Raw genomic sequence first — 115,343 nt, 5'->3', positions numbered from 1 at the left:
GCCTCATCCACGATCACGAAGGCATCGTGCAGTGAACGACCGCGGATGTGCGTCAGTGGCAGAACTTCGAGCAGACCACGATCAAGCACCTCCTCGAGCACATTCTCAGAGACAACAGACCCCAGGGTGTCGAACACTGCCTGCGCCCACGGATTCATCTTCTCGGAAGCGTCACCGGGCAAGTAACCCAGTTCCTGGCCACCCACCGCGTAGAGCGGACGGAAGACCATGATCTTGCGGTGCTGCTGCTTCTCAAGCACCGCTTCGAGGCCGGCACAGAGAGCTAGAGCAGACTTGCCCGTTCCGGCGCGGCCACCGAGCGAGACGATCCCCAGTTCCGGGTCAAGCAGCATCTCGATCGCCAGCCGCTGTTCTGCGCTGCGACCGTGGAGGCCGAAGATGTCGCGATCGCCACGCACGAGCGACATCGTGCCGCGCGCCGTCACCCGCGCGAGGGCCGAGCCCCGTTCGGAGTGCACGATGAGCCCGGTGTTGATCGGCAAATCACCAACGGTGCGGGAGTGAAGTTCTTCTTTGTCGTAAAGTTCGGCGACCTGATCTCCGCTGAGCTCAATCTCGGCTTGCCCTGTCCAGCCCGAGTCGACCGCAAGCTCTGCGCGGTACTCTTCGGCCGCGAGACCGATGGATGCCGCCTTCACCCGCAGGGGAAGATCTTTCGACACAACCGTGACATCCAGCCCCTCGTTTGAGAGGTTCAGCGCAACAGCAAGAATCCGGGAATCGTTATCGCCGAGCTGCAGGCCGGAGGGAAGTACCGACATGTTGGAGTGGTTGAGCTCAACTCTCAGCGTGCCACCATCATCGCCGACCGAGATCGGAAAATCGAGTCGCTCATGCTTGACCCGCATCTCGTCGAGATTGCGCAACGCTTGCCGAGCGAAATACCCAATCTCGGGATCGTTTCGTTTGGCTTCGAGTTCGGTGATCACCACAACGGGCAGAACAACATTGTGTTCGGCGAACCGTTTGATCGAACTCGGATCGGAGAGCAAAACGGAAGTGTCGAGCACGTAGGTGCGCTCGGCTTGTCGTTGGGCCCGCCCTCCCGCCTTCGACGTGGTGTTCGTGGTCTTGGGGGTAGCTAGGTCGGCCAACGTGCACTCCATCCCCGAGTGCCCGAGCACTCGGATCCAGTCTGCGAAGACGGCCAGTACTTTACGAAAACGAACTTACGTGGCCGTCTCGATCAGGCGCCATACCTGATATTTGAACGCTAATCCTGTCGCGCAGTCTGTGGGCAACGACACGCCACGAGACACCATTGCGCCACAAACTGGGGGCAACGTTAACCTTCGCCCCCGTGGGCGACAAAAGCGCCGGCTACAGCTACAGCTACAGCTAGGCGCCGTAACGGCGATGGCGGCGCGCAAAGTCGCGCAGCGCACGCAAGAAGTCGACCTCACGGAGGTCAGGGCCGAGCGCCTCGACAAAGTACAACTCGCTGTGCGCGGTCTGCCACAGCATGAAGTCACTAATGCGTTGTTCACCCGAGGTGCGGATGACCAGGTCAGGGTCTGGCTGGCCCTTGGTGTACAGGTGCTCGCCGATGAGTTCGGGAGTCAACAACTCCGCCAACGCCTCAAGGCTGTGCCCCTCATCGCTGTGGTTGCGCACGATGTTGCGCATCGCTTCTGCAATCTCATGGCGTCCGCCATAACCGATGGCAAGATTCACGTGAAGCCCAGTGTTCGAGGCGGTGCGATCGCGGGCCGCAGTGAGCTGAGCTTTGAGCTGATCGGGGAGTCCGGCATCCGACCCGACATGTTGCACACGCCAGTCGCGGAAGTGCGAAAGGTCCTCGGCAAGATCACCAATGATCGTGAAAAGTTCGCCAAGCTCTTCGGGTGAACGCCCCGTGAGGTTGTCTGTCGACAGCAGGTAGAGGGTGGCAACCGAGATGTCGAGGTCGTCGCACCAGACCAGAAACTCTCGATACTTGGCGGCGCCAGCACGATGGCCGTGCGCTACAGTCTCGAGGTCTTTCAACTTTGCCCAGCGCCTGTTGCCATCAATGATCATGGCTACGTGGCGCGGCAATTCCTGGCCCTCTAGTTGGCGCCGCAGTTTCTTCTGGTAAAGACCGTAGAGAAAACCGCGACCGAGTGGAAACTGTCGCTGACTCACGGGACTACGTTAGACCACTGCGGCGCACAGCACGTGAATCTGCGCCGGGCGTAAACTGTGCGCATGAACCAAGACGCCTCAGAATCTGCCGCTCTCGAGGCCGTAGATAATGAAGATGCTGCGGGCCTGCCCCAGCTCCCCCTTGTCGAAGACGCGATCGAATTTGATGCGGTTGAGAAGAAGCCGACGTGGCGCGGCTGGATTCATGCCGGTACGTTCCCTGTGGCAATTGTGCTCGGCGTGATTCTGCTGGTGATGGCCGATGGTGTAGCTGCCAAGGTGAGTTCGGCGGTCTTCGTTGCCTCGTCGCTCATGCTGTTCGGCATCTCAGCGCTGTATCACCGCTTCAACTGGAGCGACAAGACGCGGATGCTGCTCAAACGTTTCGACCACTCCAACATCTTTTTGCTGATCGCAGGCTCCTATACGCCCATCACGGTTCTCGCCTTGCCATCCGAGAAGGCAACCCTGCTTCTCTGGATCGTCTGGACCGGAGCAGCTCTCGGAATTGGCTTCCGCATTTTCTGGGTTAGCGCCCCGCGCTGGCTCTACGTCCCCCTCTACGTGCTGCTCGGATGGGGCGCGATGATGTTCATCGTCGACTTCTTCCAAGCCAACTGGATCATGATGACCCTCATCCTGGTCGGTGGACTCTTCTACACCGTTGGCGCGGTCATTTACGGGCTCAAGCGCCCCAATCCGATCCCCGGAGTTTTTGGCTTCCACGAGATCTTTCACACGCTGACGCTATTGGCGTTCCTGTGTCACTGGGTCGGAATCTTCCTCGTAGCGACTAATCCGCCCGTTGTGTAGGCGGAACGTCGTCGTCGGATTCGGTGCTCGTCGCTGCACCGGAGGTGCCGTCTGTGACGGAGTCACGGTCAGAGTCGGCGCCAGTGCCTTCAGCCTCAGCGTCAGCAAGCGCCTGCTCGTTGCGGATCGTTTCTTGAGCGAGCTCGCGGTAGCGTACCCGTCGAACGCGGCGGTTCATGTCAGCAACGATGAGCAAAGTCGCAACCGCGATAAAGAGCGTCGCGGCAAACCCGATAACGCCAGGCGTGACCAGATTGACGTCACCCTCGAACTCCGGGTACACGCTCGGTTCGGGGCTCGGAGTCGCGGTCCAGAGAATCGCGCTGTAGGCGAGCGAAGTGAAAGAAATCAACTGTTGTCCTCTGGAGTATGCACCCGATGATTCCATCATCCGAGTTTGCGAATAGCCTTGTAGTAACCAGAATACCGTCGCCACAAGGAGCCACGCGTGCCCGAAGCATCAAGTAGCAATTTTAGCAACGCTGACACCTCGGCCGTTGCGGGCACCACGAGCTCCTCGAGCGCCGATCTCGACGCACGTTATGGGCGCAGTCCGAAGGCCAAGCGCAACAACCGCTTCATGATCGTGACCGTGGCGATCGGATTCGTCGCGGTGTTTACCGCCTGGCTTGTGTGGGGTGGCCTGCTCGAAGCACCCGCCCAATTCGAAGCCAAAGACACCGGATTTGAGCTAATTGACGAATCCACTGTCACTGTTCGCTGGCAATTCAACGTGCCTGAGAACACGGATGCTCGCTGCGCTGTTCAAGCACTCAACTCAACTTTCGCGATCGTGGGCTGGAAAGTTGTTGACGTTCCTGCCAGCGATCAACGCAACCGCGCCCTCAGCGAAACAATTCGCACCACAGAACAAGCAGTGTCTGGCTTGATCTACCGGTGTTGGCTCACCTAGGCTGTAGCAAATCATCTCGAAACCGGCCAACAGCGGCCGGTTTCTCTTTTGTATAGGGAGAAGCACAGTGGCTGCACAAGATAACGTCACGTGGTTGACCCAGGAGGCGTTCGATCGTCGCACCGCCGAACTGGAACAGCTGACGGGTGAAGCACGGTACGACATTGCCAAAAAGATTGAGGCCGCCCGCGAAGAGGGCGATCTCAAAGAGAATGGTGGCTATCACGCTGCCAAGGAAGAGCAGGGCAAGATTGAGGCCCGCATCCGCGTTCTCACCGAACTTTTGCGTCACGCTGTTGTTGGCGATGTTCAAGACGCTGACGGCCTCGTTGAGCCCGGCATCCTTGTAACGGCTAACATCATGGGCGAAGAAAGCGTGTTCCTGCTCGGTAGCCGCGAAATCGTCGCCGACGGCAGTGACCTCGATGTCTACAGCGAGAAGAGTCCGCTCGGTCTTGCGATCAACGGCCTCAAGGTGGGCGAATCAACCACCTACACCGCGCCCAATGGCAACGAGATCAAGGTTGATATCCTGAAGGTTGCAACCTACTCAGGCTAGAAACGATTTTTGCGGGAAGCGATTCCGGCTAGAAGTCGACCTGAGGGTCAAAGCCTTCGTCCCTGAGCCGCGCGAGCACTGCTTCCGCGTGCTCAGGGCCACGGGTTTCAATGTGCAATTCGAGCTGAACCTGGCTGAACTGCACTTTGTTGTTGTGCCTGCTGTGCAGCACCTCAACCACGTTTGCGCTCGCCTCGGCAACGATGCCCGAGATGCGCGCGAGCTGGCCAGGTCGGTCAGGTAGCGGGATACGCAAACGCAAGTACCGTTCGGACGCCGATAGCCCGTGACTGATGATGCGTTCCATCATCATGGGGTCGATGTTGCCACCGCTCAGCAGCACCACAGTGTTACCGCTCGGCGCAATCTTGCCCGCGAGGATAGCCGCGACGCCCACAGCACCAGCGGGCTCGACTACGAGCTTGGCGCGCTCGAGAAGAACGAGTAGCGCGTAGGCGGTCTGATCGTCACTGACGGTGATGACCTCATCCACTAGGTCACGCACCATCGGGAAGTTGATTTCGCCGGGCTTGCTGACCGCAATACCGTCGGCGATGGTGGGCGTGGTCTTGATCTCAACGATCTCGCCCTTCTCGAGCGAGGGCGGGTATGCGGCTGCATTTGCTGCTTGCACGCCGATCACACGGACGTTTCGACCATCTTCACTAGCGCGCTGCTTGATTGCTCCTGCAACGCCCGAGATCAGCCCGCCTCCGCCGATGGACACGATCACGGTGTCGACCTGAGGAACCTGGTCGAAGACTTCCAACGCCAAGGTGCCCTGACCGGCGACGACATCAAAGTGATCGAAGGGGTGGATGAGCACGGCACCCGTGTCTTCAGCGAACCGTGCGGCTGCGCGCAGTGGCTCGTCAACCGTGTGACCGCGCAAGATGACTTCGGCGCCGTAGTGGCGGGTGGCCTGCAGCTTGGGCAGTGGCACGCCTACTGGCATGAAAATGGTGGACTTGATGCCCAGCTCACGAGCAGCGAATGCGACGCCCTGGGCGTGGTTACCTGCCGAAGCAGCGACCACTCCCCGAGCTTTCTCTTCATCGGTAAGACCGGCAAGACGGTTATAGGCACCACGAATCTTGAACGAGCCGGTGCGCTGAAGGTTCTCGCACTTCAAGAAAACAGGTGAGCCCAGAATTTCTGCAAGGAACCGCGAGGTTTGCATGGGCGTGATGTCAGCAACTTCCGCGACCCGTTCACGTGCTTTCTGATAGTCAGCAAGTGTGGGGCCGGGCATCCGGTTATTTTCCATCACCGAGAACATCGATCAGTGTTGGGTGCGGGTTAGTGCGCCACTCGCCCGCGGCGATGTACTTGGTCATCACATTCACTACGGCTACGAGTGGAACGGCAAACAGTGCGCCGGGGATACCTGCAATAAACGAGCCAGCTGCCACAGCGAAGACGACTGCGAGCGGGTGAATTTTCACTGCGGTTCCCATGATGAGCGGTTGAAGAATGTGGCCCTCGAGCTGCTGCACCAGCAACACGATTCCGAGCATGATTACTGCCGGGATCGGGCCCAAGAAGACGAGAGCGATGAAGATCGCGAGCACACCAGTGATAAGCGCACCAACAACGGGGATGAATGAACCTAAGAAGACGGCAACGGCGATGGGAATGACGAGTGGGAAGCCGCCGTAGAACAAACCAAGGATCCACGCGCCGGCACCGATGCCTACGGCGTCCACCGCTGCGACAAAGATCTGTACCTTGACGAAAGTAGTGAGCGTGAGCCAGCCGGCCTTACCCGAACCGTCAACCGCTGGGCGAGCCCGACGCGGGAAGAGGCTCACAGTCCAGGCCCAAATCCGTTTGCCATCGATAAGAACAAAGATCGTGGCGAAGACGCTGAGTAGGGCGCCTGTCAATACATGACCTGCGGTTGAACCAACAGAGAGAATGCCCGAGACGAGTACCTCACTGTCACGCTGAATCACATCACCGATTTGCGACAGGTACCCGTCGATGTCGCCCTCGCTGAGCTGCAGAGGCGATTCGCTCAAAAAGTTGCGGAAGCTTTCGAATGCCGCAACTGACTGCTGCTGCAACGAAGGTAGCCCCAAACGCACTTGGCTGACGACGACCACAACGAGCCCAGATACCACCGCAAAAAACCCGATCAGAGCCACGGAGACGGCGAGCCATTTTGGCCAGCTGTGTCGCTCAAGAGAAGCAACCAGAGGCACGAGAAGTGCACCGATGAGAATCGCAATGAGGAAGGGGATCACGATGTATTTGAGCGTGATGATCAAATAAATGAGAACCGCGATCAGGCCCAAAACAACGAGCAGGCGCCACGAGAACGCGGCAGCAATCGAAAGCCCCTCGGGCACGGCTGTCGGCTCCGCAGCGCTAGCGCGTGACTGTACCCGACTGGTTGGTTTTGTACGTCGTCCGAATAGCACGTGCCCATCCTAGTTGTGCTTGAGTGTGCTCCTGCTTCGCTTCGAGCTCGCGCGCGCAGCTACTTCTTCTGCTTCGGCGGCAATGCGCTCACCGGCGCACCCTTCAATCGCACCGAAACTGTTTCACCGGGCAGCGGATGCCGTTCCACTTCATGTTGGACCGCCACAACAGTGCCGTCGAACAGTCGCACGCGCGTGCGTCGCAGGGAGCCGAGGAAGCTGGAGGAAACGACGGTGCCGGAGATACCGTCCGTTGCGAGAACCATATCCTCCGGTCGAACCAGTGCCAACACAGGGCCATCGGGCATCGGGTCGCCCAGGAGGTTGAGGCTGCAGCCGTGGAGAGTGACTGCTCCGTCGATGAGGTCTGCGGGCATCCGGTTGCTGAGACCAACGAAGTCGGCAACGAACGCATTCGCCGGAGTTGCGTAGAGCTCTTCTGGCGTACCGATCTGCTCGATGCGGCCATCACGCATGACGGCGACGCGGTCGGCAACCGCGAGCGCCTCCTCTTGGTCGTGGGTCACAAACACGGTGGTGATTCCGAGCTCGGTCTGGATGCGGCGGATCTCTTCGCGAAGCTGCACCCGAACCTTGGCGTCGAGTGCGCTGAGCGGTTCATCGAGCAACAGCACGCGGGGCCGGGTGACGAGCGCGCGGGCAAGCGCTACGCGCTGCTGCTGGCCACCCGAAAGCTGGTGGGCGAATCGGTCACGATGCTTGGTGAGGCCGACCATGTCGAGGGATTCGAGAGCGCGTTCGCGACGCCGGGTCGAGGCGACCTTGCGCATCTTGAGTCCGAACTCCACGTTCTCGAGCACCGTCATGTGCGGGAACAGCGAGTAAGCCTGAAACACCATTCCGATGTCGCGCTTGTTCGTGGGCGTCTCCGCGACATCCTCGCCGTCAATCAGGATGCGCCCACTGTCGATGCTTTCGAGTCCCGAAATGCTGCGCAGTGCTGTGGTCTTGCCGCAGCCGGATGGCCCGAGCAGCGCAACGAGTTCGCCGGGAGCAACCTCCAGATCGATGCTGTTGAGCGCGGTATGACCCGCGAAGGCCTTGACGACGGCGCTGAGTTGGACTGTTGCCCCGGTTGTGGGCGTGGTCGTCGTGCGGCTCTCGGTGAGCGCTGCGGTCATGATTTTCTCCTAGAAGGCGTCGCTGATCCGAGTCGACCGATGATCAGTAGCAAAACAAAAGCAAGGGCAAGCGCAAAGAGCGCAAAGATCACCGCGACCCAGGGGTCAGACTGCGAAACCTGAAGCAGCGCGGTCTGCAGGTTGCGACGATTGAGCAGGCTGGCGATCGTGAACTCGCCGAGCACCACTGCGATGGAGATGAAGGATGCCGCAAGCACTCCCCGGCGCAGGTTCGGTAGCAAGATCATCCACAGTACGGTCATCCAGCCGGCACCGAGAGTACTGGCCGCTTCGCTGAGGGTCTTTACCGGGATCGCATCAAGGTTCGACTGGATAGCGCGGTAGGCGTAGGGCAGCACGGTGATGCCGTAGGCGAAGGCGAGAGTCCAGGTGGATCCGCCCAGAACCTGCACGATTACCGAGTAGACCGGGGCAAGTCCGACGACGAGCACGATGGCGGGCACCGTAATGGGAATGATGCAGATGAACTCGAGCGTGCGCTTGAGCCGCGGAAACTGCATGTGCACGAGCACCATTGTTGGGAGTAGCAGCACGAGAACGATTCCGACGGTGACTGCCGCGAGCACGAGCGAGTTGCCGATCGCTTGGTAGAGGCCGCGGTAGGTGCGAGCGCTATCTTCGCTGAATAGTCCCGTCCAATGACTGACCGTGTAGTCACCGGCGAGCCCGTTGCGGAACGTGAACTCGATCATCGCGATCACGGGGATCAGGAAGATCGCACCAATGATGCCGAGGATGAGACGACGCGTGAGAGCGCTTGGCTCGGCGCCGATGCGCACGGCCTGGTTCGCAGGCTTGGCTCGCTTGCTCACCGTCTCGACAGGCTGCACGGGTGCTGAGACGTTCGCGCTCATCGTTGCCACCTCGAGGTGCGCGACTGCAGCACCGAGTAGGCCCACATGACGACGACCATGACCACGATCATCCCGAGCGCGAGTGCGCCCGCCATGTTTTCGCGACCCAGCACGGTCTCGCTCACGAGTGCCGCCCGGATCTGCAGTGGGACGATCTGCGAGCCTTGGCTGATGAGCGCGGCCGCCGTAGCGAACGACGAAAACGCGTTGGCGAAGAGCAGCAGCAGCGAGCCGAGGAACGCGGGCGCGAGCACGGGGGCTGCGATGTGACGCCAGTAAGCGAAGCGTGTGCCTCCGAGAGTTGCGCTGGCTTCAGCCCACTGCGGGCGAAGGGCGGTGAGCGCGGGCAGGAAGGTGATCACCATGAGGGGAACCTGAAAGTAGACGTAGGGCAGGATGAGGCCCGGCACTTGATAGAGCCACACGCCATCCGCAAAAATGTCGACGCCGAAGCTGTCGCGCAGGATGACCGTGACGAGTCCCTGCACGCCGATCGTCGCGATAAACGCGAACGCGAGCATCACACCACCGAACTGGGCGAGCACGCTCGCGGCCGACTCGATGATCGTGCGCAGCACTCCGCCCACGCGGGTGCCGAGCATCGCGTAACAAATGAGGGCACCGACAACAGCACCGATGACAGCGCTGACGCCTGACAGCCAGAACGAGCTACCGAAGGTGGCAAGGATGGTCGGGGTGAACAACCCCGTCACGTTGTCGAACGTGAGCGAGCCATCATCGGAGAAGAAGCCCGTGACCACGGCAAGGATCGTGGGGAGGGCGAGAAAGATGAGAACGTAAGCCGCGAATGGCGTCAGCCCCGCATAAGCGAGGCGACGACGCCGATTCGACGGCTTTGCCAGGACCACCCGAGGATGGTGCCGAGCGGAGTGCTCGACACCATCATGTTCGGGCGCTGGCTCAGTTGCTAGCGACACGATGTATTCAATCGGATGAATCTTAGTGGCATGAGCATCAGCGGAATGGGCATTAGCCGATTGCCGCAGCCCACTTCTCGGCCAAGATGGTCGCGTTCTTTTCGGCCTGCTCGGGGGTCGGCGTGACGAGTTCGCCCTCCAGCGCACCGAGTGCGTCGAGTGCATCGGTATCTACAGTTCCGGCATCCTGCAGAGCCTGGATCGTTACGGGGTAGGCGCCACCGACGATGAACAGATTCTGTGCTTCGGGGCTGTAGAGGAATTCTTGCCAGAGGCGAGCAGCGGCAGGGTGGGGGGCATCTTTGCTGATGGCCTGGTTGTAGAAGCTCGTGTAGACAGTGCCAGGAAGAGTCGTGACCTTCCAGCCATCAACCGTTGCTGCAGCAGCAAGGTTGTTGTAGCTCCAGTCGAAGGCAACCTTGGTCTCACCGGCAGCAATAGTTGCGCCTGTGACGTTGACCGGGATGAAGTTGCCTGCGTCGTTGAGCTCGCTGAAGAACTCGATGCCGGGGGTGAAGTCATCAAGCGTGCCACCGCTGTGAACCGTGGCGAGTCCGAGAGCAGCAAACGCGGCTCCCGCCTGCGTTGGGTCGCCGTTGAGCGCTACAGCGCCGCGGTACTCAGGCTTGAGCAGATCGTCGAGGCTCGTGGGCTCGGGAACCGAGTTGGAGTCATAACCGATCGACATGCTGCCGGTGTAGTCGTTGACCCAGAGACCGGTTGCTTCTTTGTTGCCCTCGGGGATCTCATCCCAGTTGGCAACCATGTAGGGGGCGAAGTAGTCGAGGCTGTCGAGAGTTACCGCGGTACCGAGGTCGAAGACGTCAGGTGCAGTGTCTTGACCTTTGAGATTGTCAGCTGCGGCGATCTCTTCGGCGCTAGAAACGTCGGGGTCGGCCGAGTTGACGATGATGTCGTACTTCTCTTCAAAGAGAGCCTTGATCTCGCCGTAGTTTGCCCAGTTGTCGGGAAGGGCGATGACGTTGAGCTCTCCTTCAGCCTGCGCGGCTGCGATGAGAGCATCCATGCCGCCAAAGTCGTCGACGGTGGTGGCGGTCGATGCATCTACATCGCCAGCCACTGGCTCAGGCGTGCTGCAGGCACTGAGAGTGATCGCCGATGCTGCAACGAGTGCGACAGCGGCGAGGGTGCGCTTAGTGAACAAGAGTTCCTCCAACGATTGTGACGACCGCCCGCGTTGTCAACGAGCAGAGGAGCCGAAACGATCTGGAGCTTACCGTAATCAGTGGCAAAGCTCGATACCTTGCGCGCTGGTGAACGATCGATGAACGACACAAACACACTCTCCCCTGGGCTTCTCCGACGCTGGATGTCTCCGCATCTAGGTAGAGTCGATTCCGTGGTCGATTCCCTTTCTGCAGCCCAAGCGCGCCGCGTGCTGCTGGCAGCTCAGGGCTTCGGGCGGCCCACCGCGACGGCAGCTAAGCCCGCTGGTACGCGACAACTCAATCTGCTGTTCGACCGCATCCGCCTGCTTCAGCTCGACTCCGTCAATGTGTTTGAGCGCAGCCACTACCAGCCGGCATTTGCCCGCCTCGGTCACTATGACAAAACGGCTCTCGATGCCCTCACTTTCCGCACGCCAACAGCGCGCACGCCCAGCCGCTACGTCGAATACTGGGCACACGAGGCCGCACTAATTCCGCTCGAGTCATGGCCACTCTGGCAATGGAAAATGGATGCCCTCAGCCGACGCGACCCCGAACGCTACGAATGGGCGCGCAACAACCAAGCCATGCTGCAGTGGTTGCGCGATGAGCTCGCCAGCACCGGGCCTATCTCGGCTCGCGAGATTGAGCATGACGCCAATCGCCGCGCTGGACCATGGTGGGGCTGGTCAGACGTCAAACAGGGCTTAGAGATGTTGTTCCGCTGGGGCGAGGTCGTGAGTGCTGGCCGCACCCGATTCGAACGCCGGTATGCGCTCACCGAACACGTTATTCCCGCCGAGTTGCGGGAGCGTGAGGTAAGCCGCACCGACGCGCATCGAACCTTGGTCGCACAGGCCGCACGCGCGCTGGGAGTTGCTACAGCATCCGATTTGGCTGACTATTTTCGGCTCAAGAATGTCGATGTTCGTGCGGCTATTGCCGAGCTGGCCGACAGCGGCGAGTTCGTGCCCGTCACTGTGCAGGGCTGGAGGCAACCTGCCTGGCTGCACCGGGATGCTCGCCTGCCGCGACGCCTTCAGCATGTTGCACTGCTCTCCCCCTTCGACCCCGTGGTCTGGGATCGCCCGCGTGCCGAACGCATGTTTGGGTTCCGCTACCGCATCGAAATTTACACGCCAGAGCCCCAGCGCCAGTTCGGCTACTACTCGCTGCCTGTGCTGGTGGATGATGCCCTCGTCGGACGCATTGACCTCAAGACCGATAGGCAGGCACGTGTGCTGCGCGTGCAATCCGCCTGGCACGAACACGGGCTTGAAGCACGCGCGGGCGGTCTCGGCTCTCTTGCGGAACGCATCGTCCCGACCCTGCGCGAGATCGCACACTGGCAGGGCATGGAGTCGATCAGTGTGACCGGTCGCGGCACGCTCTCGCCGACTATCGAGACCGAACTGCAGCGTTAAAAGGTGTGCCCGATCTCGCCGAGGCGTTTAACGCGGTCAGCGAGCGGCGGGTGGGTGCTGAACAGGCGATCCATGAGGCCCGGCTTGGTGGGATCAGAGATCCACATGTGCGCCATGGTGGAGTTCTGCTTCACCATGGGGCGGCCGTAGTCGCCGAGTTTCTGCAGGGCACTGGCCAGAGCATCCGGATGACGCGTGGTGAGCGCTCCCGTGGCGTCGGCGAGGTATTCGCGCTGGCGTGACACTGCCGCTTGCACGACTGCGGCGACGAGTGGCGCAATGATGAATGCGGCCAGTCCGAGCACGAGCATGATCGGGTTGCCACCACTGTTGCCGCGGCCGCGGCCCCCGAAGAAGGCTAGGCGCAACAGCATGTCAGCGATGAACCCGACCGCAACAACCAGCCCAAACACGATCATTGAAACGCGGATGTCGTAGTTGCGAACGTGCCCCAACTCGTGCGCCATTACGCCCTCAAGTTCGGAGTCGGTCATGAGGTCAAGCAACCCGGTCGTGGCGGCCACAATCGCGTGTTCCGGGTCGCGACCGGTGGCAAACGCATTGGGTGCCGGGTCGTTGACGATGTAGACCTTCGGCATCGGTGTTCCCGTCGTGATCGACAGGTTTTCGACAATGCGGTACAGCCGCGGGTTGTCGGCTTTCTGAATCTGACGAGCGCCACTCATGGCCACAGCCTGTTTGCCTGCAGCAAAGTACTGAAACAGGGCATATGCGGTCGCAATCACGAGCGTCAAGATGACAATCGAGATGTCGTTATAGATAGCAGACGCTAGATAGCCGAGCCCACCAATAATCACCAAAAACAACAACACGATGAAGACTGTGTTGCGTTTGTTTTTGGCTATCGCGCTATACATGTGAACCGTTCTCGAAAGTGGGGTCGTCGGGGTAGGGGTAGTTGCCTGCCGGAACGGGAGGTGCCGAGAACGGCACCATCACGCTCACTGGCAAAGCGACAGCCGTGGGAGGCGCTGGTTAGAACTGAACGCGGGGAGGCTCGGCGATGGATGCGGCATCCGCAACCTCGAAGAAATCGCGCTCGGTGAAGCCAAGGTTGCGCACGTACAGGGTATTCGGGAAGACCTTGATCTTGGTGTTGAGCTCGCGCACACCACCGTTGTAGAAGCGACGGCTGGCCTGAATCTTGTCTTCAGTATCGACCAGCTCGCCCTGAAGCTGAAGGAAGTTTTGGCTAGCCTGCAGCTGCGGGTACGCCTCGGCGACCGCAAAGATACTCTTGAGCGCAGACTGCATGTGGTTCTCAGCGGCAGCAGCATCTACAGGGCCCTGCGCGTTGAGAGTTTCAGCACGAGCTTTGGTGACCGACTCGAAGACGCCCTTTTCGTGAGCGGCATAGCCCTTGACCGCCTCGATGAGGTTCGGCAGCAGGTCGGCACGCCGCTTGAGCTGCACCGTGATGTCGCTCCACGCCTCGTTACAGCGAACATTGAGAGTCACCAGCGAGTTATAAGTCGACCACAGGTAGATGCCGATGATGACGACGAGCAAAACAATGACGCCAAGTACGATCAGGAATTCCATGCCTCAACTATAGAACGCCCCGCTGTGCCTCCACCGAGAAATGGGGCGCGCGATGACCCCCAATCACGGGCGGAATGGCTATTTGCTCGGCTTGGTGCCCGTGATCGCCGACGTGACGAACTTGCCGAAAAACGGCGAGCGCAACAGCGCGAGGGAAGTGCGGCGCACCCAGAGCTGAAATGCTGTGTGCGGAAGAAAGCCGTCGGCGGCACGACGCCCGGCCGCCTGCTTCTCGGCGACCACCGGCATCCATTCCTCTTCGTATTCGGCGAAGGCTGCGCTGAGCTCGCTGTCGCTTACCAGTTTCTCGGCAAGCAACACTCCGCCAGCAATTGCCAGCGAGGCACCCTGCCCCGCGAGCAGCGATACAGCTTGGGCCGCGTCGCCGACGAATACGACTCGTCCGCGACTCCACACGGGCAGCTCAATCTGGGCGACCTGATCGTAATAAAGGTGCTGGGGGTCTGGGCACTTCTCCAGCGCCTCGTCGATGTCGTCGCCCAGCCCTGCATATGCCTCACGAAGAGCCTCACGCGGGTCAGCGGGAAGAGCCGGATCATCGACTCGGTGCGCGGCAAACAGGGCCACGCTGCCATCGCGCAAACCATAGAGGCCAACCATACGATCCCGAACGTCAGTGGAGACGAGCGCATCGCCGAGCTTGTCGTGGAGTCGAGGAGAGTCGAAGGTATATGCGCACGTGTGCATACCAAGCTGTCGATCGAAAGACTGTGAGTGGCCAAACACCGTTCGTCGCACTGCGGAATGGATGCCATCAGCCCCCACCATAATGTCACCAGAGATGCGCGAACCATCCGCAAGCACCGCAGTGACGTAGTCGGTGCGGTCCTCTAGATCGATGACGGGGCTCGAAAAGCGCACATCAACACTGTCGGGCAGGATCTCGAACAACGCCAATTCAAGATCTTGACGCATGAGGCTCAGGAGCTTGCCGCCCTCATTTGCCGCAACGACGCCATAGTCGACCGACTGGCTGCGACCATTGGGTCGCACGAAACGCGCCTCGCTAATCGGGTAGTGCAATTCGCGCAGCCGATCGAGGATGCCAATCTTTTCGGCAGCGTCATAGCCAGGGCCAAAGAAATCGATCATATAGCCCTGCATGCGACGTTCAGGCGCAGCCTCTAGGAGGGTCACCTTCCAGCCTTTGCTCGCCAACTGACCGGCGACCGTAAGCCCCGCAATTCCTGCTCCACACACAATGGCTTTAATAACCGCGCCCTTTCATTACTGCAAGAACTCATTGAAACCCGGATACCTGCCGGAGAGGGACTCGGCATGCCGGTTGTGCAGTTTTCCCCAGTGAGGGCGAGGCCACAACGCCTTCGTCGGCGCACTTGACGGCTCGAACGCGCTGCTCTTGAGTGGAGTCATGACATTCGCAAACGTAGGCACCCTCGGTGTTAAGTCCGGCCATCGCGACGATGTAGTCGCGATCCTCACGCGTCGCAGCACTGAGCTCGATGGGGCCGGATGCCTCAGCTATGAGGTTGGCGTCAGCGACGAGCATCCCAACACTGTGTTCGTTTCTGAGCTGTGGGTTTCGGCCGAAGCCCACCAGGCTTCGCTGCAACTCGCGAGCGTTCAGGCAGCCATCAAGGAGGCCATGCCGCTACTCAGCGTAGAGATAGGCGGCCACCGCTTTGAGGTAGTGGGGTCACCGCTGCGCGACTAACTGCGCGCGATTAGGCATGCGCGGCTAGCTCATCTCGACTAGCTCGAACTCGCCTCGGGCTAGTGTTTTCGGTGAGTGGCGCGGGTGAAGCCCGGGAGGCCGCTGTTTTTGCGCATCATGCGCCAAATAACCCACGCGAGTAGCCCAAAACCGGGGAACAGGATGAGAGCCGCAACCCACAGCGCTGTCATCAGCGGCAGAACGGTGCTGTCACGAACGGTGACGACAATTGCCAAAATCGTAACAACGTAGAAGGCGATCACGCCCACCAAAATAATGACGTTTAGACCTGTGAATTCGACGATGTTGTTTCCTCCTTGGCAAATCCCTGCACTGGCTTTTCCCTGAGAGTACTCCCGCTGCGTCGACTATGCGATGCGACGCTCGGGGAATAGCCACCGCACGAGCGCGAACCCGATTGCCGCTCCAATGAGTTGCGCCGCGATGAATCCGGGAGCCGAGGTGGGCGCGATTCCCGCGAAGGTTTCGCTGAACATCCGGCCAATGGTGATGGCGGGGTTCGCGAAACTTGTGGAGCTCGTGAAGAAGTAGGCGCCGCCGATGTACACGCCGACGGCGATGGGCGCGAGGTTTGCGCGGCCAGTGCGCACGAGGGCGAAGATCACGACGATGAGTCCGGCGGTGGCGACGACCTCGCTGAGAAAGTGGCCCGGTGTGAGGCGCACCGTGGTGCTGAAGGTGACGGCGGGCTGCGCAAACATGAGGTTCGCGAGGATGGCACCGACGATGCATCCGATGATCTGGGTAGGGATGTAGAAGGCGGTGTCACGCCATGACCGCAGGCCGCTGAGCGAATCGACGATCGAGACGACCGGATTAAAGTGTGCGCCGCTGACGGTCATGAAGACGAGGATGAGCACGCCAAGGCCGAACGCGGTCGCGAGCGCGTTCTCGAGCAACTGCAGGCCGATGTCGCCGGGCGAGAGCTGTTGGGCGGCGATGCCGGAACCAATCACGACGGCAGCAAGGCCGGCGCTGCCAACAAATTCTGCGGTCAAACGACGTGCAAGGGCAAGGTGGCGGGGCGCGGTCATTGGGCGATCATACCGAAACATTGATAACTGTCTATGAATCAGTGTCAGGCACTTAGACTGATTGCTATGTCAGCGACTGCGCACCGAGCACCCGCCAGCACACAGACTGCCGCCGATTCTCCCGAGAGTAACAGCAACGACGTAGAGGCCCGCGCCTCCGAACGCGCCGTCGCCGAGCGCATCGCCCAGAGCATGAGAGCGATCGCCGACCCGACCAGGGTACAGATTCTGCGACTACTCATGGATGCCCCGGATGGCCGCCGCGGAGTCACCGATCTCGCCACCCGCCTCGGCCTCACCCAACCCACCGTGAGCCATCACGTGCGCATTATGGCCAACGACGGCATCCTGCAGAGCTCGCAAGAGGGCCGCCAGGTTTGGTATTCGCTCGTGCAGTCGCGACTGGCTGACGTGTTCGACTTTGTGCAGCGCTCCCCCGCTGATTCGAGTCCCGCGGCCGTCGATCCGACCGTGCTCGGGCGCATCACCGACGACCTCGCTCTGCGCTTCGCCGGAGTCTTCTCTCGCGAAACTGTCGCCGAGTACGTCGCGAGCAGCTACGAGCTACTGCGCCAGGGCGCTCCGCGCGATCGCCACTTGTCGTCGCACACGTCGCGATTTGCCGCCGATCGGTTGGGGTCTCTTGCCGAAGCGGATGCCCCGGCCTCCGCTTCCGTCACCGACGTGTTGTTCGTGTGTGTGCAGAATGCGGGTCGCTCGCAGCTGGCATCCGCGATTCTGCGCTCTCTTGCCGGAGACCGGGTGCGGGTGTTGACGGCCGGTTCGCAGCCGACCGAGTCCATCAACCCAAAGATTGTGGCGGCGCTCGATGAGGTCGGCGTTTCCGTCGATGGCGAGTACCCGAAGCCGCTCACCGATGAGGTCGTGCGGGGTGCGGATGTGGTGATCACGATGGGCTGCGGCGATGCCTGCCCCATCTACCCGGGCCGTCGCTACCTCGATTGGGAACTTCCCGACCCGGCAGAGATGTCGATGGATGGCGTGCGTGCCGTGCGCGATGACATCGATCGTCGAGTGCGCGAATTGTTGCAGTCGCTGCCGTCGATGAACGCTGAGTGAACTAACCTCGGCCGGCGTCATCGCCCCTCGCGCAACACATAGACATTCATCTATGCTTTAGTCATGACCACCGAAACTGTCACACCCCAGAAGCCTGTTGTTCTTTTCGTCTGCATCCACAACGCTGGCCGTTCGCAAATGGCGGCCGGCTACATGACCGCCCTCTCGAATGGCGCGGTCGAGGTGCGTTCGGGCGGCTCAGAGCCCGGCAACGAGATTAACCCGATCGCAATTCTGGCCATGGCCGAAGAGGGCATCAACATCTCGCAGGCAGTCCCCCAGCTCATGACCACCGACCAAGTGCAAGCCTCGGATGTTGTCATCACGATGGGTTGCGGCGACGTCTGCCCCATCTTCCCCGGCAAGCGCTATGAGGACTGGGAGCTCGTTGACCCCAAGGGCAAGGGCCTCGACGAGGTGCGCCCCATCCGCGATGACATCAAGGCACGCATCCAGAAACTGCTGGCGGAGATTCTGCCCGCCTAAGCAAGCAACGGATGCAGGCTTGAGCGTTTAGCGCCCCCTTGCTCGCTTCTTTGCGCGCGCGAGAGCCTGAGTCGCCATAATGAGATAGTCGTCGCGGCTCTCGGTGAGCACGACTGAGTCTTCACCGTAGGCGTCGAACGCAATATCCACGAGCGTCAGCAAAGGTCACCATCACACCGTTCGCCGAGCGGCTAGTCGTTGAGTCATCCCTCGGCGGAATGAATCCCCTACCGTTCGCATTGAGCCACGATGGCGACAGCCCCAACTCGAGCGACATCTCCTTCACCACACGAGAAACCTCAGCACTCGGCTCGATCGAGGCATCTATATCGCGAGTCATTCGCGTGTCAGCGTCATCAGGGAACAACAACGCCATGGCCGAACCACCAATGACATGGATGCGTGCCTCGACTCCGGCAGCCTCCAGCCGCCTCGCCAGTTCATCAAGGAGCCAACGTACTTCACTCGGATCCATCTCAAGGTCGCTCGACAATTCAGACCCTCGTCAGACTTCGCTCATCAATAAAAATATTGAGTTCACGAAGATAGTCGGGAGTCGTCGTCTTGGCACGCTCACGCAGCAGCGGGAACTCAGACAGAAACCACGGCTCTGAGAGCTTGGAAGTGTGCGTCCAGGCAGGGCGTTCCATCTCGGGAATCGCCTGCGCGTAGGCCGCACGCATGAGAGTGTCCCACCGCTTGTCTGGCAGCGGAGTAGGAGCAAGCTCCACTTCAGCCCGGTCGAATTCAGCAGAATTATTGGCCAGTTCCTTTACTGCGTGAGTCAACAACCGAAGCGGAAACGTCGGATCGCTGTCCCGCAAAAGCGAATCGGCAAGAGAATCAGCAACCCGATAGGGTGCGTAGCGCGACATCGGGCCAGCTCTACCAGCAGTGATCCGGAGGCTGGCACCCATTGCTTCAAGTGCCTCGCGTAGGGAGTTCAGCTTGATCGTGCCCTCAGCCTCTGAGCGTTCCAATTGCGACACAGCGCTCGGACTCACTTCAAGGAGCGCCGCGAGCTCTTTGACAGTTATTCCTGCCGCTCGCCGCGTGGATTTGATCGTCGATGCCACCGTGCGCCTCCTGATAAAATGTAGCCATAGCTTCATTTTGTCATACGGGATGTCGGCTGGCTAGCGTCACCTGCAAAAAACAGTGCCCCGACAGGGACTCGAACCCTGACTGTGATGATTTTAAGTCATCTGCCTCTGCCAATTGGGCTACCGGGGCACGCCCCACGCAGTGCGTGGGGCACAGCATCACACTACTTGGGGCGTGATGCGAACTCTTCGAACGCGACGCGTGGTTCTACGCGTGCCTCGATCGAGATAGTGTCGCGACCCCAGAAGAAGTTGATGATCCAGTTGCCGAAGACGCGAGCTTTGCGCTCGAACATCGGCATTGCCATGCCGTGGTAGCCGCGGTGCATAATCCAAGCAGGGAAACCCTTGATGGCGACCTTTCCGGCCTGGAAGACACCGTGGTACAGGCCGAGACCGGCAACCGCACCCAGGTTCTTGTGGAAGTAATCCTTGGTACCTTCGCCACGAAGCGAGGCAACAATGTTCTTGGCCATGAGCTTGCCCTGGCGAACAGCGTGCTGTGCGTTCGGAACGCAGAAGCCACCAACACCACCACCGGTGAGGTCAGGAACAGCAGTCGCGTCGCCAGCACCCCAGGCACCTTCGACAACACCGTCATCACTGATGACACGGAGGTCAGCCTGCATGCGCAGACGGCCACGCTCGTCGATGGGAAGGTCAGTGCCACGCAGAACCGGATTGGCCATAACGCCAGCGGTCCACACGATGGTGTCTGACTGGAAGGTTTCGCCAGTCGACAACTCAACCATGCCATCCACAGCCGACTTCAGCTGCGTGTCGAGGTGAATCTGTGCGCCACGGTCGGCGAGGTTCTTGATGACCCACTTGCTGGTCTCCAACGAAACCTCGGGCATAATGCGTCCCATTGCCTCGATGAGGTGGAAGTGGGTGTCTTCGAACGCGAGGTTCGGGTAGAGCGGCAGCAGTGACGAAGCAAGGCTGCGCATTTCGCCGAAGGCCTCAATACCGGCAAAGCCACCACCGACAACGACGAACGTCAACAGACGGTCACGCTCGGGGCCAGCAGGCAGGTTGGATGCCTTGTCGAAGTTGGTGAGGATGCGGTCACGCACCTCAACAGCCTCTTCGATTGTTTTCATGCCGATTGCTTCGTCAGCGACGCCCGGAATCGGGAACGTGCGCGAGACGGCACCGGCAGTGACAACGACGAGGTCGTAGTCGATCTGCCACGAGTCACCCACGTCAGGCGTGATGGTCGCCGTTTTCGTCGCGTGGTCGATTCCGGTGACCTTCGCCGTGATGACCTTGGTGGTCTTCAGGTGGCGACGGTGTGGGACAACTGCGTGACGAGGCTCGATTGAGCCTGCAGCAACCTCAGGCAAGAAGGGCTGGTACGTCATGTAGGGAAGAGGGTCAACCATCGTGACCTCTGCTTCGCCGCGACGTAGCAAGTTTTCTAGCTTACGAGCAGTGTAAAAACCGGCGTAGCCGCCGCCGACAATCAAGATTTTTGGCACGAGTTAGAGTCTCCTAAAGGGGCAAGTTCGCCACCAAACCTACTCTGTCTCGCGCGTAGTCCTAAACCGACGCCAGACCGCAAGGCCCCAGACAGCGAAAATAGTGAGAAAAATGCCATAAACAGCAAGTGGTACACCCACATTGCGAAGCATGCTCACTGTGGGGAGCAGCGTTCCGAGCGGACTGACCGGGCCCGCAGCATCCGGAACACCATCGACAACTGGCGCCGGGGTGGGCGTAGAGCTAGAGCTCGGAAGTGGCGCAGGGGTCGACACGGCCCGACGGTAGATCGTGATCCACTCGGCGAGACTGCCCATCGGGTTTTCCTCCACCAGCGGCACGTAGGCGTTCACGGCATCCTCGGCATCCACAAGCCCGAAACCGTAAATCGCATCAGTGCCCGGAGCACCAGTGTCGTGTGCGGTCGAAACTATACGGTTAATTACGTTGGCCGCATCGAGCTCCGGATGCGCGGCACGCACCAGCGCAACAATGCCCGCCACAATCGGGGTTGCCCCACTTGTTCCGTTCCAGAGCACGTGCGAACCGCCAGGAGCAACGCCTACAAGGTCTTCACTCGGCGCCGAAACACCGATCGTGATGCCCTGAGTGGATGCGTTAAAACTCGCCACCCCGTTCACGTCAACACCGGCAACAGTCAGAACACCGGGCATAGTCGCAGGCGCACCCACTGAAGTCGTTCCGCTACCACGGTTGCCCGCAGCCGCCACAACAACGACATCGTTGTCCATGGCGTAGAGGAACGCGCTATCCCAACTGAGCGGCCAATCCAAGGTTTCGCGAGTGAGCGACAGGTTGATGACATCCGCACCCTGATCAACGGCGTACCGCACCGCCTGCGCAATCTGGTCATCAGAACTAATCAGGCCACCGGTGAAACCGATCGAGATCGCCAAAATATTGGCCTCGGGTGCAGCACCAAGAACGCCTGCATCTGTGCCCGTGCCGCGACCCGCAGCCAGCGAGGCAACAAGCGTGCCGTGTGCGGGATTCTCATCACCGACCGGGGTCTGTCCATCAGGAGACCCCTTGCCCGAGAAATCTGTGCCGCCCGTCACTGCACCGACAAGCTCTTTTACGCTGCCATCAACACCAGTGTCAATCACCGCAATCGTGACGCCGGCACCCTTCGTAGTCTTCCAAGCGGCCTCAATGCCATATTCTTGGAGCCAATACTGCTGATCGCGAACCGCATCCGCCTGAGCAGGCGTCGCCACCAACAGCGAGGCCAAGCTCGCCATCAGTACAGCGGCAGCCGCCCAACGCTTCACTTGCCGGTCCCCCCTGCCGCATTCGCAGACGCCGCGTTCGCCGCAGCTTTGGGCACAGAAACTTCATCAGCAGCAGCAGCATCCGAGTAGTCGGGGCACTGGCACACCGTGGGGTTCCACGAGGCGCGTTCAAGCGCAATATCACCAATGGGATTCACTCCGGGGCCAGCAGCGAGCGTGTGGCCCACGAGCGCGTGCAAGCACTTGACACGAGTGGGCATGCCGCCAGCAGAAACTCCAGCAAGCTCAAGAACAACCTCTATGCCCTCCCTATCAGCAATGTAGGCGTCGTGCGCAGCCTGATACTGCTCGGCGATTTCGCCCTCGAGCATTGCTGCCAGCTCAGGCATGTGACCTTCGGCCTCAAGCGTCGACACGGATGCCGTAGCAGCCGGGTGGCAGAGGTAATAGATGGTGGGAAACGGCGTTCCGTCACTCAACCGCGGTTTGGTCGAGACGACGGTCGGCGCACCACAAACGCAGCGTGCCGCGATGCCGATTACGTCGCGAGCGGGTCGACCAAGTTGAAGCGACACAATGCGCACATCTTCATCGCTGACAGTGTCAAACGGTGGGGTGGTCATTGCGTCGGTCCTTCAATCACGGGGGCGATCAGCTTGTCGGGCGCGTCTTCAGTGAGACCAGCAGTGTAGATCGACGACACCAAGGTTTGCACCCAATCGATCTTGGTGGTCTGGATGCTCGTGCTCACTGGCACCCCATCGTTGTTGGTCACATCGGCAGCTTCACCGGTCACCAGGTAGCTCACTTCGCCCGGATACACGTAGTACAGTCTGTCGCGCGCTTGCGACTCAATGTAGGCGCGGTCGTTCCAGCGGGCGGCGTTCTCTTTGAGATCATCAACAGACTCTTGAGCCTCATCCACTTCTGTCTGCAACTGGGCAATGGTCTGCTGTTGCTCGATCAGAATGCGCAGATTGGGGGCAAGAACGATGACCGCGAGTATGAGCAAACCAAGCATGAGCACGGTGAAGCCTGAGAAGCGGATCGTGCGCAACCAGTGTTCGGGCGCGCTCTCCTCCGGCAGCGATACCGCTACCTTTTTTGCTCGCACTCGCCTAGCCATGCGTTCGATGCTAGACGACGCTGATGGGCGCTAGCCGACGAACCGCGGGAACGCGGAACGGCCGGCGTAAACTGCGGCATCGCCGAGCTCTTCTTCGATGCGCAGCAGCTGGTTGTACTTAGCTACGCGCTCTGAACGAGCCGGTGCGCCGGTCTTGATCTGGCCGGTGTTGAGCGCGACTGCGAGGTCAGCGATCGTGGTGTCTTCTGTCTCACCTGAACGGTGCGACATGACTGCCGTGTAACCGCTGCGGTGAGCGAGAGCAACAGCGTCGAGGGTCTCGGTGAGCGAACCGATCTGGTTCACCTTGACGAGGATCGAGTTTGCCGTGCCCTTGGTGATTCCTTCAGCGAGACGTTTCGGGTTGGTGACGAAGAGGTCGTCTCCCACGATCTGAGTCTTGGAACCGATCTCGGTGGTGAGCTGAGCCCAACCCTCCCAGTCGTTCTCGTCGAGAGGGTCTTCGATCGACACGAGCGGGTAGGCCGAAACGAGCTCGGAATAGTACGCGCTCATGTCGCCGGCCGACTTCGAGGTGCCCTCGAAGGTGTACGAACCATCCTTGTAGAACTCGGTTGCCGCAACGTCGAGCCCCAGAGCGATGTCCTTGCCCGGCGTGAAGCCGGCCTTTTCGATTGCTTCCATGAGCAAGTCGAGCGCTGCCCGGTTGCTGGAGAGGTCGGGGGCAAAGCCACCCTCGTCGCCGAGGCCGGTGCTGAGGCCCTTGCTCTTCAAGAGGTCCTTGAGCACGTGGTACGTCTCAACGCCCCAACGGAGGCCTTCGCTGAAGGTATCTGCACCGTGCGGGAGGATCATGAACTCTTGGATGTCGACATTGCTGTCAGCGTGCGAGCCACCGTTAATGACGTTCATCATCGGTACGGGCAGCACGTGAGCGTTCGGACCACCGAGGTAGCGGAAGAGGGGAAGGTCTGCGGAATCCGCAGCGGCCTTCGCAACAGCAAGTGAAACACCGAGAATCGCGTTCGCGCCCAAGTTCTTCTTGTTTTCAGTGCCGTCGACCGCGAGAAGCTCGGCGTCGACGAGGCGCTGGTCTGAAGCATCCAGACCTTCGATTGCTGGGCCGAGGTCGTCGATTACTGCGTCGACAGCCTTCTGCACGCCCTTGCCGAGGTAACGGTTTTTGTCACCATCGCGAAGCTCGTAAGCCTCAAACGCACCGGTGGATGCTCCCGAAGGAACTGCGGCGCGCGAAACCACACCGTCGTCGAGCAAAACCTCAACCTCAACGGTCGGGTTTCCCCGGGAGTCAAGAATTTCGCGGGCGCCAACTGCTTCGATCAAAGCCACAGGGGATCTCCTTCAAGAAAGATTGTTTGGACTATTAGTGGTGGATGTCCGGGTGAAAGCCTACTCCGAGCCAGCGAGCGATGCCGACTCGGCAGGCAACTCGGAGTCTCGCGGCACTGGGACGCGAAACTGACCGGTTACCAACAAAACAATGACGAGCACAAGAGGAACCAGCCACCCCGTCCAGCCAAGAATGGTCGCTTCGAGTGGACTAAATGTTTCGCCAGCCATAACAAAGACGAGCGAGAACCCCGCTGCAGCATTGAATGCACCGTGCGCAAGAGCTGCCGGCCACACTGACTCCGAGCGGATGCGCAGCCACGAAAACACCGCACCAATCACGATCGTCATGCCCACCATCGCGCTCAGCGCGAGCCAACCTGGCGCGTCTCCGTAGTTGTAGCCGAGCAGGATGAGGGGTGCGTGCCAGAGCCCCCAGATCACCCCCGAGATCAGAATTGCAGGGACGATACCCAGCGGCAGAAGTTGGGGTAACAGCCAGCCACGCCATCCCAGTTCTTCGCCGAGTGCCGGAATGGTATTGATGATCGAACCGATCGACACATTCACGAACTGGGCTACAACGAGAAGCACGATCGGCACGGGAAGAGGTGCTTGCCCTAGAGCCTCGAGCTGGGCATCCACCATCTCCTGAAAGCCAGAGAAGTTAACGAAGTCAGCCGGGTAGACGCCGAAGGCCACACCGACGAGCAGCGCGGCAAGAATAAGCGCTGGCGGCACGACGAGAGCAAGCGCTAAATACCGCAAGAACCGCCCGACAGGTCGGACCGACCCCAATCCGAGCGCGCGGCGACGCGATCGGCCATCGGGGTGTTTCTCGATGAAAAACACCACAACGAGAGCGGCGATTGCCGGAGTGAACATCATCGCCAGGGCGAAAACAAGAAAAATTGGGCTAGCGGGGCCGCCGCCGACTAGCTACTGCCCGCCGAGCGGCTTGAATTCGAGACTAGCAACGCTGTCGGAATCCGCACGGACGTTAACGAAACTGGTGAAACCAGCATCCCTCAACTGATCGAGTAACTGCGGCAGCTTGCGTGGGCGCGCCTCAAGTCGCACCCGCTTTCCCTCACGAATGAGTTCGGCCTGTAGGCGCACGAGGGTCGCCGGGTCAGCGTCGGTGTCATAGACGAGAGCAACCTGATCGTCGCTGGCTGCGTCATCCAACTCAACAAGGTCAACGAGTCGTTCGAAGCCGAGCGAGAACCCAACGGCCGGAACATCGCTGCCCAAGAAGCGACCGATCATTCCGTCGTAGCGACCACCACCGCCAAGCGAATAGCCGAGCGAGGGGTGAGCGACCTCAAAGATTGCTCCCGTGTAGTAGCCCATGCCGCGCACCAACCACGGGTCGAATTCGATGAGTGCGCCGGAGGTGCCACGACCGACCTCAACCGCGTGACCGATGGTCGCGAGGTCAGCAATTACTGCCTCGTTGACGCCGGCGGGCAGGGCGGCTCGGATCGCATCCGCTGTGAACTCTGGCTTGATTTCAGACTTGGGGCGCCGCAGGAACTCGGCGAGCGCTGCGACTGGGGCATCAGGAAACGCACGCTCGCGCAGCTCTGCAACCACACCTTCCGCTCCGAGTTTGTCGAGCTTGTCGACGGTGATGAGCACAGCTTCGTGCTCCTTAGCGGGGAACCCGAGCACGGTGAGCGCGCTCGTAAGAAGGCGACGGTCATTGACGCGGATGGTGCACCCCTCAATACCGAGAGCGTCGAGCGTTGCGGCAGTTGCGCTGATCAGTTCGATCTCCGCGCTCACGCCAGACTCGCCCATGATGTCGATGTCGCACTGCACAAACTGGCGGTAGCGGCCCTTCTGCGGCCGCTCTGCTCGCCACACTGGTGCAATCTGAATCGCACGAAAGACCTTGGGCAGTTCAGCGCGGTGAGTGGCATAAAAACGTGCGAGCGGCACCGTGAGATCGAAGCGCAACCCCAGATCAGCAAGATCGAGAGCTTCGGATGCTGCCTGCAGCTTGTCAGCGGTGAGCCCACGTTTCATCACAGCAAAGGCGAGCTTCTCGTTGTCGCCGCCCAAACCTGCATAAAGTCGCGAGCTGTCTTCCATCACCGGGGTTTCGATTTCATCGAAACCGTGTGCGCGATAGCTGCCCCGAATCACACCAAGAACCCGCTCGCGGCGGGCCTTGTCTGCGGGGAGGAAGTCGCGCATGCCGCGAGGAGGATTAACAGTTGACGCCATGATTCCTATTCTCTCCCACGCAGCAGAATCTCTCGTGCGCAGCAGTGCGTCGCGGCTAGTTGGTGGCTTCGCCTAGTTGGTGGCTTCGCCTAGTAGAGCCTCGACACGAATGCGGTGATGCTTCACCGCATTCTCGAACACCGCAGTGAATGTTTCGAGATCCTGATTCAGTACAAGGTCGAATTGCACGCCGCGGAACGTATTGACGAGCAGTCTCGACTCGACTTCGGCTTGCTTCGACTCAACACCGAGCGAAATGAGCGCTGCCGCCCCCAACTCAACCCATTGGTGGAAATAGTTTCGAGTGATGGTGAACTCGTCGCGCGACACCGCTTCAAGCAATCCCGCTTCGAATTCGAGTCGCTGGCGGTGCAAATTTTCCGGCAATTGCGTCCATTGCCAAGAAAGATACAGGCTCGAAAAGTACTCTTCTAGTGTGCCAGCGGGCAGCGCCGAGGCCTCTTCGGGGCTCACGCCGCGCGCGTTGGCTTGAATGATCTCGCGGATGAGTTCAGCACGGGTACCGAAATGGTAAACGAGCGTGAAAGTGCTCACGTCGAGAGCTTTTGCCAGCGAACGGACGGTGAGACTTGACAGCGGCTTATCAACAAGAAATTCGAGGGCTTGCTGAATCAGTGCTGGCTTGCGGGTCGGGTCGGGTTTGCGAGCCATAGTGGTTAACATAACGGTTGTTTGCTTATCAAGTCTGCAACCGTTATGATTTGTCCTTGTGTCACAACCCTGTTGACGGCACCACTTCTACTTGAATGCCCCCTCACTAGGGGCTTCTCCAACGCTGGATCGGTAGGCCGGGTAATCCCACCGATCCTCTAGCGCGCGATGCCTTTTATTAGATGATCGACGTGCGATCACATGTCTCATCTATTGGCGTCGCGCCGGTGCCCTCTCTATTCGGGTTAGGGAGGGCACCACCATTCAACTCGCTGCTGATTCAGTCTCGTGCGCCTGAATCTCCTCGCTCAAGCCACGCACCGCCGTGCGCAGGGCCCGCTCCGAATCAAGGCCGTTAGCTTTCGCGGATGCCACAATCGCTAGCAATAGCGGGCCAAGTTCGTCTTCTTCCGTGACATTGATCGCACCCGGCGCTGTGGTATCCAAGAGTCCCACCTTGTGGGCACGCCCTAGCAGCTTGTCGGCGAGCGCGAGTGCTGGCATCCCCTGCGGAACGCCGTCTATGACGCTGGTGCGATGCGGTTTCTCTGTCTTTTTGAGGTCATCCCATACCGCCATGACATCGTCGGCAGTTTCTGCGGTGGTGTCGCCAAAGACGTGGGGATGACGACCAACCATTTTCGCGGTCATGTTGGCTGCAACATCTTCGAGCGTGAAACGCCCCGCTTCAGCAGCGATGTCGGAGTGAAAGAGCACCTGGTAGAGCACATCGCCGAGCTCTTCGACCATGTCTTTCGGCTCGCCAGCCTCAATCGCCTCGACAAGTTCGTAGGTTTCCTCAACGAGATACTGCACGAGCGACTCGTGGGTCTGTTCGCGATCCCAGGCACAACCACCAGGCGCACGCAGTCGCTCTAAGGTGCCGATCAGTTTTTCGAGTTCGGGATGGGATGCTGCTGGCTCGGTCATGGCACCATCCTCCCACCATCGAAGATAAGCGAAGATCACGAACGGGATTGGGTATGTCGCACCCGATATCACGAGCGGGATCAGACACGATGTGCCTGTGGTCGCGACAAATAAACAGCCTTTTGCCGCCGCGCGCGAAGTTCCCTCTCGAAAGTCGGGAAGTCGAATTGCTGGCATTCTCGTTCGTCTAGTTCGACCACTGCTCAAAGTGAACCTATTGGGCTATCGCGCCGAAATGGCCAACGCTCTTTTTCCCGACGGACCAGCTGCGGGTGAGGTTCCCGGAACCAACCCCATAAGAATGCTTTTCATCGGGGATTGCGCAGCATCCGGGTATGGCGTGCTCAACCACGGCCTCGCAGTCGTGTCGAAGACCGCGCGCTATGTGGCGAGCGACCACAACAGAGGATGCTCGTGGTCGACGATCACCGATCCAGAACTCACCGCCATTCGCAGCGCGACGGCACTCTCCACGGCCACAATGAATGTCAAGTTCGATGTCGTTGTCGTACTCCTCGGGCCCCCCGATGTGCTCGTGGGAACAGCGGCGACCGAATGGGCGGCCAGTCTGAGCCGTGTAGTCGAGCTAGTTCGCAAAAACCCCGACGCCAATTGCCCCGTTGTGCTCGCCGCGATTCCGCCGATGTACCGCTTTCGCCCCATGCCAGACTCTGTTCGACGCATCCTCATGCTTCAAACCCACCACCTTAACCGCGCCTCTCGCTCGGTCGCAGACGCGCTCCCGCGGGTCACCTATTCCCACTTTCCCCCGATCGGCGCTGACGGGACTTACATCATGGAGCTGTTGAATTGGCGCACAATTCACTCACTGTGGGGCAAGCATCTAGGGAAAGATGTTTCGCTAGCAGTAGGTTTGGACGCTCAGAAACGCTAGCCCCCCTTGCCGTTGAAGCCCACTAGCCTGTGTGCCGCAGATCTGGCCGACGGTGAGGGTGTTAGCCGGTGGCAGACCACGCCTGCACCCGCCTTCCCGCCCTAAAAAATAAGGGAACATCAGGTACCGAGTTTGGGTATGTCCTGCCGACGGTAGCGCTCGACCTCGACCACTATGTGTCGTGTGGACCCGAAGAACACATCCTCATCCCATGCGCCCGGTGCAGCCCCACCCGGCGCTGTCCACCGTCGGGTGACGGGCGGAATCGTTCGCCTATTTCGCCCGCTGCTCAAAGTGAATTTGCTGGCGTATCGCGTAGATACGGCCAACGCGCTCTTTCCCTCTGGCCCCGCCGAAGGCGAAGTCATCGCCCCCGACCCTGCCCGCATGCTCTTCATCGGAAACGCTGCGGCATCCGGATATGGCGTTCTCAATCACGGCCTCGCCGTCGTCTCGCAAACTGCCCGCTACGTGGCACGAGAGCGCAACACAGGATGCTCATGGACGGTAGTTACTGACCCCGAACTGACAATGTCGCGGGCAGTCGCCGAACTGACAAGCGCGGCAACCGATGTGGATGTTGCCGTCATCATCTTGGGGCCGCCCGACGTGCTTCTCGGCACGACCGCTACCGAATGGTCGACGCAACTGCGCCAACTGGTTGCCACTGTGCGGCAGGGGCCGAACCCTCAATGCCCTGTCGTTGTGGCAGCGATCCCACCTATGTCCCGCTTTAGAGCCATGCCACGATTTGTGCAGCATATTCTCGCCTTGCAAATTCACCGCCTCAATAGAGGTTCTATTGAGGTCGCGGAGTCGGTGAGAGGCGTGAGCTATTCGCCCTTCCCGCACCTCGACACTTACGGAAATTTTGTGCAGGACATCTTCAGCTGGCGCAGCCTTCATGCGCTGTGGGGAAGGCAGCTCGGCGAAACTACCGTGACCGCTCTCGGCTCGAGCAGTTCTGCTCGCTGACAGCACGCTACTGGCGCTGCCTGTTAGACCACGGTGACCCTGGCTCCGCCTGCGGAGAGATTGCGGCCCTGCCTCATGCGAGAATCATCGGGTGGTAGACCAGCGCAAACGCCCCCGCATTTTTGGCACCGCTATCGGTGTTGCGCTCGTCGGAGCGATCGCTATCGCCGTCTACTCCGGAGCGCCACTGCCCGGCTTCGGCCCGGCCGACAGCGGATCTCCAAGCTCACTAGAGACATCCGCTGGCTCGAATTCCGGCGACCCGAATGGGGCCGACGACTCGACGGGTGGCAGCGCGAAATCGGGCATCCCCTCTGGCGCTTTCGCGGCGACCGTCAATTATGTGCACGATGGTGACACCCTGTACCTCGACAACGGGAGCACCGAACTGAAGGTACGACTGATCGGAATCGACACCCCCGAACTCAACAACCAGCAGAACCCTGACGCTGGTGAATGCTACGGCGAAGACGCACGAGAACTCCTCCGAGACTTTCTCCCCGAGGGCACCCAGGTATGGGCTCTCGAAGATCGTGAACCCGAAGATCGCTATGGGCGCTCACTGCTCTACGTGTATCTCGACGATGGAACCTTCGTGAACCTCGCCATGATCGAACTGGGCGCAGCCGAGTCGCTCAAGGTTGGCCTCAACGACCGCTACTGGCCTGAACTGCGCGATGCCGAAGACGACGCCTACGCAGCAGGGCTCGGCATGTGGGGTCGCTGCTAGCCAGCATCCCCACAAACGCATGACACCATTGGTGGATGCTCGACCCCACCAATCCCGTCATGCTCGCGCTCCTGTGGCTCACCCTCGTCGGGGTGCTGACAGCACTTGCCCTGCGCACTTTTCGCCGGGATCAGCGCGAGTATCGCCGGTTCAAAAGGTTTCGCACCACTAAGCGCCGCCAGCTCATGCTGCGCCGATGGCTGATCGTCTCACTCTCACTGTTCGGCGGGATGACCGTCGTCACCCTGCTGGCCAGTGGCCGCTTCGCTACTCCCCTGTTGGCCGAGGTGCAGGAGTGGCTCTGGGTTTCGTGGCTTCTCTCCGTGCTCGCTGCCAGGCCTTCGGTGACGGCGGGCGTGGTCGTCGGCATGATCATCGGCGTCGTTGTGCTCACGGTCATCGGCGTCGTTGCCGTACGCAAAGAGGGCGACGAGATCATCAGTGTTGGCGACATTCAGTCGATTCTGCCGCGCAACCGCCAAGAGCTCGTGCTGGGCGGGTTGCTGTCGATCAACGCCGGAGTCGTTGAAGAGCTGCTCTTCAGGCTGGCGCTGCCCGCGCTGCTATTCGCGACGACGGGCAATGCCATCGTCGCGATCGCCGGCAGCTTGCTGCTATTCGGCGTCATGCACTCCTATCAGGGTGTTGCCGGCATCGTCATAACCACGGTGATCGGTGCGCTCTTCATGGCGCTCTACGTGCTGAGCGGCAGCATCCTCGTTGCGATCATCGCCCACGCCGTGCTCGATCTGCGATCGCTTGTCTTGATCCCCATGGCGGTCGGTCGCGTGCACCTCATTAACGGACGTCTCAACCCGCTCGCATTCACACCGAAACGGGTGCCTGCTGTGTCGGACGCCACCGGCGACGCGGCCGCCGCTGTTGCAGTGCCGGATATTGCCGCAACCGATGCTGTGGCTCCCGCCGACAGCGAAGCGTCAGCGGCCACTCCAACTGAGAGCTAAGACTTCTCGGCGCCGTTAGCGTTTGCTGCGGCTGCCTTCGCTGCGGCCGCCTCAATAATTGCCGCTTCTTCTGCGGCCACTTTCTCGGCGGCAGCAACCTCAGCAAATTCGGCCGCGGTATCGCGCGCACCAAAGATCGACATCAGCAGGTCTTTGGTCCACTCGATGAGCTGGCCATCGCTCGCGCCCGTCGGTAGCGGGATGATCGCGGCTGACGCTGCAGAGTGATACTTCGCCCCCGGATACATGCGCTGCAGTCGCACCTGAATCGAATCGAGCAGGTTGGCCGGTGCAACACGAAGCTTGTCGCCCATCACTACCACTTCGCTGAGGCTTGCCTTTTGCGCCATGCGACGCAAACGGGATACCGCGATGAGGTGCTGCACCTGCTCTGGCGGTTCACCGTAGCGGTCGCTCAGTTCTTCAAGCACACGATCAATGCTGTCTGCGGATGCCGCAGGCGCGCTGGCCGTCGAAAGCTTCTGGTACGCCTCGAGTCGCAGTCGCTCGCTTTCCACATAGTCTTCGGGAATGTTGGCGTCTACCGGCAGCTCAAGACGCAACTCAGTTTGGCCTTCGGCGACATCGCCTCGGAAGGTCGAGACGGCTTCGCCGATCATCCGCAAATAGAGGTCGAAGCCGACACCAGCGATGTGACCGGATTGCTCGCCTCCGAGTAGGTTTCCCGCCCCTCGAATTTCGAGGTCCTTGAGCGCAATCTGCATTCCGGCCCCGAGCTCGTTGTTGGCTGCAATGGTGTCGAGGCGTTCGTGAGCGGTTTCGCTCAACGGCTTTTCTTCGTCGTAGAGGAAGTAGGCGTAGGCACGCTCGCGGCCACGACCGACACGTCCCCGCAACTGGTGAAGCTGGCTGAGCCCGTACTTGTCGGCGCGGTCGATGATCAGGGTGTTGGCGTTAGCGATGTCGAGCCCGGTTTCGATGATGGTGGTCGACACGAGCACATCAAATTTGCGCTCCCAGAAGTCGACCATCACTTGCTCGAGCACTGCCTCAGGCAGCTGCCCGTGCGCAACAGCGATGCGAGCATCCGGAACCAACTCGGCAAGCTTTGCTGCAACCCGGTTGATGGAACTCACCCGGTTGTGCACATAGAAGATCTGGCCTTCACGCAGCAGTTCACGACGAATCGCCGCAGAAATCTGACGCTCCGAGTATGGCCCAACGAAGCTCAGGATGGGGTGCCGGTCTTCTGGCGGTGTTGCCAGGGTCGACATTTCGCGGATGCCCGTGACCGCCATCTCGAGGGTTCGAGGAATTGGGGTCGCCGTCATCGCCAAAATGTCGACGTTGGTCTTGAGCTTCTTGAGCGCGTCTTTGTGCTCGACTCCGAAGCGCTGCTCTTCATCGATGATGACGAGCCCGAGATCTTTGAAGGCGATGTTTTTCGACAGCAGGCGGTGGGTGCCGATCACGACATCCACGGTTCCGTCGGTGAGGCCGGCGAGAGTCTCACGGGATTCTTTGTCGCTTTGGAAGCGGCTCAGCGCCCGCAAATGCACGGGGAATCCTGCGAAACGGTCGGCAAAAGTTTCCATGTGTTGACGAACGAGCAGCGTAGTCGGCACAATCATCGCCACCTGCTTGCCATCCTGAACAGCCTTGAACGCGGCGCGCACAGCGACCTCAGTTTTGCCGTAGCCCACGTCACCGCTCAGCAGTCGGTCCATCGGAACCGGGCTCTGCATATCGGCCTTGACCTCATCGATCGTGGTCAGCTGGTCAGGGGTTTCGGCAAAGGCAAACGCTTCTTCGAGCTCACGCTGCCAGGGCGTATCTGCCCCGAAGGCGAAACCCTTGCTAGCCATGCGCGCGCTATAGAGCTTCACCAGTTCGACGGCGATGTCGCGAACAGCCTTGCGCGCCTTAGTCTTGGCCGCTGACCAATCGCTGCCGCCCATCTTGTTGAGCGTGGGTGCTTCGCCACCGACGTAACGCGAGAGCAGGTCGAGCTGATCGGTCGGTACATACAGTTTGTCGCCGGGGTAGCCGCGCTTGTTTGGCGCATACTCGAGCACCAAGAACTCCCGCTGAGTCTTGACCGCATTGCGCCCGCCGGTGCTCACCTCACGCGTCACCAGCTCAAGGAACTTGCCGATGCCGTGGGTGTGGTGCACCACAAAGTCGCCGCTCTTGAGCTGAATCGGATCGACAACGTTCTTGCGTCGCGTCGCCAACTTGCGCGTCGGGCGAGAGGCATAGCCGACGGAGCGACCAAAGAACTCGCCCTCGCTGAGAACCGCAAGCTTGATGCCGTCAACGGCAAAACCATGATCGACGGATGCCCGCAGTAGGTAGGCAACGCCCGGCTCAGCCTCGGCCGGAAACGAGTCGACGGCACGCCCTGACAGTTCTCGCTCAGCCAGCAGGTCGGCGGTGCGCTCAACGAGCCCACTGCCCTCAGCGATGATTCCCACGGTCCAGCCGTCAGCGAGCAACTGGGCAACGTGATCGAGAGCGCCATCGACTGTTCCTGCGAATGAGGGCATTGCGGCGGCATCGATACGCACATATTCGGACACTTCTTCTGCAGAATCGAGCAGGCTGGCGGCATCTGCCTCCCCTGAATCGAAAGTGCTGAGAGTCCACCACGGGCGCGAGCCAGCCGACTCACGAAGCGAGTTGAGCGTGACGAAGTCTCCGGCATCCAAGTCAATGGGTGCTTCGGCCCCGGCGGTTGCGGCATTCCAGGCCGCGCTGAGGAACTCGCGGTTCGTTTCGGCTAGATTCACCGCACGCGAGGAGACCTTCTCGGGCGACAACACCGCGATTGCGGCATCTGCCGGGAGGTAGTGAGTGAGCGGCACAAGCTTGTCGACGAGGGCAGGTGCCAACGACTCCATACCGTCTACCGGGATTCCTTCGGCAATTTTCGCGAGCATTGTCGAAAGGCTGGGGAACTCATGCTGCATCTCGCGCGCACGCTGGCGCACCGACTCGTTCAGCAGCACTTCGCGGCTGGGAACAAGCTCGGCAGACACAATCTCGCCGTCAATAGAGCGCTGGTCGGCAACCGAGAACTCACGCAGTTGTTCAAGCTCGTCGCCAAAGAATTCCAGTCGCAGTGGATGTTCGTGGTTGGGCGCAAACACGTCAAGGATTCCGCCGCGCACAGCGAACTCTCCGCGCCGGGTAACCATGTCGACGCGGGAATATGCCAACGCGACTAGTCGCTCAGACAGCGCCGACAGGTCGTAGTTTCGGGCGCCGGCGGTCAGCGCGATTGGCTCAATCGCGGTGAGGTTGTCGGCGATGGGCTGGAGTGCGGCCCGAACGGAGGCGACCAGAACAAACTGGCCGACAGGGTTCTCTTGCCAGCGCGCAAGGTCGCGCAGGGCCTGCATCCGCTTTCCCACAGTTTCTGCGCTGGGGCTCAAGCGTTCGTGCGGGAGAGTCTCCCAGGCGGGAAACTCGACAATCAGGGCGTCGGGAAGGTAGCTGATGAGCGAGCGGCGCAGCGACTCGGATTCGCGACCAGTGGCCGTGATAGCGAGCAGTGACCGCGGTTCGTCAGACTTGGTGAGCAGCCCACCCAATAGCGGCGCACTTAAGCCTTCAACGAGGGAGAAGTCTGCGCTCTGTTGCGAAAAACGAAGTGCGTTCTCCACAGTTTTGGCGTGCGAAAGCGCTGAGATAAGTCCGTCGAGAGTCACCGGAGGAGTCTACTCGTGGCTACCGACAGCACGGTGCGAGTTCACCCACAGCGCAGCAAACTGCGAGTGCTATTTGCGCGGGCTGTGAAAGCGCAACTGGGCGGCTTCGAGGCCGTCGCTCGCAACGAGGGCAACGGCATCCGCTGCGTCGCCAAGAAGATTGGGCAGCACGCCACGTTCGTCACTCGAGAAGTCGCGCAAGACAAAGTCGGCGGCCGGTTGACGACCAGAAGGTCGGCCGATGCCCACCCGTACCCGCGTGAAGCCTGGCGAGCCAACAGCCGCAGCAATATCGCGGATGCCGTTGTGGCCACCGTGACCGCCACCGGTCTTGAGCTTCACGGTATCGAAATCGATGTCGAGCTCGTCGTGGACGACAATGAGCCGTTCAACGGGGATCTTGTAGAAGCGCATGAGCGCGCTCACAGGCCCGCCCGAAAGATTCATAAACGAATTGGGCTTAGCCAGAATGAGCTTGGGTCCATCACCAAAGCTGCGACCTTCAGCGACCGCAGCGTTGGCTTTGTGATTCTTAAATGTGGCAGAAAGTTCGTCTGCCAAGTGGGCCAACACCATGTGGCCCACATTGTGGCGATTACCGGCGTAGCCGGGCCCGGGGTTACCGAGCCCGACTACTAACCATTGGTCATCCACGATTTCTCGCTTACGAAAGAATCGGATTATTCGGACACCTCAGCAGCATCAGCAGCGTCTGCAGCAACAGCTGCGGCCTCTTCTTCAGCAGCTTCAGCCTCGACCGATGAACGCGGGGTGCTGAGGCCAACAACGAGAAGCTCGGGGTCGGAGAGAAGAACTGAACCGGTGATGAGGGTGACGTCCTTGGCGTAGATGTGCTCGCCCTCTTCGCGGCCTTCGATATCGACGGTGAAGTACTCAGGAATGTGAGTTGCTTCAGCCTCAACCGAGACGGTCGGTGCATCAAGGTTGGCGATGGTACCGGGAGCCGACTCACCGATGAGGTGGATTGGTACATCAACGATGACCTTCTCACCCTTGCTGATGACAACGAGGTCGATGTGTTCAATGATCTGGCGAACTGGGTCCTTCTGCACGTCCTTGACGAGAGCGAGCTGGCTCTTGCCATTGATGTCGAGGTCCAAGATCTGGTTCGACTTGCGCAGGATGAGCCCGATCTCGTGACCCGGAAGGGCAACGTGGATGGGGTCGGTGCCGTGACCGTAGATCACTGCGGGAATCTTGCCTGCAGCGCGAAGCTTGCGGGCAGCACCCTTACCGAAGGAATCACGGGAATCCGTGACGACGTGGTTGACGTCTTTAGCCATTGTTATCTCCTAAAGGACCGGTGGTCCGTGAATGGGCGCAGTGCCCAGATCGTTGTCTGTTGTTCAACTCGAACGCCGGCAGACTGTTCGTCTGCCACGTGAGGAAAAGCCCTGTGACTTGCCCGCCGCGTCGATAACGGAACTCGAAAGTTCCCTCGCCGAAGTTCAGTATTAGAGTCTAGCGCACTGAATGCGAACGCACTCGCCCTTGGCCGGACGACATCGTTTGGTGCTAGTACGTATTAGTGCGCCTCTTAGTGCGCCTCGTTAATACGAGCTACGGCATTAGCAACGACCTCGGCGACGGGTGGCGCGACGTCGACGACGATTCCCTGCTCGTCCGGCTGCAGCGGCTCCAGAGTGGCGAGCTGGGAGTCCAGCAGGCTCGCCGGCATGAAATGTCCGCTGCGGCCGGTCGTGCGCCGCGCGAGCACCTCGCGGTCGCCACTGAGGTGAACGAAGCGCAGTTCTGGAGCCTTCGCCCTGATCGCGTCCCGGTATGCCCGCGTGAGCGCCGAGCAGGCCATCACGAGGCCTGTTCCGGTGCGAGCTGCGCAGGCCAGTTCCTCTCCTACTAGTGCGAGCCACGGCCAACGATCCCCGTCGTCGAGGGGGGTTCCAGATGCCATCTTTGCCACATTGGCGGCAGGGTGAAGCGAGTCGGCGTCAGTGAACGGGACCCCCAGTTGATCGGCGATAAGCGCCCCGATCGTAGTTTTCCCGGAACCCGAGACGCCGAGAACCACGATCAGGGGCGGAACAGCCCGGGCGCGGTCGCTCACCAGTCGTGAACCGTACCGTCTGCGAGACGATTGTAAGGAAGGTAGGCCTGTTCGTAGGGATACTTGCCCGCCTCGTCGACGTTGAGTTCAACGCCGATGCCGGGCTGGTCACCAGGGTGCAGCAGCCCGTTTTTCCAGGTATACGACTGCTCGAAGACGGCGTTTGTCCTCTCACCGTGCTTCATGTACTCTTGGATTCCGAAGTTGTGGATTGCTAGGCCGAGGTGCATCGCGGCAGCCATACCGACTGGCGAGATATCTGTCGGGCCGTGCATGCCCGACTTGATCTGATATTGCGCAGCAAAATCGAGAATCTTCTTGAGGTGCGAGATTCCACCGGTGTGAGTGACAGCGCTGCGCACGTAGTCAATGAGCTGCTCCCGAATGATCTGCTGGTAGTCGTACACGGAGTTGAAGATCTCGCCGATTGCGAGTGGCGTCGTCGTGTGCTGCCGGACTAGTCGCAATGCCTCCTGATTCTCGGCGGGCGTGCAGTCCTCCAACCAGAACAAGTCATAGGGCTCCAACGATTTGCCGAGTCTCGCCGCCTGAATCGGTGTCATGCGGTGGTGACCGTCGTGCAGCAGCGGCACCTCGGGGCCGAACTCGTTTCGCACTGCCTCAAACACCGTGGGTACATGCCTTAGGTACGCGCGCGTGTCCCAGTCTTCTTCTGCAGGAAAGGCACCTCGCTGAGCCGGCTCATAGTCGTAACGCTTGCCCTCATTGCCGGGGAGCGGCTCGTTGCCGGCGATCCCGTAGATGGCGCGCAGTCCGGGAACACCCGTCTGGATGCGGATCGCTTGGTAACCCTGTTCTTGGTAGTCGCGCACGCTATCGAAGAGTTCGGACATTGACTTGCCCGACGCGTGGCCGTAGGCGAGCAGGCCGGTGCGAGAGGCACCCCCCAGCAGTTGATAGAGCGGCATGCCTGCCGCCTTTGCCTTGATGTCCCACAGCGCGACGTCGACGGCCGCGATCGCTGCCATAGTTACAGGTCCGCGTCGCCAGTAGGCGCTGCGGTATAGAAACTGCCACGTATCCTCGATGCGGTGTGCGTCGCGGCCGAGTAGAAGCGGCACGACGTGCTCGCTCAGGTAACTGACGACGGCCATTTCACGGCCGTTGAGAGTCGCATCGCCGAGCCCCGTCAGCCCAGAGTCGGTCGTCAGTTTGAGGGTGACGAAGTTGCGGTCGGGGCTAGTGACGATGACTTCAGCGCGTTCGATTAGCACGTGGCATCAGCCCTTCGTAGCTCCGGCAGTGAGGCCGGAGACGATGTACTTCTGAGTAAACAACGCGATGACCATGATCGGCACGGTCACTACGACCGCTGCGGCCATGAGTCCGCCCCAGTCGATACTCGCGTACGACACGAAGTTGAAGATTGCCACCGGGAGGGTTTTCGTGTTGGCGCCGGAGAGTACAAGCGCAAACATAAAGTTGTTCCACGAGAAGATGATCGAGAGGATTCCTGCGGTCGCGATCCCTGGCGTGGAGAGTGGCAGCGTGATCTTGAGGAAAGCGCCGATTGGCGTAAGGCCATCAACCTGCGCCGACTCCTCGAGATCTTCGGGCAGCGAATCGAAGAACGACATCATGATGTACACGATTAGCGGCAGCGCGACGAACATGTGCGACAGGATCAGCACGCTGTAGTCGCCGACCATGCGCAAGTTCGCGAAGATGAAATACCACGGCACAAGCAGGCTAACGCCAGGAATGATTCGGGCGAGCAGAACGATCCCGGCGGACCGTTGCATTCCGAAGCGACTCATCACGTAGGCGGCAGGAACACCCACGAGCAGCGATAGCGCGGTCGAGGCGAAGGCAATCCACGCACTGTTGAAGATGAACTCGAAATAGTTGTCACGCCCAAGCACGTTGTTGAAGTTCTCAAGAGTGGGAGTGAACAGGACCGACTTGCTGACGTCATAAATATCGACATTGGTCTTGAACGCGGAAAGTAGCATCCAGAACAGTGGCAGTACGAAAGCGAGCACGATGAGCACGAGTGCAATGGCACGGAACCAGATGTACGCGCGAGTGCCAAGCGGCTTACGCCGACGCGCCTTCGGTACCGAGGGAATGGTCGCTGCGGGAGTCAGTGTGGAAGTCATTTCGACACCTTCTCCTTTCTCTTGAATGTGATTAGCCACATGATCGCGATGATCAGCAGGAAGAAGATGATGAGCACTGCGGACGCGACACCGTAGTCGTTGTAGTCGAAGCTGAGGCCGTAGGCATAAACGTTGAGGGTTTCGACCTCGTTAAATGAACCGCCTCCCTTGCCTTTTGTTGCGTACAGGATGTCGAAGGTCTTGAGCGCGTCAATGCTGCGCAGCAAAATGGCAACGATGACGGTCGTTCGCATCAGCGGCAGCGTGACAAACCAAAAGCGTTGTGCCGCGCTGGCTCCGTCGATGCGGGCCGCCTCGTCGGGTTCCTCAGAGAGGGAGGTGAGCCCTGCGAGCAAGATGAGGACCACCATGGGGGTCCACTGCCAGATGTCGACGAACATCAGCGTCGGCAATGCCGTGAACTCACCAGAAAGCCATGGCTGTGGGGCGATGCCGAAGAATCCAAGAGCCTGGTTAGCGAAGCCAATATTGGGGTCGAAGATGAGTTTCCACATCATTCCGACGGCCACAGGTGTAGCTACCAGTGGTAACAGGATGGCAACTCGCACCCACCGTTCGCCACGGAACGGTCGACGAAGGAGCAGAGCAATGGCCATGCCGAGAACCAGCTCGACAATGAGCACACCGCCCGTGAATATGAATGTGCGCACGACTGCAGGCCAGAACCGGTCGAAGTCAGCGAAGACCTCCGCGTAGTTATCGAAACCGATGAACTGGTGGTCTGAGCGCACCGAGCCTTCGGAGTTTGTGAGGCTGAGGTAGATCGTCCAGACCAAGGGGATAGTGATGAGCAGGCCGACGAGGATTATTGCTGGTGAAGCGAACAGCCACTTGCGGTGACGATTAGCCCAGTCGGAGTAAGTCTTCCGGGGCGATGTGCGAACACCTGTAGTCGCGGCCATCGATACCTCCTTGTATGTACGTGTGTGTGAACGAGGGAGAGCGAAGCGGCGGCCGGAGCAAACCCTGAGGGCTCCGGCCGCCGCGAGCGTCTAATGCTGCCTATTTGTTTTCGTCGTCCAAGAGTTCTTGGAACGCCTTGTTGGCGGCGTCCGCCGCGGCATCCGAGTCTCCGCCAGTGATGGCGACAACGATCGGATCACCGACGATCTCCCGCGCCTCTGGAACCTTAATGACGAGTGGACGATCGTGGCCGATGCCGTTCTTCGTGGCGATCGCGATGGTCTCCGCAAGATCAGCCGGGTAGGTCGAGACTCCCGAAGGGTCCTCCCACACCGATTGGCGGGCACCGGGGACGCCTGCCTGCTGAATCTCAAGAGTCATTTCTTGGCTGGTAGCCCACTCGATGAACTTCCATGCGTTGTCCTGCTTGGCCGAGGCTTCGTTGACACCGAGTGCCCACGAGGGCACGTTGTATGCCTTGGAACCAGCGGGGCCGGCCGGGATGGGCGCGAAACCGACGGTGTCGGAGACCTTGGAGTTGGCGGGGTCGGTCGCATTCTTGTACAGGCTGTCCGCCTCCGTGTAGAACGCAGCGTTGCCCTGGGTAAAGATGGCCATAGCCTCGGGCCAGCTCATGTCAGTGCTGACATTTTCGGGACCGAAGTCGCGGATGAGCTTTCCGTAGGTGGCGAATGCAGCCTTCGCCTCAGGGGTATCGATCGAAGCATTGCCGTCCTCGTCGATGAAGTCGCCACCGTAGCTGTAAAGGAAGCTGGAGAACTGAGTCACCGCTGCCGACTTCGCAGTACGGGCAACGAACCCGGCTACTCCTGGATTTTCACTCTTGATCTGTTCAGCCGCCGCGAGGAGCTCGTCCATCGTCGTCGGCACTTCGAGACCTGCTGCCTTGAGGAGATCCTTGCGGTAGTACAGCACCTCTTGCTCGGTGATGATCGGAACACCCACTACCTGACCGTCGTAGCTTGTCGAGTCAACGGGGCCTTCTTGGTAGTCGGACCAATCCCAGTCGGTATTTTCTGTGACGCTATCGCTCAGATCGGCAAAGTAGCCGTTCTTGGCGAAGAGCTTGCCCTCTTGGAGAGGGCGATACATCATTACGTCGATCTCGTCGGTACCTGCATTGAGCTTGACGTTGTACTGGTCCGATAGCTGGTCTTCGCCGAATTGCGCGACCTCGACCTTGATTCCGGTTTCCTTCTCGAACTCCGGAATCTTGTCCTTGATAATGTCGGTCCATACGTGGTTCACGAGCGTGACGCGCAACGTTTCGGACTCTCCGCCTCCCCCCGCGCTGCAGGCTGCGAGCCCACTTCCTAGGAGCAGGGCTGCTGTCACAATCCCGGTGGTTCGAATTACAGATCGCTTCATTACGACTTCCTCTGTGTCTTGGTGATGGTGCGCTTCTCTGCACACCGAGCTAACGCAGTCAACGATGGCTACATCATCTCAATTACGGCAGCCTAGCAACTAAAGTCATACTTATTCAACTATTCCTTCAAACCGGTATGATCAACTCATGAGCAACGACGATATTGAGTCCTTTGTCGCAGACAACGACCCTTCGTCGCGCCTGTTGGGGCTTCATGCCCACGTGCTCGACCGACTCGGCCTCACTCTGTGCTCGGGGGGTATGCCCGCCGGGACGATCGTGCGCATCGATGAGCTCGAACAGCGCTATGACGTATCCCGCTCCGTCGTGCGAGAAGCCCTGAGAGTGCTCGCCTCGATGGGCATGATTTCCTCACGACGGCGCGTCGGAATCAAAGTGCTACCCCAGTCCGAATGGAACCTGTATGACCCGCAGCTGATCCGATGGCGGCTCGCCTCCCCCGGTCGCATCGCACAACTGCGCTCCCTTACAGAGCTGCGAACGGCCGTCGAGCCAGAAGCCGCCCGCCTTGCCGCCATCCGTGCGCCGCTCACCGGGGCGAGCGAACTAATGGGACTCGCCGGCAAACTGTGGGCGGCTGGACAGGAGGGCGACCACGAGCGCTTCCTCGAGCTAGACATCGAGTTTCATAGGCTCGTGCTCACTAACTCCGGCAACGAGATGTTCGGCAAGCTGCACACGCTCGTGAGCGAAGTGCTCGCTGGGCGTACTCACTACGGACTCATGCCGACGCATCCGCACGTTGATGCGCTGCAGTTTCATGTCGACGTCGCTAGCGCCATTCAACGAGGCAACCCCGAAGATGCGCAGTCCTCGATGTTGCGAATCATGCAGCGCACGTTCCAGGAGATGAGTTCCATTTGGGAAGGTGGAGACGGGGAGGCTGAATCAGAGCCACCTCCGATTATCGGCTAGAGGGCTGGCACAGAGTCCGGCACCGTGGGAGAATTGGGCCACGGAAGGTTGATCCCATGAGCGAGAATCTGAATGATCCAGTTGAAGAGCTAGAACAAGAGACCTGCTGGGAGCTACTGCGCACCGCCAGCTTTGGCCGGATAGCGGTCAGCTTTCAAGGTGAGCCGGAGATCTATCCTGTCAACTTCATTGCGGTCGACAAACGGCTCCTGCTGCGCACTGCGCAAGGCACCAAACTGTTGAAGCTCACTATCAACGACAAGGTTGCGTTGGAGACAGACTCCGTGGGCCCCCACTCTGCGTGGAGCGTGGTGGTCAAGGGAACAGCGCGCGCGATCGAGTCTCAGAATGAGATCGACGCAGCCAATGAGCTGCCGCTACATCCGCTGATCCCCACTCTCAAATACGTCTGGGTAGAAATAAACCCCACCGAGATAACCGGTCGACGATTCCGGCTGGAGACTGAACCCGAGCGGTACTGACCCGAGCGGCACTGACCGGGACATCTGCTCCGCACGCGACAGACACCGCCACGTGTGGCCGAACGCTGACGATGCTTAGAGCGCGCCTTGAGTAGGGGTTCCCATCGGAATCGCGGTCATGCGCGTCACGTCGACAGGATCCGTAAGGTGATCCCCGATCTCGGCGATGAGGGCTGCAACAGCGGGGCTCGAGCCGTGAGCATCGAGCAGCGCCGCCGACTCCCACTTCTCGATCATTACGAGCGAACCATCGGCAGCCTCGTGGATGGCGTAAAGCTAGCTGAATGGATGCCGCGAAGCGTTCCCGCGCGGTGCCCTAGGCTTGATGATTGGGCTACGACCCACCACTTTGTCCCAGAGTCAAGGAGTGAACGATATGACCGCTGCCGAGCAGGCAACCGCAAACATTGGCGTAGTAGGGCTCGCAGTTATGGGCTCCAATCTCGCCCGCAACCTCGCGAGCCGCGAAGGCAACACTGTTGCCATCTACAACCGCTCCTACTCGAAGACCGAGACTCTGCTCACCGAGCATCCCGAGGCTGGTTTCGTTCCGGCATCCACCTATGAAGAGTTCGCCGCATCGCTGTCGACGCCGCGCACCGCAATCATCATGGTGCAAGCCGGCACGGGAACGGATGCCGTAATCGACGCCCTCACCGAGGCCTTCGAACCCGGCGACATCATCGTCGACGGCGGCAACGCACTGTTCACCGACACCATCCGTCGCGAAAAGGCTGTGCGCGAAACCGGCATCAACTTCGTTGGCGCCGGCATCTCGGGCGGCGAAGAGGGTGCGCTTCTCGGCCCCTCGATCATGCCCGGCGGTTCTGCCGAAGCATGGGAAACCCTCGGCCCGATCCTCAAGTCGATCGCCGCGGTTGCCGAGGGCGAGCCCTGCGTCACCCACGTCGGCACCGACGGCGCAGGCCACTTCGTCAAAATGATCCATAACGGCATCGAATACGCCGACATGCAGCTCATCGCTGAGGCCTACGACCTCATCCGTCAGGGCACTGGCGCCACCCCCGCCGAAATCGCGGACATCTTCGCCGAATGGAACAAAGGCGAACTCGAGAGCTACCTCATCGAGATCACCGCCGAAGTTCTGCGTCAAGTCGACGCCAAGACCGACAAGCCGCTTGTGGATGTCATCCTTGACCAGGCCGGATCCAAGGGCACCGGCGTGTGGACCGTGCAAACCGCACTCAACCTTGGGGTTCCCGTTTCGGGAATTGCCGAAGCCGTATTCGCCCGCGCCGTCTCCTCAAAGCCTGCACAGCGTGCGGCATCCAGCGCACTACCCGGTCCGAGCTCAGCGCCAGAAGTCACCGACAAGGCTTCGTTCATCGAAGATGTTCGCCAGGCCCTCTACGCCTCGAAGATCATCGCCTACAGCCAGGGCTTCGACGCGATCGTCGCCGGCGCTGAAGAGTACAATTGGGACATCAAGAAGGGCGATATCGCCAAGATTTGGCGCGGTGGTTGCATCATCCGTGCACGCTTCCTGAACCGCATTACCGAGGCCTACGCCGAAAACCCAGGCCTCGTGGCACTCGTTGCAGCGCCGTACTTCACCGAGGCAATCGGTGGCACACAAGATTCTTGGCGACGTGTTGTTGCTGGAGCAGCAGCTGCCGGCATCCCGACCCCCGCGTTCTCGTCGTCACTGGCCTACTATGACAGCCTGCGCGCACCGCGCCTGCCCGCCGCACTGGTTCAGGGTCAGCGCGACTTCTTCGGCGCACACACCTACAAGCGAGTCGACATGGATGGCACTTTCCACACGCTGTGGTCGGGCGACCGTACCGAGATCGAAGTGACTGACTCGCACTAATTCTGCTGGCGGCGGGCCCCGTGCTCGCCGCCACACTTTTAGCCTGAGCAACCTCGCCGCCCCGCGGGCAGCACGCGCAACACAGTGTTCACCCCGCAGTGACAGAATGGGTGCACGATGAGTGAATACGAAGACAACCCGGAGCTGTCTGGCTATGAGCCGCACGGTGATCGTCCGCTGCGCTCACGCATCTACATGAACGTCATACGTGTCGTAGTAGTGCTCGGGCTGATCGGCCTTGTCGTTCCCGGAATCGTCTCTGCGGTGGGAACTGCCAACAACACCGCAACGCGAACCTGCGCCACCTATACCCAATATTTGGCGCCGCAAGCGGTGTCGTTCGACATCCGTTTCGACCTCTTTGGCGACGGTGAACCGGGCTGGAAGTGCTACTCCATTGCGTTCAACGGCTCCGAAACACTGCTGCGCTCGATGGGGCTCATTCCTGGCCCCGCAGTTATTCCGACAAGCCCGGCAGACAACACTTAGTCTGCCGCTGCACCGCCTAGCTGGCTTGCTCACGGGCATCCGTCTGTTAGACACGGAACCAGTAAGCGATGCAGCCGGTGCTCTACGTTGGCTCCCGGGTAGCGTCGAAAAGGCACAGGATGCGTTCGGCCCGACCTCGCATTGCGGCGTCAACCATCGCCCCCGAGCGCAGCGTCGTCACGCCCTCCACCGCGAGAGCCTCTACGACTTCATTCGCCCAAAACACGTCGGCGGTGTCCGGGAGGAAGGCCGATCGAATGAGCGAGAGCTGCGACGGATGGATGGCGACTCTGCCGACGAGCCCGAGCGCTGCAGCGCGGCGTGTGTCGCTGAGCAGCCCGGTATGATCTTTGATTCCCGGCCACGCCGAGACCATGGGTGCCGGCAGCGCGGCGGCACGCGCGGCCACAACCAAGCGGATGCGCGCGTAGTCGAGCACCTGCAATGACGCGGATCCCAGATCGCTCGCGAGATCGGAATCACCCAAGGCAAGCTCGGCGGTGACGGGGTGCTGTGCCAGGTCAAACGCTCGCTCTAGTCCCAGCGCGGTTTCGATCAGTGCCGTGACATGGGAGAACCTGGCGACGGCATTGAGCTGCGCAGTGCTTTCGGCTTTTGGCAGGCGCAGTGTAAAACGGTCGGCGAGCGGCTCGAGTGCGTCGAGGTCGTCGTCGCTGCCGTCGTTGACACGCACCTGAATGTGTGGGCCATCTAGTCCGGCGACGCCCGGCGCGCCGCGGTCACGCAACCACTCCACCACGTTGCGTCGCGCCTGAGCTTTGTCGGCATTCGGTACTGAGTCTTCAAGGTCAAGAATGACCAGGTCAGCACCGCTCGCGACGGCCTTCGCGAACCGTTCCGGCCGATTCCCCGGAACGTACAGTCCGGTTAGGATGAGTGGCCGCGCGCCTGTTCCTTCTGTCATACGATCCCCCGTTCCCGCAGTTGTTCCAGCTGCTCGGCGCTGACACCGATCTCGGCAAGCACTTCGTCGGTGTTACTGCCATGGGCCCGCCCAGGCCAGCGTATGCCGCCAGGGGTCTTCGACAGGCGAAACAGTACGTTCTGCATCTTGATGGGGCCGAGTTCGTCATCGTCGACCGACTGCACCGTGCCGAGGGCCTGGTATTGCGGGTCGGCCAGAACACCGCGCACATCGTAGACCGGGGCGATGGCAGCCTTGGCCTGCTCGAATGCGGCAAGAACGACCGACGCGGGCCGGGCTGCAATCCACGTGGAGACTGCGAGGTCGAGTTCGTCGGCGTGTTGGGCGCGTTCATGACCCGAGGCAAACCAAGCTTCGTCGACCAGATCGGGGCGCCCGACGAGGGAGAGCACCCGTTCAGCGATGGACTGAGAACTCGTACTGACAGCCAGCCATGTCCCGTCGGCACTTCGGTAGACATTTCGCGGAGAGTTGTTGACCGACCGATTCCCGGTGCGTTTCTGCACGGTCCCTAGCTGGTCGTAGGCGGTGATCTGGCCACCCAGCAGCATGAGAATGGGCTCGATAATGGCCATATCAATGACCTGGCCGGTGCCCGACACGTCCACGCCACGCAGCGCAACCATGATTGCGTAGCTCGTTGCAAGCGCAGCGATCCCGTCGGCCAATCCGAATGGCGGCAGCGTCGGCGGACCAGCTGGTTCACCGGTGAGTGCCGCAAACCCGCTCATAGCCTCGGCCAGCGATCCGAATCCGGGCCGATCCGAATAGGGACCGAACTGACCGAACGCGGTGACCCGGGCCACCACAAGCTTCGGGTTGACCGCGAGCAACTGATCGGGCCCGAGACCCCAGCGCTCCATGGTCCCTGGACGGAAATTCTCGATGAGAACATCGGCTTCGGCTACGAGCCGCAAGAGGAGGTCGGCACCTGCAGCCTGACCAAGGTTGATGGTGACGGTGCGCTTGTTTCGCCCGAGGGTCTTCCACCACAGGTTGACACCGTCTTTCGCTGGGCCATGCCCGCGGGCCGCATCTGGTTTCGCAGGGTGTTCAACTTTGATCACGTCAGCACCGAAGTCGCCGAGAAAAGTGGCCGCAAGTGGCCCTGCGAACAGTGTTGAAACGTCCAGCACACGAATGCCTGTCAGCGGGGCGTTCACGAGGTGCTCACTGCTGAAACGTCCCAGCAAACGCGGAAACCGATGCTCGTCGACCGATCAAGACCTTGGCCCGGAAGCAGGAACTTCGCGGTGAACTCGGGTTCGCGCGCTCCGCCGTCGAAGTACCAGTCGGATTCGGTCGGCTGGTAGGAGCTGCCACCCTTGAGCATGACAAAGCGGGTGATCCCGTCGCTGTGCTCGCTTTCGGTCCAGTTCCAAACCAGTGGATGCAATCGGATGAATGCCGGATCAGCAGCCGCGACCTGCCATTCAAACTCGGTGGGCAGCCGTGCGCCTGCCCAGGCCGCGTAGGCACGGGCGTCCGCCAAGCTAACCAGACTGGCGGGGTGCGAATCTCGCCCCTCCTGCATGTCGGTGCTCGCCCGGCCGCCGAGAAAGCGGTTCGGAATCAGCGGGCGATAGTTGGTGGCCGCAACAAAGCAATCGAACTCCGCCACGGTCACCTCCGTTGTCGCGACCGCCACCGGACCCAGCTTCATGAGTACGCTTTCCTCACGCTCGTCGTGCAGACGTGGCGGGAGAGGCTTCCACTCCTCGACGTAGGGTGCTCCCTGATAGAGACCGGTCTCCCGGCGGCGGAAGCGGATGCGCAGTTCTCGTTCGACCGCAGGGACGAACACGGTCCGAGCCGGCGCGGCATCGACCATCGCCATCTCCGACACGGAAACGCGAATGGCCGTGCGGGCGGGAAAGTGCGCGGAGGGGGCTGAGTGAGCCGTCACATCCGCCTTTTCGGTACGGAGCAGATCGGTCAACCAGACCGGGTCGGGACCGGTCACCGCAACGATAGCGGTGAGGCCCCTGGCCTGCACGGTCACATGGTCGTCGCTGGAAGACAAAACAGCGCCATTACCAAGGTCAACCAGCCGAACCCCAGGCCCGAACTCCATCTCACTGGTGAGCACCGACCCGTGGTAGTCGGTGTCCGCACGGTTGATAATGGTCCACAACGTCGCGGACGTGGTGCGAAATCGGCTGACGTACACGCGAGCTGTCAGTGCTCGCGGTGCAGCGTCGACCAACGGCGTCCAATCGCCGTCGAGGAATACGTTCGTGAACGCGCGCTGCAGTCGGAGCATGCGCCGCAAAGTGGCCAGATCTCGTTCGTTCCAGCCAACCCAGACCCCGAACACGGCGTCCCAGATGAGCATTCCTGTACCGTTCATAAAGCTGGACTGAAGCTCAGCGCTGTGGTCGCGGTTCCATCGACGGGTGTGGTGCATCATGTGCCGGCGCTCGTACCAATGCGCGCGCAATACGCCAGGGGCTTCACTGTCGGCGAACCACTGGGCCCAACTGAGGTGGTGATCCTCGATGCGGGACAGTTGGATGCGTGATTCGCCCTCTAGCACCTGCGGCGGGTCCGCCGCAACGAGAGCGTTGATCAGGTCGGTGCCGCCCTCCTTCATAGTGTCAAGGAATACGCCGTCGACACGCAGCTCGCTGACCAGAGTCGCGAGCTCCGCGGGGTCTTCAGCACTTGGACGGCGAGTGCCAGTGTCCCACGGGTTGTAATTGATGAAGACTTTGAGGCCGTGCCGCTGGAACTCCGCGACGAGCGCGGCCATGCTGGCAACATCCCGATAGAAATCGAACTGATTACGGTCGTCGATGCCGATGACCGGATAGGCGTGCCACAGCACGATCCCGTCGAATCCACCGTATTCGGCCGTCCCGGCGAGAAAGTGATCGACCGTGAACCGGCCAGTGGTGTGGTCATAGAGTCGTTCATCCCACAGCCAGACCAAGGCTACGCTGTAGCACTTGCTTGCCCATCTGGAGTGGTCGCTGTCGTAGGCTGCGCCGCTGTAGGTGAGGCGTGCCCGCGACGACTGACGCCACTGATCGAGGTGTTCCCGCCAGGCCTGCCAGTCGGAGGAATTGGTGGGAGCAGCGAAGATTTTGACGACGTCACCGGCCGCATCGTTAATGCCGTCGGCACCGAGAAGTGTAGGAAGATCGATGGCGCGCGGTACGAGCGGATTGAACTCGTTGGTGTTCGCCTCGTCGGCGTCGAAAACGGCCGTCATCGCCGAGCCGCCAGCCCGTGGCGCGCAAGCTTGGTCGTGCGAGTTGCGAGTTCGTCGAAGCCGATCTGGTCGTAGCCGGGCAGGCTCGTGCTGAGGCGGTTCTTCAAAGGATGGATCCAACTCTCAGGTAAGTGGCGGGCTCCCGTGAGCGCCCCGGTGATCGATCCCGCCGTGGCACCGGTCGAATCGGTGTCCCAGCCTCCGGTGACGGCGAGGGTGATCGTGGCCTCAAAATCGCCGGCCCCACGAAAGAGAGCAAAAACCAGAAGTGCCGCATTGTTGAGTACGTGCACCCAGTGCAGCCGACCGTACTCGGCGTAGAGCACGTCCAGGGCTCCATCGGTGTCAAGCTCCGAGTGAGCAAGATCAATTCCGAAGCGGATTGCGTGGGCGTAGCGGCTGTCTGGCGGAATAACCGCGAGCGCTTGAGCGATGACCTCATCGACAGAGGATGCCACGAGGGCACTGGCGCAGGCAGCGGCCACGAACATAGCGCCGTAGATCCCATTACGCCGGTGGCTCAGCCGGGCATCGCGCCAGGCCAGTTGCGCGGCGGTTGCGGGATCGGCAGGGTTGACCCAGCCGTATACATCCGTTCGAATCTGGGCGCCAATCCAATCTCGAAATGGATTCTGCACCGCGCCGGCCACCTCGGGCTCGTATCCCTCAAGCAGGTTGCGGTAGGTGATGCGTTCGGCCGTGAATACACGGCCGGCCGGGAGGTTGGCCAGCCAGCTCTCGGCGACGTCCCGGGTGGTGAAATCGTGTCCGCTGCGTTCAAGCAGGTCGAGGGCGATGAGCGGAAAGTTGAGGTCGTCGTCCTCGGGCATGCCGTCGATATTCTCGACCAAACTCGTGGGACGGCTGCGCCGGTTCCACGGAAAACGTGCCGCAATGAACGGATCAAGGCCGACCTCCGTGAAGTAGGAAGCAATTGGCCAATTACCGGTTGACTCCGCGATCAACCGGATTCCGTGCCGCGGTATTTTCTCGACCGGCTTGCCGAGCAGACAGCCTGCGGCCCGACCGAGCCAGCCGCCGTGAATGCGGTCAAAGAGGGTGTCGGAATCGAGGCTGGCCTGTGATGCGGATGCGAGTCGTGGCACATCCACCTCAGTGAGAAGCGCCTGAATAGCATCGAGATCGTCGGGTTCAATGGCGGCCAGATGCGCCGGAAGCGGCAACTCATCGATTTCCTGCATCAGCTGTCGGGCCAGCCCTCGCAGCTCGGCGCTCGCCGGCTGCGGGGTCGCCCCCGTGACCGCGGCAATCAAGGAACCACCGGCGCGGGTCCATCGCTCGCCGAGAGAGCCGATGTCGCGGCCTTCTTCCTCCGCAGCGGTCACTGCGTGGGCTACGAGGTCTTCGGGCTGCGACCAGCTGAGCCGCAACGGTTGTTGGCGAGGTGCTGCTGTTGGTGTACCCGGTGTCGGTATCATCACCGCGGCACAGTGCCTTGCAGACCGCTTGTCGCATCGGTTGACGCCGCGAGTGACGCCATCGTGGCAGCGCGTCGCGTCGAGCGTTCTTTGTCCCTGGCCCAAATCTCTCGACTGACCTCGGCCATCGTGGCCGCTGGGGCGGCAAGGTCGATGCGACTGGCTGTTGCGATGGTCTCCCGCCACTCGAGAGGAACGTTGTCTACGCCGTTCAGTGCTCCACAGATCGCACCGGCCATGGTGGCAATGGAGTCGGAATCGCGGCCGTAATTGACCGCGCCGAGAACCGCATCGGAGTAATTCCCGCCCCCGACAATAAGCATGCCAAGGGCGATCGGAAGCTCTTCAATTGATTTAGTGCGACTGGGGATGCGGGCATCCTTGGCCGGTTTACGATAATCCGCACCGACGGTGTCGAATGGCATCACCGCCCGACGTAGCGGGCCGATCGCCTCGCGCCAGTCGGTCAGTCCGTCGGCCGTGACGACAACCGCCTCGATCGCGTCCCGCGTGCCATCCTTGGCCAGGCGCAGCGCGGTGTCGATCACCGAACTGACTGAGGCACCGGGTCGCATCGCCTCCGCCACGGCGGCCGCGAATACCCCCGCGGCCTCCCTGCCATAGCTGGACTGGTGCGCTCCGGCAACATCGATCCCTTCTGCATAGGCAGTATCGGGCGAGCCTGCATTCGCGATGCCGATCGGAGCGACATACATGGTTGCACCGCAGTTGACGATATTGCCCACTCCGGCTTCACGCGGGTCGATGTGGCCGTAGTGCAAGCGGGCGACGAGCCACTTTTCGGCCAGAAAGATGCGCTGCAGCAGCAATGCTTCGGATTCAAGTTCGGGAATCCAACGTTTTTCGCCGAGAAGGAGTGGCACGAGATGGTCCGCGATGGAGAAGGCATCGAGGTGGTCGCGCACCGTGGCGTAGACATCAACCAGAGCAGTCGTCATCAGGGTGTCGTCGGTGATGTGGCCGTCGCCCTTGTGGTACGGGGAGATCGGGCGTGCGTTGCGCCAGTCCTCGAGGAAGGGCCCGACGATGCCACTGATGTAACCGCCGTACCGCTGCTGGATGGCCTCCGGGGTGTTGCCTTCAGCGGCGCCGCCGAGGGCGTCGCCCACAGCCGCGCCGGCCAGTACGCCGGTCGCTTTGTCCTGCAACAGATCCATCGGGTTCTCCAAGCTCGTGAAACGAAAGATTACAATTTTTCGGATATCGGTGGCTCTTCACACATTGTGTGACGAGCCACCGATATGCCCGGTCAGGGCTGGAGCCCAAGACCGTTGGTACTGATCAGCCGAAAATTAGCCGATGCTGGCGAAACCGTCTTGCAATTTGTTCTGCAACTCATCCATTGTGATGGCGTTCGCAAAGTACTGCTGGAGCGCGGGTGTCGCGATCTGGTCCTTCCACTGCACGTAGCCGACCGCGGACTGGAACGGGGCCATCGCCAGCGCCTCGCCCGACTTGAGAATTTCGGCCCAGCCCCCGTCGCCGCCGGTCGCACTGAGTAGCGCGGCCCGACCGTCTTCGGTGGTCGGAACGAGCCAGTCCCCCTGGCCGAGTGCCGACAGATTCTCGGCATCGGCGAAGAACTCAAGGAACGCCGCCGCCTCTTCGATGTGCTCGCTCTCGGCTGCCACCGACATGGTTTGCGGATTCGCGGCCTGGGCGGTTCCCGCCGAACCGGACAGCGGAGGAAGAACGACCCAGTTGAAGTCTTCCGGTGCCGACTCGGTCATTTGCTGGGCATAAAAGTTGCCGCCGAAGAACATGGCGTAGTCTCCACCGAAGAATCCGGGCAGGGCATCGGTTCCGCTGAGAGTCATTGACACTGGCTCAATCGACTGGTCATCGTAGGCCATGGAGTGGATGCGCTTGGGCACTTCAAGCTCGGCGTCGCCCACCGAAATCGTTGATACTCCATCCTTCGTTTCGAAGAACGTTCCGTCGAAACCGAGACTCATGTTCATGACCGTGGCGGTCGGCGACTTGAGTCCCCAGCCAAGGCCATAGGTGCCATTGGCTGTCAATTTGCTCGATGCGGAGGCGAAGTCGTCCCAAGACATTTCGTCGCCGGCGGGAAGCTCCACACCGGCGGTAGCGAACGCATCCGCGTTGGCGAAAACTACGTAGGACTGCAACAGGGTTGGCACACCAACGATGGAACCATCGCTCGAAGTCACAGTCTTCCAGATGTCGTCGGTGATGCCATTTTTCAGGTCATCTCCAAGGTAGGGCGTGAGATCGGCTAGGTAGCCCTGCTCGGCGAAGCCGGCGATCGCTGCGGACTCGTAGTGGATAATGTCAGGCGCTGTACCCCCCTGAAACTGGGTAACTAGTTGGTCCTGCACGTTGTCCCAGCTCCCTTGGGTGATTTGGACCTGCACATCAGGGTTTGCGGCATTCCAGTCAGCGACGATGCTGTCCGTCGCTGCAATCGTGGTTTCCTGCCAGGCGAGACTCTGGAAGGTCAGGGTGATCGGTTCCCCGTTAGTGTCGGCGGAATCAGTGACCCCGCTGCAGCTGGCTAGAAGACCGGTGACGGCCAGGAGGCCGACGCCGACGATGATGGCTTTCTTCATGGACTTTCTCCTTGTGTGAGTGCCGCGCACATCACTGTGTGCAGCGTTGAAACAGTGCTGGTGGCGCTTGGGTTGGTTATCCCTTGACGGCCCCGCTCAGCAGACCAGAGGTGAGGCGTTTCTGGATGAGAGCGAAGAACGCAAGGCTGGGAATGGTCGCCAACAGCGAGGCAGCGGCGAGTTGGCCGAGTTGAACCTGTCCTTCCGCACCGACGAATCGGGCGAGCGTGAGGGGCAGGGTTTGCAGGGCTGGATCTTGGATGAGTACGAGCGCGAAGAAGAACTCGTTCCACGAAGAGATGAAGGTAAACATGCTCGTTGCGACGAGCCCGGGCATGAGAAGAGGAAACACGATCGAACGCAGAATTCGAAACTTGGACGCGCCATCCATTGCCCCGGCTTCTTCGAGTTCGACCGGGATTCCGGCCACGTAGCCCTGCAACATCCACAGGGCGAAGGGTAACGACCAGACCGCGTACACGATTATGAGGCCGAAATGAGAATTGAGAAGTTGGATCTCGCGCAGCACGAGGAACAACGGAATGATGATCAGGATGAAAGGGAAAACTTGGCTGAGAAGGATCCAACCCGTCGCGATGCCACGCAGCTTGGTGCGAAAACGGGCCAGAGCGTAGGCCGCCGGCAGAGACATGAGTGTGACGACAATGGTCGTGGACAGCGCGACGAATAGGCTATTGCCTGCCGCCGTGAATAGATCGGCTTTTTGCACCGCCGCGACAAAGTTATCGAGAGCGAATGATTTCGGCAGGAACGACTGCGTCGGTGAGCTGAGTTCGCGCGGCGTCTTGAACGACGCCGACAGCAACCACAAGAGCGGAAAACCGAGAAAGATGATGTACCCGGTTAGCGCCAAATATTGGAGAGTCCGGGCGGGCCAGCGAGTTCTGGTGGATTTCATTTGCTCTCTCGCATCTGCGCCCGGAGGTAGAAGAACAGGAAGAAGGCGATCACGATCACCATGACGTTGCCCATCGCTGAGGCGAGTCCGAAGTTGCCGTATCGAAACGCTTCGTTGTAGGCGAAAAGCATCGGCAGCATGGTTTCACCGCCCGGCCCACCCGCCGTTAGCACGAACACAAGGGCAAAGGAGTTGAAGTTCCAGATGAGGTCGAGAGTCGTAATGGCGACGATCACCGGCTTCAGGGCGGGAAGGGTCACATGTATGAACCGCTTCCAGGCTCCGGCGCCGTCAATGGATGCCGCTTCGTTCAATTCGGTCGACACCGATTGCAGCCCGGCAAGCAGAACGATCGTGGTCTGAGGCATGCCAGCCCACACTGCGACGACGATCACGGCAGGCAGCGCGGTGGCGAAGTTGCCGAGCCAGTTGATCTCGCCCGGTAGTCCGACCGAACTCAGCATGTCGTTGATCGGGCCGTAGGTCGGGTTGAGCATTAGGCGCCACATGATCGCAATGATCACCGGCGGCATCGCCCAGGGCACGAGAACGAGAGTTCGGGCGAGCCAGCGCATCTTGATGTCGAGGTTGAGCAGTGTTGCGAGGCCGAGCGACGCCAGAAATTGGAGGACGGTGACGGAAACTGCCCAGATCATGCCGATGCGGAAGGATTTCCAGAACAATTCGTAGCTGAGCAACTTGATGTAGTTGTCGAGGCCGTTCACCGAAGTCGTCGCGTTCAGGCCAGCCTTGGCGTCGGTGAACCCGAGCAGAATACCCTGAACGAGCGGGTAGACGCTGAAAATAACTACGGGGACGAGGGTGGGCAACACCAGTAGCCAGGCGTCGCTGTTCTTACCGCGGAGAGAGGGTGAGCCGTTCGGACGCTTAGCGGCGACTCGGGACTTGATCAGAGTCATGTGGGAACCACCGAAGAATCACGCACGACCAAGGTAGGAGAGACGACGACGCTCTGCACCGGGCGGTCGGGGTCTCCCAGCCGCGCTAGCAGTAGTTTCGCCGCTTTGCGCGCACGTTTGGTCGACCCGAGGTCGACGCTGGTCAGGGCGGGATTGGCGAGTTCGGCGATGTTCGTGTTGTCCATGCCGACGAGGGCGATGTCCTGCGGAACCCGCAGGCCTCGACTAACAATGACCTTCATCGCGGCTACGGCCAACAAATCATTGGCGCAAACAATGGCGTCGGGACTGGACTGGTCGAGCAAAACGGAGGTCGCAGCGAGACCGGCATGGTAGGTGAAGTCGGTGGCTTCTACCTGCAAGTCGCTCGTGACGGGCAGCGCAAGGGCGGTCATCGCTTTGACATAGCCCGCCAGACGCGCTGTTCCTGGCACCGTGTCGAGCGGCCCATTGAGGAACGCGATGTGGCGGTGGCCCTGGCCGTGCAGGTGTTTGACGGCAAGCCCGACGCCCTTGCGCGAATTGGCGCGCACGTTGTCGACTGCGACCCCCTCAGGAGGGGAGCCGATGATGACGAGCGGCAGTCGGCTGGCGCGCACCTCCTCGATCAGGTCGGGGGTGACTCGTAGTGGACTGAGAATGAGGCCGTCAACGAAACCCCGATTCAGGCTCTTGAGCAAATCGATCTGGTCGGCCGGGTCACTACCGGTGGACGACAGCACGAGACGCAATCCAGCGGAGGCGACGACTCCATTGATCGCGTGCATCATGGACACGTATACCGGGTTTCCGACGTCAGCGACGGCGAGGGCAATCTGCTCGGTGCGGCCGACTTTGAGGGACCGCGCCGTGGCGTTGGGCACGTATCCCAATTCCTTCGCCGCGGCACGAACGCGCTCGGAAACCGCTGCAGACGCCGGTAGCCCGTTGAGCACCCGCGACACGGAAGCAATCGAGACCCCGGCGCGTTCAGCGACCCGCACGAGATTTGATTTGCCAGTACTCACTTGGTTTCCCGATCTCCGTTGAAGGGCACGCGCCTGCAGACCTACCATCGTGGACTATCCCACACCACAATTTAGTAAACGTTTACAAGAACGATTACACGGACACTATCAGCCTCGACACCCCTATGGCAAGAAAGAGCCACGCTATAACGCGAACCGACTCATGGAAAGTCGCATCCGCCGCGTAACCGCGCCTAGGAGAAGAATGATCGCTGAAAGGGCTGCCCACCGGGCAGCGTCGACACCGACCGCTCCATCCTGTGCGTCCACGACGCCGCATACACGTTCGTTCAGTTCAGATGCAATCGAGGTCAGCCATATCTGGTTCCCGTTGGCATCGAGCTTCTGTACAGTAATGTCGAGTCGGCCCTAGCCGGTCAGACCGAGCATGGTATCCGCTGCATGCGAGCACACCGTCGCCGTGATCGTCACCGACCGATCCGAATTGAATTCCGTCAAAAACCCGGGCGCGCCGCGGCGCGCAGGTGCGCGGCGATATCGACCACGCCCTCACGAAACCCCTGCTTCCAAGTTCCCCAATCGTGCCCCCCGTCGTACACGCGCAGCTCCGCCGTGATGCCTGCGACCCGTTTGGCCCGGTTATACAGTGTTGCCGCCTCATAATCGAGGTCGTGGATCGCATCTTCTGGCAGCGGGTTGGCGTATTCGTCATCGCCGACGGCGATGAACAGATGAACAGGCAGTCCAGGATCGAAGGTCGCAAACGTCGCAGGGTAATTGAGTGCTCGGTGACGGTCTTCTTCGTACACGGCGGATCCGACGCCATAAGCCCCGAATTTCCGGGTCGAAGAGTGGACCGGCGTCGACGGTACGTACACCGCCGGGCTCAGGATGATTCCCGCCGAGAAGAGGTCCTGATGGGCAGTCGTAAACCGCAACGCGCCTGCGCCGCCCATTGAATAGCCACCCACAGCACGCGCCGATCGGTCGGCAACCGTGCGAAAGCTGGTGTCGACATGCTTAAGCAAATCGCTGGTGAATCCCGTTTCGACGGCCACGCCCGGAGACAATCCACCGCCGGTGCCTGTGTATTGGGAATCGACGTAATAATTACCTGCGTTGCTCCATGGTGCGTCCGGCATGATGACGATCATCGGTGGGATGTTGTCGGCAACGGTCAGTTCATCAATATCGTCAATTTCCTGCTGCCAGGCGGCTTGGGTATCTCCCCTCCCGTGAAGCAAGTAGAGCGACGGATACCGTGTCGAGCTATCGGGGTCGTAACCGGCAGGCAAGTAGACCGTGTAATTAATGTTGCCACCGATAGCCGGGCTGACCACCGAACCGGCAATAGACCGACCATATTCGGCATGTGCCGCACCGGCGGTCGTCAAGACGGATGTCGCAATGAGACTCGAAGCCAGGACTGCACTCCTTCCCTTTTCCACTTCATTGTGGTTCCTTTCGGTAATTCTGCACGCCGAGGCACATTGACATCGCACGTATGTAAACGTTTAATACTACGTTTACACGAACTGTAGTGCGGCCCGCCGTTCACGGCAAGAGCCGACCAGTCACCAGCCAGGTGAAGTCCGTTGGGCAGGTCCACGCCTTGACTAAGCCCGACGCATGACCCGCTGTTAGGAAGGTCGAGGTCGGCGCCGCCAATCACTGCGGGTATGCAGCGCCTATGCGCGGTGTGAGTTCGAGATGGTCGCAGCCGAAATACTGAGTGATACGACAAAGGGACGTCTTCAGCGCAGCCCCAAAAGAACTAACGCCATGGTCAGAGGACGACGACCGGCACGCTGAGGAAGCTCTCACAGAGAGTGAGATTATCCAGATGGATGTGCGACTGACTGCATCGAGTAAGGCCAAGAACAGCCTTGATGGGTACGCTCGTGACTTCGCTAAATTCACCCGCTGGTGCGCGCCTCGGAACATAAATCCATTACCGACTACACCCGTCATCGTGGCAAATTTCCTCGTCGACATGACGTTTCAGGTCACAGAACCGGGTGCGAAGAGGTATCGAACCACGATCGTAAAGCGTTGGGTGACGGGGATTGACCACTCTCTCGCGGCCGAATTCTCTGCCGAGCCTGCCCGGCATCGAGTCAATAGCAAGACCTTCAGGTATGTCGACCACAACCTGAAGCGTCAAACCGCTCTCCAGCGCGGGCTTTCGAGTGAGCAAGCGAGGCAAGTAGTCGAGGATTTCGTGTTAAACAGCTGACCCAATGCGATTGCCGCATATCGAGATGCCTGCATTTTCAACTCGTGTTTGAGGTACATTTCGACGCTCGGAGCTTGCCAACTTGAACATCTCTGATGTGTTCTTCGAAGAGGAACGCAGTGCGACTTTCATTGGTCGACGCTCAAAGACTAATCAATTTGGGGATGGACAGGTGAAGGTTTTCCAATTCAGACCAGATGCCCGTCGGTGCGCACCCTGCGCGATTCGTAATTTGATGGCGTTGCGGGCTGCGTTTGCCGAAGGCAAGGCTGAGCTCTTCCGGCGGTTGACGGTCACGGGTAACGTGTCGAAGGTCGCAAAGGAACTCGGCTTCCTGAGGGTCACCTGCTACAAATGGGCGGATGAGGTCACCAGGTAGTAATACGTCCAGTTCCCGCGCTTCTTCCCCACAACCGATGCCATGCTATGGGCAACAGAATTCCGGAACGGACAAGTCAAACACCGACATGCTCTTCGCCCAGATCAGAGAAGGGATACGCGCCTCACGCCCACCCCGGGCCAGTGCTAAATCGAAACAGTCCGGAAATTCCCGCTAGCGTTCGGCGATCAGCCGTTCCCGCACCTGTCGACGCAGCACCTTGCCGATGAGGGATTTGGGAAGTTCCTCGACGCTGACGACACTCTTCGGTACTTTGTAAGCCGTGAGGTTTGTGCGGACGAAGTCGCGCACGGCTTTCTCATCGAGAGTCGCGCCCTCGGCGAGAACAACCGCAGCAACGACATCTTCACCATTGTGTTCGCTCGGCAGTCCCACAACGGCCGCATCGGCGATCGACGGATGCTGCCGTAGCGCCTCCTCAACCTCACTCGGCGCGACGTTGAAACCGCCGGTGATGATGAGCTCCTTAATGCGGTCTACAACGGTGACAAAACCGTCAGGATCCACCGTGACGATGTCGCCAGTGCGGAACCAATCTTTGCCCTCATCCACCGTCGGCACAAAGACTTCGGCGGTCTCGTCGGGCTTGCCCCAGTACCCCGAGAACACCTGCGGGCCGCGTGCGATGAGCTCGCCCTGTTCTCCTTGGGCTCGATCAACGGTCGGGTTCTCAGGGTCGACGACACGGAGTTCTGTGCTGGGCAGCGCCAAACCAACGGTGCCTGCACGGCGAGTTGGGCCGACCGGGTTGGCAATGAGAATTGGACTCGTTTCTGACAGTCCGTAACCCTCAACGAGAGTTCCGCCAGTGCGTTCTTCCCAGGGCTCGACGACTGTGGCCGAGAGTGGCATCGCTCCAGAGATAGCGATTTCAATGCCTTTCAGTGACACGCCTGCGGCGTCTGCTGCTGCGGTGAGCCGCTCATAGATCGGCGGCACTGCCGGCAAAAACGTAGCGGGATGTTTCTTGATCACGGCGAGCACTAGGTCTGGGTCGAACTTGGGGAAGAGCACAAGCCGCGCTCCCATGCTCATCGCGAACGTCAGACACAGCGTGAGCCCATAAGCGTGAAACATCGGGAGCACCGCATAAACAACGGAACTGCCACGGGGCACTGCCGGCACCCATGCGCGGGCTTGAGCGGCGTTCGTTAAGAGGTTGAGGTGGGTGAGCATTGCGCCCTTCGGAGACCCCGTAGTGCCGCTCGTGTACTGAATGAGCGCAAGGTCTTCGGCCTCTGGCCTTACAATGTGCGCATCGACTGGGGCGGACTTCAGCAACTCTTCCCAGGCAATCGTGCCGCTCACGCTTGTGGTGAGTGCGTTGCGCGACTCACGAGCCTTCGCAATGGGCAGTCGCAGAAGCGCCCGGGTGCGAAGTGGCATGGAACGGGTGACATCGACCGAGATGATGGTCTCGACCGCGACATCCGTCGGAAAGTCCTGCAGCGTTGCAACGACGTTGTTCCAGGCAATCACGACCCTCGCCTCGTGGTCCTCAAACTGGTGCCGAAGCTCGCGAGGTGTGTAGAGCGGGTTGTGCTCGACAACGATTGCGCCGAGCCGCAACACTGCGTAGAAAGCAGCGACGTGCTGCGGGCAGTTCGGCAGCACGAGCGCCACCCTGTCGCCCTTCTGCACGCCAAGCAGACGCAGGCCCTCGGCCGCACGGTCGATCTGCTCGCCAAGCTCGGCGTAGGTGGTTTCCTTGCCGAAGAATTCCAGCGCGACGCCGCGCGGGTATTCAGCGATGGATGCCGCGACCAGATCGTAGAGCGATCCTTCGGGCAGTGGGATTTCGTGAGGCACACCATCGGCATAGTTCGCGAGCCATGGGCGATCGGACAACACAGTCATGCCTTAACTCTATGCCTGTGTGGCGCACTCAATTACGCAGCGCACTGCGTCGAACCGGTGGGCGCTTAGGCTGCGCCGTCGAACATTGAGGTGACCGAGCCGTCATCGAAAACTTCGTGGATGGCGCGAGCCAACAACGGTGCGATCGGCAGGATCTCGAGCGTCGGGAACCGCTTGTGTTCAGGGATCGGCAACGTGTCGGTGACAACGACCGAGTCGATGAAGTCGCTCTGCAAGATTGTGGGAGCAGGGTCAGAGAAAATTGCGTGTGTTGCGGCCACGACCACCTTGAGTGCACCGGCACGCTTGAGCGCTTCGGCTGCTTTCACAATGGTTCCACCGGTGTCGATCATGTCGTCAACGAGGAGGCACACGCGACCATCAACGTCACCAACGATGTCGTGAACGGTGACCTGGTTCGGAACCAGTGGGTCGCGACGCTTGTGGATGATCGCGAGCGGCGCACCGAGCTTGTCGCTCCAGATGTCTGCTACGCGCACGCGGCCCATGTCAGGGCTCACAACCGTGAGAGTCGAGGGGTCGAGCAGTTTGCGGAAGTGCTCGAGGAGCACCGGCATAGCGAAGAGGTGGTCGACGGGGCCGTCAAAGAATCCCTGAATCTGGGCGGCATGCAGATCGACGCTCATGATGCGGTCGGCGCCAGCAGCCTTGTACAGGTCAGCAATGAGTCGGGCGCTAATCGGTTCGCGACCACGGCCCTTCTTGTCTTGACGGGCATAGGGATAGAAGGGCGAGACAACGGTGATGCGCTTCGCAGAAGCCCGCTTGAGGGCATCCACCATGATCAGTTGTTCCATCAGCCACTCGTTGATGGGCTCAGTGTGCGATTGGATGACGAAGGCATCGCATCCACGAACACTCTCGTCGTAGCGAGCGTAAATCTCACCGTTCGCAAAGGTGCGTGCGTCAGTGGGTACGAGGTCACTGCCAAGCTCCTCAGCGATGTCAAGCGCGAGCTGGGGGTGGGCTCGCCCGGAGACAAGCACGAGTCGCTTTTGACCGGAGATCTTGATGCTGGCCACGTGGGGGACTCGCTCTCTGCCGCGGTTACGGCGTTCGTCGGTCAGGCGTCAGAATCGTCGCTAGCTGCTTTGGCTGCCTGAGCCGCTGCAGTTCCCGCCCGATTGGTTTCAACCCAGCCACTGATGTTGCGCTGTGGAGCGACGTTTATGCCCAGTGAGCCTGCCGGGACATCTTTTCGGATGACCGAACCGGCTCCGGTGTACGCTCCGTCAGCAATTCTAACCGGAGCGACGAAGACGTTGTGCGACCCGCTTCTCACGTGGGAGCCAACTACCGTTCGACTCTTGTTCACCCCGTCGTAGTTTGCGGTGATTGTTCCGGCACCGATGTTGGACTGCTCCCCCACTTCGGTGTCACCGATGTAGCTCAGGTGCGGCACCTTGCTTCCCTCGCCAATGGTGGAGTTTTTGGTCTCCACGAAGGTGCCGATCTTGCCGCCGGCGCCGAGCTTGGTGTTCGGGCGAAGGTAGGCGAACGGCCCGACGGATGCTCCAGCACCGATCACGCTGAGCGTTGCGTCGGTGCGTTTGACGACAGCATTCTCGCCAACTTCACAGTCAACGAGGGTGGTGTCTGGGCCGATGATGGCGCCGGACTGCACGAGGGTTGCGCCCTTGAGTTGGGTGCCTGGCAGAATTTCGACGTCAGGGTTGAGGGTGACATCGGCGTCGATCCAGGTTGTTGCGGGGTCTTCGATGGTGACGCCCGCACGTTGCCACTTCTGCACGATGAGCTCGTTCATGCGGCGTGCGGCTTCTGCCAGCTGCACGCGATCGTTGACACCGGCGACCATCCATCCGGCAATAACGGGCATTGCGGAGACGATGGCTCCGACCCCACGCAGCAGTCCGACCACGTCGGTGATGTACTTCTCGGCTTGGGCGTTGTCGGTGGTGATGCGCACGAGTTGTTCGCGCAGTGGACCAACGCGGAACACGTAAGTGCCCGAGTTGATCTCGGTGATCGCGATTTCGTCGGCGGTGGCATCCTTCTGCTCGACGATGCGGTCGAGGCCGCCATCGGCGTCACGCACGACGCGACCGTAGCCGGTGGCGTCATCGAGGATTGCCGAGAGCACGGTGGCTGCGGCAGACTGCGCGCGGTGCTGCGCGAGGAGCGATGCCAGGGTGGCGGAGTCAAGAAGCGGTACGTCACCGCTGACGACCACAACATCCCCGTCGAAATCTGCGGGAAGCGAATCAACCGCAACCTCTACGGCACGACCGGTGCCAGGAATGTCGTCTTGGTCGACGATGAGGATGTCGGGCATGAGCTCAGACAGGGTTGCCACAACTTCGTCGCGCTGGTGTCGCACCACTGCGACAACGTGGTCGGGGTTCAGTTCACGCGCAGCGGCCACAACGTGCCCGATGAGTTCGCGACCGGCGAGGCGGTGCAAGACTTTGGGCTTGGCGGACTTCATGCGTGTGCCTTGGCCAGCGGCGAGAACAATGACGGCGAGTTTGTGTTCGGTCATAAAGCTATTGTGCCTTGAATGAGCGGCACTCAAAACGCCGCTGCAGAAGTGGGCTAAAGGTTAGGTAAAAGCTCCGCCTCTAGGATTCGAACCTAGACTGGACAGCTCCAAAGGCTGCCGTGCTGCCATTACACCAAAGCGGACCGCACCCGAAGGCGCTAACCAATTCTGCCAGATCATTGGGGCTGTGTCGTCCAACTTGCTCGATTCGGAGCCTTCACACACGATTGTTGGCCCGGCATGACCGGTTAGCTTCGCACATCCGTTGGCCGAAACTGAGATAATAACCGGATGCCCCCACGCGACGAAGTCGACCGAATTGTCGAAGCGTGGTCTCGCGAGCGCCCCGATCTCGACTTTGCGCCGTTGCATGTACTGAGCCGGGTTGGCCGACTGGCCAAACATTTGGAGCGTGCCCGCAAGGCTGCGTTCGCTGTTGCCGGTGTTGAGCCGTGGGAATTCGATGTGCTCTCGGCTTTGCGTAAGGCGGGCGCTCCGTACCAGTTGAGCCCTACCGCTTTGGTGCAGCAGACGATGGTGTCGAGCGGCACCATGACGAATCGCATCGACCGGATGGTGGCGCGCGGTCTAGTTGAGCGCCGCACCGACCCCAACGATGGTCGTGGCGTAATTGTGCTGATGACAGCGAGTGGCCGTGAACGCGTTGATGGCGCAATCACTTCTCTCGTGCATGACGAGACTGCGCTTCTCTCGCGAATGTCTGCTGGTGAACAAGAACGATTGAGCGGTTTGCTCAGAAAATTGAGCCTCGACGGTGAATAACCCCCAAGAACAGACCATATTCCGACGCATTTCTCCTGGACTTGGTCTCGCACTTGGTGCTTTTGGGCTTGCCCTGCTGATCAGTTTTCTGGTGCCTGCGATCCCTACGCTGACGGCGTGCGTGGTGTTGGGCATCCTGTTCAGCGCCCTGCCGTGGCGCAGTTCTGTGCGCGCTGAGGTGAAGCCGGGGCTCGCGATTGCTGCCCGCCGCCTGCTGCGTATCGGTGTCGTGCTTTTGGGTTTCAAGCTCAGCCTCGTGAACATCGCCGAGCTGGGCTGGCTGGTGCTCGGCATGATTGTGCTGATCGTCGTGATCACGTTCTTCTTCACCTGGGGCTTGGGCCGGATGATGCGCCTCCCCGGTCAGCAGCCGATGCTGATTGCTGCCGGGTTCTCCATCTGTGGCGCTTCAGCCATTGGTGCGATGGCGGGCATGACCCGCGCAAAAGACTCTGACACGGCAACACCGGTCGCGCTTGTCACCCTGTGCGGAACCCTTGCCATCGCCCTCTTACCCGCGCTACGCCCCCTTCTCGGTCTGGATGCGCCCGAGTTCGGGATGTGGGTGGGCGCGAGTGTGCACGATGTCGGCCAGGTCGTTGCGACAGCCCAAATCGCAGGAGCAACCGCCCTCGCCGTTGCCGTTGTTGTGAAGCTCACCCGGGTAGCGATGCTCGCACCAATGGTTGCTCTCGCGGGTGTTGTTGTTGCTCGTAGCGACCGCAAGGCTGCCGCTGCTTCTGTCGCCTCGGATGCGGCTGGTGCTTCGGAGGCGTCGGATGCCGCGGCCGACACTGCTGCGAACCTCAAGCCCGCAAAGCGCCCGGCGATCCTTCCGCTCTTTGTCGTCGGCTTCCTCTCAGCTGTGGTCGTGCGCACCTTTGTGCCGCTGCCCGATGGCTTCCTCGAGGTAGCCGCCTACGGTCAAGAACTCGTGCTCGGAATGGCCCTGTTCGGACTCGGCGCAGCGATCAGCATCGGCAATCTCGTCCGCACCGGCGGTCGCGCACTCGCTGTCGCCCTCATCTCGTGGGCAGTCATCGCTCTGCTGTCACTCGGTGCCGTCGAGATCGCTCGCGCTGCAGGAGTCACTGCGCTCGGCTAGCACCGCTACGCCAGTAGTTCGTCGAGCTCCAGCCAGCGGGTCTCAACAGTGTCGAGCGCCTCTTGGATTGCTTGCTGTTCGCCGACGAGAGCGCCAAGTCCAGCAAAGTCCGACTGGTCGTGGGTGGCCATCCGCTGGTGCAACTCTGCGATCTGGCCCTGCAGCTTCGCGATCTTGCGACCAGCAGCAGCATGCTCCTTCTGCGAATTGCGCAGTTCGGCGCCACTCAGTGACGACGACGGCTTTTTCGCGGCCGTGGCATCCGGAGCGCCCGCTGCGGCACCCGCAGAGTTACCCGAAGAACCTTTGAGCTGCTGCGTGCGCAACTCGAGGTACTCATCAACACCGCGCGGAAGGTGGCGGAAGCCACCATCCATCACCGCATACTGCTGGTCGGTGACGCGCTCGATGAGGTACCTATCGTGACTCACCACAAGCAGCGTTCCGGGGAACGTGTCGAGCAGGTCTTCAATCGCCGCAAGCATGTCGGTGTCGAGGTCGTTAGTCGGCTCGTCCAGAATCAGTACGTTGGGCTCAGAGAGCAGAATGAGCAACAGTTGAAGGCGACGCTTTTGGCCACCGGAAAGATCCTTTACCGGGGTCGAGAGTTGCGTGCTCGTGAAGCCCACGCGCTCCAACATCTGCGTCGGCGTCATCTCTTTGCCACCGGTGACGTAGGTACTCTTATGGCGGCCGATGACCGTGCTGACGCGCTCGTTCCAAATGTCTTCGAGTTCAGCAAGCTGCTGCGTAAGCGTGGCGACCTTGATTGTCTTACCGCGCTTTACGCGACCACTTGTGGGGTTCAGGCTGCCCGCGACCAATGACAGCAGTGTCGACTTTCCGGCACCGTTGACACCGAGGATGCCGGTGCGTTCGCCGGGCGCGATTCGCCAGGTGATGTCATTCAGCACTGTCTTCTCGCCGGCCACGCCGGTTGCCGGATCAACAACCGGGTAGGTGACAGTGACGCCTTCGAGGTCAACGACATCCTTGCCAAGACGCTGCATGGCCATCGACGACAACGAAACACTGTCGCGCGCGGGCGGCTCGTTCTCGATCAGATCGTTTGCCGCATCAATGCGGAACTTCGGCTTCGTCGTGCGTGCGGGAGCACCGCGACGCAACCAGGCCAATTCTTTACGCATCAGGTTCTGACGCTTCGACTCCGAAGCAGCGGCCATGCGGTCGCGCTCAACGCGCTGCAGAATGTAGGCCGCGTAGCCACCCTCGAAAGGCTCGATCAGTCGATCGTGCACCTCCCAGGTGGCAGTACAAATTTCGTCGAGGAACCACCGGTCGTGAGTGACGACCAACAGCCCACCGGCGTTAGTGGCCCAACGACGCTTGAGATGGCCAGCAAGCCACGAAATACCCTCGACGTCGAGGTGGTTAGTAGGCTCATCCAAGAAGATGACATCCCAGTCACCAATCAGCAGAGTCGCGAGAGCAACCCGGCGACGCTGACCACCGGAGAGGTCACCAACTTTGGCCTCCCACGGGATATCGGCTGCAAGACCCGCGATGACGTCGCGAACCTTGGGATCGCCCGCCCACACGTGCTCATCAATATCGCCGATGACAGTCTCGTGCACCGTCTTGGTGCCGTCGAGCTCGTCGGCCTGATCGAGCATCCCGAGGGTCACGCCATTGCGTCGCGTCACTCGCCCATCGTCCGGGTCGAGCCTGCCCGAGAGCATGCGCATGAGGGTCGTTTTGCCGTCACCGTTGCGACCAACGATGCCAATGCGGTCGCCCTCGTCAAGACCGATCGTGACCTTGTCGAAGATTACGCGGGTCGGAAATTCGAGGTGAAGGGATTCAGCGCCAAGAAGGTGTGCCATTCGCGCAAGCCTAGCCGGGTTAGTCAGTGATGATTCGCGCTCCGTGCACTGGGCCGGTAGCCCGCACCACAGTCATCTGGGCCGCACTCAATGCAATCTGCAGTTCGAGAGCCGAGTCGAGGTCTGCTGCAAGGAAGGCCACGGTCGGGCCAGAACCGGAAACGATTCCCGCGAGCGCACCGTTCTTTTCGCCCAGTTCGATGACTGCGGCCAGTGACGGTTCCATGTGGAGGGCAGGAGCCTGAAGGTCGTTGTGGAGACTTTCGGCGAGCATGTGCGGGTCGCCTGCCCGCAACGCCTGCAATACGTCTGCGTTGACGGTGGGTGCTACCTCCGCAGGAAAAATGTCTTGAGAATGACGTTGGCGGTGGAGGTCAAGCTCGTTGTAGACCTCCGGGGTTGAGAGCCCAAAGTCGGCGAGCACCAACACCCACTGAAACTGCCCCTTGGCTAGAGCGGGGCTAAGTTGGTCGCCACGACCTGTTCCGATTGCTGTTCCGCCGGTGAGCGCAAACGGCACATCGGCGCCCAGTTCCGCAGCGAGGCCGAGCATTTCTTCGCGAGAGATGTTGGTGCCCCACAGGGCGTCACAAGCGAGAAGTGTTGCCGCGGCATCCGCAGACCCGCCACCCATGCCGCCCGTTACGGGAACGCGCTTTTCAATTTCCAGACGAACACCGCCGCGATACCCGGTGCGTCGCGCAAGCAGGCGAGCCGCCTTGATAGCGATGTTGGAACCATCGGTGGGCACACGAGACAGATTGACGGTTCCTGAAACCGAGACCGAGAAGTCGTCAGCGTGGAAGGCATGAACATTTTCACACAACGAGACTGCCTGATAGGCAATCGCAACGTCATGGTAACCGTCGTCGAGCAGTGAACCGACCTTAAGGAAGACATTGATCTTGCCAGGGGCACGAGTGTGAACCACAGTGGAGGCTGCCGAGACGGAAGTCATGAACCAAACTTACCTTGTGCAGCGGACCTGTCTGTGCGCGGTCCTGTTGATAACTCTCGCCAACAAGCGTTGCTGGAAGCCCAACGCGGACAGCGAAACTACTCGGGGACAGGCAACCCGCGAGCTGCAGCGTAGCGGGTCGCAAGCGACTCAGCCCACTCGGTGCTCAAGTGATCGGCGTTGGTGGCAAACCAGCCCACGATCTCGGGGTGCTGCCACTTCGACGCCCCAGCAATGTCTAGGAATGCAAACCATTCATCCGGATGCCGCCCGGTGCCGTCTAGAACGTCACGGTCGCTGGGGATGCTTGGGTTGCTGTTCGCCGACATGAAGCCAACCTACCGTCGTTCGGTGCCAAACGGAATGGTGGACGCGGCGAAAGCAGTCACGGCGAAACGAAGCGGGGTGCGTGCGGCCTGCGGGGCCGAACGCAACCAGTTGGCGTCAGCTATTCGGCGCGAGCGATAGCCAGGAAGTCGTGCACCGTGAGCTCCTCGCCCCGAGCCGTCGGCGCGACACCCGCCGCAATGAGCCGATCGGATGCTGCAGTTGAACTGCCCAGCACGCTCGAGAGCGACTGACGCAACATTTTGCGACGCTGCTGGAAAGCCGCATCCACGAGCGCGAAAGTAGCCTTGCGCTCCTCGATCGTGCCGGGCTGTTCGCGACGCTCAAAGCGCACGAGCACTGAGTCGACATTCGGCACCGGCCAGAACACCTGACGGCTGACCAACCCGGCGGTGGAGAACTCTCCGTACCAGGCCGCTTTGATACTGGGCGAGCCATAAACCTTGCTGCCGGGGCCCGCCGCGACGCGGTTGCCGACTTCGGCCTGCACCATCACGAGACCGCGGTCGAGCGAGTCGAAGTGTTCCAAGAAATGCAGCAACACGGGGACCGAAATGTTGTAGGGCAGGTTGGCGACAAACACGCGAGGCTCGTTCGGCAACTCGATGACACGCAGGGCGTCATCGGTGATGACCGTGAGCTGAGCATCCGGCTGCATCTGGCTGACCGTAATCGGCAACTGTGCAGCCAGACGCTTATCGATTTCAACGGCGACGACGGATGCTCCGGCCTCGAGCAGCCCGAGAGTCAACGATCCCAGCCCCGGGCCGACCTCGACCACCGTTTCGTCCGAAACAACGTGCGCTGCCTTCACAATGCGGCGCACCGTATTGGGGTCGATCACAAAGTTTTGGCCCAGCTTCTTAGTGGGCTGGATGCCGAGCAGATCAGCGAGATCGCGGATCTCAGCGGGGCCAAGCAGGGTGCTCACCGGGTGCCCTCGGGCAGTTCGGTATCCCACGAGCCGTAAACGGCCTCGGTGGTATCGGCGAGTTGGGCAGAAAGTTCGATTTCGTCGATCTCCAAGTGCGCCGCCATGGCGCGCACGGTGTGCGGCATCAGGTAGGGAGCGTTGGGGCGACCCCGCAATGGGTGTGGCGTGAGGTAGGGGGCATCCGTCTCGACCAGGATGTGGTCACGCGACATCACCGACAGGGCTTCGCGAAGGTTGGCGGCATTTTTGAAGGTCACAGTGCCGGCGAACGACAAGTACCAACCGTTATCGGCCGCAATGCGCGCCATGGCGGCATCGCCCGAGAAACAGTGGAAGACCGTGCGCTCGGGAGCGCCGACTCTCAACAGGGTTTCGATGACCTCGTCGTGGGCATCGCGATCGTGAATCTGCAGCGCAAGCCCGTGCCGCTTGGCAATCGCAATGTGCGCTTCAAAGGAACGGTACTGCGCTGGGCGCCCCTCGTCATCCGTGCGGAAAAAGTCGAGCCCGGTCTCCCCCACAGCGCGAACGCGCGGGCGGGCAGCAAGCTCATCGATCACAGCGAGGGCTGCATCGAGCTCGCCGGCCGCCTCAAGCTCGGGAGCATCGTTGGGGTGAATCGCTACTGCGGCGAGAACGCGTGGCTCGGTGGCGGCAAGCTCCGCCGACCAACGACTCGTCGCGACATCCGTGCCGACCTGCACAACGCCACGAACGCCGACGGCGGATGCCCGCGCCAACTGCTCGCGAAAGTCCAACTGGTTATCGGGGCCGCCGTTAGCAATCTCGAGGTGCGTGTGATTGTCGTAGACAACACCCGCAAGAGGCTCGGGCAGCGGCGGGTACTGCAGCTTCTCGGAGGCTGCTTCGTCGGCGCTGCGGTGGCGCTGACGTATGAACGGTTCGGTCACGCCGTGCTGCTTTCGGCATCCACTTCGATGCGGGGGAACAGTGAGGTTTCGAGGGCCGTGACGCGACCGTTGCTCTGCCAGTTCTGGGCGTCGTCGATGCGCTGCTCGCGCAGCACGCCAACACCGCCGATCGCTTGCCAGAGTCGTTCGGTTGCCTTCGGTAGCACGGGCGACAGCAGAATCGAGAGCGTACCAAGACCGTTGACAGCCGTCGCGAGCACGGTGCCGAGTCGCTCACGCTTCTCGGGATCCTTCGACAACGCCCACGGCTCTTGCTCGGTGATGTAGCCGTTGAGCTCGTCAACGAGTTGCCACACAGCGTCGAGCGCCTCATTGATCGCAAACGAATCAATCAACGCATTCGACGCCTCTGTTGCGCGCTTCTGCGTTGCCACAATCGCCTCATCGGATGCCGTGAGCTCGCCGAGTGCAGGAATGGCGCCATCGAAGTACTTATTCACCATCGCAATAACCCGCGAGGCAAGGTTGCCAAAGCCGTTGGCCAGTTCTGCTTGGTAGCGCGCGCTCAGGTCTTCCCAGCTAAACGATCCGTCTTGACCAAAGGTGATGGCGCTCATGAAGTAGTAGCGGAAGGCATCCGAGCCGAAGGTGTCGGTGATTTGGCTTGGCGCGATTCCGGTGAGCTTCGACTTGGACATCTTTTCGCCACCGACGAGCAACCAGCCGTGGCCGAAGACCGCACGCGGAACAGGCAGGTCTGCTGCCATGAGCATGGCCGGCCAGATGACAGCATGGAAGCGAGCGATGTCTTTGCCGACGAGTTGCACGGCGGGCCAACGCTTGGCGAACTGCTCGTCGTCGACGCCGTAGCCGATGGCGCTGACGTAGTTGAGCAGCGCGTCGAACCAGACGTAGACGACGTGGGTTTCATCCCACGGCACCTTGACGCCCCAGTCGAAGCTGGAGCGCGAGATGGAGAGGTCGTCGAGACCCTGCTTGACGAACTGAATGATTTCGTTGCGTACGCTGGCGGGCTGCACGAAGTCAGGCTGGCTTTCGTAAAGGTCGAGCAGTTTCTGCTGGAACGCGCTCATACGGAAGAAGTAGTTCTTCTCTTTGAGAATTTCGACAGGGCGTGAGTGGATGGCGCAGACCAGCTGGCCTTTGTATTCACCATCGGGGGCGGTGACGAGGTCGTCAAGCTGCTTGAACTCTTCGCAGCCGACGCAATAATAGCCCTCATATTCGCCGGGGTAGATGTGACCGTCGTCGTATAGGTGCTGCAGGAAGGTGCCGACAGCCTTCTCGTGCCGCTCATCAGTGGTGCGAATGAAATCGTCGTTGGCGATGTCAATGGTTTCGAGTAGCGGCTGCCAAGAATCCGCAACGAGGCGGTCGGCCCACTCTTGCGGCGTGGTGTTGTTGGCGACGGCGGTGCGCAGGATCTTCTGACCGTGCTCGTCGGTTCCCGTGAGCAGCCAGGCTTCTTCACCCCGCTGACGGTGCCAGCGTGCAAGAACGTCAGCGGCCACCTCGGTATATGCGTGCCCGATGTGGGGAACGTCATTCACATAGAAGATGGGCGTCGCAATGTAGAAGGAGTCGCCAGCAGACATGCCTTCATTGTATTCGCCTGTATCGTGAGGTTACGACTTCGAGCGCAGCGCAGCCTCATACAGTTCGCGCTTGCTGAGGCCGGTCTGCTCGGCAACCTCAGTTGAGGCCTCTTTGAGTCGGGCACCATCAGCGACGAGAGCGAGCACATAAGTAACTGCGGTCGGCAGATCGGATGTTGCGGGTGGAGCGCCCTCGACAACAAGACAGATCTCACCGCGAGCGCCATCTTTGAATTTGGCAGCGAGCTCGGTGGCTGTGCCGCGCGCAACTTCTTCATACATTTTGGTGAGTTCGCGACAGACGACCGCGCGGCGGTCATCGCCCAGTGCAGTCGCGAGATCGGCGAGCGCCGCGGGTAGACGATTCGGGCTCTCGAAAAACACCATGGTGCGCTCTTCGCGGGCAAGGCCGCGGAAGTAGGCAACTCGGCCCTTGCGGGGCAAGAAACCTTCGAAACTGAAGCGGTCGGTCGGGAGTCCCGAGACAGCGAGAGCGGTGAGAACTGCGCTCGGTCCGGGCAAAGCAGTGACGGTGACCCCTGCGGCGGCGGCGGCCGAAACCAGAGGAAATCCGGGGTCGCTGATGGCGGGCATCCCCGCATCGCTAAGAACGAGTACGTCGGCGTCACGGGCCAGCTCAACAATCTCAGCGGCCTTCTCTGACTCGTTGTGTTCGTGCAGCGGGATGAGCCGCGGGCGGTTATCGATGCCCAGCGCACGCATCAGATGAATGGTGGTGCGAGTATCTTCACTAGCGATCACCTCAGCGTTCGTGAGTGCCTCGATGAGGCGCTGAGAGGCGTCGCCAAGGTTGCCGATGGGGGTCGCCGCAAGAATGATCACTCGGCCATTCTCCCACCCGCGCCCCACCCGTGTTGTGCGCGTGCCATTCGCGCGCTTGGCACCCCCGGCGAGGTCGTAGTGTTGCACTATGACGACTCCGCCATCATTGAGGGGAACCCCTTTGGGCGCAGTCATGCTCGTGGTGTTGGGCCTTGTTTTTCAGGATGTCGGCGCCTCTGTTGCTGTGCTGTTGTTCCCCGAGGTTGGGCCCGCCGGAATGGTGTCGCTGCGGCTCGTTTTCTCGGCCACAATCTTGCTGGCGATCGCTCGTCCCAACCTGCGTGCGATCTCCCAGCGTGCATGGCTGATGGCGCTGATTTTCGGTATCTCGCTCGGTGGCATGAACCTGTTGTTCTATGAAGCACTCTCCCGTGTTGACCTCGGCGCGACCGTCACCATCGAGGTGCTCGGGCCCCTCGTCCTGTCGGTAATCGTTGCCCGACGAGCAAGTGCCTGGCTGTGGGCACTGCTCGCCTTTATCGGCGTTGCGCTGCTCAGTCTCGGCAGCATCGGAGCGCTTGACCCCGTCGGTGTCGCCTTCGCGCTTGCCGCCGCTGTCTCGTGGGCTGGCTACATTTTGGCGTCACGCAAGACCGGGCAAGTCTTTGCCGGTTTGGATGGTCTGGCCATCGCCATGGCAATCGGCGCGATCATCAGCCTGCCATTCGGAATCTCGCAGGCCGGCAGCACGCTGCTCGAACCGTCAATACTGGTGCGCGGGCTCGCTGTTGCCATCTGCTCCTCGGCGATCCCCTACGCGCTTGAACTAATCGCGCTGCGACGCATCTCCGCCGCTGCCTTCTCCGTGCTCATGGCACTTGCCCCCGCCATCGCCACCGGTGCCGGATTCTTCGTGCTCGGGCAAAGCATCACCCTCGTGCAAGGTTTCGGAATCGCACTCGTGATCGCGGCGTCCATTGGGGCCGTGCGGGCGGCATCCCGCATACCGGGCGAACCCGGAGCAGGGCCTAACGCGCTGTTACCCGAAGAGACGCCGCTCTAGGTTGCAGCCGCCGGGCGCGGCGAAATTTGCCCTCTTGCTGGGAGCGTCAGCGCGGTAGTCTGAGCCTGTGAATCCTGGTCTCGCGACTGACCCCAGCAGCTACGAGCTGTGGGCCTTAGCCGCGCAATGGGTGAGCGCCGGAGCCGCCGTCCTCGCGGTGTTCGTCGCTGCAGTCTTCGGCTGGCTCACTCTCGCCAATAATCGTCGCTCGAAGGACACTCAAGAACGAGCGACCCTTATCGCCGCGACGGATGAGCAGAGCGCACCACCGTCGCTCCTCGCCAGGCGCGACGATCCGAACGGTGCGAGGCTCACGATCCGCCACAAGACAGGCGAGCACTGGCTACTGGTCAATGAGGGGCCTGACGATTGCATCATCGTCACAGTCGAAGGACTCACCGCTCTAGACAAGAGGCGACTTACGACGGTCGCTGCCGAGCCCGATTCGCTCCATCCCGGCGACGCCAAAGAATTTATCCTCGTGTCGCGACTGACTCTCTCGGGCCCGGCAAACGTCGTGGTGTCGTTCCAGCTGGAGCCCGGCGGGTCTCTCCTTCGCCGAGTTCTATTGGTCCCAGCGCCGTAACTTTCTCGACCTTTGGCCACCCAGCCCCTCACATCCGCGAGGAAGTTCCTTCGCCGTTTCGACGGCGCAGAGAAACGCTCAGTAGCATTACGGGGTGAGCCAGACGAATCCCCGCGACTTCGACGCCTTGTTGTCGAACGATCCGCTGTCGAACGACGCGGATGGCTCTTCAGGCTCCGACGCGCCTGCATCCGGGCTCATTCCTGCCGCGCTCGACAGCCATGAGGGCTCACGCCTCGACCGGTGGTGGGCGACGCGCAGTCCGCTGGCTCAGCGGTTACTCGGATGGACTGGGCCGGCGATTGTGGTGCTGATCGCGGCGTTCACGCGCCTGATTGGCCTCGGGCATCCGGCGTCGCTCGTTTTCGATGAGACGTTCTATGTGAAGGACGCGTGGACTCTCGTGAGTCGCGGCTCTGAGGCACAGTGGCCGGCCGAGGCGGATGCCCTGTTCAATGGCGGGGACGTCAACATCTTCTTGAATGACCCGTCATTTGTGGTGCATCCACCGCTCGGCAAGTGGTTGATCGGGTTGGGCATGCTGCCGTCTGGCGGTGAAGACCCATTCGGTTGGCGCATTGCGACCGCGCTCGTCGGCATTCTGGCGGTGATCGTGCTGATGCTGATCGCCAAGAAGCTGTTCGGCTCCACGCTGCTCGCGACCCTCGCCGGGTTGCTGATGGCAATCGACGGCAACGCAATCGTCATGAGTCGCGTTGCCCTGCTCGACAACTTTGTGATGATCTTTGTGCTGCTCGGAGTGGGGGCGATACTGCTCGATCGCGAACACTCCGCGACGCGGTTGGCGCTGTGGATCAGCAGGCGAGGTGCCCGCGGAGTCTCAACCGAGTGGGGCCCAGCACTCTGGTGGCGACCGTGGCTCATACTCGCCGCCATTGCCTTCGGTGCTGCCGCCGCCGTCAAGTGGAACGGTCTCTACTTTTTGGCCGCCTTCGCCGTCTATAGCCTCGTTGTGGATGCCCTGGCTCGCCGTCGCGCCGGCATCAGCTTCTGGGGCTCCGGCACCCTCTTCAAGCAGGCCCCCGTTAGTTTCCTGCTGACCGTACCGATTGCGCTGCTCGTCTACTTGAGCTCGTGGAGCGGGTGGTTCCTCGGCGATAACGGCTACGACCGCAACTGGGCCGAAGGTGACGGCAATGCCTGGTCGGGCGCACTGAGTTGGGTTCCGCTCGACCTGCAAAGCCTGTGGCACTTCCAGTCGAGTGTCTACAGCTACCACGTGGGCGAAAGCCGACCGCATCCCTACCAGGCGAATCCGCTGACCTGGCTGCTGCTCATCCGCCCCACCAGCATGTTCTACGAGAACATCGCTAATGGCGAGAGCGGTTGTGTCGCGGATGCCTGCGGAGCCTCAATTTCAGGAATCGCCAACCCCATCATTTGGTGGGCTGCAACCGCAGCCGTCCTTTATCTCGTGTACCGGCTGGTGCGCTACCGCCAGTGGCAGACCGGCTTCATCCTGATGGGCGTCGCCGCCGGTTACCTGCCCTGGTTGCTCTACCTGAACCGCACCGTCTTCCAGTTCTACACAATCGTGTTCGAGCCGTACCTGATTTTGGCGCTGGTCGCCGCGCTCGGGGTGATCCTCGGCAGCTCCGATGACCACCGCGATAGACGCCTCAGCGGCATCGGGGTCGTTGCCGTGTTCTTGGTCGTCGCCATCGCGGTCAGTGTGTTTTTCTGGCCCCTTTGGACGGGCCAAACCATTGACTACGACCTGCTGCGACTGCGCTGGTGGCTACCGACCTGGGTCTAGCGTGGCGTTCTGTTACGTCGAGAATCCGATTCGGGCTTGCACCTCTGTAGCCTGATGCTATGGCTGATCGTGACTATGGTTTCCGCACGCGCGCAATTCATGCTGGCAACATCCCTGATGCGGCGACGGGTTCGCGCGCCCTGCCGATCTATCAAACAAGCGCGTATGTCTTCGATGACACCGCGGATGCTGCGGCCCGCTTTGCCCTTCAGAAGTACGGCAACATCTATTCCCGGCTCGCAAACCCGACGGTCGCAAGCTTTGAGGAGCGCGTCGCCTCTCTCGAGGGCGGCCTCGGTGCTGTCGCCACCGGTAGCGGGCTCAGTGCGCAGTTCATTACCTTCGCCGCGCTGGCAGGTGCTGGCGACCACATTGTTTCGAGTGCCAACCTCTATGGCGGCTCCATTACTCAGTTGGATGTCACGCTCCGCCGTTTCGGCGTCGACACCACGTTTGTGCGCTCCTCCGATCCCGCCGACTACGCCGCAGCGATCACGCCCAAGACGAAGCTGATCTTCGCTGAGACGATCGCCAACCCGTCTGGGGAGATCGCCGACATCGAGGGGCTTGCCGAGGTCGCCCACGCCCACAACATTCCGCTCATCATCGACTCCACTGTCGCCACTCCGTATCTCAATCGCCCGATTGAGTGGGGCGCCGACATCGTGACCCACTCGGCCACAAAGTTCCTCGGTGGGGCCGGCACGACCCTCGGCGGCGTTGTCGTCGAGAGCGGTCGTTTCGACTGGGCCAATGAGCACTTCCCATTATTCGACGAGCCGGTGCCCAGCTACGGCGGGCTCAACTGGAGTGGCAACTTCGGCGAATACGCCTTCCTCACGCGACTGCGTGCGGAGCAGCTTCGCGACATCGGGCCCGCGCTCGCCCCGCACTCCGCCTGGTTGCTCGCGACCGGCGTCGAAACTCTTCCTTTCCGGATGCAAGCCCACGTCGACAACGCACGCATCGTCGCGGAGTGGCTTGAGGCCGACCCGCGCATCGAGACCGTGTATTGGGCCGGGCTTCCGGGGCATCCACACTTCGAACGTGCGCAGAAGTACCTGCCCCAGGGCGCCGGCTCCGTGTTCTCGTTCGTGGTCAAGGGCGGCCGCGCTGTCGGACAGAAGTTCATCGAGAGCGTCAACCTGGCTAGTCACCTCGCGAATATTGGCGATGCGAAGACTCTGGTCATCCATCCTGCATCCACAACACACGCCCAGCTCAGCGAGCAGCAGCTCATCGACGCCGGCGTCCTGCCGGGCGTTGTGCGCATCAGTGTCGGAATAGAAGACCCGGAAGACATTGTTGATGACCTTGACCAGGCTTTGACCGAAGCAACGAAGGGCTAAGGATGTCGACCGAAGATGTGCAGACCACCCAGCTTTCGAACGGACTCACGTGTGACCTGCCTGCAAGCTCACCGCTGGCCAAGCTGCTGAAGTCGCAACGAACCTGGGTCAGCCCTGACGCGAAGCAACGCCTCGCGATCCTGCGCAACGCGAAGTCGATCGCCATTGTTGGCGCATCCCCGAACCCGTCCCGCTCCAGCTACTTCGTCGGCACCTACTTGTTGCAGTCGAGCGACTACCGGGTGTATTTCGTGAATCCGAATGCGGACACGATCCTCGGCCAGAAGGCCTACCCCGATCTCGCCTCGCTGCCCGAGGTGCCCGACATCGTCGACGTCTTCCGTAAGGCCAGCGACATCCCCGCCGTCATCGAAGATGTACTCGCCGTTGGCGCGAAGACTGTCTGGGTGCAACTCGGAATCTGGAATCAGGATGCCGCCATCTATGGCGAATCGCAGGGGCTTACGGTCGTCATGGACCGCTGCCTCAAGGTCGAGCACGCGCGCTTCAACGGCGGCCTCAACTTGATGGGGTTTGACACGGGCGTCATCTCCTCGCGTCGAGCGGGGCGTTAGGCAGCCGTCGCCGCCGGGCGCCAACGATGCACTAACTTAGCGTTATGGCAGTGGTTCAGACTCGACGTGCGCGGGCTGCCCGACGCCGCAAACGCCGCGTCGATGCCGCCGACAATGACCTCACCGCCGAGCAGTGGGAATCGCTGAAGCGCGAGTGGGGCGGCTGCGCGTGTTGCACCGCCACCGACTCAGCGCTGCAGAAGGATTGCGTTCAGCCCATCTCTCGCGGCGGTAGCTGTACGGTGGGCAACGTCGCGCCTTCCTCACCCAGTACGTTCACGTTCGTCAGGCGCTGGGGCTCGTCTAGGTAGACAGCGCGTCTCAATTCTGTACATTTTGACCCCATAAACGTACAATTACTTTATGTCGACTACAAGCATCGCGGAGGCCCGCAAGAACTTCTCAGAGGTCATCGCCACCTCAGAGCGCGAAGCTGTCTTTATCGAGCGTCGCGGACAGCGTGCGGCCGTTGTCGTCAGTCCAGAGCAGTATGAGCGCATGATGGATGCTCTTGAAGATGCCGAAGATGTTGCTGCTTTTGATGAGGCGATGGCCCACGAGGGGCCAAATATTCCGTGGGATCAGGTCAAGGCAGATTTGGGCTGGTAGTGGCCTATCGAATCGAGGTGACGCCTGCTGCGGCGCGCGCGCTCAAACGAGTCGACCATCAACATCGTGACCGGATCCGCGGCGCGATCGCTCTCCTGAGCGAAAACCCTCGACCTCCGGGCGCGAAGGCGCTCCAAGGGCGCCCCGGATTCCGCGTGCGCATCGGCGACTACCGCATCGTGTACACGATTCAGGATGATGTGCTGCTCGTAGTCATCGTCACTCTGGGGCATCGACGCGACGTGTACCAGCGCTAGCTCGAAGGCTGTCTGCTTTGGCACGGCCGACGAAGTGGTCCATGGTGTTGTTCACGCCGAGCTGATTCATGAGTTTGTCGAACCAACGTGCCGGGAGCACTCGGGCGGGTGACAAGAAGTTCACGAACCGGGGCATGATCAACTGGTGCCGACCCTTCTCAATCGCTGTCAGAGTTTTTTGAGCAACGTATTCGGGCGTGAGAATCGGCAGCAGGAGTGGGTATTTCGTTTGCACACCCTCAAACATTCCGGTGCTGATGAAGTAGGGACACACGACCAACGAGTTGACGCCGGTGTTCGCTTTCGACAGCTCCACCCGGAGCGATTCGGCGAATCCGAACGCGGCGAATTTGCTTGCAGAGTAGTCGGTTTGCTTGGCCACCCCGACGAGTCCAGCAGCACTGGAAATGGTGACAACGGTTCCGCGACGGTTCGTGATCATGTCTCCCAAGAACGCACGGGTGACCCAGAACAGCGCAAGGGTGTTCACGCGAATCGTTCGCTCTATGGCCTCGTCGGAGGCATCGAGGAGGTTCTTCCCGGTGACGACCCCAGCGTTGTTGATGACGACATCCACGGCTCCCGTTTTCTTAGCGGCCGCCTTGACAGCATCGCGGTCGGACACGTCGACGGTGTACGCCTCGGCGTAATGACCCGCGCCGACGATCTCCTCGCGGACGCTCTCAGCAGCTTCTGCAGACAAGTCCCACAGCATGACCCGGGCTCCGCGTTCCGCAGCACCTAAGGCCAGAAGTCGGCCAATGCCGCTTCCGCCACCAGTGATCAACACGGTTTGATCCTTCAGGGAATGAGACACTTTTCTTCTCCTCTTAGCCGTCCGGCCGTCACCAACCCAGTATTGACCCATTGGTCAATAGATTGCAATAGCTAAACTGGAAACGTGGTCGGAATTAGGAAACCAGAAATCGAGCGACGCGACGATATCCTCGCCGCGGCAAAAGTCGTGGCGCTGCGTGGCGGACTAGAAACGGTCTCAGCCCGCACTGTCGCCGCAGAAGCCGACCTCTCCAGCGGCCTGGTCTACTTCTATTTCGAATCCAAAGACGGACTCCTGCACGCGCTGCTTGCCCGACTGCTCGCGACGACACTCGACGGACCCGAAAGTGGATTCGGGGAAGACCTTTCTTCAGACGTCGCCCTGTTTCAGGTGGTGGCCACAGAACTAGAAGGGCTGCACACCCAACGTGACGAAGTTGATCTGTTGTTCCAGTTCTACTTCTTCCGACAGAGCACGGACTTTCGCGACCAGCTCAACACGGGCCTGCGCCTCTATGCCGACACGATGGAACCCATCACCAGCCGCTTCGCTCAGCAACATGGCCTCGCCCCCGAAGCGTTCCGATCGACCCTTGTCGCCCTCATTCAAGGAGCCGCGATAGACGTCGTGCGACGCCCCGAAGAGTTCAGCGCCGAACAACTACTCGAAGTGGTCGCTGCACTCGCATCGACAGCACCCGCGCTAGGTTGACGCGAGCAGGGCTAGGTCGAGGCGAGCAGCGCTCCCAACGCCGCCGAATCGGTAAGCGGTAACCGGCACACGAACTCTTCGCAGAGGTAGGCCGTCGGCGTGCCCTCGCTTGCAGTGCGGGCCGCAAACAGTTCGAAACCGGATGCCGCGAAAGCTTCGGCTTGAGCCTGCGAGACGGCCACACCAATGCCTCCAGCGCGGTGCAACTTGTGGGCGAGACTCGTAAGCTCGCCGCCGGTTTCGGCGCTCTCGTCGGAGGCGTCGCCGAGGCTACCCGCATCCGGCGTCACCACGACGAGCTGGCGCAACGGTGCACTGAGCTCCGACATGAGGGTGAGGGCAGTTCCAAACGAGATGGGTTGCTGGGCTGCGAGTTGGCCAACCAGTTTCATCGAACTCTCGGCGGCATCCCGGTATTGGGCGTCGCCGGTGAGAGCGAAGAGGGCGAAGGCAGCGGCGGCCATGGCGCTGAGCCCGCTCGGGTGCGCGCCATCGCTAATGTCTGCTTCGGTCGAGAGACCTTGCGCCGCGAGCACGGAATCGCTGCCGCCGGGGAGGCCGAAGGGTGAGCTTCCTGAACCCGCAGCACCGCCCGCGAGCGCCCCATCGACGAGGTCGCGGGCGGCGATGGCGTAGCGGACCTCGCCGGTTGCGATCGACAGTTCGAGCAGTCCCTGGGCGAGCATCCCACTGTCTTCGAGCGTCGCTGCGGCATCGGAGAGGATGCCGTCGATGGAGGTGCGCACGAGCCGCTCCCCTGCACCTCCACCAACCACATGCTCTGCGAGCAGGAAGTCGGCGGCACCGCGGGCAAGCGCGATCCACTCGGGCTTATTGTGGCGCGCTCCGGCGAGCGCGAGGCCTTCGATCGCGAGGCCGTTCCAGCCGGTGAGGATCTTGTCGTCGCGGGGCGGGGCTTCGACGCGGGCGCGGCTCGCGGCATCCAGCGAATAGTAGAAGCCCTCGACGCGTTTGCCGTCGACGGTGCTCTCGGAGTCGAGTCCCGAGGCGAACGCACCAGAGGGCAACAGCAGTTTGTCGCGCAAGAACTCGGCAACGCCGGTGGCGGTTTCGGTGCGGTCGGCGAGCGCGTAGGCGGCGAGCAGTTGGGCGTTGTCGTAGAGCATGCGTTCGTAATGAGGGTCGGTCCAGTCGCCCCGGGTTGAGTAGCGGAAGAAGCCGCCATCGACAGGATCGCGCAGCGCGGAACCAGCCATTGCCTCAAGCGTACGATCCGCGAGGCCAGCTGCCTCAGGCGAGTGCTCAGCGGTGCGGGCGCCGCGGTCGAGAAGGAACCGCAGCACCGGGGTGACCGGAAATTTGGGGGCGTCGCCGAATCCGCCATGCTCGAGGTCTTCGGCGGCAGCGAGGGTATCGATCACGGGCGCGAAATCAACGACGAGTTCACTCTCCACACCGCGACTCTGAGCGAGCGCCTGCGCAATGGCCGCGCCGCTCGTCTCGACCCGCTCACGACGCGTGCCCCACGCATCCGTCACTGATTCAAGCACTTGCCTGAATGCCGGATGCTGCCCCACCGCGGTCGGCGGCCAGTACGTACCGGCAAAGAACGCTCGCCCCGCGGGCGTGACGAACACGTTGAGCGGCCAGCCCAGATTGGGAGTGAAGGCGGATGCCGCCGCTAGATACGTGGAGTCCACTTCGGCGTGCTCTTCCCGGTCGACTTTGATCGCTACGAAGTTCTCGTTGAGGTACGCAGCGAGAACGGGATCGCTGAACGATTCGCGCGCCATCACGTGACACCAGTGGCAGGTTGAGTAGCCGATAGAGACCAGCAGGGGTACATCGCGGCGCTCAGCTTCAGCAAAAGCTTCGGCAGACCACTCCCACCAATCCACAGGGTTGGTGGCGTGTGATCTGAGGTACGGACTCGCAGCAGCTTCCAAACGATTGGGCATAGTCTCAGGGTATGTCGAAGTTGACCGTGACGTACATTGGCGGCCCCACCGCGTTGCTCGAATATGCGGGATTGCGCATCGTGACTGATCCCACGTTTGATGCACCGAGCCACTACCCCGACGAGGGCGGCGTGCCGCTCACCAAGACGCAGGGACCGGCCCTGAGTCGCACCGAGGTCGGTGACGTCGACCTGGTGTTGTTGTCGCATCACGAGCACGAAGACAACCTCGACTACGAAGGTCTCGAACTGCTCGCGACGGGCGTTCTCACGATCAGCACCATGAAGGCCGGCTCCGACCTCTTCGGCGGTGGCGTTGTCGGTCTCGATTCGTGGGAGTCCCGCGAGGTTGGCGCAGCCACTGTCACTGCGGTGCCCGCGCTGCACGGCCCTCCCGGTGCCGAATCACTCGTCGGCCCGGTCACCGGTTTCGTGCTGCAGGCCGAAGGCGAACCCACCATTTACGTCAGCGGAGACAACGCGTCCCTACTGCTCGTGCAACAGATCGCTGGCCGCTTCCCCGACATCGACATTGCCCTGCTCTTTGCCGGAGCCGCCCGCATTTCAGCGATCAGCAGCCCGCTCACTCTGACAGCCGCGGATGCCGCCGAGGCCGCCAGAGTCTTGGGCGTTCACCGCGTGGTTGGTCTTCACACCGAAGACTGGGAACACTTCACTGAGACGCGTGCTGACCTCGAGGCGGCCTTCGCGGAAACAGATCTGCTCGTGAATACCCCGCGCGGGGTCGCCGTCAGCATTGAGCACTCCCCGGTGGGCGGCTAGCGCCCGACGCGCTTATGGCGAAGGAATTCAGCGTCGTCGCGAGCGATCGTGAACAGTATGGCTGTGATCCGCAGGCGGGGGCCTGCCATCCAGTAGAGAACGGCCACGACGATGACGGCGAATGCCAGAACAGCGCCGAGAAAAGGAACAAAAGCCGGCATCCCCTCCACCAAGGTGAAAGGAATACCGGCTACCTGCGTGCGAGCTACTCTACTTAGAAAGTGGCCTCGTCAGGGTTCGAGCCAACGCGCTGGTCGCGGTCGATAGCGTCGATGGATGCCATCTGCTCGGCGGAGAGCTCGAAACCAAAGACGTCAAAGTTCTCGGCCATGCGCTCGCGCGAGTTCGACTTCGGGAACACGATGATGCCGTTCTGCAGGTGCCAGCGGATCGCCACCTGTGCAGGCGAGACACCGTGTGCTTCAGCCGCGGTCTGCAGTGCAGGCTCGCTGAACAGGTCGTACTTTCCCTGGCCAAGCGGACCCCAGGCCTCAATGTGCATACCGAGTTCAGCACCGTAGGAGCGCAGGTCGCGCTGAGCGAATGCGGGGTGCAGTTCGATCTGGTCGACGGCCGGAACAGTGCTGCTGCCAGCGATGATCTTGTCAAGGTGTGGGCGGTGGAAGTTGCTGACACCGATTGAGCGCGCCTTGCCCTCTGCCTTCAACTGCTCCATGGTCAGCCAGGTCTCGAGGTAGAGATCAAGGTCGGGGCGTGGCCAGTGGATGAGGTACAGATCCACATAGTCGAGGCCCAACTTATCGAGACTCAGATCCAAGGCGTCGCGAGCAGAGTCAGTGCCCTGGTCGCTGTTCCACAGCTTGGTCGTGATGAAAAGTTCTTCGCGCGGAATGCCGGATGCTGTGATCGCGTTGCCAACGCCGACCTCGTTACCGTAGATCATTGCAGTGTCGAGGTGGCGGTAACCAACTTCGAGCGCGTCGGTGACAATCCGCTCAGTCTCTTCGGGGTCAACCTTGAATACACCGAAGCCGAGCTGGGGGATGGAATTGCCGTCGTTCAGTTCAATTTGGGGAACAGTCATTTCTCCATCTTGCCACTCGCGACTGACGATTCCATCCCAGCTTGTGCAGCTTCTAGGAGATGTGGCGCTCGTCTACGCCCGAGTAGGCGGCGAGCGGGCGAATGAGGGCGTTCGATCCGGCCTGCTCCATGATGTGCGCGGTCCACCCGGTAATACGGCTGGCCACGAATAGCGGCGTGAACATGTCGGTATCGAACCCGATGAGGTTGTACGCAGGTCCGCTCGGGTAATCGAGGTTCGGCTTGATGTTCTTGCGGCTCGTCATCGCCGTTTCAAGAGCGTCATACAGCTCCATCATGTCGGGACGATCGAACTCGGCGACGAGTGTTTCGAGCGCTGCCTTCATCGTGGGCACCCGCGAGTCACCGTTCTTGTAGACGCGGTGACCGAAGCCCATGATCTTGCGCTTCTCAGCGAGTGCGGTCTCGAGCCAGCCTTCAGCATTCTCTGCGGTGCCGATCTCTTCGAAGACGTGCATCACTGCCTCGTTCGCTCCGCCGTGCAGCTGACCCTTGAGCGCACCAATAGCAGCAGTGACAGCGCTGTAGAGGTCGCTCAGCGTGCTCGTGACGACGCGAGCGGTGAAGGTCGAGGCGTTGAAGGAGTGCTCGGCATACAAAATCATCGACACGTCGAAAGCGTTGACGACCACGAGGTCGGGAACCTCGCCAAAGGTCATGTGCAAGAAGTTTGCCGAATAGCTCAGGTCATCGCGCGGTTCGACGAGATCCTGATCGCGACGACGACGCTGGTCGTAGGCAACGATCGCCGGCAACTTCGCCATCAGCGTGAGCGAGCGCTGCATGTTGAGGTCAGCATCGATCATGCTTGCGGGGTCGGTGAGGGTCTCATCCACAGCACCGATCACGCTGACGGCGGTGCGTACGACATCCATCGGATGCGCAGAAAGAGGCAGTTCGTCGATCACGCGCTTCGTGCGCGCGTCGAGGTGGCGCTGCGAACGCTCGGCATTCTGGAACGCCACCAATTGCTCATCAGTGGGCAGTTCGCCATTCCACAGCAGATAAGCGACCTCTTCAAAGGTGCACTTCTCGGCCAGCTCCTGCACGGGGTAGCCGCGATACATCAGGGAGTTGGTCTCCGAGTTCACCTTTGAGATTGCGGTGGTGTCGGCAACAACGCCAGCCAAACCCTTACGTATTTCGGTTTCTGGGGTACCTGTTAGGTCAGTCATGGTGCTCCTCGGTAGTGGTATCGAGTCAAAGTTCGAGTGTGGGTTGTGAAGTTAGTGGTGGCTGTCGAGCGTGAAGTTGAAAATGGACGAATCGAAAGCGTTGTAGCCCTCGTAGTCGAGCAGTTCATACAGACGAGCCCTCGTCTGCATCTCTCCCACAACCGACTGCTGAGTGCCGTCGGCGGTGATCGCATCGAGGGTGCGCTCTGCTGCACCCATTGCACTACGCAACAGGGTAACGGGGTAAATCACAATGTTTACGCCAATATTGCTCAATTGCGTTGTCGTGAAGAGTTCACTTTTTCCGAATTCTGTCATGTTCGCGAGAATCGGAACATCGACGGCCTTGCGCATCGCCTCGAATTCGCTGAGGTCTTTCATCGCCTCAGCGAAGATGGCGTCGGCACCGGCATCCACCAGTTGCTTGGCGCGGTCCATCGCGGCCTCCAAACCATCAACAGCGCGGATGTCGGTGCGGGCCATGATCAACAGGTTGGGGTCGCGTCGAGCATCGACCGCCGAACGGATGCGCTTGAGCGCGGTGTCGGTGTCGACCACAGCTTTGCCGTCGAGGTGTCCGCAGCGCTTCGGGTTGACTTGATCTTCGATGTGGAGGCCAGAGACACCCGCATCTTCGAGGGTCTGCACGGTGCGAGCGACGTTCATGGGTTCGCCAAAGCCGGTGTCGGCGTCAACGAGACTGGGCAGGTCGGTCATCCGCGAAATCTGCTGCGAACGACCGGCAACCTCGGTGAGGGTCGTCAGGCCGATGTCGGGCAGGCCAAGATCGGCACTGATGACGGCACCCGAGATGTAGACACCATCGAAGCCCTTGTCTTGGATGAGGCGAGCGCTCAGCGGGTTGAAGGCACCGGGCACGCGCAGCAGTTCACCACTAGCGAGACGCTCACGGAACTGCGCACGCTTGGTGGCTGGATCGGTTTGGGCGTACAGCATTAGAAGATTCCTTTGGCAGTAGTGGCGGGGAAGTTGCCGCGCACGGTCAGCTCTCCCAGTTCGGATGCCGACAGTTCCGGCAGTCGTTCGGCTGCGGCCAAGAAGCGTTCGATTTCGTCGCTCCCGAGCACGCCGTCCGCGAGGGTGCGGAACTTGGTGATGTATTGCTCGCGGGCGAAGGGTCGAGCACCGAGTGGATGAGCGTCAGCAACAGCGATCTCTTCGACGATGCGGCTTCCGTCGGTCATTTCGATCTCGACGCGGCCGCCGAAGGCTTTCTCGGCGGGATCAATCGAGTGGTAGCGACGCGTCCACTCGGCATCTTCTTGAGTGGTGACGCGCTTCCACAGTTCGACAGTATCTGGGCGGTTGGCGCGCTCAGGTGCGTAGCTGTTGACGTGATGCCACTCTTGGTCTTGCAGCGCCACGGTGAAGATGTACGGAATCGAGTGGTCGAGCGTTTCACGGCTCGCATTGGGGTCGTACTTCTGCGGGTCGTTAGCGCCCGAGCCAATCACATAGTGGGTGTGGTGGCTCGTGTGCAGCACGATGCGGTTGATGTTCTCTTCAACGAGTTCCGGATGCTCGCGCCCCAGTTTGCGGGCGAGGTCGATCCACGCCTGCGCCTGATATTCGGCCGAATGTTCCTTCGTGTATGAGTCGAGGATCGCTGTGCGCGACTCCCCCAGCTCGGGCAGCGGAACCGCGTAGTGCGCGTCTGGGCCATCGAGCATCCACGCGATTACGCCGTCTTCACCTTCGTAGATCGGGGTGGGGCTGGTCTGGCCGCGCATGGCACGGTCGACGGCTTCGACCGCCATCTTGCCGGCGAAGGCGGGGGCGTGCGCCTTCCACGTGGAAATCTCGCCCTTGCGTGACTGGCGGGTAGCGGTGGTTGTGTGGAGCGCCTGGCCGACGGCCTGGAAGATGGTTTCGGTGTCGAGACCGAGGAGGGTTCCGATGCCGGCGGCGGCGCTCGGGCCGAGGTGGGCAACATGGTCGATCTTGTGCTTGTGCAGGCAGATTGCCTTTACGAGATCGATCTGGATTTCGTAGCCGGTGACGATACCGCGCAGCAGGTCAGCACCCGTTCGACCCGTGTGTTGAGCAACAGCAAGGATCGGCGGGATATTGTCGCCGGGGTGCGAATAGTCGGCCGCCAAGAATGTGTCGTGGTAGTCGAGCTCGCGCACGGCCACCCCGTTGGCCCAGGCTGCCCATTCGGGGCTGACGCGAAGGTCGGAACCGAAGACGGTAGCTCCCGGCTCATAGGGGTGCCGTTCGGCCTGGGCGCGCGCGGCAACTACCGGCGCACGCGTGAGGGATGCGGTAGCAACAGCAGCGTTGTCGATCACACGGTTGATGACCATGTCGGTGACGGCATCCGTCGGTTCGAGTTGTTCGGCGGCAATCTCGGCAATCTTGTGCGCGAGCTGGTCTTCGCGGGCTAGGTTCTCGTCGCTGCGGTAAACGCGGAGGGAGTGATTTTTCACGGTGGTACCTCTCAGTTGGCGGCGCGCAGGGGAGATTCTGTGGCCATGGCTAGTGCGCTCGTGAGCGCGTGATGGAGATGAATGTGGGTGGCGTGGGCGGCGAGTTCGGCATCCCGGGCGACGATCGCCTGCACGATCAACAGGTGTTCGCGAGCTGCGGCGGCTAAACGCTCGGGGTTGTCTTTAGCCAGACGGCGCACGCGCACAAGGTGCGTGCGCAGAGAGTTGAGCGCACCGATGAGGTAGTCATTCTCGACCGCGTCATCGACGGCAGCATCAAAGCGGCGCACCAGATCAAAGTAGGCGCTGCGGTCGGTGTCGTCGCGGGCAAGCAGTTCAGGAACCGCCTCAAACTCGCGCTCTAGGTCGGCAAACGTGGTGCCCGTGTGTTGCACAGCGGCGAGGCGCAAGGCTTTCACTTCGAGTGCTTTGCGCACATCAAAGAGTTCGCGGATGTTGTCGACAGACACATCGGTCACGACAAGTCCGCGACCCGATTGGGTTGCGACAAGCCCATCCGTCATGAGTCGAGAGAGTGCTTCTCGCAAGGGGGTGCGGGACACCCCGAGCCGCGCAGCCTGCTCAACCTCGCCGAGAATCGTTCCGGGCGCGAGTCGCCACTCAACGATGTCGTCGCGCAGGGCTTGGTAGGCGCGCTCACTGGCTCTCAACGCTGTTGCCATGACACCTTCCCTGCTTTATTCGGTCATTGCGTATCCCATTTGTATACAAGATTGTCAGTTTATGGGGAATATTCGCAGAAAGATAGGCAAGATCCGCTTTTCTGTATACATACATGTTATTTCACGAATGTCAGGAACAAATTGTGAAAAGTCGCGTCATAAAGATGGCAACCCACAGTCTCTTTAAGTAAGCGGTTGGGGACCGCAAGGCGGCAGCACCTGCCACCGTGGGGCCTGCGCTTCTTCGACAGCAGTCGCGAGGCCTCTACCGCAGTGAACGCGCATCAAGGTACGCACTAAACGCCTCATGGCTTGTCTTGCTGGGGAGAAAACCGAATGACTCTTTGAGCGCTCGATTATCGAGCACCGGACGATAGCGCAAGAACTTGACCTGAGCCGGCTTATGGGGCGTCAACCGCAGGCTGTGCCCCACCCACAGCGCGGCAGCGAAAACCCAGGGCGGCAGAACGAGAAGCTTCTTGCCCAGACCGAGAGCAATCTCTCTCACCGTCACCTTGCCATCGCCGGCCACGTTGAAGATTCCTGATGGCCCGCCCGTTGCTGCACGCACCATCACTTCAACAACATCATCCACCCACACAAAGACAAACGGACTGTCAGATCCGGCAAGCTTCAGCACACGACGCCCGTCCCACAGGGCCGTGATCTGGTTGTCGACCGTCGGACCCAAAACGGTGCCGATGCGAAAAATGGTCTGGCTCAGTTGCGGCGCAGATTGTCGCAGCTCGGCCAACATCTCTTCGACCATCCGCTTGTGCTTGCTGTACGGAAAATCGTCATTGCCGCGCAGTGGGTCAATCTCGGTGATCCAGTCGGGGTTGTCGGAGTGATAACCATAGGTAGCGCCGCTCGATGAGACGACGATGCGCGAAACTCCCGCCTTGACGCAGGCAGCGAATACCGCGCGTGACCCCTCAACATCGACCGCGAACTCTTCAGTCACCGTGGTGTTTTTGCCGGGGTTCACGATTGACGCCAAGTGCACAACGGTGTCGATCTTGTGGCGACGCAGCAACTCTGGCAGCCCGGCGGCCTCCGTCACATCAACGCGGTCGTACAGCACACCGGGCAAGCGCACGCCGGGGCTAGGGACGCGAATATCTGCGCTCACTACACAGTCAATGGCATCGGATGCAGCCAACCCGGCTACTACCGAGGTGCCCAAGAATCCGCTGCCACCCGTCACAAGAACTCGACTCATGCGACTGCCTCCGCATCGCTCGCGGGCACACCGGAGTTCGGTCCCGAACCCTCACCGGCACCCTTCGCCTTACGGCGCCCCCACCAGGTGGCCAGTGCGAGCCCCGCGATGATGTCCCAGATGCCCCACCAGCCCGCGACGACAGCCATGCCGCCGAGACCACCAAAGAAGGCAAACACGAGCCCTAGGCCGAGACCGGCATTGCGGATGCCGACCTCAAAGGTGACCGCCTTCGCTTCATAGAGGGCAAGGCCGCCGAGTCGGGCGCTGGCATAGCCAAGACCGAGGGCGACCGCATCGTGCAAGAAGACGGCCAACAGCACGACTCCTACATAAGCGATGAAGAACTGGAAGTTGCCGGCGAGCGCCGCAATGATGAACCCGAGCAGCGCCAAGAGGCTCACCCATTTCACCGTCGGCTGCACCTTTTTGGCAAAGGCTGGCCAGCGGTTCTTGATGGCAAAGCCCACCGCAAACGGCAGCCCAATGATCAAAACAATCTCCAACAGCATCTGCCAGCCGTTGAGGCTAACGCTCTCCAGAATTGCGGATGCTGTGGGGTGCCAGCCACCCCACAGCGAGAGGTTAACCGGCAGCATCACGATGTAGACCACATTGGTGACCGCTGTCATAGAAACCGACAGCGCGACGTTGCCCCGCGCACGATAGGTGAGCACTTGCGAAATGTTGCCGGGAGGGCAGCAGGCGACCAAAATCATCCCGAGTGCGATCGACGGACCGACCTGCAACAGCAGGGTGAGCCCGAAGGTGACGGCGGGCAACAAGACGAGCTGCGCGACCAGGGCAATCGCAAACGCACGAGGTGCTTTCAGAACTGCCCGAAAGTCTTCGATGCTCGTGTCGAGCGCGATACCAAACATGATCAATCCAAGTACAACGCTCAGCGCGATGAGCGACCCTGCGCTGAAGTTGAGCATCGCATCATCGATCGTCATGAGTGTGCCTTTCGGGTGAAGATCTTGCGCAGCCGTCGCAGCGTGCGTCTATAGGCGTCTTTGTTGACGTAGTACGACATTCGTTCCAATGCCAGGTACTTGTAGCCTCCGGTGAGGTCGGGCCACGGGTTCTCAGCGGACTTCCTGAAGTGCTCGGCGGCGGCAGGATCATTCTCCTGAGCGGCAAGATAGGAGGCCAAGAGTTCGGCCTGCTCATAGCGGCCCTGCCAACCGATTCCGCTGGCCTCAATCATGCCCATCACATAGAGCCCGTTGAAGGTGGGTGGAAACATGTTGAGATATAACTCGGGCGCCATACCCAGCCAATTGAGATGTTCACGATCAACAAACGGGTAGTCGAGGCTATACCCGGTTGCAAGAACAATGAGGTCATAGTCGGCGTGGGTGCCATCAGTGAAGTGCACCGTATTGCCGTCGAAGCGTTCGGGTGCGGGCACGATGCGCAGATCGCCCTGCCCCAAGTGACCAAGCACAAGCGTGTTCACGATCGGATGCGACTCATAAATGCGGTAATCCGGCCGCGGGAAGCCAAACTGCACCGGATCTCCCGTGAATGCCTTCAGCACTCTCGTGTCGATGAATTGCTTGATGCGGGCCGGAAGCGGGCGCCCCTGATTGAGAGTGTCAGCCGGTTTACCGAACAGATAACGCGGAACAAAGTAGTAGCCCCGGCGCACGCTCAGGTCGATGCTGTCAGAGTGATGCACCGCATCCACCGCAATGTCGCAGCCACTGTTGCCCGCACCAACGACCAGCACGCGCTTGCCCGCAAACATCGTGGCCTTCTTGTACTGACTCGAGTGAATGATCTCGCCCGCAAAATGACCGTCAAAGTTTGGGATGCTGGGGTGCGCTAGCGTGCCGTTGGCGAGGATCACGCCGTCAAAGTGTTCGGTCTGCGGCTCTCCGCCGGCATTCATGCCGTCAGCGGCGTCCGTGGGGCTGGTCGTTACGTTCCAACCGCCGCCTTCTGCCGGTTCCACGCGCTCAACAGTGGTGCTGAAGCGAAACTTCTGCCCCAAATCGAAACGATCGCTGAAGGCGCGAAAGTAGCGTGCAAGTTCACGGTGGCCGGGGTAGTCGGCCGTGGTTTCCATCGGCAACTCATGAAACTGAGTCGTGGTGCGGGAGGAAATCAGATGGGCTGACTCATACATCGTACTGCGCGGATTGTCGATATTCCAGAGGCCTCCGACGTCATTCGCCGACTCAAAACCGACATAGCGGATGCCCGCCTTATCGAGAGCGCGGGCGGCAGCAAGCCCCGAAGGCCCAGCACCAATGATGGCGATGGTACGAGGCATCCATTCCTCCAGGGGTGAAAAACACTATTCAGGGCGTTTCCGCAGCCTACTAGACCCTCTCTCGCAGGTAGACCAGCCCGGGGACGAAGTAGCGAAGCGCCCACAGCGCGTAAGCTGAAGGGCTATGTCCGCATCCGAGGTTCACTCCGCCAGCACCGCAGCACCGCTGCCTGCTGGCGTCGCGATTACGTTTCCGCCTGAGCTGCCTGTCAGCCAGCGCCGGGATGACATTGCGCGCGCCATCCGCGAGAACCAGGTCGTAATCATTGCGGGGGCCACCGGTAGTGGAAAGACCACCCAGCTGCCCAAGATTCTGCTAGAACTGGGTAAGACATCCATTGGCCACACCCAGCCACGACGAATTGCTGCCCGCACTGTTGCGGAGCGAATTGCTGAAGAACTCGGCAGCGAGCTGGGCGACCTCGTCGGATACCAGGTGCGATTCACCGATCGCGTGGGCAAAAACACACGCGTGAAGCTCATGACCGACGGCATCCTGCTGAACGAAATTCACCGCGATCGCGACCTCACAAAGTACGACGCGATCATCATCGATGAAGCACACGAGCGCAGTCTCACGGTCGACTTTCTGCTCGGCTACCTGAAGCAGCTTCGCGCGCGCCGCCCCGATCTCAGCATCATCATCACGAGTGCCACGATCGACCCCGAGAGTTTCTCCAAGCACTTCGATGGCGCCCCGATCATTGAGGTGTCTGGCCGCACCTTCCCCGTCGAGATCCGCTATCGCCCGCTTGTTGCCGAGGAGCTGGACGCTGAGGATGCCGAAGAAGAGGCAGCGAATCGGGTCGACCGCGACTACCTCGAAGGCATCAACGACGCCCTCGACGAACTGGCCCGCGAAAGCGACGGCGACGTACTCGTGTTCCTCTCCGGAGAGACCGAGATTCGGGATGCCGAAGAAGCGATCCGCGGGCGCATCAACTCGGGCGGTCTGCACGAGGGCACCGAGGTGCTCCCCCTCTACGGTCGCCTGAGTTCCGCCGAGCAGCACCGTGTGTTCGAGTCACGCCGCACCCCCGGCACGCGACGCCGAATCGTGCTCGCCACGAACGTTGCCGAAACCAGCCTGACCGTGCCCGGCATCCGCTACGTCATTGATGCCGGAACCGCGCGCATCAGTCGCTACAGCACGCGCGCGAAGATTCAGCGCTTGCCGATCGAAGCGATTAGCCAGGCGAGCGCCAACCAACGCTCAGGGCGTTCAGGACGAACGAGTGACGGAATCGCGATCCGTCTCTACTCCGAAGAAGACTTCACCGCGCGCCCCGAGTTCATGGAACCCGAGATTCTGCGCACCAACCTCGCCGCCGTGATCCTGCAAATGATCTCACTCGGGCTGGGCAACATCGCCGAGTTCCCGTTCCTGCAGCCGCCAGACTCTCGCGGCATCAAAGACGGCCTCGATCTGCTCACCGAACTCGGTGCCGTCGAAAACGCGAAAACTGTCAAGGGTGCGAAAGACGCCGCCCCGCGCATCACCCGCATTGGCAAGCAACTCAGCCAACTGCCGATCGACCCTCGCTTGGCCCGCATGGTGCTCGAATCAAAACAGCACAGCACCACCCGCGAAGTCATGGCCGTCGTCGCTGGGCTCAGCATTCAAGACCCGCGCGAACGTCCCCTCGATAAGCGCCCGCAAGCCGACCAACAGCATGCGCGCTTCATCGACCCCACGAGCGACTTTCTCACCCTGCTCAACCTCTGGAACTATCTCGAAGAGAAGCAGAAAGAGCTGTCGGGCAACCAGTTCCGTCGTATGTGTAAAAACGAATATCTCAACTATTTGCGCGTGCGCGAATGGCACGACGTGTACCGCCAGTTGAGCCGCATGGCCAAGCCACTCGGTCTCGTGATCGGTGACGCCCACTCGAACCCCGACGGCATCCACCGTTCGCTGCTTGCTGGGCTGCTCAGTCACATTGGGCTCAAGGATGTCGCGAAGCGCGACTACATTGGCGCACGTCAAACGCGGTTCGTCATCTTCCCCGGCTCAGCACTGGCCAAGAAGCAGCCCAACGCGATCATGAGCGCCGAGCTTGTCGAAACGAGTCGACTCTTTGCCCGCATGAATGCGTCGATTGATCCCGTGTGGGCCGAGAAGCTTGCTGGCGATCTCGTGAAGCGCAGCTACTCCGAACCACACTGGGAGAAGAAGCAGGGCGCCGCCGTCGCCTTCGAACGGGTGACGCTCTATGGCGTGACGCTCGCCGCTCGTCGGCGCATCCAGTTCTCCCGTGTTGATCTGCCTGCCGCCCGTGAACTATTCATTCGTCACGCACTCGTCGAAGGCGAAGACGATCTCACCAAGCGCGACAAACGGGTGTGGGGATTCGACGCGAGCAACCGGGCGCTGCGCCGCGACCTCGAACAGCTCGAAGAACGCAGCCGCCGCCGCGACATCTTGCACGACGACGAAACCATTTTCGAGTTCTACGACAAACGCGTGCCCGCCACCGTCGCCTCCGTGCGCGACTTTGAGGGCTGGTGGAAGAAAGTCCGCCACGACTCCCCCGACCTGCTCACCCTCACGACCAACGACCTCCTCGAGAACGCGGATGATGCCGAAGTCGACGACAATAAGTTCCCCACCACGTGGACGCGCGGCGACCAAACCCTCAGCCTCACCTACCGCTTTGAGCCGGGCACGGACGACGACGGAGTCACCGTTGCCGTACCGCTGCCGCTGCTCGCCGGGCTGCGGCCCGAAGGCTTCGACTGGCAGGTTCCCGGGCTGCGCGATGAGCTGGTTACGGCACTGATCAAGTCGCTGCCGAAGCCGATCCGTCGCAACGTTGTTCCCGCCGCCGACTGGGCCCGTCGCTTGCTCGAAGCCGCACCGGACGATCCCGCGAGCGCCGCCCTCGACGACGGCCCCTCGCTGACCGAATATCTGGCAAAAGAGATCGCACAGCAGACCTACGTCACCGTTTCGGCATCCGATTTCGATCTAGACCGAGTTCCGGCACACCTTCTGGTTACGTTCGCGGTGATCGATGAACGGGGCAAGAAAGTGGGCACCAATAAGTCGCTGCGCAGCCTGCAAGCGAGCCTGAAGCCCGTCGCCCGCGAGAGTGTTGCGCGTGCCATCGAACGTCCAGCCGAAACACTCGAACGCTCGGGTATCACCGACTGGGACTTCGGTGAGCTCGACCGTTCTCGCGACACCAAGCACGGCAGCAACACCATCCGCGCTTACCCCGCGCTCGTGGATGACGGCGACTCGGTTTCCATTCGCCTCATGTCGACCCCGCACGATCAGGCCGTCGCGCATCAGAGCGGTGTGCGCCGACTGCTGCTGTTGGCGATTCCCTCGCCGCTCGGCTACATCAACGAGCACCTCACGAGCAATGAGAAGCTCGTGCTCGCCCAGAGCCCGTATCGCTCAACGAATGCCCTCTTTGACGATTGTCTGCGCGCCTGTGTCGACTCCGTAATGGGCGAACGCGACGTGTTCTCGCAAAGCGAGTTCGAGGCGCTGCGCAACGAGATCTCGGCAGGGCTGGTCAACTCACTCTTTGCGACCGTCTCGCTCGTGGCATCCATTGTTTCTGGCGTACGTTTGGCCGACAAGGCGATACGTGCCGCAACAAGCATGCATCTTCTTGCACCGCTCGGTGATGCGCGCGAGCAGCTCGATGCGCTCGTGTATCTTGGCTTCGTTTCGGCCACCGGACTCGCCCAACTGCGACGCCTGCCCGTGTATCTCAAAGGCATTGAGCACCGCGTAACGAAACTCACTGAGAACCCCGGCAAAGACCGCGGATGGATGTCAGAAGTCGAACTTGCGACCCGCCGCTACAAGGACGCCGGCGGCACTCTCCCGCTCGAGACACACCCCGAGCCGCAAATTGCTCGCGCCCGATGGATGCTCGAAGAGCTCCGACTGAGCCTCTTTGCACAGCATTTGGGAACCTCTGAGTCGGTCAGCGTGCAACGCATTGGCAAAGTGCTCGCCTCCTAACACCCCACTTTTGGCGGCACACAGCTCGCACCGGGTAACCTTGAGGCTGCGAGTGGCACGAGAATGTCGCCTCTCTTCTGAAAGAAAGCAGCTACCGCGTGTCTGAAAGCAACACCGACCGCCCGACCACCCACGATGTTTCCGCAGAGATTGCACGCTCGTGGCTTCTGGTTGCGGCGACTCGCCCTGAAGATTTTGATGCGGCTGAAAAGTCGCGTGCCGACCAAATCATCCTCGATATTGAAGACGCTGTCGACCCGCGCCTCAAGTCATCCGCTCGTGATGCCGTTGTCTCATGGTTGAGCAATGGCGGCAGCGGTTGGGTGCGCATCAACGACCGCACCTCTGACTTCTGGTCAGACGATGTGGATGCTCTCGCCGGCCTCCCTGGCTTGCGAGGTGTCATGCTCGCTAAGGCTGAAGCTGCAGCTCACGTCTCCGAAACTTTCGACAGGCTCAAGGGAATCACGCCCGTGATCGCCCTCGTGGAGTCCGCGCTCGGCATCGAGGAAGCAGTATCGATTGCTCGCGCCCGTGGAACCTACCGGCTCGCGTTTGGTAGTGGTGACTACCGTCGCGACACCGGCACCAGCTCCGACGACCTCGCAATGGCGTACCCGCGTTCGCGCCTGGTTATTGCGAGCCGCGTCGGCAACCTGCCGGGGCCCATCGATGGCCCCACGGTCGGCACAAGCCACCCCGTTCTGCGCGAGCAGGGCGGCATGGCTGTTTCTCTCGGTATGACCGGAAAACTGTGCCTCGACCTTGAGCAGTTGCCGACCATCAACGAAGTCATCAGTCCCACGCGCTCAGATGTTGCCTGGGCTCGCGAATTCTTGGAAGACTTCGAGGCGCGTGGCCGCGTCATCCGTGACGGCAGCGACCTGCCCCGCCTAGGTCGCGCCCAGAAGATCGACAAGCTCGCCCGCGCGTTCGGTGTTGAGCCGGCCTAAGGACTTCCGCTACTCAGACGCGCCTATGCTTCAGCACGTCCAAATTTGGCGCGTTCGCCGCGCCTAGTCCTCTTCCCCACAACACCGCCCACGATTAGTGTTGAGGCATGACAACGGCAGTCATCGTGGATGCGATTCGCACGCCTTCGGGCCGAGGTAAACCAGGCGGAGCACTCTCTCAAGAGAACCCGGTCGATCTGCTCGCGACGGTTCTGCGGGGGTTACTCAGCCGGCATGACCTCGATCCGGCAACCATTGATGATGTGATGGGCGGCTGCGTCACGCAGTCTGGTCAGCAGGCCGTGAATGTGACGCGCAACGCTGTGCTCGCAGCAGGGTTGCCCGAATCAGTACCCGCGACCACGATTGATCGCCAGTGCGGGTCAAGCCAACAAGCAGCTCACTTCGCTGCCCAGTCGGTGATGGCCGGGGTCAACGATGTCGTGATCGCGTGCGGTGTTGAACTGATGAGTTCGCACCCCATCGGGCAGGCAACGCTCGGTCAGAGCACGATGAGTCCGTTGCTGCGCGAACGCTACCCCGATGGACTCGTCAATCAGGGCATCTCCGCTGAGCTGATCGCTGCTCGTTGGGCGCTGGGGCGTGACGACCTCGATGTCTTCGCCGCCGTCTCCCACGCGCGCGCCGCTCTCGCCGACTTCAGCCGAGAGATCCTGCCGATTGGCGACCTGCGCCGAGACGAAACCGTGCGCCCAAGCACCACCGCTGACAAACTTGCCAGCCTCTCCCCCGCATTTTACGACGAAGAGATCGCGGCGCGTTTTCCTGAAATTCAGTGGCGCGTGACCGCCGGCAACTCGTCACCGCTCACCGATGGTGCCTCCGCTGTGCTCATCATGAGCGAAAAGCGCGCTGCCGCCTTTGGCCTCACACCTCGTGCACGCTTTCACTCCTTTGCGGTGGTCGGTTCCGACCCCATCGAAATGCTCACCGGAATCATCCCGGCGACGCATCGCGTGTTGGAGCGCAGCGGCATCCGTCTCGACCAGCTCGACAGCATCGAGGTCAACGAAGCATTCGCCTCAGTCCCTCTGGCGTGGATGCGGGAGTTCCCCGTTGACCCCGCGATCGTGAACCCGCGCGGTGGGGCAATCGCCCTCGGACACGCCCTCGGCTCCTCGGGCACACGCCTGCTTACCACCCTCGTCAATCAACTCGACGCCACCGGCGGCCGCTACGGACTCCAAGTCATGTGCGAAGGCGGCGGAATGGCAAACGCAACACTCATCGAAAGGCTTGCATGAAAATTCAGGATGCCGCAGCACTGATCACCGGCGGCGCCAGCGGTCTCGGTTTGGCCACCGCTCGCGCTCTCGCCGCGCAGGGTGCGTTGGTCACCATCGCCGACCTGCCCAGCTCGCGCGGAGTCGAGATCGCCGCCGAACATGGCTTCCGGTTCTCGCCCACCGATGTTCGCTCAGAGGCTGACGTTCAAGCTGCCGTCGCCCTCGCCAGCTCCGCCGGCCCGCTGCGTATTGTCGTGAACTGCGCCGGTGTTGCGACCCCGGGCAAGGCTCTCGGCCGTAAGGGTGTGCTTCCCCTCGAAACCTTCGAGATGGTGATCGGAATCAACCTGACGGGCACCTTCAATGTGATCCGTCTGGCTGCAGCCGCGATGGTCGAAACCGAACCCATTGACGGTGAGCGTGGCGTGATCGTGAATACGGCATCCGTGGCTGCGTTTGATGGTCAAATCGGTCAGCCTGCTTACGCTGCGTCGAAGGCAGGCGTTGCCGGGATGATGCTGCCGCTCGCCCGCGAGTTCGCCTCAGCTCAAGTGCGCGTCATGACGATCGCTCCCGGCATCTTCGAGACACCGATGATGGCCGGCCTGCCGCAGGAAGCGCAGGACTCGCTCGGTGCGCAAGTGCCGCATCCGTCTCGCCTAGGTCGCCCCGATGAGTATGCCGCGCTCGTGCAGCACATCGTCGAGAACCCCATGCTCAACGGTGAGGTCATTCGTCTCGATGGTGCGATCCGGATGCAGCCGCGCTAGCGCATCCGGATCGACCTGACGTTACAGAACCTTCGAGAGGAACGCTTTCGTGCGCTGATGCTGCGGGTTGCCGAGTACTTCGTCTGGATCGCCAGACTCAACAACAACGCCACCATCCATAAACACAAGTTGGTCAGCGACTTCGCGCGCGAAGCCCATCTCGTGGGTGACAACAATCATGGTCATGCCTGATTCGGCGAGACCCTTCATGACGTCGAGCACTTCACCGACCAGTTCGGGGTCAAGGGCAGAGGTCGGCTCATCAAACAGCATGAGCTTCGGTTCCATGGCGAGCGCGCGAGCGATCGCTACCCGCTGCTGCTGGCCGCCCGAGAGATGTGCCGGGTAGGCACCCTCTTTATCGGCAAGGCCCACGCGTGCGAGCAGTTCCCTGCCGTGTGCGATGGCGGCTTCCTTCTTCACCTTGTTGACCCGGATGGGCGCCTCAATGATGTTCTCGAGCGCTGTCATGTGCGGGAAGAGGTTGAAACGCTGAAACACCATGCCGATATCGCGGCGCTGGCGGGCAGCCTCACGCGGCTTCAGTTCGTAGAGCTTGTCTCCGCGCTCCTCATAACCCACCAAAAGGCCATCAACGCTGAGTCGGCCAGCGTCGACGCGCTCAAGGTGGTTGATGCAGCGAAGGAACGTGGACTTGCCCGAACCACTCGGCCCGACCAGACACATCACCTCTCCGCGCGGCACTGTGAGGGAAATGCTCTTCAGCACCTCGTTCGATCCAAAACTCTTCGACACACGGTCGGCAAGCACCATAGGTGCTTCGCTTGCTGCTGCTGCGTTAGTCATCAGTGCTCCTTCCCTGACGCATCGGTATCGGGCTCGGAATCATTCGAGATTCCCGTCTCGGCACCGGCCCCAGACGTGGGTCCAGCGCCAGGCGCGTTGATGAGCCCGGTCGTCAACGGGATTGCTCCCGTTGCATTATCGTTTTTCTCTGGCCGAGCCTGCCCGACGCCGCGCGAGAAGCGCTTCTCCAAGAAGTACTGGCCCACCATCAGAATCGAGGTGAAGAGCAGGTACCAGGCGGATGCCACGAGCAGCAGCGGGATCGGGTCGAAGATCACTACGGAGATATCGCGCGAGCGTCCGTAGAGTTCCAGACTGAACGGAATAGCCGTGACCAGCGAGGTGGTCTTCAGCATCGAAATAACTTCGTTGCCCGTTGGCGGGATGATGATGCGCATTGCCTGCGGGATGACGACGCGCGTCATCGTCTGCAGCCACGACATGCCGAGGGCAGTTGCAGCCTCGTCTTGTCCCTTATCCACGGAGAGGATTCCGGCACGCACGATCTCCGCCATGTAGGCGGACTCGTTCAGAGCGAGACCGATCACGGCGAGCCAGAAGACGCTGATGAGGTCGTTGGTCTCTACCGAGAGCCACGGCTCAGTGAAGGGGATGCCGATGTCGATCGTCGAATAAATTGTGGCGAATAGGCCCCAGAAGACAAGCTGCACGTAAACGGGCGTCCCGCGGAAGACCCAGAGATACAGCCACGCGATGCCCTTGACGACAGGGTTGTCGGAGAGACGCATGACCGCGAGAGTGACGCCAAGAATGATGGCGATAATCATCGAGTACACCGTCAGCAGCAGGGTGTATCCGGCTGCCTGCGAGATGCGCTTATCGAAGATGAACTTGGCGAAGTTATCCCAGCCGTAAGCCTCGCGCTGAGAGGCATCGACGATGAAGAGGACGAGCATGGCAGCGAGAATGACCGCGACCACATTACGCCACGGGTGGCGAAGACGGATCGCTTTGATCGCCTCCGCTTGTTCAGTGCCGTTCGGCGACACACGCGATGGTGTCGCCGAACGGCCAGAATCTGACAAACCCATCTACCTAGCTGGTGGTTGCCGCGTTGATGGTGATCGACGAGACAGCACCGCTGAATACGCCCCAGTCATCGAGGATCGACTTATAGGTACCGTCATCCACCATCGACTGGAGTGCAGCCTGAAGTGCTGCTGAGAGAGCCGCATCCTTTTGCACGACAATGCCGTACGGTGCGGTGTCGAACGAGTCGCCCGCGAGTTCGATCTTGTCGCCAACCTGGCTCACCGCGTACTGGGTGATGGGCGAGTCAGCGCTCATGGCATCAGCACGGCCCAAGGCGAGAGCGTTGGTCGCTTCGTCTTGCGTGTCGAACTTGAGGATGTTGATGGGCTCCTTGCCAGCATCCGTGCATTCCTGCGACTTAGCAGGCAGCTCATCGGTCTCTTCGTAGGTCGCGGTCTGTACGGCAACGGTGATACCACACGCGTTAGCGGGGTCAACGTCTGCACCGATCACTTGAGCCCATTGGATGCCAGCCTCATAGTAGTTAACGAAATCAACGATCTTCTCCCGCTCTTCGTTGTCGGTGAACGACGACAACCCGATGTCGTAGCTGCCACCCGTCACGCTGGGGATGATCTTGTCGAAGCTAGAGATCTCGTACTGCGTCTCTAGTCCAAGCTTTGCCGCCATGGCGTTGCCGAGGTCGACTTCCCACCCGATCGGGTTACCCGCGTCGTCTTTGTATTCGTTGGGCGCGTAGGTCGGGTCGATGCCGATCACCAACGTGCCGGATGCTTTCACCTCGTCGGGTAGCAGAGCAATGGCTGCGGCGTCAGTGCCCACATCCAGAGTGTCGCCACCGGTCGTTGTGCCTGTGCTGTTGTCAACACAACCTGACAGAGCGAGTGCCGCGACAACGACCAATGCTGGTAGCGCGTAATTGATTCTCATGGTCCAACCTTTTCTTTATCCCGATGAAAGCTGATGCCGGTGACGAGGCGTGAAACCCACACGAGCGCACGCCGTTGAATCGCCGACCATCGCAGCCTACCTTCGCGTGCGCGCAATTTTTCGCCCACTTGCGCCGTGTGGCTGCGGGACTCTAAACAATTCCGCGAATATGTGTCGTGCGGGCCAGAAGGTTGCTTCTCGATCGCGCTGAAACCGACCGCGGCTCGCTAGTACTCGCCCTGTGCCGCAGCCTCGAACTCAGCGAAGTTGATGGTGCGCAGTTCGCGCAGTCGGCGCTTGCGCTGAGCGTCATACGACGGGTCTTCCATTGGAAGGTAAGCGACGCGAAGTTTGGCGATGATGGCAGTGCCGATTTCGCTCCAGGCCAGCTCGCGCGCTTCGTCGATGATGCCCGAGATAAGTTCGCCATTCATGGATGCTTGGCGCAACCCCTCAGCGAGTCCTTCCTGCACCGCGCGGTTGCGAGCAGTGTGAGATACCCGCAGCAAATGTTCCGCCTGCTCAGCAAGTTGGTCAAATTCGACGTGAACAAGGCCGGCGAGCGCACCGTCATCGTAGTCCAAATGGTCGCGGGCGGCATCCACAATTATTCGGTTCTTGACCGCCATGCGCACAGCATTACGAGCAATCAACACACCCTCTTCGACAACCCGCTCGATGGGTGCCTCTTCGATGGGCGCGGGTGCCCTAAATTTGCCCAAGTTAAGGCGCGGGCGCCGCCGAAAAAGTCTCACAGTGCAATTGTTTCGGTTTATATTGTTGAACGGTATCCCCCGTTCAGTGCAGCTTAGGTGGCGTACCTGAACGAACTACAACGTCTTCTCGCAGCAAACGCCAACCGGGATCGCCGCGTAGTAGCCAAACCCATCAATCCGCCCGTGGCTCTAACCATTCGACCCACTCAACGGTCAGACTCACTCCGTCTTGGCTTTGGTGGTGGCCGACGCGTTCGCCTCATAGGAGGTGTTCGTTGACTCGAAGAAGTTCACGAGCTCAAGAGTGTCGTTGGCTGTTGCCATCCACTTGGCCGGGTTCGTGACCTTGTAGTGGGCCTCGAATCCGAGCTCCTCAAGGCGACGGTCAGCCAGGTACTTCACGTACTGGTTGATGTAGTTGGCGTTGAGGCCGAGAATGCCGCCGGGAAGAAGGTCGTGGTTGTACTCCTCTTCCATCGCCACAGCATCCAGAATCATCTGGCGAATCTCATCGGCGAATTCTTCAGTCTGAATCTCGGGGTTCTCTTCGAGCACGGTGAGGATCAGGTTGATGCCGAACTTGAGATGCAGGCTCTCATCGCGAACAACCCAGTCCATGAGCGAACCGAAGTTGCGCAGCAGGTTTCGCTGGCGGAACGACAGAGCGACCATGAAACCTGAGTAGAACCAGATGCCTTCAAGGATCACGTTGTAGGCAACGAGGTTGCGGATGAAGTCTTGCTTGCCCTCGATGGTGTTGATGTCGAGGGTCTGTTCCGTCATGCGACGGATGTACTTCATCTCGAACTCTTCTTTGCGAGCCATCGACGGCACATCAACGTGAGAGTTATACGCTGCTTCGCGGTCAATCGGGAACGTCTCGAGCACGTACTCGAAGCTCATGCAGTGGTTTGCTTCTTCCCACATCTGCTTCGCAAGGTAGAGCGAGCACTCTGCGGCAGAAACGTAAGGGTACACACCGAACGCGAGTGCCTTGTTGACGAGCAACTCGTTGGGGTTGAAGTAGCTCATGAGGAAGGTCACGGCATGACGCTCTTCATCAGTCATCTTCTTGAAGTCGGCGATGTCTTCGCCCAGCTGGATCTCGTTAGGGAACCACGTGTTGGCCACGGCCTGGTCGTACAGGTCCATCGCCCACTGGTACTTGATCGGCTTGAGTAAAAGGCCGTCTTGCAGGCCTGTTCCTAGAATTCCCATTACTGGCAGCTATCGCACTGCAGGTCGTCCATGGGATCGATGGGTACGAAGTAATCCTCGATCGTGTTTTCGCGGTTCATTATGAGTCTGCTTTCTTTGCGAATCCGCCAAAGCCTCGGCGGGCGGGAGCTGAACCCGCGGTTGATGATGTTGCCGAGGCCGTTGCTGCCTTGGACGATGAAATTTCTTCTGACTTGTTGACCTTCACAGTGGACTGCTCTGCCTGGTGGCGAGGCTTCATGTGCAGGTAGTAGGTGGTCTTGACGCCACGAGACCAGGCATCAAAGTAGATGTCCATCATGTCGCCGAGGTCACGCGTCTCGAGGTACATGTTGCGGCTGATGGCCTGATCGATCCACTTCTGGGCACGAGAGGCAACCTCAAGGAAGGCGTACGGCGAGAGCTGGAAGCTCGTCTTGAATACGGCCTTGATGTCGTCGGGGATACCCTCAACATTCTGAATGTCACCCTGGCTGCGCAGAATCGCTTCGCGGTTCTTTTCCCACAGCCCGTGCTCCTGAAGGGTCTCAACGAGGTTGCGGTTCACTTCAAGGAACTTGCCGTTCGAGGTGGAGCGGCTGAAGATTTGCGAGAACTGCGGGTCGAGACCAGGGGTGGTGCCAGCAACGAGACCAATGGATGCGGTGGGTGCGATCGCCATGAGGGTTGCGTTGCGCATTCCGCCCTTGACCTTCTCGCGCATAGCATCCCAGTCGAGTCGCGTCTTGCGGTTGACCTTGATTTCCATGCCACGGTCTTCTTCGGTGAGCGCGATGGAGTCGAGAGGCACGAGACCTTCCGACCAACGGCTGCCTTCGAAGTTCGCGTAGGCGCCGCGCTCCTTGGCAAGCTCGGTGCTTGCATCGATGGCGGCGTAGGAGACGTGCTCCATGATTTCGTCGATGAGGTCATAGGCCTCTTCGCTCTCGTAGCTGTAGCCAAGCTTCTCGATGATGTCGGTGAAGCCCATCACTCCAAGGCCGACTGCACGGTTCTGCTCGTTGGAGAAGTCTGCCTCTTTCACGCTAGACCGTGTGATGTCGATGAGGTTGTCGAGCTGGCGTACGGCCAGTCGTGCGCTCTCTTCGATCTTCGCGAAGTCGACTCCACCCTCGGGCAGGAGGTGACGCGAGAGGTTGATCGACGCAAGGTTGCAAACGGAGACGTTGTCTTCGTCTTGCGGGAGCGTGATCTCGGTGCAGAGGTTGGAGAGGTGGATCGTGCCCGTGTTGTTGTTGAGCGCACGGTTGTTGATCGTGTCTTTGAAGGTCAGCCACGGGTGGCTGGTGGTCTGCAATGAGATGAGGATCGACTTGAACTGCTCGCGAGCACCGATCTTCTTGAACATGTGCATTTCGCCGGCCTCGGCCATCGCAACATATTCGTTGTAGCGCTGGGAGAATGCTTTGCCGTAGAGCTCGTTGAGGTCAGTGACTTCGAGCGGGTCAAAGAGGTACCAGGCGTCGTCGTTCTGCACGCGCTTCATGAACTCGTCACTGATCCACACGGCCGTGTTGGCGGTGCGGGTGCGGCGGTAGGGGTCACCAGAGTTTTGACGCAGGTCAAGGAACTCGGGGAAGTCCATGTGCCAGTTCTCCATGTAGAAGCACAGAGCACCAAACTTCTTGCCACCACGGCTAACCGCACGCAGGATCGAGTCGATCGTGTGCATGAACGGGATGGGGCCGGTTGAGGTGGTGTTGTTGGAGCGGATGGGCGAACCCTGTGCACGAAGCTTGGTGACCGAGAGGCCTATTCCGCCGGTGCCCTTGGTGAGCCACATGACATCGCGCGTGGTCTTGGCGATGTGCTCCATGTCGTCTTGCATTTCCATGACGAAGCAGTTGGCGAGCTGCGGGTAGATGGTGCCCGCGTTCACGAGGGTGGAACCGGCAGCCAAGTATTCGAGGCTGGACATTTTTTCGTAGAACTTGAGCGCAGCCTCGTTGGGGTTCGCTTCGTTGAGCGAGAGGCCCATGGCGATGCGCATCCAGAAGTACTGAGGAACCTCAAGGGCATCACCGTTGCGACCCTTGATGCCGTAGCGGTTGTTGAGGGTGACGACACCGATGTACTTGAGCAGTTCATCATGAGCTGGCTCAAGGTGCTCGGCGAGAGCATCCAGATCGAACATGCTCGTGAGGCGCGGATCGAGTAGACCTTCTTCAACACCACGGATGACGTTGGGGCCGAAGTGCTCTTTATGCAGTCGCTTGAGATCGCCAGCGTCGGTGTAGTCACCGAGCACGCGCTTGTAGATGGTCTTGAGAAGAAGACGGGCAGCAACGGTGTCGAATGCGGGGTCATCTTTAACGTTTTGGAGAGCAACCTGGATGACGGCTTCGTCGAGCTGCTGGGTCGTGATGCCGTCGAACAGCGTCAGTTCGAGCTCGGATGCAATCTGGGTAACCCACGTGATGTTGTCATCAAGGCCAGTCGCTGCATCTTCAATTGCGAGGTTGATCTTGTTGGCGTCATACGGCTCTCGCGTACCGTTGCGCTTGACGACTGTGATTGCCACAAAAACTCCCTCGAAATCCCCGAAAACTGTTCAATCCGCGACCCCCGGCCGAGCGGTTCCACCACTATATATCGTGGGTGACGCTCGTCGCCAACCCTAGATGTAGTGGGCGTGTCATCCACAGGTGTGGATAACTTCGCGGACTTTTCCACAGCCTATGAATAACCTCTGACACCCGAAAAAGCCCGGAAATTAGCCACTCTTTGGCGGCTAAGCTTGAGTTCTTGTGAATGCTTACATCGACCTGTTGAAAACTCCGGGCATCGCCAGGATTATCGCGGCACAACTAACCGCACGTCTGCCCGGCGGCATGCTCTCATTGGCGATCCTTCTTCACGTCGAACAGATCCATAATTCATACGGCGCTGCTGGCCTTGTGCTCGCCGCAACGAGCGTGGGGCAAGGCGTCGCCGGACCACTCACGAGCCGATGGATGGGCGTCTGGGGAATGCGCAAAGTTCTCATCCTCACCCTCGTCGTCTCAGCGACCGCGATTTTCACCATCGCGCTCGCACCCCTCAGCGTCGGAATGTTCATGGTCGTCGGTCTCATCGCCGGCCTCAGCAACCCGCCCGTACAGCCCGCGGTGCGCACGATCTACCCCAAGATGGTGAACTCTAAGCAGCTCACTCCGTTGTTCTCCTTGGACGCATCAGCTCAAGAAATTATTTGGGTTGCGGGCCCAGTGGCTGCCACCTTCATCGCCGTTCAGATCTCCACGACTACGGCGATCGTGGTCGCCGGCGCGTTCCTCCTCGGCGGCGGCGCGTGGTTCATCGCAAGCCCCGAAGTCGGTCAGGTGCGCATCCCGCGCAGCAAGCGTTCATTCGGAACTGTGCTGCGTCGCCGACCCGTCCTCTTGGCAACCATCACTGGCTTCCTGCTGGTGGGCGCAGCCGCAGCGGTAGAGGCATCCGTAGTGTCAGTGTTTGGTCACGATGGCCCACAGGCAGGTTTCGTGCTCGGCATTTGGGCCATTGGCTCGCTCTTCGGTGGCCTGTTCCTCGGCCACTTACCAATCGGCCCGTGGGCTCTTGCCCGCCGCATGCTCATTGTGTTTGTCGGCATGGCATTGGCAATGATCCACCTCGACTTCTGGTGGCTCGCCATCATGCTGCTCATCGCTGGCATAGGCATTGCGCCGGCCTTCGCGGTGATTTTCGCCATCGTTTCGGCCAGCGTCAAGTTCAGCGATACCGCTGAGGCTTATGGATGGGTTGGCACCGGTCAGCTGATCGGTGCAGCCCTCGGCTCCGCTGTCGCCGGCTTTCTCATTGACGCCCACGGCCCCATCGGCGGATTCTGGGCTGCCACAGTGATCGCCGCGTTGGGCGTACTCGTGCCAACGCTGCTGCGCGGCTGGCACCCCGACCTGCGTGGCAAAGACGCGAGCCCCATCCCGGACACGGAGCCGATCAGCACGCTGCGCATGTAGGCAGAAACCGGGCCTAACACCCGCGGACGGTAACACTGCGTCACGCAGTTATAGATAACGCTGCCACTCACTAATACTTGGTCAGCCGTCATTCGCACGGCATCAAGGTCGTGAAAGGTCTCCTCCCATGTCTGAACAGACACCACTTATTGCTGCGCCCAAGAAGCGCGGCAAACTGTACGTACTCATCGCTGCTGGCATCGTCGTCGTCATTGCGATCGTCTCCGGAATTATCATCTCCCTCAACAATTCGCAAGCAGGCGCCTCAGATGCCGCGAGCCCCTCAAGCGGAGAGATTACCGACGGCAAAGGCTCTGCCACTGACCCCGTAAAAATCGGCGTTGTCGGCGCAAGCGACCCGTACTGGAACGTTTACAAGGATGCCGCGGCGGCAGAAGGAATCTCTGTCGAACTCGTAGATTTCGGGAGCTACGAACTCCCGAACCCGGCACTTACCGCTGGCGACCTCGACCTCAACCAGTTTCAGCACATCATTTACCTCGCTCAATACAACGAAGCGGCTAGTGCTGACCTCACCCCCATCGGCGCCACCGCAATCTATCCTTTAGGCCTCTACTCGACACAGTTCGACTCGGTCGAGGAAATCCCCGCCGACTCAACAATCGCAGTGCCCAACGACGCCAGCAATCTCGCTCGCTCACTCCTCGTTCTGCAGTCGGCCGGCCTCATTGAACTCACCGGGGGTGGCAGCATTTTTGCCACGCTAGACGACATCGACACTGACAAATCGCGCGTTAAAGTAATCACGCTCGAGGCAGCCCTTGCGCCAACATCCCTTCCGGATGTTGCAGCCGCGATCATCAACAACGACTTCGTCGAAGATGCTGGCCTCAGCTTCTCAGACGCAATCGCCACCGACGACCCGAATGACGCAAACGCGTTGCCCTACGTCAACATCTTCGCCGCGCGCTCCGGTGATGCCGACAACGAGCTCTACCTGAAGCTGGTCGAGATCTACCAGACCACCAAGGCTGTTCAGGACGGTGTGCTCGAAGTTTCGGGGAACACCGCAGTGCTCCTGCAGACGCCCGTAGCCGACCTCGTAGATTCGCTGGCAAAAGTCCAGTCCGACATCCGCGCTCAGGGCTAAAGCAAAAATCACCACCCGCTAGGGCGCGGACACAATTCGCGCCCTAGCTCTCCAGAAAGCACTCCATGCCCGCAATCCAGCTGACCGATGTCACCAAAAAATTCCCGCCCCGCACTCGCGGAGAACAACCCCTTGTGGCTCTCGATCGAGTCTCCCTCGCTGTGGAGCAGGGTGAGATCTTCGGCATCATCGGATATTCGGGCGCCGGAAAGTCAACACTCGTTCGCCTCATCAATGCACTCGAACGTTCGACCAGCGGCAGCATCCTGATCGATGGCAAGGAGATTAGTTCTCTGCGCGAACGGGAACTACGTCGCATCCGTTTGGGCATCGGCATGGTGTTTCAGCAGTTCAACCTATTCACCTCACGAACCGTCTGGGGCAACGTTGCGTACCCCCTTACTGTTGCTGGCGTTCCCCAAGCTCAACACCAAGCGCGCATCTCAGAGTTGCTGCACTTCGTTGGCCTCGCTGACAAAGCGCACAGCTACCCCGATCAGCTCTCGGGTGGACAAAAGCAACGCGTCGGCATCGCTCGCGCGCTTGCCACAAGCCCGCGCATTCTCTTGGCCGACGAAGCCACGAGTGCCCTCGATCCTGAAACCACGCGGGAAGTGCTCGCAGTGCTGAAGCGAGTGAATGAAGAATTTGGTGTGACGATCGTTGTGATCACTCACGAAATGGATGTCATCCGCTCTATCGCACACAAAGTCGCCGTGATGGACTCAGGCCGCGTTATCGAAACGGGCGATGTCTTCGACATCTTCTCCAACCCGCAAGCCGACGCCACGAAAAAGTTTGTCTCTACCGTCGTGAAAGCAGTTCCTGAACCCGCCGAACTCGAGACGCTGCGACAGCGGCATCCGGGTCGCATCGTCACGCTCTCGTTTCATGACGGCAACGTCTCGCAATCTGCAGTCTTTGTTGAACTCGCCACGAGTGGCCTCGCATTTGAGCTGATCTATGGCGGTATCAACGAGATCCAGGGCCGATCATTTGGCCACTTGACGTTGAGCATCGCTGGGGACAACGACACAATCGACGCTGCCCTTGTGCGAGTGAGCGCACTCGTCACCGTGACTGAGGTGAAGTAGTAATGGAACAGCTCATCGACCTACTTCCGTTGCTCGGCCAGTCCGCTTTCGAGACGCTATACATCGTCGGATTGGCGCTCTTCTTTGGTGGTCTCGGCGGTCTCGTGCTCGGCCTCGGCCTCTACACGACGCGGCGTGGGAGCTTCCTCTCGAACGGGCCTGTTTTCACCGCACTCAATGTTCTCGTGAACATTTTTCGGCCGATTCCGTTCATCATCTTTCTGGCCGCAGCCCAACCTCTCGCCCGCCTTGTCGTCGGCACAGGAATCGGCAACGACGCGATCATCTTCACGCTATCGCTCGCAGCAGCATTCGGGATTAGTCGCATCGTCGAACAGAACCTGCTCACGGTCCAACCCGGCGTCATCGAGGCAGCGCGCTCAGTAGGCGCGGGCCCATTGCGCATCATTTTCACGCTGCTCATACCCGAGGCCCTTGGGCCCCTGATCCTGGGCTACACCTTCATCTTCGTGGCACTCGTCGACATGTCTGCAGTCGCCGGCTACATCGGTGGAGGTGGACTCGGAAACTTTGCGATCCAATACGGTTATCGCCTCTTCAACCCGGTCGTCACTTGGGCAGCCGTAATCATCATCATCCTGCTTGTTCAACTAGTGCAATGGGCAGGCAACACTGTTGCGCGGAAGGTCATGCGCCGTTAAGCGCTACCAGCGTGGATGCACGGCGGCACGGAAGTGGCGATCGTAGATCTCGCTCACTCCGGCCATGAAGCCCTCGCTCAGGGCCGGGACGTCCCCGGCACCAGCGTTGGATTGCGCTTGCGAAACATTGCGCGCACCAGGAATCACCGAACTGACACCCGGCTGCTGAGCAACCCACGCCAACGCCACTTGCGGGGTCGAGAAGTCGGCCACGGCAGGCTCACCAGCAATAAGAGCAGCGAACTCGTGAACCGCAGCAATACCGGTCTCGAAGTCCACGCCAGAGAAGGTCTCCCCCACGTCGAACGCTTCGCCGCCACGGTTATACGTGCGGTGATCGTTCTCGGCGAAGGTGGTGTCGACGGTGTACTTGCCACTGAGCAGGCCAGAGGCCAGCGGCACACGGGCGATGATTCCTACGCCGGCGTCGAGCGCTGTCGGCAGCACAGCATCCAACGGCTTAAGACGGAACGCATTGAGGATGATCTGCACACTGACAACGTTGGGTCGGGCGATTGCGGCGAGCGCCTGCTCCGCGGTTTCAACACTCACACCGTAAGCGGCGATTGCCCCATCGGCGACGAGCGTGTCGAGGTCATCGAAGACCGCATCCATGCTGAACACCGCAGTCGGCGGGCAGTGCAGTTGCACGAGGTCGAGGGTGTCGGTGCCGAGGTTGCGGCGCGAGCGGTCGGTCCACTCGCGGAAGTTCGCGAGGGTGAAGTTGCTGGGGTCTTGCTCTGCGCGACGACCCATCTTGGTGGCGACCGTGATGTCGAGCTCGGGGCGATCAGCGAGGTAGCGACCGATAAGTGATTCGCTGCGGCCATCGCCATAAACGTCGGCGGTGTCGAAGAAGGTGACTCCCCCATCAACGGCAGCATCGAGCACGCCGCGAGCATCCGCTTCGCTCACGTCGCCCCAGTCGGCACCGAGCTGCCAGGTTCCGAGGCCGATTGCTGAAACAGAGCGGCCCGTGCGGCCGAGAATGCGAATGTCCATGCGATAACGCTACGCCCTCTGGGGCGAAGTGGATCGCGCAATCTAGTGAGAGAATTCGGGGATGGATGACCTTCTCGCTTCCCTTGCTCGCACGACACCGGTCGCGATCTCCCCCACCCTGTTGATCGTGATCGTGGCAGCTGCCGCCGTGCTGAGCATCCCGCAGCCGATCTGGAAATGGTTCGGGCTCTTCACGACACTCGTCCACGAACTCGGGCATGCGGTCGGCGCAATCCTTACGGGTCGCTTTGTGCACGGCATGAAGATTCGAATGAATCATTCGGGCGAAGCGGTCAGTAGTGGTCGCGGCAAGCTCGGCTCGGCGATCAGCGGATCACTCGGCTACCCCGCTCCAGCAATCGTCGGCGCTATCCAGTTGTGGTGCGTCACCCAGGGGTACACGGCTATGGCCCTGTTCGTCGGCGGCATTATTCTCGTGCTGACCCTGCTCGTGATTCGCAACCTCTTCGGCTTCTTAGTGGTCGCAGTTTCGGCAGCGGCGAGCGCAGCCCTCTGGGTGTGGGCGACTCCGGAACAGCAGAGTTACGTGCTACTCGTCATTGCGATCGCGCTCCTCGTCGGTAGCGTGCGTGGCCTCGCGACCGTGATCGGCGTGCACACTCGCCGTCGCGACCAGCTGAGCACCTCAGATGCCTACCTACTCTTCAAGCGCACCGGAATCCCGTCGGTTGTCTGGCTTCTCCTCTTCAGCGCGCTGATCGGCGCGAGCGTCGTGTGGGCGGTAACGACCGTGCTCGAGACCTACTAGCGGCCCCTGTAGCGGTTCAACGCATCTAGCGTAACGAGCCTAGCGACGCGGCTTCAGCACGCCGCGCGCAATGCGTTCTGGGCGAAAGCCGTAGCCGACAATTCTGGCCAAGATCGGGCGGATGCGCGGCAGCACGACCGCGATGACGAAGCGTTCCCGCAGCCGTGGTGGGTTGTGGATGACGGTGCGGGTCGTCGCACTGTTGATCAGCCGGTGGGCTACCCGTTGCATCCGCTGCATGAGTGCTGTTGGCAGGGTGCGGCAGCGCTGCACAGCAGCACATGCCGAGTCAATCGCTGCAGCATCCGCCCCCTGTTTTCGCAGCACCGGAACAAGCGAGTTGGCCAACGCCACCGCATCTTGGATCGCATAGTTGATGCCAACGCCGAACGCGGGCGACATAGCGTGGGCGGCATCGCCAATGCAGAGGGCACCAGGAACCGACCATTCATGGAGGCGGTTAATCTGCACAGAAAGCAGCTTTACATCGTCAAAGCTGTTGATCGCTGCGGTGACGTCGGTTAGTCGAGGCGCGATGCTTCCGATCTTTCGGCGGAACGCGGTGATCCCTTCCTGCTGAAACTCAGGAAAAGTGCCCTTCCGGATGAGAAGCCCACACTGAAAGTAACCGGGGCGGGGAATCGTCACGAGCGCGGAACCGCCCCGGATATTCGCCAAGGTGTCCCGCATCGGTTTCGTCGGCCGCGGCACCCGGAACCACAGCACATCAATGGGCACACCGTAGTCAACGGGCACCAGACCAAGAGAGTCGCGTACCGCAGAATCACGTCCGTCAGCCGCTACCGTCAGCGCCGCATTCACGCGCAGCGGGCCATTTGGTGTCGTCGCCTCAACACCCACCACTCGACCATTTTCCTGAATTTCCGAATGAGCAGTCGCCTCCAACACCAACCGGAACGACGGCTGCGTCTGCGCCTCGCCCACGAGCATGCTCAACAGATCCCACTGCGGCATGAGCGTGACATACCGATGCGGGGCTGGCAGCGATGTGAAATCGACTGCACGCACTCTGATGCCGTCAATCACCGCATCCAGTGTCGACAGTTCGCTGTGGTCGATTGCGCTCGCTTCAGCGCCCAGACCCAACTGGTCGAGGAGGTTCAGCGTTGACGGGTGCACGGTATCGCCCCGAAAGTCCCGCAAGAAGTCGGCGTGCTTCTCCAGAACGATGACATCGACTCCGGCTCGGGCGAGGATGAGCCCCGCCACGATTCCTGCCGGGCCGCCGCCCGCAATACACACGGTGGTGTCGAGTTTTTCGTCCATGAAACGCTCCGTCCTTCAGCGTCTACGGTACGCCTGCGGATCGTGCAGGAGCTAGGCGCTGGCCAGAAAACAGAACGGGCGGCACCGCGGGTTCCTACGCTAGTTGGCTTTGGCAGAAACCTCACGGTCTGCTGTGATTACCTGAACGAGACGGCGAGCGAGACGCTTGCGCACAAGGTGGTCGTTGGCCTCAACCTTGTGCATTGTCACGTGACGCATTTGTTCGATAATTCGCATGGTTCCTGGTGTGATGAACTGATCGAGCGAGCCATACACAACATCAATTGGCACACGCACTGACGCAATATCGCTGATGGTTGTCTGCTGCTCGATGCAGTTTTGCAGGCTCAGAACGAAGGCACGCCAGTTGTGTTCGGAGACGTCAAGGATGTCGTCAAGCTGAAAAAGCCGCCGCAACGTTTCTGCAGTTGCCATTGTGAATTCTTTGTTCAAACGCAAGAACTCATAGGCGCGCATGTAGGCGCCGATACGTGCACGCACCTTGGGATCGCCGATCTGGCGTGGCGGCACGTAAATGGGAGGGCTCGCCAAGATCAGATGGCTGACCTCGCTTGAGTGCGTCGCCGCATAGCGTGCTGCCAGCAGACTGCCCAGAGAATGCCCCACGAGAATGAACGGGGCATCGAGCTTGAGCGAGTGCACCGTTGCGGCGATCGAGGCGACGTGTTCTTCAATCGTGAAAGTCGCATTCTCAGGACTTGGCGACTCACCGAACCCGAGTAGATCTATGGAGATGCAGCGGTAGTGCTCTGAGAGTTGTGGAACCACGTGCGCAAACGTCGCCGCTGAGGAGGCGATGCCGTGAATAAGAATTATCGCGGGCCCTTCACCCACATCGCTTGCGATGTTCAGGAGAGGTGCCCTCGGCGGAAAGAGCAACCGCCGAATCGTGCCCCAGAAACCCATGACCCTAGTATCCCAGCCATAGTGGCCGGGATACCGGGCGTGGATAACTAATTAGCGCAAGTCTTCTTTGTATTCGTTCTTAGCTTTGGTGATTTCGCGCTCGGCTTCCGCACGCTCAAGGTCGGCTTGGGCTTTCGACACCTCGGCGTCTGCTTGGGCCTGATCGGCAGCGTCGCTCACTCGCTCCTTAGTGTCGTCGACGAATTCACCAACCTTCTTCGCGGTTGCTTCGCCGGCATCCTTAGCGTCGTCAATGAGACCCATGATTCCTCCTATTAGTTGGTAACCCGCGTCTTGCTATGCCCTGTTTGAGGGCACAAACTCACGATACTCACGCACACAGACGGGTCACGTCCCGCCGAGTGGTGTGATTTCTCATCTCCGTGCGGGTCAGTGGTTTTAGCTTACGCGGCGGTGAGTTCGGGGATGAGGTTCACCTCCTCGATGGTTTCGATGGCGACGTTCATGGCCT

111 protein-coding genes and 2 tRNA genes (1 of these 113 running past the window's edge) are annotated in these 115,343 nt (G+C 60.6%); 35 read left to right on the top strand and 78 right to left on the bottom strand.

Annotated elements, in window-relative coordinates:
* Together ACTJJW_RS10595 and ACTJJW_RS10590 are read right to left on the bottom strand one after the other, a co-directional pair.
* A protein-coding gene (locus ACTJJW_RS10595) for a PhoH family protein (RefSeq protein ID WP_462644475.1) crosses the window boundary here: on the bottom strand, positions 1-1,115 show its 5' portion. It extends 247 nt beyond the left edge of the window; only the first 1,115 of its 1,362 coding nucleotides appear in the window; the start codon lies at positions 1,113-1,115; the stop codon falls past the left edge of the window.
* 244 nt (positions 1,116-1,359) lie between these two features.
* Entirely contained in the window at positions 1,360-2,145 is a 786-nt protein-coding gene (locus ACTJJW_RS10590) for an isoprenyl transferase (RefSeq protein ID WP_462644473.1), read from the bottom strand.
* 63 nt (positions 2,146-2,208) lie between these two features.
* Here ACTJJW_RS10590 and trhA point away from each other — a divergent pair, with 63 nt between their 5' ends.
* Positions 2,209-2,958: a PAQR family membrane homeostasis protein TrhA gene (gene trhA / locus ACTJJW_RS10585; protein ID WP_462644471.1), complete on the top strand. Its 750-nt coding sequence runs from the start codon at positions 2,209-2,211 to the stop codon at positions 2,956-2,958.
* On the opposite strand, the gene ACTJJW_RS10580 is transcribed toward trhA, so the two are convergent.
* The gene (locus tag ACTJJW_RS10580; RefSeq protein ID WP_462644469.1) at positions 2,939-3,310 is read right to left on the bottom strand and encodes a hypothetical protein; all 372 of its coding nucleotides are present in this window, start codon (positions 3,308-3,310) and stop codon (positions 2,939-2,941) included. The two genes, trhA and ACTJJW_RS10580, sit on opposite strands and share 20 nt — an antisense overlap.
* Before the next feature lie 96 nt (positions 3,311-3,406).
* On the opposite strand from ACTJJW_RS10580, the gene ACTJJW_RS10575 reads away from it, so the two are divergent.
* Both ACTJJW_RS10575 and greA read left to right on the top strand, forming a co-directional pair.
* Entirely contained in the window at positions 3,407-3,871 is a 465-nt protein-coding gene (locus tag ACTJJW_RS10575) for a DUF4307 domain-containing protein (RefSeq protein ID WP_462644468.1), read from the top strand.
* A 67-nt stretch (positions 3,872-3,938) separates the two neighbouring features.
* Complete coding sequence (greA, locus tag ACTJJW_RS10570) at positions 3,939-4,430, top strand: transcription elongation factor GreA (RefSeq protein WP_462644467.1); 492 nt, start codon at positions 3,939-3,941, stop codon at positions 4,428-4,430.
* Positions 4,431-4,458: 28 nt separating this feature from the next.
* Here greA and ilvA read toward each other — a convergent pair whose 3' ends face one another.
* From ilvA to ACTJJW_RS10540, 6 genes are all read right to left on the bottom strand, one after another.
* Positions 4,459-5,709 (bottom strand): threonine ammonia-lyase, encoded by a 1,251-nt coding sequence (ilvA, locus tag ACTJJW_RS10565; RefSeq protein WP_462644465.1) that lies wholly within the window; start codon positions 5,707-5,709, stop codon positions 4,459-4,461.
* On the bottom strand, positions 5,687-6,781 hold the full coding sequence (locus tag ACTJJW_RS10560; protein WP_462644463.1) for an AI-2E family transporter: 1,095 nt from the start codon (positions 6,779-6,781) through the stop codon (positions 5,687-5,689). Before ACTJJW_RS10560 ends, ilvA begins: the two co-directional genes overlap by 23 nt.
* A 131-nt stretch (positions 6,782-6,912) precedes the next feature.
* Entirely contained in the window at positions 6,913-7,995 is a 1,083-nt protein-coding gene (locus tag ACTJJW_RS10555) for an ABC transporter ATP-binding protein (RefSeq protein ID WP_462644462.1), read from the bottom strand.
* A complete protein-coding gene (locus ACTJJW_RS10550) occupies positions 7,992-8,870 on the bottom strand; it encodes an ABC transporter permease (RefSeq protein WP_462644460.1) in 879 nt (292 codons plus the stop codon). Before ACTJJW_RS10550 ends, ACTJJW_RS10555 begins: the two co-directional genes overlap by 4 nt.
* Positions 8,867-9,739 carry an ABC transporter permease gene (locus ACTJJW_RS10545; RefSeq protein WP_462644459.1) on the bottom strand — a complete coding sequence of 291 codons (873 nt, stop codon included), beginning with the start codon at positions 9,737-9,739 and terminating at the stop codon, positions 8,867-8,869. The genes ACTJJW_RS10550 and ACTJJW_RS10545 overlap by 4 nt, the downstream gene beginning before the upstream one ends.
* A 121-nt stretch (positions 9,740-9,860) precedes the next feature.
* A complete protein-coding gene (locus tag ACTJJW_RS10540; RefSeq protein ID WP_462644457.1) occupies positions 9,861-10,973 on the bottom strand; it encodes an ABC transporter substrate-binding protein in 1,113 nt (370 codons plus the stop codon).
* 195 nt (positions 10,974-11,168) lie between these two features.
* On the opposite strand from ACTJJW_RS10540, the gene ACTJJW_RS10535 reads away from it, so the two are divergent.
* Positions 11,169-12,401 (top strand): winged helix-turn-helix domain-containing protein, encoded by a 1,233-nt coding sequence (locus ACTJJW_RS10535; RefSeq protein WP_462644455.1) that lies wholly within the window; start codon positions 11,169-11,171, stop codon positions 12,399-12,401.
* Here ACTJJW_RS10535 and ACTJJW_RS10530 read toward each other — a convergent pair.
* From ACTJJW_RS10530 to ACTJJW_RS10515, 4 genes are all read right to left on the bottom strand, one after another.
* On the bottom strand, positions 12,398-13,279 hold the full coding sequence (locus ACTJJW_RS10530) for a M48 family metalloprotease (RefSeq protein ID WP_462644454.1): 882 nt from the start codon (positions 13,277-13,279) through the stop codon (positions 12,398-12,400). The genes ACTJJW_RS10535 and ACTJJW_RS10530 overlap by 4 nt on opposite strands.
* Before the next feature lie 118 nt (positions 13,280-13,397).
* Positions 13,398-13,964, bottom strand: a complete 567-nt coding sequence (locus ACTJJW_RS10525) for a LemA family protein (RefSeq protein ID WP_462644452.1) — start codon at positions 13,962-13,964, stop codon at positions 13,398-13,400.
* A gap of 78 nt (positions 13,965-14,042) precedes the next feature.
* Positions 14,043-15,185, bottom strand: a complete 1,143-nt coding sequence (locus tag ACTJJW_RS10520) for an FAD-dependent monooxygenase (protein WP_462644451.1) — start codon at positions 15,183-15,185, stop codon at positions 14,043-14,045.
* 27 nt (positions 15,186-15,212) lie between these two features.
* Entirely contained in the window at positions 15,213-15,359 is a 147-nt protein-coding gene (locus ACTJJW_RS10515) for a D-arabinono-1,4-lactone oxidase (protein ID WP_462644450.1), read from the bottom strand.
* Between ACTJJW_RS10515 and ACTJJW_RS10510 the strand changes: the two genes are divergently transcribed.
* Positions 15,358-15,660, top strand: coding sequence for a putative quinol monooxygenase (locus ACTJJW_RS10510; RefSeq protein ID WP_462644448.1), 303 nt, complete (start codon positions 15,358-15,360; stop codon positions 15,658-15,660). The genes ACTJJW_RS10515 and ACTJJW_RS10510 overlap by 2 nt on opposite strands.
* Before the next feature lie 59 nt (positions 15,661-15,719).
* Here ACTJJW_RS10510 and ACTJJW_RS10505 read toward each other — a convergent pair whose 3' ends face one another.
* Together ACTJJW_RS10505 and ACTJJW_RS10500 are read right to left on the bottom strand one after the other, a co-directional pair.
* Positions 15,720-15,923 carry a PLDc N-terminal domain-containing protein gene (locus tag ACTJJW_RS10505; protein ID WP_462644446.1) on the bottom strand — a complete coding sequence of 68 codons (204 nt, stop codon included), beginning with the start codon at positions 15,921-15,923 and terminating at the stop codon, positions 15,720-15,722.
* Positions 15,924-16,028: 105 nt separating this feature from the next.
* The gene (locus tag ACTJJW_RS10500; protein ID WP_462644445.1) at positions 16,029-16,715 is read right to left on the bottom strand and encodes an aquaporin; all 687 of its coding nucleotides are present in this window, start codon (positions 16,713-16,715) and stop codon (positions 16,029-16,031) included.
* 66 nt (positions 16,716-16,781) lie between these two features.
* On the opposite strand from ACTJJW_RS10500, the gene ACTJJW_RS10495 reads away from it, so the two are divergent.
* Entirely contained in the window at positions 16,782-17,795 is a 1,014-nt protein-coding gene (locus ACTJJW_RS10495; RefSeq protein WP_462644443.1) for a metalloregulator ArsR/SmtB family transcription factor, read from the top strand.
* A 63-nt stretch (positions 17,796-17,858) separates the two neighbouring features.
* On the top strand, positions 17,859-18,281 hold the full coding sequence (locus ACTJJW_RS10490; protein ID WP_462644441.1) for an arsenate reductase ArsC: 423 nt from the start codon (positions 17,859-17,861) through the stop codon (positions 18,279-18,281).
* A 121-nt stretch (positions 18,282-18,402) separates the two neighbouring features.
* On the opposite strand, the gene ACTJJW_RS10485 is transcribed toward ACTJJW_RS10490, so the two are convergent.
* The 12 genes from ACTJJW_RS10485 to mazG form a co-directional block, all read right to left on the bottom strand.
* On the bottom strand, positions 18,403-18,756 hold the full coding sequence (locus tag ACTJJW_RS10485) for a hypothetical protein (RefSeq protein WP_462644440.1): 354 nt from the start codon (positions 18,754-18,756) through the stop codon (positions 18,403-18,405).
* Positions 18,757-18,775: 19 nt separating this feature from the next.
* The gene (locus ACTJJW_RS10480) at positions 18,776-19,357 is read right to left on the bottom strand and encodes a helix-turn-helix domain-containing protein (protein WP_462644438.1); all 582 of its coding nucleotides are present in this window, start codon (positions 19,355-19,357) and stop codon (positions 18,776-18,778) included.
* 83 nt (positions 19,358-19,440) lie between these two features.
* A tRNA-Leu gene (locus ACTJJW_RS10475) sits at positions 19,441-19,514 on the bottom strand.
* Between the two features lie 34 nt (positions 19,515-19,548).
* Entirely contained in the window at positions 19,549-20,865 is a 1,317-nt protein-coding gene (locus ACTJJW_RS10470; protein WP_462644436.1) for an NAD(P)/FAD-dependent oxidoreductase, read from the bottom strand.
* 39 nt (positions 20,866-20,904) lie between these two features.
* Entirely contained in the window at positions 20,905-22,158 is a 1,254-nt protein-coding gene (locus ACTJJW_RS10465) for a S8 family serine peptidase (RefSeq protein WP_462644434.1), read from the bottom strand.
* Entirely contained in the window at positions 22,155-22,742 is a 588-nt protein-coding gene (locus tag ACTJJW_RS10460; protein WP_462644432.1) for a DUF501 domain-containing protein, read from the bottom strand. The genes ACTJJW_RS10465 and ACTJJW_RS10460 overlap by 4 nt, the downstream gene beginning before the upstream one ends.
* A complete protein-coding gene (locus tag ACTJJW_RS10455) occupies positions 22,739-23,245 on the bottom strand; it encodes an FtsB family cell division protein (protein WP_462644430.1) in 507 nt (168 codons plus the stop codon). Before ACTJJW_RS10455 ends, ACTJJW_RS10460 begins: the two co-directional genes overlap by 4 nt.
* A 30-nt stretch (positions 23,246-23,275) precedes the next feature.
* The gene (gene eno, locus ACTJJW_RS10450; protein WP_462644429.1) at positions 23,276-24,556 is read right to left on the bottom strand and encodes a phosphopyruvate hydratase; all 1,281 of its coding nucleotides are present in this window, start codon (positions 24,554-24,556) and stop codon (positions 23,276-23,278) included.
* Positions 24,557-24,616: 60 nt separating this feature from the next.
* Positions 24,617-25,444, bottom strand: coding sequence for a CPBP family intramembrane glutamic endopeptidase (locus ACTJJW_RS10445; RefSeq protein ID WP_462644427.1), 828 nt, complete (start codon positions 25,442-25,444; stop codon positions 24,617-24,619).
* A 51-nt stretch (positions 25,445-25,495) separates the two neighbouring features.
* Positions 25,496-26,788 carry a histidine--tRNA ligase gene (gene hisS / locus ACTJJW_RS10440; RefSeq protein ID WP_462644425.1) on the bottom strand — a complete coding sequence of 431 codons (1,293 nt, stop codon included), beginning with the start codon at positions 26,786-26,788 and terminating at the stop codon, positions 25,496-25,498.
* Between the two features lie 72 nt (positions 26,789-26,860).
* Positions 26,861-27,460, bottom strand: a complete 600-nt coding sequence (locus tag ACTJJW_RS10435) for a TetR family transcriptional regulator (RefSeq protein ID WP_462644424.1) — start codon at positions 27,458-27,460, stop codon at positions 26,861-26,863.
* A 264-nt stretch (positions 27,461-27,724) separates the two neighbouring features.
* Positions 27,725-28,390, bottom strand: coding sequence for a nucleoside triphosphate pyrophosphohydrolase (mazG, locus tag ACTJJW_RS10430; protein WP_462644422.1), 666 nt, complete (start codon positions 28,388-28,390; stop codon positions 27,725-27,727).
* Between the two features lie 235 nt (positions 28,391-28,625).
* On the opposite strand from mazG, the gene ACTJJW_RS10425 reads away from it, so the two are divergent.
* The 4 genes from ACTJJW_RS10425 (at position 28,626) to ACTJJW_RS10410 (ending at position 31,955) form a co-directional block, all read left to right on the top strand.
* The gene (locus ACTJJW_RS10425; RefSeq protein ID WP_462644420.1) at positions 28,626-29,285 is read left to right on the top strand and encodes an SGNH/GDSL hydrolase family protein; all 660 of its coding nucleotides are present in this window, start codon (positions 28,626-28,628) and stop codon (positions 29,283-29,285) included.
* A 183-nt stretch (positions 29,286-29,468) separates the two neighbouring features.
* Positions 29,469-30,260, top strand: coding sequence for an SGNH/GDSL hydrolase family protein (locus ACTJJW_RS10420; RefSeq protein ID WP_462644418.1), 792 nt, complete (start codon positions 29,469-29,471; stop codon positions 30,258-30,260).
* A gap of 91 nt (positions 30,261-30,351) precedes the next feature.
* Positions 30,352-30,990 (top strand): thermonuclease family protein, encoded by a 639-nt coding sequence (locus ACTJJW_RS10415; RefSeq protein ID WP_462644416.1) that lies wholly within the window; start codon positions 30,352-30,354, stop codon positions 30,988-30,990.
* Between the two features lie 35 nt (positions 30,991-31,025).
* Positions 31,026-31,955: a CPBP family intramembrane glutamic endopeptidase gene (locus ACTJJW_RS10410; RefSeq protein ID WP_462644414.1), complete on the top strand. Its 930-nt coding sequence runs from the start codon at positions 31,026-31,028 to the stop codon at positions 31,953-31,955.
* On the opposite strand, the gene mfd is transcribed toward ACTJJW_RS10410, so the two are convergent.
* From mfd to ACTJJW_RS10370, 8 genes are all read right to left on the bottom strand, one after another.
* The gene (gene mfd / locus ACTJJW_RS10405; RefSeq protein WP_462644412.1) at positions 31,952-35,626 is read right to left on the bottom strand and encodes a transcription-repair coupling factor; all 3,675 of its coding nucleotides are present in this window, start codon (positions 35,624-35,626) and stop codon (positions 31,952-31,954) included. The genes ACTJJW_RS10410 and mfd overlap by 4 nt on opposite strands.
* 69 nt (positions 35,627-35,695) lie before the next feature.
* A complete protein-coding gene (pth, locus tag ACTJJW_RS10400; protein WP_462644410.1) occupies positions 35,696-36,280 on the bottom strand; it encodes an aminoacyl-tRNA hydrolase in 585 nt (194 codons plus the stop codon).
* A gap of 26 nt (positions 36,281-36,306) precedes the next feature.
* Positions 36,307-36,930: a 50S ribosomal protein L25/general stress protein Ctc gene (locus ACTJJW_RS10395; protein WP_462644408.1), complete on the bottom strand. Its 624-nt coding sequence runs from the start codon at positions 36,928-36,930 to the stop codon at positions 36,307-36,309.
* A 254-nt stretch (positions 36,931-37,184) separates the two neighbouring features.
* Positions 37,185-37,712 (bottom strand): gluconokinase, encoded by a 528-nt coding sequence (locus tag ACTJJW_RS10390; protein WP_462644407.1) that lies wholly within the window; start codon positions 37,710-37,712, stop codon positions 37,185-37,187.
* Positions 37,709-38,947 carry a D-mannonate dehydratase ManD gene (gene manD, locus ACTJJW_RS10385; RefSeq protein ID WP_462644405.1) on the bottom strand — a complete coding sequence of 413 codons (1,239 nt, stop codon included), beginning with the start codon at positions 38,945-38,947 and terminating at the stop codon, positions 37,709-37,711. The genes ACTJJW_RS10390 and manD overlap by 4 nt, the downstream gene beginning before the upstream one ends.
* Before the next feature lie 6 nt (positions 38,948-38,953).
* A complete protein-coding gene (locus tag ACTJJW_RS10380) occupies positions 38,954-39,832 on the bottom strand; it encodes a carbohydrate ABC transporter permease (RefSeq protein WP_462644403.1) in 879 nt (292 codons plus the stop codon).
* Entirely contained in the window at positions 39,829-40,755 is a 927-nt protein-coding gene (locus ACTJJW_RS10375; RefSeq protein ID WP_462644401.1) for a carbohydrate ABC transporter permease, read from the bottom strand. The genes ACTJJW_RS10380 and ACTJJW_RS10375 overlap by 4 nt, the downstream gene beginning before the upstream one ends.
* Before the next feature lie 100 nt (positions 40,756-40,855).
* Positions 40,856-42,145 carry an ABC transporter substrate-binding protein gene (locus tag ACTJJW_RS10370; protein ID WP_462644399.1) on the bottom strand — a complete coding sequence of 430 codons (1,290 nt, stop codon included), beginning with the start codon at positions 42,143-42,145 and terminating at the stop codon, positions 40,856-40,858.
* Positions 42,146-42,293: 148 nt separating this feature from the next.
* Here ACTJJW_RS10370 and ACTJJW_RS10365 point away from each other — a divergent pair, with 148 nt between their 5' ends.
* Both ACTJJW_RS10365 and ACTJJW_RS10360 read left to right on the top strand, forming a co-directional pair.
* Positions 42,294-43,082 (top strand): FadR/GntR family transcriptional regulator, encoded by a 789-nt coding sequence (locus tag ACTJJW_RS10365; RefSeq protein WP_462644398.1) that lies wholly within the window; start codon positions 42,294-42,296, stop codon positions 43,080-43,082.
* A 56-nt stretch (positions 43,083-43,138) separates the two neighbouring features.
* Positions 43,139-43,564 carry a pyridoxamine 5'-phosphate oxidase family protein gene (locus ACTJJW_RS10360; RefSeq protein ID WP_462644396.1) on the top strand — a complete coding sequence of 142 codons (426 nt, stop codon included), beginning with the start codon at positions 43,139-43,141 and terminating at the stop codon, positions 43,562-43,564.
* Positions 43,565-43,639: 75 nt separating this feature from the next.
* On the opposite strand, the gene ACTJJW_RS10355 is transcribed toward ACTJJW_RS10360, so the two are convergent.
* Complete coding sequence (locus ACTJJW_RS10355) at positions 43,640-43,801, bottom strand: putative quinol monooxygenase (RefSeq protein WP_462644394.1); 162 nt, start codon at positions 43,799-43,801, stop codon at positions 43,640-43,642.
* Between the two features lie 139 nt (positions 43,802-43,940).
* On the opposite strand from ACTJJW_RS10355, the gene gndA reads away from it, so the two are divergent.
* A complete protein-coding gene (gene gndA / locus ACTJJW_RS10350; RefSeq protein WP_462644611.1) occupies positions 43,941-45,398 on the top strand; it encodes an NADP-dependent phosphogluconate dehydrogenase in 1,458 nt (485 codons plus the stop codon).
* 117 nt (positions 45,399-45,515) lie between these two features.
* The gene (locus tag ACTJJW_RS10345) at positions 45,516-45,887 is read left to right on the top strand and encodes a hypothetical protein (RefSeq protein WP_462644392.1); all 372 of its coding nucleotides are present in this window, start codon (positions 45,516-45,518) and stop codon (positions 45,885-45,887) included.
* 82 nt (positions 45,888-45,969) lie between these two features.
* Here the strand turns inward: ACTJJW_RS10345 and ACTJJW_RS10340 are convergent, their stop codons facing one another.
* From ACTJJW_RS10340 to ACTJJW_RS10275, 14 genes are all read right to left on the bottom strand, one after another.
* Positions 45,970-46,812, bottom strand: a complete 843-nt coding sequence (locus ACTJJW_RS10340) for an HpcH/HpaI aldolase/citrate lyase family protein (RefSeq protein ID WP_462644390.1) — start codon at positions 46,810-46,812, stop codon at positions 45,970-45,972.
* Entirely contained in the window at positions 46,809-47,996 is a 1,188-nt protein-coding gene (locus ACTJJW_RS10335) for a CaiB/BaiF CoA transferase family protein (protein WP_462644389.1), read from the bottom strand. The genes ACTJJW_RS10340 and ACTJJW_RS10335 overlap by 4 nt, the downstream gene beginning before the upstream one ends.
* Positions 47,993-50,047: an SUMF1/EgtB/PvdO family nonheme iron enzyme gene (locus tag ACTJJW_RS10330; RefSeq protein ID WP_462644387.1), complete on the bottom strand. Its 2,055-nt coding sequence runs from the start codon at positions 50,045-50,047 to the stop codon at positions 47,993-47,995. Before ACTJJW_RS10330 ends, ACTJJW_RS10335 begins: the two co-directional genes overlap by 4 nt.
* Positions 50,044-51,486, bottom strand: coding sequence for an ADP-ribosylglycohydrolase family protein (locus ACTJJW_RS10325; protein WP_462644609.1), 1,443 nt, complete (start codon positions 51,484-51,486; stop codon positions 50,044-50,046). Before ACTJJW_RS10325 ends, ACTJJW_RS10330 begins: the two co-directional genes overlap by 4 nt.
* On the bottom strand, positions 51,486-52,664 hold the full coding sequence (locus tag ACTJJW_RS10320; RefSeq protein ID WP_462644385.1) for an ADP-ribosylglycohydrolase family protein: 1,179 nt from the start codon (positions 52,662-52,664) through the stop codon (positions 51,486-51,488). Before ACTJJW_RS10320 ends, ACTJJW_RS10325 begins: the two co-directional genes overlap by 1 nt.
* Before the next feature lie 135 nt (positions 52,665-52,799).
* Positions 52,800-54,080 carry an ABC transporter substrate-binding protein gene (locus ACTJJW_RS10315; RefSeq protein ID WP_462644383.1) on the bottom strand — a complete coding sequence of 427 codons (1,281 nt, stop codon included), beginning with the start codon at positions 54,078-54,080 and terminating at the stop codon, positions 52,800-52,802.
* A 76-nt stretch (positions 54,081-54,156) separates the two neighbouring features.
* On the bottom strand, positions 54,157-54,999 hold the full coding sequence (locus ACTJJW_RS10310) for a carbohydrate ABC transporter permease (protein ID WP_462644381.1): 843 nt from the start codon (positions 54,997-54,999) through the stop codon (positions 54,157-54,159).
* Positions 54,996-55,919: a carbohydrate ABC transporter permease gene (locus tag ACTJJW_RS10305; RefSeq protein WP_462644379.1), complete on the bottom strand. Its 924-nt coding sequence runs from the start codon at positions 55,917-55,919 to the stop codon at positions 54,996-54,998. The genes ACTJJW_RS10310 and ACTJJW_RS10305 overlap by 4 nt, the downstream gene beginning before the upstream one ends.
* Positions 55,916-56,926: a LacI family DNA-binding transcriptional regulator gene (locus tag ACTJJW_RS10300; RefSeq protein WP_462644378.1), complete on the bottom strand. Its 1,011-nt coding sequence runs from the start codon at positions 56,924-56,926 to the stop codon at positions 55,916-55,918. Before ACTJJW_RS10300 ends, ACTJJW_RS10305 begins: the two co-directional genes overlap by 4 nt.
* 455 nt (positions 56,927-57,381) lie before the next feature.
* On the bottom strand, positions 57,382-58,335 hold the full coding sequence (locus ACTJJW_RS10295) for an alpha/beta hydrolase (RefSeq protein WP_462644376.1): 954 nt from the start codon (positions 58,333-58,335) through the stop codon (positions 57,382-57,384).
* A gap of 1,341 nt (positions 58,336-59,676) precedes the next feature.
* Entirely contained in the window at positions 59,677-61,380 is a 1,704-nt protein-coding gene (locus tag ACTJJW_RS10290) for a long-chain-fatty-acid--CoA ligase (RefSeq protein WP_462644374.1), read from the bottom strand.
* 65 nt (positions 61,381-61,445) lie between these two features.
* A complete protein-coding gene (locus ACTJJW_RS10285; RefSeq protein WP_462644372.1) occupies positions 61,446-62,423 on the bottom strand; it encodes a ribose-phosphate diphosphokinase in 978 nt (325 codons plus the stop codon).
* 41 nt (positions 62,424-62,464) lie between these two features.
* Positions 62,465-63,901: a bifunctional UDP-N-acetylglucosamine diphosphorylase/glucosamine-1-phosphate N-acetyltransferase GlmU gene (gene glmU / locus ACTJJW_RS10280; RefSeq protein ID WP_462644370.1), complete on the bottom strand. Its 1,437-nt coding sequence runs from the start codon at positions 63,899-63,901 to the stop codon at positions 62,465-62,467.
* Positions 63,902-63,972: 71 nt separating this feature from the next.
* Positions 63,973-64,044: transfer RNA gene (locus ACTJJW_RS10275), tRNA-Gln, on the bottom strand.
* 148 nt (positions 64,045-64,192) lie between these two features.
* On the opposite strand from ACTJJW_RS10275, the gene ACTJJW_RS10270 reads away from it, so the two are divergent.
* Positions 64,193-64,684, top strand: a complete 492-nt coding sequence (locus ACTJJW_RS10270) for a MarR family winged helix-turn-helix transcriptional regulator (RefSeq protein WP_462644369.1) — start codon at positions 64,193-64,195, stop codon at positions 64,682-64,684.
* Entirely contained in the window at positions 64,677-65,789 is a 1,113-nt protein-coding gene (locus tag ACTJJW_RS10265) for a YeiH family protein (protein WP_462644367.1), read from the top strand. The genes ACTJJW_RS10270 and ACTJJW_RS10265 overlap by 8 nt, the downstream gene beginning before the upstream one ends.
* 5 nt (positions 65,790-65,794) lie before the next feature.
* Here the strand turns inward: ACTJJW_RS10265 and ACTJJW_RS10260 are convergent, their stop codons facing one another.
* The 7 genes from ACTJJW_RS10260 to rsmI form a co-directional block, all read right to left on the bottom strand.
* Positions 65,795-67,633 carry an ABC-F family ATP-binding cassette domain-containing protein gene (locus ACTJJW_RS10260; protein ID WP_462644365.1) on the bottom strand — a complete coding sequence of 613 codons (1,839 nt, stop codon included), beginning with the start codon at positions 67,631-67,633 and terminating at the stop codon, positions 65,795-65,797.
* A 19-nt stretch (positions 67,634-67,652) separates the two neighbouring features.
* The gene (locus tag ACTJJW_RS10255) at positions 67,653-68,591 is read right to left on the bottom strand and encodes a 4-(cytidine 5'-diphospho)-2-C-methyl-D-erythritol kinase (protein ID WP_462644363.1); all 939 of its coding nucleotides are present in this window, start codon (positions 68,589-68,591) and stop codon (positions 67,653-67,655) included.
* Positions 68,592-68,689: 98 nt separating this feature from the next.
* Complete coding sequence (locus tag ACTJJW_RS10250; RefSeq protein WP_462644361.1) at positions 68,690-68,920, bottom strand: 4-diphosphocytidyl-2C-methyl-D-erythritol kinase; 231 nt, start codon at positions 68,918-68,920, stop codon at positions 68,690-68,692.
* Positions 68,921-69,039: 119 nt separating this feature from the next.
* Positions 69,040-69,870: a 16S rRNA (adenine(1518)-N(6)/adenine(1519)-N(6))-dimethyltransferase RsmA gene (rsmA, locus tag ACTJJW_RS10245; RefSeq protein ID WP_462644359.1), complete on the bottom strand. Its 831-nt coding sequence runs from the start codon at positions 69,868-69,870 to the stop codon at positions 69,040-69,042.
* The gene (locus ACTJJW_RS10240) at positions 69,867-70,784 is read right to left on the bottom strand and encodes a TatD family hydrolase (RefSeq protein WP_462644357.1); all 918 of its coding nucleotides are present in this window, start codon (positions 70,782-70,784) and stop codon (positions 69,867-69,869) included. The genes rsmA and ACTJJW_RS10240 overlap by 4 nt, the downstream gene beginning before the upstream one ends.
* Positions 70,781-72,361: a methionine--tRNA ligase gene (gene metG, locus ACTJJW_RS10235; protein ID WP_462644355.1), complete on the bottom strand. Its 1,581-nt coding sequence runs from the start codon at positions 72,359-72,361 to the stop codon at positions 70,781-70,783. The genes ACTJJW_RS10240 and metG overlap by 4 nt, the downstream gene beginning before the upstream one ends.
* 30 nt (positions 72,362-72,391) lie before the next feature.
* Entirely contained in the window at positions 72,392-73,204 is an 813-nt protein-coding gene (gene rsmI, locus ACTJJW_RS10230) for a 16S rRNA (cytidine(1402)-2'-O)-methyltransferase (RefSeq protein ID WP_462644607.1), read from the bottom strand.
* A 133-nt stretch (positions 73,205-73,337) separates the two neighbouring features.
* On the opposite strand from rsmI, the gene ACTJJW_RS10225 reads away from it, so the two are divergent.
* The 7 genes from ACTJJW_RS10225 (at position 73,338) to ACTJJW_RS10195 (ending at position 79,360) form a co-directional block, all read left to right on the top strand.
* A complete protein-coding gene (locus ACTJJW_RS10225) occupies positions 73,338-74,207 on the top strand; it encodes an EamA family transporter (protein ID WP_462644605.1) in 870 nt (289 codons plus the stop codon).
* A 67-nt stretch (positions 74,208-74,274) separates the two neighbouring features.
* Entirely contained in the window at positions 74,275-74,793 is a 519-nt protein-coding gene (locus ACTJJW_RS10220; protein WP_462644353.1) for a hypothetical protein, read from the top strand.
* A gap of 94 nt (positions 74,794-74,887) precedes the next feature.
* Positions 74,888-76,570 carry a dolichyl-phosphate-mannose--protein mannosyltransferase gene (locus tag ACTJJW_RS10215; RefSeq protein WP_462644352.1) on the top strand — a complete coding sequence of 561 codons (1,683 nt, stop codon included), beginning with the start codon at positions 74,888-74,890 and terminating at the stop codon, positions 76,568-76,570.
* Between the two features lie 59 nt (positions 76,571-76,629).
* A complete protein-coding gene (locus ACTJJW_RS10210; RefSeq protein ID WP_462644350.1) occupies positions 76,630-77,919 on the top strand; it encodes an O-acetylhomoserine aminocarboxypropyltransferase/cysteine synthase family protein in 1,290 nt (429 codons plus the stop codon).
* A 2-nt stretch (positions 77,920-77,921) separates the two neighbouring features.
* Positions 77,922-78,494: a CoA-binding protein gene (locus tag ACTJJW_RS10205; RefSeq protein WP_462644349.1), complete on the top strand. Its 573-nt coding sequence runs from the start codon at positions 77,922-77,924 to the stop codon at positions 78,492-78,494.
* A 363-nt stretch (positions 78,495-78,857) separates the two neighbouring features.
* Entirely contained in the window at positions 78,858-79,103 is a 246-nt protein-coding gene (locus tag ACTJJW_RS10200; RefSeq protein ID WP_462644347.1) for a type II toxin-antitoxin system Phd/YefM family antitoxin, read from the top strand.
* Entirely contained in the window at positions 79,103-79,360 is a 258-nt protein-coding gene (locus ACTJJW_RS10195) for a type II toxin-antitoxin system RelE family toxin (protein WP_462644346.1), read from the top strand. Before ACTJJW_RS10200 ends, ACTJJW_RS10195 begins: the two co-directional genes overlap by 1 nt.
* Here ACTJJW_RS10195 and ACTJJW_RS10190 read toward each other — a convergent pair.
* Positions 79,323-80,177, bottom strand: a complete 855-nt coding sequence (locus tag ACTJJW_RS10190) for an SDR family oxidoreductase (RefSeq protein WP_462644344.1) — start codon at positions 80,175-80,177, stop codon at positions 79,323-79,325. The genes ACTJJW_RS10195 and ACTJJW_RS10190 overlap by 38 nt on opposite strands.
* An 84-nt stretch (positions 80,178-80,261) precedes the next feature.
* Between ACTJJW_RS10190 and ACTJJW_RS10185 the strand changes: the two genes are divergently transcribed.
* Positions 80,262-80,849, top strand: a complete 588-nt coding sequence (locus ACTJJW_RS10185; RefSeq protein WP_462644342.1) for a TetR/AcrR family transcriptional regulator — start codon at positions 80,262-80,264, stop codon at positions 80,847-80,849.
* Positions 80,850-80,860: 11 nt separating this feature from the next.
* Here the strand turns inward: ACTJJW_RS10185 and ACTJJW_RS10180 are convergent, their stop codons facing one another.
* Positions 80,861-82,768: a thioredoxin domain-containing protein gene (locus ACTJJW_RS10180; RefSeq protein ID WP_462644340.1), complete on the bottom strand. Its 1,908-nt coding sequence runs from the start codon at positions 82,766-82,768 to the stop codon at positions 80,861-80,863.
* Between the two features lie 11 nt (positions 82,769-82,779).
* Between ACTJJW_RS10180 and ACTJJW_RS10175 the strand changes: the two genes are divergently transcribed.
* Complete coding sequence (locus tag ACTJJW_RS10175) at positions 82,780-83,550, top strand: MBL fold metallo-hydrolase (RefSeq protein ID WP_462644338.1); 771 nt, start codon at positions 82,780-82,782, stop codon at positions 83,548-83,550.
* On the opposite strand, the gene ACTJJW_RS10170 is transcribed toward ACTJJW_RS10175, so the two are convergent.
* From ACTJJW_RS10170 to ACTJJW_RS10130, 9 genes are all read right to left on the bottom strand, one after another.
* The gene (locus ACTJJW_RS10170) at positions 83,547-83,711 is read right to left on the bottom strand and encodes a hypothetical protein (RefSeq protein ID WP_462644337.1); all 165 of its coding nucleotides are present in this window, start codon (positions 83,709-83,711) and stop codon (positions 83,547-83,549) included. The genes ACTJJW_RS10175 and ACTJJW_RS10170 overlap by 4 nt on opposite strands.
* A 53-nt stretch (positions 83,712-83,764) precedes the next feature.
* Positions 83,765-84,595, bottom strand: coding sequence for an aldo/keto reductase (locus ACTJJW_RS10165; protein WP_462644335.1), 831 nt, complete (start codon positions 84,593-84,595; stop codon positions 83,765-83,767).
* Between the two features lie 52 nt (positions 84,596-84,647).
* Positions 84,648-85,790, bottom strand: coding sequence for a bifunctional 2-methylcitrate synthase/citrate synthase (locus ACTJJW_RS10160; protein ID WP_462644333.1), 1,143 nt, complete (start codon positions 85,788-85,790; stop codon positions 84,648-84,650).
* A 51-nt stretch (positions 85,791-85,841) separates the two neighbouring features.
* Positions 85,842-86,747, bottom strand: coding sequence for a methylisocitrate lyase (gene prpB, locus ACTJJW_RS10155; RefSeq protein WP_462644331.1), 906 nt, complete (start codon positions 86,745-86,747; stop codon positions 85,842-85,844).
* Positions 86,747-88,240 (bottom strand): MmgE/PrpD family protein, encoded by a 1,494-nt coding sequence (locus tag ACTJJW_RS10150; protein WP_462644329.1) that lies wholly within the window; start codon positions 88,238-88,240, stop codon positions 86,747-86,749. The genes prpB and ACTJJW_RS10150 overlap by 1 nt, the downstream gene beginning before the upstream one ends.
* An 11-nt stretch (positions 88,241-88,251) precedes the next feature.
* Complete coding sequence (locus tag ACTJJW_RS10145) at positions 88,252-88,923, bottom strand: GntR family transcriptional regulator (RefSeq protein ID WP_462644327.1); 672 nt, start codon at positions 88,921-88,923, stop codon at positions 88,252-88,254.
* Between the two features lie 265 nt (positions 88,924-89,188).
* Positions 89,189-90,145, bottom strand: a complete 957-nt coding sequence (locus ACTJJW_RS10140; RefSeq protein WP_462644325.1) for an NAD-dependent epimerase/dehydratase family protein — start codon at positions 90,143-90,145, stop codon at positions 89,189-89,191.
* Entirely contained in the window at positions 90,142-91,101 is a 960-nt protein-coding gene (locus ACTJJW_RS10135) for a bile acid:sodium symporter family protein (protein ID WP_462644323.1), read from the bottom strand. The genes ACTJJW_RS10140 and ACTJJW_RS10135 overlap by 4 nt, the downstream gene beginning before the upstream one ends.
* Positions 91,098-92,426, bottom strand: coding sequence for a flavin-containing monooxygenase (locus ACTJJW_RS10130; protein ID WP_462644321.1), 1,329 nt, complete (start codon positions 92,424-92,426; stop codon positions 91,098-91,100). Before ACTJJW_RS10130 ends, ACTJJW_RS10135 begins: the two co-directional genes overlap by 4 nt.
* A 124-nt stretch (positions 92,427-92,550) precedes the next feature.
* On the opposite strand from ACTJJW_RS10130, the gene hrpA reads away from it, so the two are divergent.
* From hrpA to ACTJJW_RS10110, 4 genes are all read left to right on the top strand, one after another.
* Positions 92,551-96,408 (top strand): ATP-dependent RNA helicase HrpA, encoded by a 3,858-nt coding sequence (gene hrpA, locus ACTJJW_RS10125; RefSeq protein WP_462644319.1) that lies wholly within the window; start codon positions 92,551-92,553, stop codon positions 96,406-96,408.
* A gap of 98 nt (positions 96,409-96,506) precedes the next feature.
* Positions 96,507-97,361 (top strand): HpcH/HpaI aldolase/citrate lyase family protein, encoded by an 855-nt coding sequence (locus ACTJJW_RS10120; RefSeq protein ID WP_462644317.1) that lies wholly within the window; start codon positions 96,507-96,509, stop codon positions 97,359-97,361.
* Between the two features lie 107 nt (positions 97,362-97,468).
* The gene (locus tag ACTJJW_RS10115; RefSeq protein WP_462644315.1) at positions 97,469-98,626 is read left to right on the top strand and encodes a thiolase family protein; all 1,158 of its coding nucleotides are present in this window, start codon (positions 97,469-97,471) and stop codon (positions 98,624-98,626) included.
* The gene (locus tag ACTJJW_RS10110; RefSeq protein ID WP_462644313.1) at positions 98,623-99,378 is read left to right on the top strand and encodes a 3-hydroxyacyl-CoA dehydrogenase; all 756 of its coding nucleotides are present in this window, start codon (positions 98,623-98,625) and stop codon (positions 99,376-99,378) included. The genes ACTJJW_RS10115 and ACTJJW_RS10110 overlap by 4 nt, the downstream gene beginning before the upstream one ends.
* A 21-nt stretch (positions 99,379-99,399) precedes the next feature.
* Here ACTJJW_RS10110 and ACTJJW_RS10105 read toward each other — a convergent pair whose 3' ends face one another.
* From ACTJJW_RS10105 to ACTJJW_RS10080, 6 genes are all read right to left on the bottom strand, one after another.
* A complete protein-coding gene (locus ACTJJW_RS10105) occupies positions 99,400-100,185 on the bottom strand; it encodes an amino acid ABC transporter ATP-binding protein (RefSeq protein ID WP_462644311.1) in 786 nt (261 codons plus the stop codon).
* Entirely contained in the window at positions 100,185-101,237 is a 1,053-nt protein-coding gene (locus ACTJJW_RS10100) for an amino acid ABC transporter permease (protein WP_462644309.1), read from the bottom strand. The genes ACTJJW_RS10105 and ACTJJW_RS10100 overlap by 1 nt, the downstream gene beginning before the upstream one ends.
* 4 nt (positions 101,238-101,241) lie before the next feature.
* Positions 101,242-102,129: an ABC transporter substrate-binding protein gene (locus ACTJJW_RS10095; protein WP_462644307.1), complete on the bottom strand. Its 888-nt coding sequence runs from the start codon at positions 102,127-102,129 to the stop codon at positions 101,242-101,244.
* Between the two features lie 227 nt (positions 102,130-102,356).
* Positions 102,357-102,884, bottom strand: coding sequence for a hypothetical protein (locus ACTJJW_RS10090; RefSeq protein WP_462644305.1), 528 nt, complete (start codon positions 102,882-102,884; stop codon positions 102,357-102,359).
* A gap of 180 nt (positions 102,885-103,064) precedes the next feature.
* Positions 103,065-104,063, bottom strand: coding sequence for a ribonucleotide-diphosphate reductase subunit beta (locus tag ACTJJW_RS10085; protein ID WP_462644303.1), 999 nt, complete (start codon positions 104,061-104,063; stop codon positions 103,065-103,067).
* A 79-nt stretch (positions 104,064-104,142) separates the two neighbouring features.
* Positions 104,143-106,584: a ribonucleoside-diphosphate reductase subunit alpha gene (locus tag ACTJJW_RS10080; RefSeq protein WP_462644301.1), complete on the bottom strand. Its 2,442-nt coding sequence runs from the start codon at positions 106,582-106,584 to the stop codon at positions 104,143-104,145.
* Between the two features lie 226 nt (positions 106,585-106,810).
* Between ACTJJW_RS10080 and ACTJJW_RS10075 the strand changes: the two genes are divergently transcribed.
* From ACTJJW_RS10075 to ACTJJW_RS10060, 4 genes are all read left to right on the top strand, one after another.
* The gene (locus ACTJJW_RS10075; protein ID WP_462644299.1) at positions 106,811-108,019 is read left to right on the top strand and encodes an MFS transporter; all 1,209 of its coding nucleotides are present in this window, start codon (positions 106,811-106,813) and stop codon (positions 108,017-108,019) included.
* Positions 108,020-108,146: 127 nt separating this feature from the next.
* Entirely contained in the window at positions 108,147-109,130 is a 984-nt protein-coding gene (locus ACTJJW_RS10070; protein WP_462644297.1) for a MetQ/NlpA family ABC transporter substrate-binding protein, read from the top strand.
* A gap of 65 nt (positions 109,131-109,195) precedes the next feature.
* A complete protein-coding gene (locus ACTJJW_RS10065) occupies positions 109,196-110,224 on the top strand; it encodes a methionine ABC transporter ATP-binding protein (protein WP_462644295.1) in 1,029 nt (342 codons plus the stop codon).
* 2 nt (positions 110,225-110,226) lie between these two features.
* The gene (locus ACTJJW_RS10060; RefSeq protein WP_462644293.1) at positions 110,227-110,886 is read left to right on the top strand and encodes a methionine ABC transporter permease; all 660 of its coding nucleotides are present in this window, start codon (positions 110,227-110,229) and stop codon (positions 110,884-110,886) included.
* 3 nt (positions 110,887-110,889) lie between these two features.
* Here ACTJJW_RS10060 and ACTJJW_RS10055 read toward each other — a convergent pair whose 3' ends face one another.
* Positions 110,890-111,888 (bottom strand): aldo/keto reductase, encoded by a 999-nt coding sequence (locus tag ACTJJW_RS10055; protein ID WP_462644291.1) that lies wholly within the window; start codon positions 111,886-111,888, stop codon positions 110,890-110,892.
* Between the two features lie 61 nt (positions 111,889-111,949).
* Between ACTJJW_RS10055 and ACTJJW_RS10050 the strand changes: the two genes are divergently transcribed.
* Positions 111,950-112,657, top strand: a complete 708-nt coding sequence (locus ACTJJW_RS10050) for a M50 family metallopeptidase (RefSeq protein ID WP_462644289.1) — start codon at positions 111,950-111,952, stop codon at positions 112,655-112,657.
* Positions 112,658-112,696: 39 nt separating this feature from the next.
* On the opposite strand, the gene ACTJJW_RS10045 is transcribed toward ACTJJW_RS10050, so the two are convergent.
* From ACTJJW_RS10045 to ACTJJW_RS10035, 3 genes are all read right to left on the bottom strand, one after another.
* Positions 112,697-113,944 carry an FAD-dependent oxidoreductase gene (locus tag ACTJJW_RS10045; protein ID WP_462644287.1) on the bottom strand — a complete coding sequence of 416 codons (1,248 nt, stop codon included), beginning with the start codon at positions 113,942-113,944 and terminating at the stop codon, positions 112,697-112,699.
* 99 nt (positions 113,945-114,043) lie between these two features.
* Entirely contained in the window at positions 114,044-114,871 is an 828-nt protein-coding gene (locus ACTJJW_RS10040; RefSeq protein ID WP_462644285.1) for an alpha/beta fold hydrolase, read from the bottom strand.
* Between the two features lie 51 nt (positions 114,872-114,922).
* On the bottom strand, positions 114,923-115,135 hold the full coding sequence (locus ACTJJW_RS10035) for a hypothetical protein (RefSeq protein WP_462644283.1): 213 nt from the start codon (positions 115,133-115,135) through the stop codon (positions 114,923-114,925).
* Between the last annotated feature and the right edge of the window lie 208 nt (positions 115,136-115,343).

The organism is Rhodoglobus galactosidasius, from assembly GCF_054957775.1.
The sequence above is the reverse complement of the archived record's forward strand: the minus strand, read 5'-3'. Positions and strand labels throughout refer to the sequence as shown.

Coding starts and splice junctions, on each gene's coding strand:
- trhA (WP_462644471.1), top strand. CDS start 2,209: ATGAACCAAGACGCCTCAGAATCTGCCGCTCTCGAGGCCGTAGATAAT.
- ilvA (WP_462644465.1), bottom strand. CDS start 5,709: ATGTTCTCGGTGATGGAAAATAACCGGATGCCCGGCCCCACACTTGCT.
- ACTJJW_RS10555 (WP_462644462.1), bottom strand. CDS start 7,995: ATGACCGCAGCGCTCACCGAGAGCCGCACGACGACCACGCCCACAACC.
- ACTJJW_RS10550 (WP_462644460.1), bottom strand. CDS start 8,870: ATGAGCGCGAACGTCTCAGCACCCGTGCAGCCTGTCGAGACGGTGAGC.
- ACTJJW_RS10530 (WP_462644454.1), bottom strand. CDS start 13,279: ATGTATAGCGCGATAGCCAAAAACAAACGCAACACAGTCTTCATCGTG.
- ACTJJW_RS10525 (WP_462644452.1), bottom strand. CDS start 13,964: ATGGAATTCCTGATCGTACTTGGCGTCATTGTTTTGCTCGTCGTCATC.
- ACTJJW_RS10510 (WP_462644448.1), top strand. CDS start 15,358: ATGACATTCGCAAACGTAGGCACCCTCGGTGTTAAGTCCGGCCATCGC.
- ACTJJW_RS10515 (WP_462644450.1), bottom strand. CDS start 15,359: ATGACTCCACTCAAGAGCAGCGCGTTCGAGCCGTCAAGTGCGCCGACG.
- ACTJJW_RS10500 (WP_462644445.1), bottom strand. CDS start 16,715: ATGACCGCGCCCCGCCACCTTGCCCTTGCACGTCGTTTGACCGCAGAA.
- ACTJJW_RS10495 (WP_462644443.1), top strand. CDS start 16,782: ATGTCAGCGACTGCGCACCGAGCACCCGCCAGCACACAGACTGCCGCC.
- ACTJJW_RS10490 (WP_462644441.1), top strand. CDS start 17,859: ATGACCACCGAAACTGTCACACCCCAGAAGCCTGTTGTTCTTTTCGTC.
- ACTJJW_RS10485 (WP_462644440.1), bottom strand. CDS start 18,756: ATGGATCCGAGTGAAGTACGTTGGCTCCTTGATGAACTGGCGAGGCGG.
- ACTJJW_RS10460 (WP_462644432.1), bottom strand. CDS start 22,742: ATGACCACCCCACCGTTTGACACTGTCAGCGATGAAGATGTGCGCATT.
- ACTJJW_RS10455 (WP_462644430.1), bottom strand. CDS start 23,245: ATGGCTAGGCGAGTGCGAGCAAAAAAGGTAGCGGTATCGCTGCCGGAG.
- ACTJJW_RS10445 (WP_462644427.1), bottom strand. CDS start 25,444: ATGATGTTCACTCCGGCAATCGCCGCTCTCGTTGTGGTGTTTTTCATC.
- hisS (WP_462644425.1), bottom strand. CDS start 26,788: ATGGCGTCAACTGTTAATCCTCCTCGCGGCATGCGCGACTTCCTCCCC.
- ACTJJW_RS10435 (WP_462644424.1), bottom strand. CDS start 27,460: ATGGCTCGCAAACCCGACCCGACCCGCAAGCCAGCACTGATTCAGCAA.
- mazG (WP_462644422.1), bottom strand. CDS start 28,390: ATGACCGAGCCAGCAGCATCCCATCCCGAACTCGAAAAACTGATCGGC.
- ACTJJW_RS10425 (WP_462644420.1), top strand. CDS start 28,626: ATGGCCAACGCTCTTTTTCCCGACGGACCAGCTGCGGGTGAGGTTCCC.
- ACTJJW_RS10410 (WP_462644414.1), top strand. CDS start 31,026: ATGCTCGACCCCACCAATCCCGTCATGCTCGCGCTCCTGTGGCTCACC.
- ACTJJW_RS10395 (WP_462644408.1), bottom strand. CDS start 36,930: ATGGCTAAAGACGTCAACCACGTCGTCACGGATTCCCGTGATTCCTTC.
- ACTJJW_RS10380 (WP_462644403.1), bottom strand. CDS start 39,832: ATGACTTCCACACTGACTCCCGCAGCGACCATTCCCTCGGTACCGAAG.
- ACTJJW_RS10375 (WP_462644401.1), bottom strand. CDS start 40,755: ATGGCCGCGACTACAGGTGTTCGCACATCGCCCCGGAAGACTTACTCC.
- ACTJJW_RS10370 (WP_462644399.1), bottom strand. CDS start 42,145: ATGAAGCGATCTGTAATTCGAACCACCGGGATTGTGACAGCAGCCCTG.
- ACTJJW_RS10365 (WP_462644398.1), top strand. CDS start 42,294: ATGAGCAACGACGATATTGAGTCCTTTGTCGCAGACAACGACCCTTCG.
- ACTJJW_RS10360 (WP_462644396.1), top strand. CDS start 43,139: ATGAGCGAGAATCTGAATGATCCAGTTGAAGAGCTAGAACAAGAGACC.
- ACTJJW_RS10355 (WP_462644394.1), bottom strand. CDS start 43,801: ATGATCGAGAAGTGGGAGTCGGCGGCGCTGCTCGATGCTCACGGCTCG.
- gndA (WP_462644611.1), top strand. CDS start 43,941: ATGACCGCTGCCGAGCAGGCAACCGCAAACATTGGCGTAGTAGGGCTC.
- ACTJJW_RS10345 (WP_462644392.1), top strand. CDS start 45,516: ATGAGTGAATACGAAGACAACCCGGAGCTGTCTGGCTATGAGCCGCAC.
- ACTJJW_RS10340 (WP_462644390.1), bottom strand. CDS start 46,812: ATGACAGAAGGAACAGGCGCGCGGCCACTCATCCTAACCGGACTGTAC.
- ACTJJW_RS10330 (WP_462644387.1), bottom strand. CDS start 50,047: ATGACGGCCGTTTTCGACGCCGACGAGGCGAACACCAACGAGTTCAAT.
- ACTJJW_RS10325 (WP_462644609.1), bottom strand. CDS start 51,486: ATGATACCGACACCGGGTACACCAACAGCAGCACCTCGCCAACAACCG.
- ACTJJW_RS10320 (WP_462644385.1), bottom strand. CDS start 52,664: ATGGATCTGTTGCAGGACAAAGCGACCGGCGTACTGGCCGGCGCGGCT.
- ACTJJW_RS10315 (WP_462644383.1), bottom strand. CDS start 54,080: ATGAAGAAAGCCATCATCGTCGGCGTCGGCCTCCTGGCCGTCACCGGT.
- ACTJJW_RS10310 (WP_462644381.1), bottom strand. CDS start 54,999: ATGAAATCCACCAGAACTCGCTGGCCCGCCCGGACTCTCCAATATTTG.
- ACTJJW_RS10305 (WP_462644379.1), bottom strand. CDS start 55,919: ATGACTCTGATCAAGTCCCGAGTCGCCGCTAAGCGTCCGAACGGCTCA.
- ACTJJW_RS10290 (WP_462644374.1), bottom strand. CDS start 61,380: ATGACTGTGTTGTCCGATCGCCCATGGCTCGCGAACTATGCCGATGGT.
- glmU (WP_462644370.1), bottom strand. CDS start 63,901: ATGACCGAACACAAACTCGCCGTCATTGTTCTCGCCGCTGGCCAAGGC.
- ACTJJW_RS10270 (WP_462644369.1), top strand. CDS start 64,193: ATGCCCCCACGCGACGAAGTCGACCGAATTGTCGAAGCGTGGTCTCGC.
- ACTJJW_RS10260 (WP_462644365.1), bottom strand. CDS start 67,633: ATGGCACACCTTCTTGGCGCTGAATCCCTTCACCTCGAATTTCCGACC.
- ACTJJW_RS10255 (WP_462644363.1), bottom strand. CDS start 68,591: ATGACTTCCGTCTCGGCAGCCTCCACTGTGGTTCACACTCGTGCCCCT.
- ACTJJW_RS10250 (WP_462644361.1), bottom strand. CDS start 68,920: ATGTCGGCGAACAGCAACCCAAGCATCCCCAGCGACCGTGACGTTCTA.
- metG (WP_462644355.1), bottom strand. CDS start 72,361: ATGTCTGCTGGCGACTCCTTCTACATTGCGACGCCCATCTTCTATGTG.
- ACTJJW_RS10225 (WP_462644605.1), top strand. CDS start 73,338: ATGCTCGTGGTGTTGGGCCTTGTTTTTCAGGATGTCGGCGCCTCTGTT.
- ACTJJW_RS10210 (WP_462644350.1), top strand. CDS start 76,630: ATGGCTGATCGTGACTATGGTTTCCGCACGCGCGCAATTCATGCTGGC.
- ACTJJW_RS10205 (WP_462644349.1), top strand. CDS start 77,922: ATGTCGACCGAAGATGTGCAGACCACCCAGCTTTCGAACGGACTCACG.
- ACTJJW_RS10200 (WP_462644347.1), top strand. CDS start 78,858: ATGTCGACTACAAGCATCGCGGAGGCCCGCAAGAACTTCTCAGAGGTC.
- ACTJJW_RS10180 (WP_462644340.1), bottom strand. CDS start 82,768: ATGCCCAATCGTTTGGAAGCTGCTGCGAGTCCGTACCTCAGATCACAC.
- ACTJJW_RS10175 (WP_462644338.1), top strand. CDS start 82,780: ATGTCGAAGTTGACCGTGACGTACATTGGCGGCCCCACCGCGTTGCTC.
- ACTJJW_RS10170 (WP_462644337.1), bottom strand. CDS start 83,711: ATGCCGGCTTTTGTTCCTTTTCTCGGCGCTGTTCTGGCATTCGCCGTC.
- ACTJJW_RS10165 (WP_462644335.1), bottom strand. CDS start 84,595: ATGACTGTTCCCCAAATTGAACTGAACGACGGCAATTCCATCCCCCAG.
- ACTJJW_RS10160 (WP_462644333.1), bottom strand. CDS start 85,790: ATGACTGACCTAACAGGTACCCCAGAAACCGAAATACGTAAGGGTTTG.
- prpB (WP_462644331.1), bottom strand. CDS start 86,747: ATGCTGTACGCCCAAACCGATCCAGCCACCAAGCGTGCGCAGTTCCGT.
- ACTJJW_RS10145 (WP_462644327.1), bottom strand. CDS start 88,923: ATGGCAACAGCGTTGAGAGCCAGTGAGCGCGCCTACCAAGCCCTGCGC.
- ACTJJW_RS10140 (WP_462644325.1), bottom strand. CDS start 90,145: ATGAGTCGAGTTCTTGTGACGGGTGGCAGCGGATTCTTGGGCACCTCG.
- ACTJJW_RS10135 (WP_462644323.1), bottom strand. CDS start 91,101: ATGACGATCGATGATGCGATGCTCAACTTCAGCGCAGGGTCGCTCATC.
- ACTJJW_RS10130 (WP_462644321.1), bottom strand. CDS start 92,426: ATGCCTCGTACCATCGCCATCATTGGTGCTGGGCCTTCGGGGCTTGCT.
- hrpA (WP_462644319.1), top strand. CDS start 92,551: ATGTCCGCATCCGAGGTTCACTCCGCCAGCACCGCAGCACCGCTGCCT.
- ACTJJW_RS10115 (WP_462644315.1), top strand. CDS start 97,469: ATGACAACGGCAGTCATCGTGGATGCGATTCGCACGCCTTCGGGCCGA.
- ACTJJW_RS10110 (WP_462644313.1), top strand. CDS start 98,623: ATGAAAATTCAGGATGCCGCAGCACTGATCACCGGCGGCGCCAGCGGT.
- ACTJJW_RS10105 (WP_462644311.1), bottom strand. CDS start 100,185: ATGACTAACGCAGCAGCAGCAAGCGAAGCACCTATGGTGCTTGCCGAC.
- ACTJJW_RS10100 (WP_462644309.1), bottom strand. CDS start 101,237: ATGGGTTTGTCAGATTCTGGCCGTTCGGCGACACCATCGCGTGTGTCG.
- ACTJJW_RS10095 (WP_462644307.1), bottom strand. CDS start 102,129: ATGAGAATCAATTACGCGCTACCAGCATTGGTCGTTGTCGCGGCACTC.
- ACTJJW_RS10085 (WP_462644303.1), bottom strand. CDS start 104,063: ATGGGAATTCTAGGAACAGGCCTGCAAGACGGCCTTTTACTCAAGCCG.
- ACTJJW_RS10070 (WP_462644297.1), top strand. CDS start 108,147: ATGTCTGAACAGACACCACTTATTGCTGCGCCCAAGAAGCGCGGCAAA.
- ACTJJW_RS10065 (WP_462644295.1), top strand. CDS start 109,196: ATGCCCGCAATCCAGCTGACCGATGTCACCAAAAAATTCCCGCCCCGC.
- ACTJJW_RS10060 (WP_462644293.1), top strand. CDS start 110,227: ATGGAACAGCTCATCGACCTACTTCCGTTGCTCGGCCAGTCCGCTTTC.
- ACTJJW_RS10055 (WP_462644291.1), bottom strand. CDS start 111,888: ATGGACATTCGCATTCTCGGCCGCACGGGCCGCTCTGTTTCAGCAATC.
- ACTJJW_RS10050 (WP_462644289.1), top strand. CDS start 111,950: ATGGATGACCTTCTCGCTTCCCTTGCTCGCACGACACCGGTCGCGATC.
- ACTJJW_RS10045 (WP_462644287.1), bottom strand. CDS start 113,944: ATGGACGAAAAACTCGACACCACCGTGTGTATTGCGGGCGGCGGCCCG.
- ACTJJW_RS10040 (WP_462644285.1), bottom strand. CDS start 114,871: ATGGGTTTCTGGGGCACGATTCGGCGGTTGCTCTTTCCGCCGAGGGCA.
- ACTJJW_RS10035 (WP_462644283.1), bottom strand. CDS start 115,135: ATGGGTCTCATTGACGACGCTAAGGATGCCGGCGAAGCAACCGCGAAG.